Origin of the sequence: Collimonas sp. NPDC087041 (assembly GCF_044745265.1) — a bacterium.
Classification (GTDB): domain Bacteria; phylum Pseudomonadota; class Gammaproteobacteria; order Burkholderiales; family Burkholderiaceae_D; genus Collimonas.
In genome coordinates, this window is sequence record NZ_JBIUZX010000005.1 from 53,980 (window position 1) to 169,322 (window position 115,343).

A 115,343-nucleotide genomic window follows, 5' to 3' on the forward strand; every position below is an offset into this window, starting at 1 on the left:
TTGAATTTGATGTGCCAAGCTAAGTACTTGCGACACCAATAAATTTTCGAGCAAATCTGTCTGTTTATCCATGAATGCTTTCTGCAAAGTCTATGAAAACGCAGAGTCGAAGTCTGCGATGCCATTGTAAGCAAACAAAAGAGATTTATTGCCATTTCACCAATGACATATCCAATCCCCTCATTCAAAGTAACTTTGGACGGCATGGACTTAACGCCAAAATTCGCGCCGCGCCTGGTCAATTTGAGTCTGACCGAATTCCGCAGCGACAACGCGGACGAGCTGCGCCTATCCCTGTCGGATGACGATGGTCTGTTGGCGTTGCCACCCAAGGGCGCCCGGATCAATGTGCAGATCGGATGGCGCGACGCCGGCCTGGTCGACAAGGGGGAATTCACCGTCGATGAAATCGAGCATGCCGGCACGCCGGATGTACTGACCTTGCACGCCCGCGCCGCCAGCCTAATCGATACTTTCCGCCAGCCGATGGAACGCAGCTTCCACAACACAACACTAGGCGCGGTGATCGAGGTGATCGCGTTTCAACAGGAGCTGACCGCCGGCATTGCGAACGCCTTGCGGGATATTCCCGTCAAGCACCTGGATCAGACCCGAGAAAGCGATGCCGCTTTCTTGCGCCGGATCGGCAAGAAATACGACGCCCTAGCCACCGTTAAAAATGGAACCTTGCTGTTCATGCCAGCAGGTCGGAGCAAGACAGCATCGGGCCGCGATTTGCCGACAGTGCGGATTACGCGCCAGGATGGCGACAAGCACCGCTATCACAGTGCCGAGCGCAACAGCTACAGTGGCGTGCGGGCATATTGGTATGACGATCGGCACAGCTTGCGGCGCAATGTTGTGGCCGGTGTGCCAGGCAACAGCAAACGGCTGCGCACCACCTATGCCAATGAAGCCGATGCACGCACGGCAGCGGTCGCCGAATGGCAGCGCATCCAGCGCGGCATGGCCACCTTTGAACTGTCGCTGGCGTTCGGCAATCCGGCGCTGACGCCGCAATCTCCAGTGGTAGTCAGTGGATGGAAAGGGGAAATTGATCATCAGGAATGGCTAGTTGGTAAAACCACGCACAATCTGAGCGATGCGGGATTGACTACCGATATTGAATGCGAGACGCGCACCGAGGAGCTTGATGCCGAGCGCGAAGACCAGGTCGATCCAGATCCAGGCGTCACTGGCGTCATTGCCAAATGGCGCGACAAGGTCAACAAGAAACAAGGGGAACAGCTTGCAGGATCTCGAAGCCATCCCAAAACGCTACCGCATAGCTATACGAGTAAGCAATCGGCTGCGCGTGCGGCAAAACTTGAGTGGGCAAAGATCCAAGAACGGCGCGACATCATCAAAGAAAAGGACGATATGTGAGAGACCGGTATCGACCCAAAGCGGCTGTACGCTTTCCTCCGAAGCAGCCGTTCGATTCGACTCGACGTACCTCTCTTGGACCAGCGCAGAGGGAACAGTTTTATGTATCCTTATCGATTTCTTTTCTTTTAATTTTCGGCATCTTAATGAATTTCCCGAGCAGCCAATTCCCCGTCCCCCATAAAAATGCTAAGAAAATAAAAAATTTAAGTCCGTCGAACAGAATGTCCCTGGGAACCCAACGCCACGTACCAATCTTTACAAAAGCTAAAAAGGGCATAAGCAGAAACATTATGGATACGTAGCCTGCACCCATAAGGAGGAACCCTCGTACCCACCAGCCGAACAATCCGTCTGCAAATCTGCTCGTTTTCCATGATTGCCGTTTTGCGTCTTCCGTCATTCTTTGTTTTCTCCGATATGCAATGGCCGCTTCTGGCCGTTAATAGCCGATCGTAACAAGGTGATTTCGACCCAAACCGGTCATTCAGGTTTCTCCAAATCTGTCTTCCAAAGTGGCGGTAGGGATAATCGCTGGACGAAAACTTGACCTGACATATCAGCCATTTTCGGTGACAGCCCTCGTTCAATGAGAGCGCATGCGATTGCGTCGCGTGAGAAATCATTAAGCGCCAATCTCTGGCTTGAATACAAAGATGAAAATTTATCTTTTAGTTCGGCGACAGAAAACGGCGCTAAAAATGCACGGGCGGCAGCAAGATCACCGTTTGAATAAGTAAAGGGGATGTTATTAAGGGCATCTTGTTTTGTGAAACGAAATACGTGTGTTTGGTTTGATAAAGCAATCACATCGGACTTGGAAAAACCTTCCGTATCATACCCAAGGCCGTACTCCTTGTGGATAGCACCTATCAAAAGATTAGCTGTGGTGCAAGTTGACTGCGCTGACTCCGTTCTGGCATCAACTACCGTAATCAAGACATACGATGGCGAAGTAGAGGAGTTATGGATAGCAGCTTCGTAGCTCGCACGGGATTGTACAGATTGAGCTCCGCTAATGGCCCCCGCTGCGAAAGCTGGTGTCACGACGAATGCCAATACGAGGACCGACAATTTCATGGTGCAAATTCCTAATAGAGATGATGTTCACGCAAGCAATCTGAAGCGCCACCTGTTAGCAGACACTTTCGACCGTCCCGTATTGGCCGGTTGCCGACCTTAAAACAGAAAATCTAATCTAGCCCAAGTGTCTTAGGCAAATTCATGACGAAATCGGATTTCTCCGGGTAATCTTTGGCAAGCTCACGAATTTGTAGGCAGAAATCTTTTTTCGTTTCTGCATCCATGCAATACAGTTCACTCGCCAATCCCTCTAGCCTAGCAATTGCGACATCTTCGTCAAGTAAAGCGCCGTCCGTAAACTCCAAGAACAAAGTCATGTCGATAATCGACTTAACTAAGCATTTATCAAGCATGCCTTATCCTTTCGAGAGTCTTGTAATGGCCGAACGCGGCCTCATATCGCATCATCAGATAAAAAATTCCTCTCTTGGATTGTCTTCTTCGAGCTCGCCGAAAACTAAAGTGACTTTTGCTCCCTTCATAAACGGCAAAGCGCACAGGTCTTGCCTAATGAACGCAAATAGCTCCTTCGAAGATGGACCAGCAAAGACGCCTTCAGCATCACCGCCATCAATCGCCATATCATCGCCGAGGTACTCTCCTATCCCACATTCAGCCATCGAAATGCGATACTTGGAGATGAACTCAGAGTACGGAATGATGTCGCGCATTCCATGTCTAAAGTAGATAACGAGATGTTCCATAGCCAATCTTTCTTATGTACGTGAGAGGCAGCTATTGGCCGGTTTGCGACTATCACCGAGTTCAAAAGACGCCGGGATCAGGTCTTGCACCGACACATTTTTTTTGCTCTAGTGCTTGAGCAATATGTCATTGCAAGACCTGACCCCGTCGTCCCTTCTGAGAAATAAAGCGCATCAATATTTTCAATCACGATTCGACGCGAATGCCGATAGCTTTCTTAAATTTTTTGCGGTGTACATCGCGGTTAGCTCATGCCTTATTATGCTTAAAAGCATGTTTTGTGCCGTGATAAGTAGGTCGACGTCTTCGTCGCTTAATCTTGCCGCTTTCGAATGCACGAGACGACCTCGTAGATTGAGAACTTTCCCGTAACTTAAAATCATGTTTTCACGCTCGGCACGATTCTTCCCAAGCAGAAAAGCATACCTATCGGATAATCTCTTAGACATGCTATCAAGGTGATCGTTGCTCCCAAGCAGTGCTTCCAAGCCGATGCATGCTGCAATGTATGAAAAGGTTTGGTTATCCGCAAACAGAGAATCTTCATACCATTCGATTGCAGCCGCGATGCTTACAAAATCAGGTTCATTTTTTGCGTCAAAAAAATCTCTTAGATGCTGCAATTTATTTTGAAATGCTTCGCTCTTTTCCTCGTTAGTAATCGCGAGTCTGGTAGTTCTGGTCAATAAAGATAGTCCTGCATTCTCTCTGACTTGGAGGGTTGTTTCATCGGGAATGAGCTTTCCAAAACAACGCGCTAGCCCATCGGGTAGTGAAGTAAATAGCAGCTTCTGAGTGAGTGTTTCACTCATTGTCGCTTTCGCCTTAGCCTGACTAAAATTTTCGCCATTGCAAATTCCATTGGTCGTCAGAATAAATGCGCACTGCTTTGCCTGAGATATACAGGACGTTGGTAGCGGCGAGTTCGCAGAGCTTTCGACATAACCAATTGTAGAAATCTCTAGGTAGCCGTCGCTTCCCGGCGGTGTATCCCAAGCTGCGCCGGCCAAATCAGCAAGCCTGTTTGTTGCAGGTCGCGGCACGTCTCCGATAACAATTCGTATCCCTTCACAAACATCGTATGTCGCTGTGCCCCAACCAGGAAACGACGGTAAACTTATCCGCAGCGCATATGCTCTTGGTAGCGATTCGAGATAATTTTTGATGCGGAGTATAAGGGCGGTCTTTAGATCTGCATTACCATGCTCCGATAATGAACCTGTACGATCTAGATGTTCACCGTAGAATCCAACACATTCCTGTATCACAATGGAAAGTGCGTTTTGCTTGCTTAGGAACTTTGAATGAAGCTTAGTAATGCTGTCTCGGAGGGCTTCGAATTCGGGACTCCAACGTAGAATTGGAGCCTCGCTATTCAGCGTTACGGTGGAGACAAATTTTTCGATCACAGTTAAATATTTTCCGTGTAAAACAATTTTTGCTGGCGGTTTTACAGGAATATTTTGCCGTTCTGAGTTCATTGCCGTTCCTTTTTTATGCGTTGCGGAATCATGAAACGCTTCGTCATCGGCGAAAGCGGATTGCTATAAAAAAGTCAATCGACGGCGATCCAGCTGAATAACATAATGTCAACTAGCGTGAACGCGGATAACGGGACTTTTATATATCACTTCCTACCTTCTTTTGAGAAGTCTACTTTTTCTTTACGACGCAACTCATGAGTCAAACTCGCAATGGCCTGCAGTGCTTCCTTTGCAAATCCAATATCTTGTTTTTTTAACAAATATGATTCTGGCCATTTTATATCTTGTGACAGAAAATCCAACAACATATCTGCACGTCGCTGCTGATCCTCACTGAGTGAAGATGAAAATGATTCATTACCCAAATACACAAGCATATAACGATCAAATATTGCCTTCACCTTTAGCAAATAAGTCGAAGTATCAACATAATGTCGGTATTGTTTCAAATACCATGCACTGATAAATTCTATAAATATAAATAATGCCGAACACGAAACGATACCATAAATATATTCACTTCTAAATCCGTGAAACCACGAAACCACTTGCCAACTTACAATTGAGAAGATGAAAAAATAGATTCCCCATTTGGTATATGATGTGCCCTTATCAAGTAAAAGCGATGCTTTTTTATCTGCATCATTTGCTTTATCTTCTAAAACTAATTTAATTTCTTTGAAATATTTTTCAAATGAAGATAAAGGTTTTCTATTTTTTTTGTATTTAAATTCTTCACTTATCCTCCTCTCTTCTTCTAAATAATCTTCTAATTCTTCACTATCGATATCAGGTCTAGAACCTGTAGGAAAAGGCCAAGCATCGGCTGGGCTCGAAACCTTCTTGACTCTCAGATTATCAACATCAAAGAAAGAGATCGAGTTTTTAAAAACTGCAGATACCAAAAGCGCAATCGATGCTATCAAAAAACAAATGCCAAATGCTATTTGCACCTGAGTTTTCGTTATATTTTCTATACCATAACTATATACAAAGGAAGTTAGCGCAATAGTCATACAGATAACACTTGCTAGCAGTAATACTCTGCCTTTAAGCAGCTGTATTCGTTCTGTTTTCTTTTCCTCTTCTTGTTTTTGCAACATCATTAAACGTTCGCTCTCCAGCTCCTGCGCATAAAGATATTCTTGATATTTCCCACTATTTATTGCTTCAACAAGTTCTGGGTCGAAAACAGTAGATTTCTTCTCATTCTCATTCATATTTATACCAATAGAAAATATTGATTGAAAATATTGCTATTTTAAAAAAATGTCCATTTACCTGCAATAACAGGGTCAGATACTTATCATTTTATTGAATCATATGTTGCTTCAATGACGGGAGAAAAGGCGGCAGCACTCATCCTTTCTGAGACGGTACCACGTTGACTTACATTCTCATCAGGCATTTCGAAAAACCAATTAATGATTGGCCCATATGGGGAAATATCTAATGATCTATCTTTTTTTGCTTCTTCCATATCTACTTCAAATGCTTTCAAAATATCGTTCAATGACCGAGAGAAATTAGCGGCGGGCATAATTTTAAGATCCTGCTCAACAAGAACTTGAGTATTGACTAAAGCAAAAATTTCACGTGAACTAACACCGTACAAATTAGCCAGTATATTTTTAATTTCAGTTTTTTCGATGCAATTTTCAAGCTTTTCAATTAACGAATTTCGCTCAAACAGTCTATCTAAGAGAAAGGAAAGATGTATCAAGCCACCCTTCCCATTTTTCCTGTAATAATCCAAAATCAATCGATCATCATTTGAAAGTGTACGTCCTGTCGAGTAAGAGGAAATTTCCGAATTACGATGCCGCCTTTTGAAGTATGTTGAAATATTTAGAATCGGAGTAATTATCACAACAATTATTAATGCAACACATATTGATTCGAACAAAAATAAAATGAAATACAAGGGAGCCCGCAGAAAATGAATCCAAAAACTGTCAGCATTTGTAACTCGCTGCCAAATTGGCCTTTCGTTCCCATTTTGATTGGGTTCAACTACCGCGATTTGCCGAATTCCGGCAATCTTGCCAAGTGGGCTGACCCCAATCGATGCATTTATCGGAGCCAGGACCAAAACCTGCACATCGATGAATTCACCTGATTCAAGAATGATCGGCGCAATACTGACTTCGTTTTTTTTATTTAGAAAAACTTGGAGATTACGTTTTAAATAGTCATTGCTGCCAGAGATTCGAGAAACCTCAAGTATTTTCCCTCCTTTGACATAGAACCCTAATGGCTCAGCATCATCGTAGTCACGCTTAACTATGTCCGTTTTACCAGAATTGACAACACTAAGTGTAATGACACGAAGTGTCTCATTCGATTTACGCAAATCCTCGCCAGAATATGAGATATCAAGCTTACTCACGTTCGTATGAACATCAAATACCGTTGAATTTGACGCCACATCCAATGTAAGCCCCGGGCGCTTTTCGTAAAAAAATGTTCCGTAAATACCGAATCCAAAACCTAGAAGTGCGACGATAGCCATTAATCCAGGCGATTTTATTAAAACCCACATTTTCTTTAACATCACATTCCCTCTTATCTAGGGTAATTCCACAAGGCTGAATATCCGACATACCTAATACTTGAGATGAAGGCAAGATAGATGTCGAGAAAATGAATAGTTCGCTCCTTGCGAAAAATAAATATTTCGCATCAGTATTTATCGAAGTCGTAATCGGTCTACTTCATGCCATCGTGGCGGTGCGTTACCAATTGGAGAGAGACATTCAAGGATTTCACCGGACGCCATTCTCTTTGCACTGCCCACCGAATAGCCTTTGCCGTCGACGTAGCAGTAAGCTTGCGTGACAGTTGCTGCACCGGCGTCTGGCGGCAACTGATACAGCGACCAGCCACAAACTCCTGTCATCGCGGCGAGTGCCGCGGATAGTTGTTTGTGTAGCGTGGGCGTCTGATGCACGTTGCCGATGACGACTTGCCCGATGTCCCCTTTAAATTCTGTGGTCGCTTTTCGCCACAGCCTCCGCCTTATTCCTTGGTACTTTTTTTCTTTTTCTTGTCGGTCATGTGGAAAGTCATTGGCGCGTTGACCGTTTGATCTCCATCTACAACCTGGCTGACATTGCCGCTAAATTTCGTCCCGCTGGCCGCCTTCGGCGCCACGCTCATTCCATCTATCAGGGCAAGCACGCCGGCTTTGCCACGGACGTCTAGACCGCGATAACCGGACAGCATCTCTTTTTCGTCGTCAGTCAGCGCAGAGGACGATTTCTCTCCAGTTAAGACGTATTGAACATCTCCGCCAACGTCAGCAAAAGCCTTTAATACATCGCCGCCGGGAGCTGCTTCGTTGCGTTCGTAGCGTCCCCACATACCGCCACGAATCCCAATTTGATTGGCGATTTCTGTTTGCGTAAGGCCAAGTCGAATCCGCTCTTCCTGGAGTCGACCCGAGCAAAGTTCATTAAAATGCACAAATATTCCTTGATTAAGTCCATTTAAATGGATGTATTTACGCCATCCCATAGCGATTACACATCATAACATCATGGAAACATTGCCCAAAATCAGGCGTATCCCCAAGGGAACCACTTCCCAGCCGCTCGGCGCCAGGTTGATGCCGGAAGAAATTGTCGAGGTCAATCAACTCGCATCCAGCAAACGGCAGTCCCGCGCCTGGACTCTCCGCTACCTGATCTTACGCGGCCTCGCCGACTATAAGCGCGACCCAAGCTCTCCCCAATAACTATTAAGGACGCCGTCATGTATCCCGACATCAAACGAATCCGAAATAACCGCGTCATGGTGCGCATGGACGATTACGAGCACGCCATCGTTGTATCCATCGCCAATTATCAGGGCGAATCGGTCGCAACCATTGTGCGGCAAATTGTCATGAAAGAAGCCATGGCGGTATTAGCTGAATACAACAACGACAGCTTAACCCGCAGCGCTGCATAAAAGAAGGCAGCAACTAGCAACTTTAAAGCAACTTATAAGCAGCCGAAAATGCCCGAAGTAGATACCCCCTACGATGACGAAGACACCAATTTTCTGGAGCGAATCCGTCAAAAGGAGGGTCTGGCCAGCATCGAGCAAGTGACCGAATGGCTGTTGAAAACGCGCCTGCGCAAGCAATCTCGCCACATCACCGGTAGAGGCCGCGCAATGCATCTCGTCGACAGGAAGCCATCATGCGAGTAATCAGCATCCCTTGCCCGCATTGCCGCCATCGTGTGCGCGCCGCCAAGAGCCGCACCATGTCGGACATGATGAAGGAGATCACCTACATGTGCCAGAACCCGGATTGCGGCCATGTCTTTGTCGCCAGTTTAGAAGTGCTGCGCACCCTGTCCATGTCAGCCATGCCGAATCCGGATGTGCGCATCCATGTCTCGCAGCATGTTCGCAATGCCTGCGCCAATCAGTTGGCGCTATTCAAGAACGATTGAAAGCCAACCATGATGACCCGCCAGATCCTCGCGCCACCTTAAACACCCGCTAGCTCTTCCTCCTTTTCGTTGTTACCGGCAATGCCTGATGTCAGGCATGCGGGATTCGCTCACCCTGAAAAAAGAAAGCTTCTATGAAAAAGCATCTCGAAACGTTCTGTTCTGGCCTGCTGTGTGGCTTCGTCCTGTTCGCGCCGGCGCTGTGTGTTGCGCTCGGCTGGGTCAAGGGGTGAGCCATGTTCATCATCAAATGCCAGGCCACTGGCCTGCGCTTTTCTGAATTGTTCGCCTGCTCGATGAGCATCACCACCAATCCGGATCAGACAATGAAATTTCATAGCGAAGATGCCGCGTTGTGCCGCGTCAATCAGTTGCGCGTGGCCTATGGCTCGTTTGATTGGGCAGTGGTGCCGCTATGAACAGCAACCAGTTATCGACGCGCCAGGTGCCACACGTTCGCGAAAGCCGGAGCAAGGACGCCGCGCATTCTGTCGGCCATGCGCATTTGAACGTTGCCTACGTGATGTTAGCCGGCGACAAAGAAAGCCTGCGCGCATCGCATTGGAACCGCGTCTCACCCCGTGTACGCAAGATGCTGGCATGGATGGCCGGCCTGGACGGAAAGAAAGGCGACGGCACGCTGCAAGCGCTGGACGCCCTGGAGCGCGGCAAGCTGCATTGCGAAGCCCGCCGGCTCATCAAGGAACTGGAAATCGTCCTGCGCTGTGCGCAAGGCGGCCAACTGCCTAGCCAATTTCCGCCCGCAAACCACGAATCAGACGGCATCGCCGCAAAATCATGAGCTATCGCTTCTATTGCACTGAAAATATCACCAGCCTGCCCAAGCGCATGGGCCGCGCTCTGCGCGAACTGTTTGCGCGGGAAGGTCAGACCAAGCACAGCCACAAGATTGATGTCATCGATCAGATCTGGTGCGAGGATCATCGGTTGCCGCTGGATGCGCCCGATGAAGCGCTGTATCAAACGGCGGAACTGGCGGCCCGCGAGTGCTACAAGTATTGCGCCGATCTGCAATCACTGGATGCGATTGTGGCGGCGATTCGCGAACTGTGCAATCACCACGGCGTGACCGCCCCTACAGGCGAAGAAGAGGTCGAAATCATTCGTCGCGCGGTGGACAAGGCTTGGTGGCTGCGCGGCATCCGCAAAGCCCATGCGCGCCGCTGCGAGCATATGGCGATCCGCCTGGGCTTCACCAACTACAAGGCCGGCCCCTACGTCAGCAACGAAACCGCCTATCGCCAGCAGCGCCGCAACAAGCAGAACGCCAAGCTGCTGGCGTCGATTGAGCTGCAGAATGAAAACGGCCAGATCTACAGCCTGGAAGCGCTGGCTGCGCTCGGCACCGCCAATAAGGCGATCCGGCGAGGTGAACTGATGACGCGCATTCGCGGCTTTGAAGAGATCGCCTTCGACCTGGGGCATATCGGCCTGTTTGCGACGATCACGGCGCCATCGAAGTATCACGCGGTGATGAGCAAAAACGGCGAGTCGAATCCGAAGTACATCGAGTTTGGCGAACCGACGCCGCGCGATGCGCAGTTGTATCTGTGCGACGTATGGAAGCGCATCCGCTCCAAGCTACACCGCGACGGCATCCACGCCTATGGCTTCCGCATCGCAGAACCCCACCACGACGGCTGCCCGCACTGGCACATGCTGATGTTCGTGGCGCCGGAGCACCAGGAGCGCTACGAGGCCGTTATCAGCGCCTATGCCTTACTGGAGGATGGCGACGAACGCGGCGCCGACAAGAATCGCGTCAAGTTGGTGCGCATCGAGGCCGGCAAGGGTACGGCCGCCGGCTACATTGCCAAGTACATCGCCAAAAATATCGACGGCGAACATGTCGGCGATCATCACATGATCGAGGATGGCCGCACCCACATTGTGGTCGACGACCTGGTCGGCGACGAGTTGATCACGCCGAGCCAGCGCGTTTGCTATTGGGCGCAGACCTGGGGCATACGTCAGTTTCAGCAAGTCGGCGGCGCGCCGATTGGCACCTGGCGCGAGCTGCGGCGCGTCAAGGGCGAAAGCCTCACCCACGCGCCGGACGCCGTTAAATCAGCCTGGCAGGCCGCGCAAAGCATCAAGGCCACCGAGGTCAACATCGTCGACGGTAAGCGCGTCAAAACCGTCAAGACGGTCAAGCAGGCGTCATTCAGCGCCTACATGAGAGCGCAAGGCGGCCCCACAGTCGGACGCAAAGGCCTGGTCAAGATCGCCACGCGCACGACCGTCGTCGAAGGCAAGTACGCCACCTATGAGGCCGAGAAGCCGTGTGGGATTTATCACGCATGGAATCCACGCGCCGTATATGAATCGGTCCGTTATCAATGGACAGTCGTCGGCGAGGCCAAGGCTGTTGCTTTTGACTTACCTTGGACTCGTGTAAATAACTGTACGCAAAAAACCAAAAAGAAGACTTCCAGCTCGGTGATCAGTCCGGAGGAATCGGCAGAAATTGCCGCCCGACTGGCCGAATACATGGCCAAAAATCCCCAGCCGGAATACCAGCCCACCGACTGGACGGCAATCGAACAGAAAAGCCGAGACCTGGAACGCAAAACGAAGGACTTCGCGGACGCAACGAACGCGCAAGCGGACGACACGCGCCAGGTCGACAAGGCTGCCTACATCGCCAAATACATGGCCAAGGCCGTCGACGGCAAGAGCGTCATTGCCTAATGCCCGCACTTCCCTATCAATTCCCATCACTGAGAAAAGCTATGAAAATATTCATGCACCTGTGCCTATTCATTTTGTTGTTCTGCGCGTACTTCGGCCTAGGCAGATTTATCTGTGTGATATTCCGCACCTCTCTGATTGCCACCATAGGATGGTCGGCAGTTGTATTTGCAGTCTTGATGCACGGCATGCTCCTGGGGGCATTTAATGGATAAGCCAGTGCAGCTCATCCACGCTGGCGACCGCGTGACCTTTGACAGCGACGAAGGTATCCAGGCCGGCTACGTCAACGACCTGCGCCGCGACGTGGGCAATGGTCAATTGCACGCCCTAGTCGAGCTCGACCATCAATGGCCAGGCATGTTTCGCGCCGTCCCTGTGTCCGCCATTTTGACTTCCGATCCTGTCGGGCCACCTTCACTTCTTCACTTCAACGTCAATTTAACAACTTGCGAGCCTATCGCCGGGGAGAGACTACCTCATGGCTACGGTTACGCAATCAACATGGAGGCCGCCAAAGACTTATCGAAACCGTCATGTAGTAGCTAAAAATAACCAATCCAGAAATCAACGAAAACCCACCACCTCAAGGAGCAAAAGCAAAATGCTGATCAATCGAAAAAAACTACTGGCAATGATTCCACTTTCAGACCGGGTAATCTATAACATGGAAAAGCGCGGCGATTTTCCGAAACGGATTGTGCTAACAAGCAGAAATGTCGCATGGGATCTCGCGGAAATTGAAGCGTGGATCGAAATACGGAGAACTTCCGGGGAACAGGCCGCGCGGCCCGGCTTCACGCCGCAAGTCGCTTGCCCCTGATCGTCCACTCGTCAATCATATCCGCCCAATCCTGCAACATGGCCGTGCGTTGTTCTCTGTACTCGGCCTTGTTGTAAACAGCTCTCACGCCTTTCTGCTCATGGGCGAGGCATTTCTCGATCCAGTCAGTGTTATACCCCGCCTCATGCAGCAGAGTGCTGGCCGTGCGCCTCAAATCATGTGGACCGAACTTCGATAGTGCCTGCCCTTCTTTTTGGGCAAGGCGGTATGTCAGCGTAAGCACCTGGTTCAACGTTGCGCTACTCATAGGGAGATCCGAATCGTAGCGCGACGGCAAGATGTATGCCGAACCACCAGAAAAAGTTTTAAGCGCAATAAAAATATCCAACACCTGCCGCGATAGAAAAACAAGATGCGGATTGCGGCGCTTCATACGTTCCTTTGGAATTGTCCATAAGGCTTGGCTGAAATTGATTTCATCCCATGTCGCGTTTGTTAGTTCACTCTTGCGGACCATCGTCAGCAAAAGCAGCTTGGCCGCCGCACGAATGGATGGCGTTGTTCCGATTCTCTCGATGTACTGATAAGCGATCCCGATTTCTTCCGGAGTCAACGCCCGGTCGCGCGGCTCAAACTTCGCGATGGTAGTCGGCCTTACCAGATCCGCAGGATTTGCCACCGTCTGACCGCGCTCAATTGCCCAGCGAAATACCTGTGACACGATCTCCCGAACATGTATCGCGGTTGCTGGAGCCCCTCGGTCAACGATCACATCCGTCAGTGCACGCAGATCCTCATGCGTAAATTCAATCAATTTTTTGTTGTAAAACTTTGGCTTGATCTCTCGCTCGTACACGGACGTGCGCATGTCTCGCGTCGAGTCGGCCATCTGATAGCCACGTAGCCATTTTTCGGCCCAGGCGCCGAATGTTTCCACGCCCTTCACTCGGGCTTTATCTCTCGCCTTCTCTTTGGCCGGTGACTTGCCGGCGGCAATCATCCTCTTGGCTTCCCCCAGTTGCTCCCGGGCTTCCGCAAGTGAGATACCACCTAGACCATAGCGCCCAAACGTCAGTGTCTCCTGCCTACCATTGATCGAGTAGTTGTAGCGAAAGGAGATCGATCCTGCTGGTGTAACGGCTACGTATAGGCCGTCACGGTCGTTTACTTTGAAAAGCTTTTCACCTGCTTTCAAGTTGCGCAGCTTGGTATCGGTCAACATGGATTTCTTCCTTTCATAGTTAGAAATACCATGATTTCCGCCTCCCCCTTTTTTGCCAAATATCCTATTTAAATCAATGGCCTAGATGTTTCCAGTACCATGAAGTCGAAAAAAAACATGACATGGTATCGGGTGGCGATCATGGCATCGGCGTGGATAATACCATCATGGATGCCATCTAAAATATGTACTTGGGTATACATCGGCGTGCTATTCAGTGCGGTTCCATAAAGCAAAAAAGCCCGCATTTACGCGGGCTTTCAGGCATTTTCTACTTTCGTATACTTGCAAGTGCTAGACCTATTTTCATTCCCACTCAATCGTCGCAGGCGGCTTCCCGGAGATATCGTAAACCACGCGATTGATGCCGCGCACTTCATTGATGACGCGGTTCGATACGCGGCCCAGCAACTCGTGCGGCAGATGCGCCCAGTGTGCTGTCATGAAATCCTGGGTCTGCACTGCGCGCAGCGCCACTACGTATTCGTAGGTGCGGCCATCGCCCATCACGCCGACTGACTTGACCGGCAGGAAAACGGCGAACGCCTGGCTGGTCTTGTCGTACCAGGATTCGTCGTTGTCGTCCTTGGTGTTGCGCAGCTCTTCGATGAAGATGGCATCGGCGCGGCGCAGCAGGTCGGCGAATTCTTTTTTGACTTCACCCAGGATGCGCACACCCAGCCCCGGGCCTGGGAATGGATGGCGATACACCATCGCGTGCGGCAGGCCGAGCGCGACGCCCAGCTTGCGTACTTCGTCCTTGAACAGTTCGCGCAGCGGCTCCAGCAGTTTCAGGTTCAGGGTATCCGGCAAACCGCCGACATTGTGGTGGCTCTTGATGGTGTGCGCGGCATTCTTGCCCTTGCCGGCGCTTTCGATGACGTCAGGATAAATCGTGCCTTGCGCCAGCCATTTGGCATTCTTCAGTTTGCCCGACTCAACCTGGAACACTTCGACGAATTCGCGGCCGATGATCTTGCGCTTGGCTTCCGGATCGGTCACGCCGGCCAGGTGGCCCATGAACTGTGCCGTAGCGTCGACGTGGATCACCTTGACGCCGAGGTTCTCGGCAAACATCTCCATCACCATCTTGCCTTCATCGAGGCGCAGCAGGCCGTGGTCGACGAATACGCAAGTCAGTTGGTCGCCGATGGCGCGATGGATCAACGCAGCGGCAACGCTGCTATCGACGCCACCGGACAAGCCGAGGATCACTTCATCGCTGCCGACTTGTTTGCGGATCGACTCAACCGCTTCGGCGATGTAGTCCGGCATGTTCCAGTCCGGCTTGCAGCCGCAGATATCAACCACGAAGCGCTTCAGAATTGCCTCACCTTGCACGGTGTGAGTCACTTCCGGATGGAATTGCACCGCGTAGAATTTGCGCTCTTCGTCGGCCATGCCGGCGATCGGGCAGTTCGGGGTCGATGCCATCAGCTTGAAGCCGGCTGGCATGTGGTCAACCTTGTCGCCATGGCTCATCCAGACCTTCAGCATGGACTGCGAATCCGGCGTCACGAAATCGCTGATGTCCTTCAGCAGCGCGGTGTGGCCGCGTGCCCGCACTTCGGCGTAACCGAATTCGCGGACCTTGCCCATCTCGACCTTGCCGCCCAATTGCTCAGCCATGGTTTGCATGCCGTAGCAGATGCCGAAAACCGGCACGCCCAGCTCGAACACTGCTTGCGGTGCACGCGGGGTGTCGCCGTCGGTAACGCTGTTAGGACCGCCCGACAGGATCACACCGGCAGCGCCGTAGCTGCGGATGAATTCATCGGACACATCGTAAGGATAAACCTCGGAAAACACACCAGCGTCGCGCACACGGCGTGCGATCAGTTGGGTTACCTGGGAGCCGAAATCGAGGATGAGGATTTTTGAGTGCATGGTGGCTGATTTAGCAAAAAATGAGAATCTGTAATAGGACTTGCGCAAAACGCTCCTAGCAAGGCACGACGACGAAGACAGTACGGCGTACGGCTAGGAGGAGTAACGCGGCTGGGGCCGTTTTGCGCAAATCCTATTTAAAGTGCACGCGCCACCGGCGGTATTCCCGCAGGTGGCGCGTTCCTGGACTAGATCAAGGTGCAAATCCAACTATCAATCGGTCCGATAGTTAGGTGCTTCCTTGGTAATCTGGACGTCATGGACATGGGATTCGCGCATGCCGGCCGAGGTGATTTCCACGAACTCGGCTTTTTCGCGCAACTCATCGATCGTCGCGCAACCGCAGTAACCCATGGAAGAACGCACCCCGCCGATCAGTTGATACAAGATCGTCAGGACGCTGCCCTTGTAAGGAACCCGGCCTTCGATACCTTCAGGAACGAACTTGTCAGCCTTGTTGGCGGAGTCCTGGAAGTAACGGTCAGCCGAACCATCCGACATCGCGCCCAGGCTGCCCATGCCGCGATACGACTTGTAGCTGCGGCCCTGGAACAGGATCACTTCGCCCGGCGCTTCTTCAGTACCGGCGAACATGCTGCCCATCATTACGGTCGATGCGCCGGCGGCCAGCGCCTTGGCGATGTCGCCCGAGAAACGGATACCGCCATCGGCGATACATGGAATGCCTGTGCCCTTGAGCGCTTGCGCGACGTTGGAGATCGCAGAAATCTGCGGTACGCCGACGCCAGCCACGATACGCGTGGTGCAGATCGAACCAGGACCGATACCGACCTTGACACCGTCAGCACCATGGTCTGCCAACGCCTTGGCGGCAGCAGCGGTAGCGATATTGCCGCCGATGACTTCCACCTGCGGGAAATTCTGCTTGACCCATTTGACGCGATCCAGCACGCCCTTGGAGTGACCGTGCGCGGTATCGACCACGATGACGTCGACGCCGGCTTTCACCAGCAGTTCGATGCGTTCTTCGTTATCGGCGCCGACGCCAACTGCCGCGCCTACGCGCAGCTTGCCCTGGCTGTCCTTGGAGGCCAGCGGGTGCGATGTCGATTTCTGGATATCCTTGACCGTGATCAGGCCGCGCAGCTCGAAAGCGTCGTTGACCACCATCACGCGTTCCAGGCGGTGCTTGTTCATCAAGCGCTTGGCTTCCGACAGATCGGCGCCGTCCTTGACGTAGACCAGCTTGTCGCGCGGGGTCATCTTGGCGCTGACTTCGGCGTCCAGTTCTTCTTCAAAACGCAGGTCGCGGTTGGTGATGATGCCGACCAGGCGATTGCCGTCGACCACCGGGAAACCGCTGATGCCATGCAATTCCGACAATGCCATCACTTCGCGGATGCGCATGTTAGGCGGGATCGTGATCGGATCGCGGACTACGCCGGATTCGAAACGCTTGACCTTGGAGACTTCGCGCGCCTGCTCTTGCGCGGTCAGATTCTTGTGGATGATGCCGATGCCGCCCTCTTGCGCCATGGCGATAGCCAGCCGCGCTTCAGTCACGGTATCCATCGCGGCCGACAACAACGGAATGTTGATATCGATATTGCGGGACAGACGTGTTTTGAGGGTAGTGTCTTTGGGGAGGACGTCCGAGTAAGCCGGAACCAACAGCACGTCATCGAACGTGAGTGCTTTTTGAAGTAGACGCATAGTTTTTCCTATAGGCGCAAAACCGAATTATACAGAAATCCGCGCAAGTCGCCTAACGCCACGCAAAACTCGTAAAATATTTCCACAAAGCACTATCGTTTGATTGACATGAGTTGTAAAACATGGCGAAATCTCCGCTCTGCCAATCCCATGCCACCGCGCCCAAGGACAAGTAATGAAAGTGATCCGCCTGAAACAGGTTTTTTCTACCGCTGCAGCGCTGGCCTTGCTCGGCATCGCCACCTCAGCCCTGGCGCAATTCGTGTGGCTGGATGAAAAAGGCGTGAAACAGTATTCGGATATGCCGCCACCGGCCTCGGTGCCGAACAAGCGCATCCTGAAAACGCCGGGTCACAGCCTGCCGCGTGGCAATGACGCCGAAGAAGCCGATGCCGGCGCCGATAGCAAGCCCGACGCAAAGGCGCCGCCTACGATTGCCGATCAAAATGCGGCGTTCCAGAAACGCAAGGTTGAACAAGCAGAAAAAGACAAGAAAGCCGCCCAGGAAGCTAAGCAGAAAGCCGACAAGGCCACAAATTGCGCCAACGCCCGCGCCAACCAGCGCACGCTCGATTCCGGCGCCCGCATCGCCCAGACCGACGCCAACGGCCAGCGTTCTTACGTCAGCGATGAACAACGCGCGCAACAAACCCAGGAAAACCGACGGATCCTGGACGATTGCCAATAAAACGGGAATACCCTGCCCTCGATGAAGCCCGCCTCTCAGCGGGCTTTTTTGTCGGCGCGCTTGCGGCGCGACTCCATCGGATCGGCAATCAGCGGCCGGTAGATTTCGATGCGATCATGCTCACGCAATACCGTGTCGAGCGTCTTCAGTTTGCCGTAGATGCCAACGCGCCAGCAGCTCAAATCGATTTCCCGCATTTCCTGCAGCAAGCCGCTGCGCTTGATGCCATCATGCAGCAAGGTGCCTGCCGGCACCTCCAGCTCGCGCACGACCTGCAGTTCTGGCGTGGCATAACAGACCTGTATGCGGATCGGTTGGCCGACAACGTCGCTGCCGTGATTGGTGGTTGTCATCTCACTCATGATGGCCGTAGACCGCGTCAGCGCGCTTGCAGAATGAATCGACAAAGCTGTTGGCGATCATGCTGAATACCGGGCCGATCAGTTTTTCCAGGATCCGGTTGGAAAACTCGTAGTGCAGTTCGAACTCGATTTTGCAGGCATCGGCGCGCAGCGCCTTGAAACTCCAGTTGCCGTCGAGATGCTTGAATGGCCCTTCCAGCAAGCGCATCCGCATCGCCACCGGCGGCGTATTGCTGTTTTCCGTCGTAAACGATTGCTTGATACCGTGGTAATGTATGTTCAGCGTCGCCACCAACCTGCCCTCGGCACGTTCACGGACCTCAACACCGCCGCACCACGGCAGGAATTGCGGGTAATCTTCGACCCGATCGACCAACGCGAACATCTGTTCGGCGCTGTATCCCAAAAGTACCGTTTTATGCACTACTGCCATTGAATATCAACCGTTTGATAGAATCACAACTTGAAATTTTAACCGACCTGCGCGATTTTCCTAATACATGAGCATTATTGATAATAAAAAAGCCTTCCACGACTACTTCATCGAAGAGCGTTTCGAAGCAGGCATGGAGCTGCACGGCTGGGAAGTCAAGGCAATCCGGGCCGGACGCGCCCAGCTGAAAGAAGCCTACGTGATCGTCCGTAATGGCGAAGTATTCCTGTTCGGCGCCCATATCAGCGCCCTCCTCAGCGCCTCCAGTCACGTCCATCCGGAAGCGGTGCGGACCCGCAAGCTATTGCTGCACGCCGAAGAAATCAAGAAACTGATCGGCAAGGTGGAGCGCTCCGGCTATACGCTGGTGCCGATCAACCTGCATTACCTGCGCGGCCGCATCAAGTGCGAGATCGGCCTGGCGAAGGGCAAGAAGCAACATGACAAGCGCGCCACCGAGCGCGAGCGCGACGGCCAACGCGAAGTCGCCGCGGCAATGAAACAGCATCGCCGTTAAACCATTCCCTCAAAAAAACAGCCCCGGCGCAACTGACGTTGGCCGGGGCTGTTTTTTCACCATCCTGGTTTAGGACTTGCCACCCTGCGATTTCACCACTTGCATCGCGGTTGCAATCAATCCGCTCATGTCGCCCAGGTTTGCCGGCACGATGATCGAATTATTGGTTTTCGCCAGTTGGCCGAACGCCGCCACATATTGCTCCGCCACTTTCAGGTTGACCGCATCCGAACCGCCCGGCGACTGGATCGCCGCCGCAGTTTTACGGATCGCCTCAGCGCTCGCTTCTGCAATCGACAGGATCGCAGCAGCCTGACCTTGAGCGCGGTTGATCGAAGCCTGCTTCTCGCCTTCCGACTTGGCAATCGATGCTTCACGTTCGCCGGTGGCGATATTGATCTGTTCCTGCTTGCGGCCTTCCGATGCTGCGATCAGCGCCCGCTTCTCGCGCTCGGCAGTGATCTGCGCTTGCATCGCATGCAGGATTTCCTTCGGTGGTGTCAGGTCCTTGATTTCGTAACGCAGCACCTTGACGCCCCAGTTGGCGGCCGACTCATCGATCGCGCTGACAATGGTGGTGTTGATGTGATCGCGCTCTTCAAATGTCTTGTCGAGTTCCATCTTGCCGATCACTGAACGCAAGGTAGTTTGCGCCAGTTGCGTGATCGCGGAAATATAGTTGGACGAGCCGTATGAAGCGCGCATCGGATCGGTGATCTGAAAATACAAAATGCCGTCGACCTGCAATTGCGTGTTGTCGCGGGTAATACAAACCTGCGGCGGCACATCCAGCGGGATTTCCTTCAGCACATGCTTGTAGGCGACGCGATCAATGAACGGCACCACGATGTTCAAGCCAGGGCCGAGTGTGGCGTGATACTTGCCCAGTCGTTCCACTACCCATGCATGCTGTTGCGGCACCACTTTGACCGTTTTGGCGATGAATATGATGGCGATGACCAGCAGGATTAACGATACGCTTCCGAACATGATTTTTTCCTTATGAATTGAAGACGGGATCAATTGCCGGACAACGGCAATTGACGGTTAACGATGGAAAACGGATTAGTGCTTCTCAGGTGCATTGCCGACGATCAGCCGGCTGCCACGCACTTCGTGAATCACATAAAGCCCAGACTGTGCAACCGCAGACGGCGTCAGTTCGACATCCCACATGGCGCCGCGATATTTGACGCGCGCCGTGTACAGGTCCGCGACGCCGGCGGTGCCGCCTTCATGCTGCCATTGGTCGACCAACAGCGACTGACCGATATCCAGGTTGACATTGGGGTCGCGCTCCGACCGTACTTTCACGCGCCGGCCGAATCTGCTGCGACGTAGAATGTACGTCGCCAACAGGGCAACGATAGCCGCAATCAGCAACTGCCATTCGATATCCAGGCCGGCCAAAGCGGCAACGCCTCCGGCTGCAAGGCCGATTGCCACCATCAGTAAATAAAAGGTCGTGCTGAACAGTTCGAGTACAACCAGCACACCCGCCGCCAACATCCACATCACCCATCCGGCCATATAGCATTCCCCGTTATAGTTGAGTGCACACAGTGTAATCCATTTGACAATGAAAGCGTAGTTATATGGCCGCTGCACGGCGTCCGATTGCTGATGCTACCTTGATGAAGTGCTATGCTCCCATCTTGCCCGGCGGACGATTGCCAGCCGTGGGCCGCTTTCAGCCAGATATCAATGAACTCAATTCCCCCTATCCAGCAAGCCTACAAGGATTTCCAGAACGGAAATGCCGATCGCGCCGAGCGCTCGCTGAAGAATATATTAAGCGCCCAGCCGGAAAATTTTGACGCCCTGCATATCCTCGGCGTGATATCCGCCGCCACCGGGAAACGCGATGAGGCGATCCGACTGTTCAAGAAAGCGATCAGACTGGCCGCGAACAATGCTTCGCTGTCCGTACCTTTGCAGTACAAACTGGCCCGGGTGCAGTTCGAATCGGGTCGTTTCGACGACGCATTACTGGCTTATGAACACATCCTCTCGACAGGCTATGTCAAGCCGGAAATCCTGTTGGCAAAGACGGTGACGCTGGTCAACCTGGATCGCTATCAAGAGGCGCTGAATTGCATGGGACAAGCACTGGCGCGCTGGCCCGATTATGCAGATGGCTGGTCGCACCAGGCCGGCATCCTGTACAAGCTCGGGGATTTTGAAGAAGCGCTGATCGACTTCGATCGGGCCATCGCATTGCAGCCGGCGACGCCGTACAACTGGTATCAAAAGGGTCTGGCGCTGGACAAACTAGAACGCTACGCAGATGCCCTCGATTGCCTCGATCGCGCCATCACGCTCGATCCGAACAATCCAGCTCACTGGCTGGACCGCGGCGTGGTCCGCCACAAACTCGGGCGTTACGCGGAAGCGCTGAGCGATCACGAAAGAGGCTTGGCGCTGACACCCGACAATGCCGAAGCCTGGGGCGATCACGGCCTGACCCTGAGCCGCATGCGACGCCACGAAGAAGCGCTCGACAGCTACGGCAAGGCGCTCAAGCTGAAGCATGACTACCCGGACGTGCTATCGAATCAATCGCTATCGCAACTGGTGCTGGGACAATTCGAGCAAGGCTGGCAAAGCTACGAATATCGCTGGAAAAAAGGCAATGCCGACACGCCGCGCCATACCGATATTCCGCTGTGGCTTGGCGCAACGCCAATCAGCGGCAAGCGCATCCTGCTGTGGTCGGAACAAGGTTTGGGCGACACCATTCATTTTTGCCGTTATGCGCCAATGGTGGCGGCGCTGGGCGCCGAGGTGGTGCTGGAAGTCGACCCGTTGCTCAAGACGATTGCCCAAACCATGGACAGCCGCATCACAGTGATCGGCATCGGCGAAGCAGTTCCGCAAGTCGATTACCAAATACCGCTGATGAGCTTGCCGCTGGTCTTCAAGACTGACTTGGCCAGCATCCCGGCCAGCCCCGCCTATCTGCGCGCCGACAAGAACAAACAGGAACACTGGAGAAGTCGCCAGGATTTTGCCAACGGCAAAATGAAGATCGGCCTGGTCTGCTCTGGAAATCCGGGAAACACCAACGATCACAGGCGCTCCATGCCCTTGCAGGATTTTGCGCCGCTGCTGCAACTGCCTGCCGATTTTTTCCTGATACAAAAGGAAGTGCGCGAACGCGACCTCGCCTTCCTGCAGCAGAATCCGAAGCTGCGGCTGCCCGCAGCCGATATCGACGGCTTTGACGACACTGCGGCAATCATCGCCAACCTCGACCTGGTGATCAGCGTCGATACCTCCATCGCCCACCTGAGCGGGGCGCTGGGTATTCCAGTCTGGATACTCTTGCCATGGGTGCCCGACTGGCGCTGGCTGCTGGATCGTGAAGATAGTCCGTGGTATCCAAGCGCCCGCTTGTTGCGCCAGGATGCGGTGGGAAATTGGCAGGGAGTGATCCAGCGGGTGGCCAAGGAATTGAATGATTTTCTAAGTCTCCCACCCAAAATCAGCTAAATATAAAGTATTTATTTGACAATATCTCTCAGCAGAACGAAAGTTGAAAATCCTTGACTTGAGTATCCAATTGGATACAATCCTCCTATGTTCGAGATTTTGCTTTCCGATCTCTTCAAACGCTGGCTTCACGATCTACGTGATGCGCAAGGAAAAGCCAGCATCCTGAGACGTATCAGAGCGATAGGTTTCGGCAATTTTGGCAGCTTTGAATCGGTTGGCGACGGCATTAGCGAACTGCGCATACATACCGGCCCGGGCTACCGCGTGTATTTCACGAGACGCGACAAGACCTTGCTCCTGCTTCTGCTGGGCGGCGACAAGTCCTCTCAGAAGAAGGACATCAAGCTCGCCAAGGAAATGCTCAAATCATTGAGGGAGTAAGACATGAAACCAGTATTTTCAGCATTCGAAGCGGCCGATTTTCTCGACAGCGACGAAGTCATCGCGGCCTATCTGACCGAAGCACTGGCGGACGACAATCCTGACGTATTCATCGCCGCACTCAGCGATGTTGCGAAAGCGCGTGGCATGTCGCAGATTGCCAAGGACGCCAGGCTGGGCCGCGAGAGTTTGTATAAAGCGCTCGCCCCCGGAGCCAAGCCGCGCTTTGAAACCATCGCCAAGCTGATCAATTCGCTCGGCGTCAGGATCGCTATCGTACCCAACGCGCATGCGGAGCCGACGAGCTTGCTTTGAAACGGGAACTCTTCCTGCCATCCATATAAAAAAATCCTCCCTGCTTGATTACAAACAGGGAGGATTTTTTGTTGCACATCCTATTGTTTATCCGGCGGCTCGCAGCACTAAACTGCCGCAAGCCACCGCAATAGTTACTGCGCCGCCGCCAGCTTCTGCCAGGTATCGATCACCGAATCAGGATTCAGCGAAATCGATTCGATGCCCTGCTTCATCAGCCATTCGGCAAAGTCCGGATGATCCGATGGGCCCTGGCCGCAAATGCCAACGTACTTGCCCTTGGCGATACAGGTTGCAATCACCTTTTCCAACAACGCCAGGATAGCCGGATCGCGCTCGTCGAAATCGGCTGCCAGCAATTCCATGCCGGAATCGCGGTCCAGGCCCAGGGTCAGCTGGGTCAGGTCGTTGGAGCCGATCGAGAAGCCATCGAAAAATTCCAGGAACTGGTCAGCCAGAATGGCGTTCGACGGCACTTCGCACATCATGATGACGCGCAAATCGTTCTCGCCACGCACCAGGCCGTTCTTGCCCAGCAAGCCGATGACTTTTTCGGCTTGGCCCAGGGTACGAACGAAAGGCACCATGATCTCGACGTTGGTCAAGCCCATGTCATTACGCACCCGCTTCATGGCCTGGCATTCCATTTCAAATGCTTCGGCAAAGTCGCTGGCCAGGTAACGGGCGGCGCCACGGAAACCCAGCATTGGATTTTCTTCATCCGGCTCGTAACGCGAACCGCCGATCAGTTTCTTGTACTCGTTCGACTTGAAGTCGGACAGGCGCACAATGACTTTCTTTGGCCAGAAAGCCGCGGCGATGGTGGCGATACCTTCAGCCAGCTTGTCGACATAGAATGCCTTCGGCGAAGCATGGCCGCGCGCTACCGACTCGACCGCCTTCTTCAGGTCGGCATCGATGTTCGGATATTCCAGGATCGCACGCGGGTGCACGCCGATGTTGTTGTTGATGATGAACTCCAGACGCGCCAGGCCGACGCCGCCGTTTGGAATCGACTGGAAGTCGAAAGCCAGCTGCGGGTTACCGACGTTCATCATGATCTTCAACGGCAACGCCGGCAATTCGCCGCGCGCTACTTCGGACACTTCGGTTTCCAGCAGGCCATCGTAAATCTTGCCTTCGTCGCCTTCGGCGCAGGAGACAGTGACCAGCGTGCCGTCCTTCAGCACATCGGTCGCGTCGCCGCAACCCACGACTGCCGGCACACCCAGTTCACGCGCGATGATCGCCGCGTGGCAGGTACGGCCGCCGCGATTGGTGACGATCGCCGAAGCGCGCTTCATCACCGGTTCCCAGTTAGGATCGGTCATGTCGGCAACCAGCACGTCGCCCGGCTGAACCCGTTCCATTTCCGACGCATCATGAATCACGCGTACCGGACCGGCGCCGATTTTCTGACCGATGGCGCGGCCATGGGTCAATACAGTGCCAACGCCCTTCAGTTTGAAACGCTGCTGCGCATCGGTGGATTTTTCCTGCGACTTCACGGTTTCCGGACGCGCTTGCAAAATGTACAACTTGCCGTCGCGGCCGTCCTTGCCCCATTCGATATCCATCGGACGCTGGTAGTGCTTCTCGATGATGGTGGCGTACTTGGCCAGCTCGACGATTTCGGTGTCGTTCAGCGAATAGCGGTTGCGCAGTTCGATCGGCACGTCGACAGTCTTGACTGAACGGCCGGCCTTGGCTTCGCCGGTGAATTCCATCTTGATCAGCTTGGAGCCGATGTTACGACGAATGATCGGCAGCTTGCCTTGTTCCAGCATTGGCTTGTGGACGTAGAATTCGTCCGGATTGACTGCGCCCTGCACCACGGTCTCACCCAAGCCGTAGCTCGACGTGATGAAGACTACATCCTTGAAACCGGATTCGGTATCCAGCGTGAACATGACGCCGGCAGCGCCGACGTCGGAACGCACCATGCGCTGCACACCCGCCGACAACGCAACTTCGGCGTGGGTAAAGCCTTTGTGCACGCGATAGGAAATCGCGCGATCGTTATACAAAGAAGCGAACACGTGTTTCATCGCTTCCAGCACGTTGTCGATGCCGACCACGTTGAGGAAGGTTTCCTGCTGACCGGCGAACGAAGCGTCCGGCAAATCTTCAGCGGTTGCGGAAGAACGCACGGCGAACGACATTTCGCTGGAGGAGTCAGCCACCAGGCGTTTGTAGAAATCGTTGATTTCCTGTTCCAGGCGCGGCTGGAACGGGGTTTCGACGATCCATTGACGGATCTCGGCGCCGGCTTGCGCCAATGCCCGTACGTCTTCGATATTCAAGGTTGCCAGGCGTTCTGCGATGCGGTCGGCCAAGGCCGGTCCACCGTCGACACTATGCGACAGAAAGTCGCGGAATGCCTGCGCAGTCGTAGCAAAGCCGCCCGGCACCCGTACTCCGGCGCCGGCCAGCTGGCTGATCATTTCACCCAGTGATGCATTTTTGCCTCCGACGGAATCGACATCCGTCATCCGCAGATTTTCAAAGGAGATGACGTAAGCCGCCCCCTGGGTAGCACCCATCTGTATTGCATTGGACATAACAACCTCTAGTTTGATGATAAGAAATCTTCACAATTGCCTTCGCCGCCCTTGGCTTTTTGTTATTCTTCGTCAGGTAGCTCGAAATAATCAGTTGGTCGTCATTTTATGCCAATTTACGTTCAAAAGGCGCACAAGGCAAAACCCGACCGCTGCCGACTATAGAGCCCAGGGTCTATTTGCCGTTATCGCAAACCACGGGCTTTCGCGGCACAATGCCGGGCCTTGGCCGCCTCCGGACCTTATTCATTTTATTTTTCTCTTTTGACAATATCATGCTAGATGCCGCCCCAGCCCCACTGCCCCCAGCCCATCGCACAGTATTCTTTGTATCTGACGGCACCGGCATCACGGCGGAAACCTTCGGCCACTCGGTGCTGACCCAATTCGAGCTGCGCTTCAAGCAAGTGCGCCTGCCGTTCATCGACACGCTCGACAAAGCCTACGAGGCCACCCGCAAGATCAATGAAGCCTTTGCCCTGGACGGCAAGCTGCCCATCGTTTTTTCGACGCTGGTGAAAGCCGACTTGTCGAAAGTGATCCAGCATGCCAAGGCGATGCACATGGATCTGATCCAGACCTTTGTCGAGCCGCTGGAAAAGGAATTGGGCGTCAAATCGACCCACACTATCGGCCGCAGCCACAATACCGCCAACACGGACGAATACAAGAACCGCATCGAAGCCATCAATTTCTCGCTGGCGCACGACGACGGCCAGTCGCACAAGAACCTGGCTGATGCCGATGTGATCCTGGTTGGTGTATCGCGCTCAGGCAAGACGCCAACCAGCCTCTACCTGGCGATGCAGTTTGGCGTCAAGGCGGCGAATTACCCGTTGATTCCGGAAGATTTTGAAAGAGACAAGCTGCCGAGCGGGCTGTTGCCGTTCAAGCAAAAGATTTTTGGTTTGACGATCGCCCCCGACCGTCTCTCGGAAATCCGTAATGAACGGCGCCCGGGCAGCAAATATGCGGCGCTGGCGAATTGCCGCTATGAGGTCAATGAGGCTGAAAAGATTATGCGGCGCGAGGGAATACGCTGGATGTCGTCGACCACCAAGTCAATCGAGGAAATCGCAGCGACGATACTGCAGGATATCAAGCCAGATATCCGGACCTTCTAAGCACTTCCGAAAGCGCGTAGGGTGGGCAAGTTGTTTGCCCACGCCTTACCGCAACAACCGCAACTACCGCACCAAGGCCAGTCAAGGCAGCGCGGACAGAAACGCCCGCCACTGTTCAGCTCTGCCGCAGCTGTTCGAAGAAACACACCGCCGCAGCCGCCGCGACATTCAGCGACTCCATCTGCCCGCGATGCGGAATCACCACTTGCTGGCTCGCCAATTGCAGCAGATCCTCGGCAACTCCCTGCCCTTCGTGCCCAAACAGCCAGGCCAGCGAACCGCTCAGATCGGCCTGGTAAATGCTTTGCGTGGCATAGGAACTGGTAGCGAGTACCGGCACCTGCGCACTGGCCATCAAGGCGGCCAGGTCAACGCCTTCAAAAATCTCCAGGATGAAATGGGCGCCCATGCCGGCTCGCAGCACCTTCGGCGACCAGGCTGAAGCCGTGCCTTCCGAACAGTAGATCTGTTTGATGCCTGCCGCCGCCGCGCTGCGCAGGATCGAACCGAGATTGCCCGGGTCCTGCAGATTGTCGAGCAGCACCGCCGATTGCGTCAGCGCGGCAGGCACGACCGCATGCGGCGTTTCAATCACGAACAACAGGCCGACGCCATGTTCGACCTGGCTCAGCGCCTGGTACTGCGAATCCGGCAAGACAATGCCCGACACCGCGCCTGCCTGGCATTGCGCGATCAGAGGAGCGGCTTCGTGATGTTCCAGCGCGCTCTGGCTGACCACGCACATTGCAGGTAAACCGACATGCTGCAGATAAGCTTCGCACAGGTGGATGCCATCCAGCAGACTGCGCCCGGCCTTGCGCCGCGCATGGGCGTTGGTGGCCAGGTACTTGAGTTCCTTGTACAGCGGATTGGCAGAGGATGTGATGTTTTTCATGCGGCTCCCGTTGCAATCATGCTGCTGCCGGCTTGACGCCTAGCAAGGCGCGCACCGGCGCGTAGGATTTACGATGCACAGGCGATACGCCATGCAGGCGCAAACGCTCCATGTGCAATGCGGTCGGATAGCCCTTGTGCTGATCGAAGGCGTAATGCGGATATTGCTCGTGCAATACCTGCAACGCTGCATCGCGTGCGGTCTTGGCCAGGATCGAGGCGGCCGAAATGGCTTGCACCTTGTCGTCGCCCTTGACGATGGCTTCGGAGCGGATGCTGAGTGTTGGGCAGCGGTTACCGTCGATCAGCGCCAGCGTCGGCAATGTCGATAAGCCTTCCACCGCGCGCCGCATCGCCAACATGGTGGCTTGCAGGATATTGAGCGAGTCGATTTCTTCTTCCGAGCACTCGGCGATCGCCCACGCCAAGGCGTTGGCCTTGATCTGCTCGGCCAGCGCTTCGCGCCGCTCGGCGGTCAGCTTTTTTGAATCGCGCACGCCGATCAACGGCCGTTGCGGATCGAGGATCACCGCCGCCGCGAATACCGGCCCTGCCAATGGACCGCGTCCGGCCTCGTCGACGCCGCAGATGATCTCACCTGCGTAGTCGTCGTAATTAAAAAGAGAAAGATTGGAATCGGACATGGTCACGGCTGCCGCAGCAAAATAAGAGGTAGAAAAAGACAGCGCCAGATCAGCCGCGCAGGATGCTGGACGAACGCTTGTTCTGTTGTTGTTCGATGATATTCAATACGGCTTGCGCACTCTCGCTGGCGGTGTCGCGCAGCAAGCTGTGATGCATGTCGGTGAAACGTTGCCGCAGCATGGCTTTGTGCGGCTCATCTTCGAGCTGCTTCCATAAAGCATCGGCCAACGCCTGTGGTGTAGCGGCGTTCTGTAACAGTTCCGGCACCAGGAATTCGCGCGCCAGGATATTCGGCAAGCCGATCCACGGCTGGTAGCTCATGTGGCGCAGGATTTCCCAGGTAGCGCGCATCATCTTGTAGGCGATCACCATCGGCTTCTTGTACAGCGCCACTTCGAGCGACGCAGTGCCCGATGCCACCAGCACTGCATCAGCAGCGGCCATCGCCGCGTGCGACTGGCCATCCAGCAACTGGATCGGTACATCCTGCAAACCGGCCTGCGTCACCAGCTCGCTGAAGAACTTGCTCTGACGCGCGCCCGCCATCGGCGCAATGAAGCGCATGCCGGGATCGCGCTGTGCCAATATCTTGGCCGCCTGCACGAAGGCAATCGTGTTGTGCTTCAATTCCCCCATGCGGCTGCCTGGCATGATCGCCACCACGCGGCTGTCAACGGGCAAGCCCAACGTACTGCGTGCTGCGGCGACATCGGGCACCATTGGAATCACCTGCGCCAGCGGATGGCCGACATAAGTGACAGGAATCCCGGCCTTGCGGTAAATCTCTTCTTCAAACGGAAAGATCACCAGCATGTGCGAAGCCGCCCGCGCGATCTTCTTGATGCGACCGCCACGCCAGGCCCAAATCGAAGGCCCGATGAAATGCACGGTAGGAATGCCGGCCTGGCGCAATTGCGCTTCCAGGCCGAAGTTGAAATCAGGGGCATCGACTCCGATGAACACATTCGGCTTATCCGCCAGCAAGCGGTCGCGCAAGGTGTTCTGGATACCCTTGAGTTCGCGGTAGTGAGCGAGCACTTCGAACAGGCCGTTGACCGACAGCTTTTCCATCGGCCAGTCGCTGACAAAGCCGTATTCCGCCATCTTGGCGCCGCCGATGCCGTACATGCGCGCATCCGGCAGGTGCGGACGCAAGCCGGACAGCAGGCGGCTCGCCAGCAAGTCGCCGGAAGCTTCGCCGGCGACCATCGCTACAGCTACCTTGGAATTGTTCTCCGCCATGTCAGCGGATGATGCCGCGCGTCGAGGATGCGATGAATTCACGCATCAGTTTCAGATATTCAGCCGAATCCGGCACTTTGGCCTCTTCTTGTGCCAGCGCCGCCAGCGCATCTTCCTGCGCCAGTCCGGAACGATAGACTGTCCGGTAGGCGCGCTTGACCGCCATGATCTGTTCGCTGCTGAAACCGCGGCGACGCAAGCCTTCGCTATTGATGCCGACTGGTTCGGCGCGATTGCCGGCTGCGGTCACGAACGGCGGCACATCCTGGCTGACGGCAGCGGTAAATGCGGTCATCGCATGGGCGCCGATGCGGCAGAACTGGTGCACGGTAGTGAAGCCGCCAAGCAGCACCCAATCACCGATATGCACGTGGCCGGCCAGCGTTGCATTGTTGGCAATGGTGGTGTTGCTACCGATCTGACAGTCATGCGCAACGTGCACATAGGCCATTACCCAGTTATCGTCGCCGATACGGGTGACGCCGCCATCCTGGACCGTGCCAAGATTGAGCGTGACGAATTCGCGGATGGTGTTGCGGTCGCCGATTTCCAGGCGCGTCGGTTCACCGGCGTATTTCTTGTCCTGCGGCGCAGCGCCGATCGAGCCGAACTGGAAAATCGTATTGTCGCGGCCGATCGTGGTATGTCCCTCGATCACTGCGTGCGGGCCGATCTTGGTGTTCGCGCCAATCGAAACATGCGGGCCAATCACCGAGTAAGCGCCGACTTCCACTGAACTATCGAGCGCCGCCTTCGGATCGATGAGGGCGGTAGGATGAATGCGCGTCATCGGTTCACGCTGCAGGCGTAGCAGCGGCTGCGGTGCCGGCGGAAGGGCTGACTGCCGAGCGCATGGTGCACATGAATTCGGCTTCAACCGCCAGTTCGCCGTCGACGCTGGCAATCGCCTTGTATTTCCAGATGCCACGTACGACGCGGACAATTTCTACGTCCAGCTTGATCTGATCGCCCGGTTCAACCGGACGGCGGAAGCGCGCATTGTCGATGCCGAGGAAGTACACCACGGTGTTTTCGTCCGGGGTACGGCCTTCCGTCAGGAACGACAGCAGCGCGGCGGTTTGCGCCAGCGCTTCGATCGTCAAGACACCCGGCATCACCGGCTTGTTGGGGAAATGGCCGTTGAAGAACTCTTCGTTGATCGTGACATTCTTGATTGCCGTGATCGACTTGCCGCTTTCCCAGTTCAATACGCGATCAACCAGCAGCAGCGGATAGCGATGCGGCAGGTATTTTTTGATCTGATTGATGTCGAGTGTGTTGGTTGCGCTATTCATTATCTTTTTCGGTAAGCTGTTTGACAGATTTTTCCAGAGCCCGGATTTTCTCACGCATTCCGTTCAGATTGCGTACCAGGGCTGCAGATTTTTCCCAATCGCCGTGCTTGGCAATTGGATAAAAGCCGGTGTACTGGCCAGGCTCGCTGATGGAGCGCAGCGCCAGCGTACCCGCTGAAACATGCACGTGGTCAACAATGGTAATGTGACCATGGATCATCGCGGCGCCGCCAATCGAGCAATATTTGCCGATCCGGGCGCTGCCGGCAATCCCGGCGCAGGCGGCAATCGCAGTATGCGCGCCAATATGGCAGTTGTGGGCGATCTGGATCTGGTTATCCATTTTCACGCCCTCCTCGATCAGCGTATCGGCCAACGCACCGCGATCGATGGTGGTATTGGCGCCGATTTCAACATCGTCGCCGATCAATACCCGGCCGGTTTGCGGAATCTTTATCCAAGTCCCGCCTTCATTAGCGAAACCGAAGCCATCGGCGCCGATCACGACGCCGGAGTGGATGATCGCCCGCGCGCCAATTTCGCACGCGGCATAAATGGTAACATTAGGATAAAGGCAACTATTTGCACCGATCTTTACACCGCGCCCAATCACGCAGCCGGCGTCGATCCTGGTCTGTTCGCCGATCACGGCGTCAGCTTCAATCACCACATTCGGACCGATATGGGCGCTAGCCGCCACTTGCGCGCTCGGATCCACCGTTGCTGCCGGATGGACGCCGGGGACGACAGGGATCGCATTGCGCGCCGCGAAAAACTGCGCGGCCTTGGCGAAATACGCATACGGGTTGGCCGCTACAATGCGCGCGCCATGGAAATCGGCGCCGACCACGGCATCATCCGCGACGGACAGGATAATCGCGGCCGCTTGCGTTTGCGCTACCTGGGGTCGAAACTTGGGATTGGAGAGAAAGGTGATCTGGGAGGCGGTTGCGTCGCTCAGTGGCGCAATGCCGGAAACTTGCGTATCCGCATCACCGATCAATTGGCCACCCAAGCTTTCGACCAATTCTTTCAGCCGAGTGCTCATCGTGGCCTTTTTAATCAGTTGAGGACGGGGTAATTCATTGGTTTGCTGCTGACGGGGCAAAGCACCTTGCCGGCAAGCCGGCCTGATACTTCGCCCGTTGTCCTGGAAACAATCAAATTACTTGTTGAGGATCTTCAGTACTTTGTCGGTGATATCGATACGCGGGCTGACGTAGACGCCGCCTTCCTGAAACACGATATCGTATTTTTCCGCTTCAGCGATCTGCTTGATAGCCTTGGTCGAACGCTCCAGCACAATCGCCAGTTCCTCGTTACGACGCTGGTTCAGGTCTTCGCGGAATTCACGTTGCTTGCGCTGGAAATCCTTATCCATATCGCTCAGCTCGCGCTGGCGACGGATACGCTCCGACTCCGAAATTACTGCCGAATCCTTGTCCAGCTTGTCGGCCTTAACCTTCAGAGCGGCTGCCAGATCCTGCAAGTCCTTGTCGCGCTTGGAAAATTCGGCTTCGATCTTGGTTTGTGCGGCCTTGGCCGGCGCCGCTTCACGCAAGATACGCTCGCTGCTGACGAAGGCGATTTTTGAACCCTCGTCGGCATGTGCCGGTGCTACCGACAATAAGCACATCGCCAGCAAACTGGCCGATGGCAACGATGTTAAAGATTTAATTAGCGATTTCAAAACAATTCTCCGCAATTCAAATGATGCACAGCTTGTGCATTATGCCACTCTTGCCAGGGTCTGCAATCATGCAGACCATCTGGCGGTTTAGAAGCCGGTACCCAACTGGAACTGGAATGCCTGAACCTTGTCGGTCGGCTTCGCGTTCAGCGGTTTACCGTAGCTAATTTTCAATGGGCCGATCGGCGATACCCAGCTCAAACCGATACCGGTAGAGTAACGCAACTCGCTCAACTGCATAGGCGCCTTATCAGCATAAACCTGACCGCTGTCGAGGAAGGTAAACCAGCGCAAGGTACGATCGCTGCCGGAGCCAGGGAACGGGAATTGCAGTTCCAGGTTACCGAACAGACGCGAGGCGCCACCCATCGAATCGCCGTATTGGTCAACGTTAGTGCCGACACCGAGGGTCGAACCTTCGAAGCCGCGGACGGTGCCGATACCACCTGCGTAGTAGTTCTTGAACACAGGGAAAGGCTTGCCGCCGATACCGCGACCGTAGTCGATTTCACCATTCAGGGCCAGTGTCACAGCATTGCTGAACATTGGCTGGAAGTACTGGTGCTGGTAGCTGGCACGATAGTACTGCAAGCTGCCGACTGCCGACACTTCCAGGCTGGCGCGCTGGTAGCGGCCTTTGGTCGGTACCAATGCGCTGTCGCGGCTATCGCGCTGCCATGCAGCGGTCAGCGGGAAACTGTTGGTGGTTGCCGACGCCGGGTTGGCCAGCCAGTTATAGCCCAAGCCGCTCGGCACCAGTACACCGTTACCGAAGTCATTCACGTATTGCTGATACAGCAACGGGCTGGAGTTATCGGCCTGCACGTTGGTGTTTTCGATACCAACACCGAAGAACACTGTATCCAGCTCCGAGAACGGTACGCCGAACTTGATATCGCTACCGATGGTCCGTACGCGGTAATCACCTGTCGTGTACGGCGATGGACGCACGGTACGCAGATAGACGTCATAGGTGCGGCTGATACCGTCGTCGGTAAAGTAAGGATTGGTCTGGGACAGCGCAATCACCCGCGAATAGCTGCTGGTGTTGATGTCGAGGCCGATGGTATTACCGCTACCGAAGGCATTCTGCTGCTGGATCGAACCGGACAGGCTCAATTTGTCAGTCTGCGAGAAGCCGGCGCCGACCTGGATGTTACCGGTTGGCTTTTCGGTGACGGACATGTTGATGTCGACCTGGTCGGAAGTGGTTGGTACTTCCGGTGTTTCGATGGCGACGTCCTTGAAGTAACCGAGGCGGTCAACGCGGTCGCGCGACAGCTTGATCTTCGAACCGTCATACCAGGAATCCTCGAACTGGCGGAATTCGCGGCGCACCACTTCATCGCGGGTCTTGGTATTGCCGGCGACGTTGATGTGACGTACATAGACGCGCTTGCCTGGGTCAACCAGGATCGTAAACGCCACTTCTTTCTTTTCGTGATCCAGTTCCGGATTGGCATTCACGTTGGCAAATGCATAGCCGAAATTGCCCAGACGTTCAGACATCTTCTTGGTGCTGTTGTTGAGCTTTTCACCGTTGAATACGTCGCCCTTCTTGAGCTCCAGCAGCGATGCCAATTCGTCGTTACGGCCGAACATCTCGCCTTCCAGCTTGATGCCGGAAACCGTGTACTTGTCGCCTTCATTGATATTGACGGTAATGTAGATGTCTTTCTTGTCCGGTGTAATCGACACCTGCGTCGATTCGACCTGCATCTCGATATAGCCGCGATTCAGGTAATACGAACGCAGCGTTTCGATATCGCCCGACAATTTCTCTTTCGAATATTGGTCGGCTTTGGTGTACCAGGTAAACCAGCCCGGCGAACGCAGCTTGATCTGGTCACGCAAGGTGCCATCGGAGAATGCCTTGTTGCCGACAAAGCGGATTTCCTTGATGCGCGACACTTCGCCTTCGTCGACGGCAAACGTGACGTTGACCCGATTACGCTCGATCGGCGTCACGGTGGTCGTCACTTTCATGCCGTACAAGCCGCGCGACAGGTATTGCTTCTTCAGTTCCTGCTCAGCGCGATCAACCTGCGCCTTATCAAAGATGCGCGACTCGCCAACGCCGATTTCCTTCAGCGCCTTGGTCAGCTGGTCCTTGTCGAATTCCTTGATGCCGGAGAAATCCACGCCTGCGATCGATGGCCGTTCTTCCACCATGACCACCAGCACATCGCCTTCAGCCTCGACCCGGACGTCCTTGTAGAAGCCAGTTGCATACAATGCCTTGATCGCCGCAGTGCCCTTTTCGTCGGTGAATGTTTCACCCACACGCACCGGCAAATAGCTGAAAACGGTACCGGCCTCGGTACGCTGGATGCCTTCGATGCGGATATCCTTGACCACGAACGGCTGCACGGCCATAGCTTGCCCTGAGCACACGGCAAAGGCGGCGGCAGCAATCAAACGACGGGGAAGAATCGACAAAGGGGAATGCTCGGAATGTAATTTCATTAGCGATCGTTTTTTATCAATGTCCTTGTCCGCCACGATTGTCAGACAAGAAAGCGGAACTTAAAATATGAGCCTGACGATGTCGTTAAACACGGCAACCATCATCAATGTCATCAGAATACCGATACCTGCGCGCTGGGCAATTGCACCAACCCGCTCAGAAATCGGCCGTCCAGTCAAAACTTCCAGCGAATAATACAGCAAATGGCCGCCATCTAGAACCGGAATGGGGAGCAAATTCATGACCCCCAAGCTGATACTGATCAAGGCAATAAAGCTCAAATAGCTGATTGCACCGATACGCGCCGTCTGGCCGGCATAGTCGGCAATCGTGATCGGACCGGTGATATTTTTCCAGGAAACCTCGCCAATCACCATCTTGCCGAGCATCCTGAGAGTCAAAATACTGCTATCCCAGGTCCTCTTGGCACCCTTGGCGAGGGCTTGCAACGGCGGGCTGCTGGCCACAATCATTTCCGGCGCCAGCGGCACCTCGACCTTGATCAGGCCGATTTGCGTGCCATTGGCATCTTGCGCCTCCGGCGTAACATTCACCGCCAGAGTATTGCCATTTCGCAAAACTGACAAATTCAGGAGTTTGCCCGGCGCAGCCCGTACCCGCTCGACAAGCGCCAGACCATCAGCAACCGGCTGGCCATCGATTGCCGTCACCAGATCGCCTTCGCGCAAGCCGGCCTTCATCGCCGGACCGTCCGGCATGACCTTGCCCAGCACGGCTTTTGGCCGGGCCAGGCCAATGCCCAGCTTGCCGAGATAATCGCCTTCCAGGTCCTTGGTGTTCAAGCTATCGACCGGCAAACTGACCGTATCGAGCAGATGACCGTCGGCAACTGCCGGATCCGGACGCTGGATATCCAGCTTGACTGGCGTCTTGTCGACCGCGCCCTGCAACACTTTCCAACGCAATTCAGACCAGATCTGGACTGGATCGCCATTCACCGCAGTAATCAGGTCACCACCACGCAAGCCAGCCTTGTAGGCTGCCGATTGCTCGGACGTCACTCGGACCTTGGTGGTCGGCTCAGGCACGCCGTAGGTGTACAGGCCAGCAAATAACAAAATGGCAAGGGCAAAATTCGCCAGCGGCCCGGCCGCCACGATCGCCATACGCTTCCAGACCGACTGGCTGGTAAATTCGCGTTTCAATTCTTGCGGCGACAAGCCACTGACATCCTGCTCGCGCGCGTCCAGCATTTTTACATAACCGCCCAGAGGCAGGATGGAAAGCGCCCATTCGGTCTGATCGGGGCCAAAGCGTCGTGAAAAAACGATTTTTCCCATGCCGACCGAAAAGCGCAGCACCTTGACGCCGCACAGTCGGGCGACCCAATAATGGCCAAGCTCGTGGATGACAACCAGGGAGCCAAGCGCAACAATAAATGCCAGGATAGTTTGCAGGAAGGCCATGAGGTGGATGATCGCGTTCAGGAAATCAAGGATTGTACTGTTTCCCGGGCAAGCTGATCCTGTTCGAGCAGCGCATCGATATCCGTTACCGCGCAAAGCGGCAATTTATCCATGGTGCGGGCAATCAGTTGATCGATCATGCGGAACCCGATTTTTTCATCTAGAAAAGCTTGGACAGCGACTTCATTCGCCGCGTTCAATATTGTCGCCGCAGAACCGCCGGCAAGCAATGCATCATACGCGAGTTTCAGACAGGGAAAGCGTAGCAGATCGGGGCGGGTAAATTGTAACTGGCCGATGACCGTCAAATCGAGCGCAGCGACACCGGATGCAATTCGCTCCGGATAGGCCAAGGCATTCGCAATCGGCGTACGCATATCGGGATTGCCCAACTGCGCCAGCACCGAGCCATCGATATACGACACCATCGAATGGATCACGCTCTGCGGGTGGATCACGACTTCGATCTGGCTGGCCGAAGCGCCGAACAGCCAGTGCGCCTCGATCACTTCCAGGCCTTTGTTCATCATGGTCGCAGAATCGACCGAAATCTTGCGGCCCATGACCCAGTTCGGATGCGCAATCGCTTCCGCCGGGGTGACTGCGCTCAAGGTTTCCACCGCGCGATGCAGGAAAGGTCCGCCGGAGGCAGTCAGCAGAATCTTCTCGACGCCGACAGCCGCCGGCTGACGCTGGTAGCCGTGCGGCAGACATTGGAAAATCGCGTTGTGTTCGCTGTCGATCGGCAGCAATACGGCGCCGCTCTTGACGATGGCGTCAATGAACAACTGCCCCGACATGACCAATGCTTCCTTGTTGGCCAGCAGGATTTTCTTGCCGGCACGCGCCGCCGCCAGTGACGGCGCCAGGCCGGCAGCGCCAACGATGGCGGCCATCACGACGTCGCAGCCATCGGCACTGGCGACCTCACATAAAGCCGCCTCGCCATACGCCACTTCGGTAGGCAGGCCTTTCGCCCGCAACAATTTGCTCAACTGCTCTGCCGCCGCCGCACTGCCAACGACTGCCAGCTTGGGTTTGAATTGCAGGCACTGCTCTGCCAACTGCTCAACCTTGCTGTGCGCGGTCAGCGCATAAACCGAATAGCGCTCAGGATGGCGCGCCAGCACGTCCAGCGTCGACATGCCGATCGAACCGGTGGAGCCGAGAATCGTAATATTTTGCATGTTCAAACTAAAACCAGAAACTTAACAAGGCTGCCAGGGGCAGCACCGGGATCAGCGCATCGACGCGATCCAGCACGCCGCCATGACCAGGCAACAGATTGCTGCTGTCCTTGACGCCGGCACGACGCTTCAGCATCGACTCGAACAGGTCGCCGACCACGCTGGCGGCCACCAGCACCGTCATCACGGCCAGCGAGCCAGCCCACCCCCAGGTCGCCAACAGGCGCGCCGGGAAAGTATCCGCCAGCGCAGGCGTGACGCTAAAGCCAGCCAACATCAGCAGGACCAGCAACCAGCCGCCGATCGCACCTTCCCAGGACTTGCCGGGAGAAATCGACGGCGCCAGCTTGCGTCGTCCAAAGGCTTTACCGGCAAAATAGGCGCCGATATCGGCCGCCCAGACAATCACCAGCACCGACAGCAGATACATTGGCGAATGATGGAACAATACGACTATCGCCAGGAAACAGCCAAAAATCGCGATCGCGTAGCTGCCTGCCACCAGGCGGTTGCCGAGACTGGCAAGCGCTGGCAAACCAAGCGCCAGCGACGGCACGAAGCGCAAGCACCAGATCGCCACGCACAGCGCAAACAGCAGGCGGATATTCGGGCCGCTGCCAACATAGAGAACCGCCGCGAACAGCAGTAACGCCGCCCCGCCCCATATCAGAGCCGATTTGCCGCCGGCGCTGAACAGCCTGCTGCTTTCCCAGATGGCGGCAGCAAAGAACAGTGCCGAGACAACGGCGAAGGCTGGGTAATAATTGAAATAAAGAATCGGCAGCAGGACAGCCAGTAACAATAACGCAGTGATGACACGCGTTCTAAGCATCAGGAAACCTTTTTCTGTTCAACCAGTTGTGCGCTGGTACGCCCGAAGCGCCGTTCCCGTTGCTGATAGGAGGCAATTGCCTTATCGAGTTCGGCAGCACCGAAATCGGGCCAATAGGTATCGGTAAAGTAGAGTTCGCTGTAGGCGAGTTGCCATAACAGGAAATTGGAAATGCGCTGCTCGCCGCCGGTGCGGATGAACAAATCCGGCTCCGGTGCATAGGCCATGGCCAGATGCTGCGCCAGTTCTTCTTCGGTGAATGCGGCGGCATCCTGCGCCGCGCCAGCTTGTTGCGGGTTGCCTGCAGCACGCGCGGCAACCATTTTCTGTACAGCCTGCATCACATCCCAGCGACCGCCGTAATTTGCGCAAACCGTGACGGTCATGGCGGTATTACCGGCAGTCTTGCGCTCTGCGTTGTCGATCATCTGTTGCAGCTTGTCGTCGAAACGGCCGAGATCGCCGACCACCTTGAGACGAATCCCATTGGCGTGCATCTTGCCGACTTCGCGCTCCAGCGCCGCCATGAACAAGCGCATCAGCAATGACACTTCTTCCGCAGGACGCCGCCAGTTCTCGGAACTGAAGGCAAATAATGTCAGGTATTCAACGCCACGCACGGCACACGCTTCGACGATCTCACGCACCGCTTCGACACCCTTGCCGTGACCGGCAACGCGCGGCAAAAAGCGGCCCGTCGCCCAGCGACCATTACCGTCCATGATGATGGCAACGTGCCGTGGCACCGTGGAACTCGTTGGAACCGCTTGCGTAGAACTTGAATGGGCCATAAATATTGAAATAAGAAAAAATGAGGCGGTAGGACAGACTATCTGCTGTAGGGCGAATGCTTTTCCACGAGAAATCCGGGACTCCTCACGTCAAGCAGCTTCACGATATCGCGATACACGAGCGACACGTGGGCACGCGTGCCCACCCTACAAATCAAATACTGCCCTGCAAAGTGTTAAACCGTCAGGATCTCTTTTTCTTTGTCGATCACTTGCTTGTCAATTTCGGCCACGAACTTGTCGGTCAGCTTCTGGATTTCATCTTGTGCACGACGCTCGTCGTCTTCCGAACATTCCTTGTCCTTGACCAGTTTCTTCAAGCCTTCGTTGGCATCGCGGCGAATATTGCGAATTGCGATTTTTGCATCTTCCGCTTCACCCTTGACCAGCTTAACCATTTCCTTGCGGCGCTCTTCGGTCAGCGGTGGGGTCGGCACGCGAATCATTTCGCCTTGGGTCGACGGGTTCAGACCCAGATCGGCTTCACGGATAGCCTTTTCGACCACCGCGATCATTTTCTTTTCCCATGGCTGCACGCCGATGGTACGGGCATCGATCAGGGTCACATTGGCGACCTGACTCAGATTGGTCTGGCTACCGTAGTAATCGACCATGACGTGGTCCAGAATCCCGGTGTGGGCACGGCCGGTACGAACTTTCGCCAGATCGGCGCGCAGCGTCTCCAGCGATTTTTGCATTCTTTGATCAGTATTCTTCTTAACGTCAGCAACGCTCATGCTGCTCTCCTCTACAAAAACAAATCATCTTCGGCCACCACTGCAAACCTGCTGCACGACACAAACTCGGCATTGCAGTTTTCAGAGGTGGCTTTTCATTAAAAAACTGTGCAATTATTGCAAAATATATTGCAAACCGCACATAAAAAAACTTAAACGTGTACCAAAGTGCCTTCATCTTCGCCCATGATGACGCGCTTCAGCGCACCTGGCTTGACGATGGAAAACACCTTGATTGGCAGTTTCTGGTCGCGGCACAGGGCAAACGCGGTGGCATCCATGACTTGCAGATGCTTGGTAATCGCCTCATCGAAAGTGATGTGGGAATAACGCGTTGCCGATGGATCCTTGTTTGGATCGGCGCTGTAGACGCCATCGACCTTGGTCGCCTTCAAAACGATCTCGGCGCCGATTTCCGAACCGCGCAATGCGGCTGCGGTATCGGTGGTAAAGAATGGATTGCCGGTTCCTGCTGCAAAAATAACAACTTTATCTTCTTCCAGATATTGCAGCGCTTTCGGCCGCACATATGGCTCTACTACCTGTTCGATGCTGATTGCCGACATCACGCGCGCGGTGAGGCCGATCTGCCGCATTGCATCAGCCAGCGCCAGTGAATTCATCACTGTCGCCAACATGCCCATGTAATCGGCAGTTGCACGATCCATGCCCTGCGCTCCTGGCGCCACGCCGCGGAAGATATTGCCGCCACCGATAACGATAGCCAGCTCAACACCCAGTTTGGCGACTTCGGCGACATCGGCGACCATCCGTTCGATCGTCGCCCGATTGATGCCATAGGCGTCATCGCCCATCAGGGCCTCACCGGAGAGTTTCAGGAGAACACGCTTATAAGCTGGTTTTGTCATGGTCTGGGCCCCTTGTGGCTTTCCGATTGATTCACACTTGTATTGGTCATTTGCCTAGCTGGAGGACTGCAGCGCCATTGTCAGGCCAAACTGCAGCAAAATCCACTAGAAGGTTTCGGAGCCGCTTTACTCAGGACTACGAAACCATTTCTACGATATTCTCGCCGCTCATTGAGAAGCAGCGGTCTTAAGGCAATTCCTTAGTCCTTGGTCTGGGAAGAAAATTCCACAGAACCAAAAAAACGGGCCTTTCGGCCCGTTTTTTTGCTTACGCCTGCTTGGCCGCAGCAACAGTTGCTGCAACTTCTGCAGCGAAGTCATCCTGCTTCTTCTCGATGCCTTCACCGACAACAAACATGGTGAACGATTTAACGCTGGTGTTGGTAGCCTTCAGCATTTGTTCAACGGTTTGCTTGTCGTTCTTGACGAAAGTCTGGTTCAGCAAGGAAACTTCCTTCAGGAATTTCTGCACCGAACCTTCGATCATCTTGGCAGCGATATCTGCTGGCTTGCCGGATTCGGCCGCCTTCAGGGTTGCTACCGAACGCTCTTTCTCGATCAGGTCAGCCGGTACTTGATCCGACGACAACGAGACTGGCTTCATTGCAGCGATGTGCATTGCCACGTCCTTGCCGACTTGCTCTTCAGCGCCGTCGAACTCAACCATGACGCCGATGCGAGTGCCGTGCAGGTAGGAAACCAGCTTGCCGGTGGTGTCGAAACGCACGAAACGACGGATCGACATGTTTTCGCCGATACGGCCGATCAACGCTGCGCGGGTTGCCTCAACAGTGCTGCCATCCAATGGCAAAGCCGACAGGGCTGCTACGTCGGCTGGATTGTTTTCTGCAACCAGCTTGGCGCAGGCGTTTGCCAGGGCCAGGAAGTCGTCGTTCTTGGTAACGAAGTCGGTTTCGCAGTTAACTTCAACCAGGGCGCCAACGCCACCAGCGATGTAAGCAGCAACAACGCCTTCAGCTGTCACGCGGGAAGCAGCCTTGGATGCCTTGCCGCCCAGTTTGACGCGCAGAATTTCTTCTGCTTTGTCCATATCGCCTTCGGCTTCAGTCAAAGCCTTCTTGCATTCCATCATCGGCGCGTCGGTCTTTGCGCGCAGTTCGCCTACCAATGCTGCTGTAATTGCGGCCATACTATTCTCCTAGCTCAGTTGATGCTGCTTCGCCAATCTGGTCACCGCCATGCAGTGCGCCCAATCATCAGCTTCCCAACATCATCATTCAAAATATATTCGGGTAAAAAATATGCAAGTGATACAAAAAAAGGGGCAACTACGCCCCCTTTTTATTCTGAAGTGTAAGACCTCAGACTCAGGGCTTACGCCTGATCGTTAACTTCAACGAACTCGTCGCCAGCTGCGCCCTTGATCGACTCAACTACGTCGTTCACTGCATTGGCGCGGCCTTCCAGGATTGCATCTGCAACGCCACGGGCGTACAGAGCGATAGCCTTGGAGGAGTCATCGTTACCAGGGATGACGTAAGTCACGCCTTCTGGCGAGTGGTTGGTATCAACCACGCCGATAACCGGGATACCCAGCTTTGCAGCTTCGGTGATTGCGCCCTTGTGGTAGCCGACGTCGATCACGAAAATTGCGTCAGGAATGCCGCCCATGTCCTTGATGCCGCCGATAGCTTTTTGCAGCTTGATCAGCTCACGTTGGAACATCAGGCCTTCTTTTTTGCTCAGCTTCTCAACCGAACCGTCTTCGATCGATGCTTCCATTTCTTTCAGGCGCTTGATCGATGTCTTGATGGTCTTGAAGTTGGTCAGCATGCCGCCCAACCAGCGTTGGTCAACGAAAGGCGAGCCCGAACGTGCTGCTTCTGCAGCAACGATTTCACGTGCTTGGCGCTTGGTGCCGACGAACAGGATGTTGCCGCGATTGGACGACAATTGACGGATGTACTTCATCGCCTCCTGGTACATGCCCAGGGTCTTTTCCAGGTTGACGATATGAATCTTGTTGCGGTGACCGAAGATGAACGGCGCCATCTTTGGGTTCCAGAAACGGGTTTGGTGACCGAAGTGGACACCGGCTTCCAGCATTTCACGCATTGTTACGGACATAATTTTCTCCAGGGTTAGGTCTGGAATCTGCTCAGTCACCGAAATTGCCTCACAGCAAAAACAGCACCCTTTTCGAGCGGATTCGCGCTTAAAAAACACAAAATAACTACAGGAACTTCCATATCAGCCGAATAGCAATTCGAGCTAACCCAAGATTGTAACCCAGAACCAGCATTTTCTTCAAGCGTCGCGGGGCATATCTTTCTGCGAATCTTGTTACGGTCGTTTATAATCGTTAACCGAATGAATCCAGGCCGCCGATCCAATGATTTCGCGCCTTTTTCCTGCAAATTTCCGAATTTTTCCATACTTATGACTTCTATCTCCATCAAAACCGCCGAGGATATCGCCGGCATGCGCATTGCCGGCCGGCTTGCCTCGGAAGTGCTCGACTACATCACGCCCTTCGTCAAGGTCGGCGTGACAACCGGCGAGCTCGACCGCCTGTGCCACGAATACATGGTAAATGTGCAAGGTACGATCCCTGCCCCGCTGAATTACTGCCCTCCTGGTTATACGCCTTATCCGAAAGCGATCTGCACTTCGGTCAACGACGTCATCTGCCACGGCATTCCGGGCGACAAGGTGTTGAAGAACGGCGATGTGGTCAATCTCGACATCACTGTCATCAAGGATGGCTACCACGGCGACACCAGCCGCATGTTCTATGTCGGCGAGCCGTCGATCATGGCCAAGCGCCTGGGCGACATCACCTATGAATGTATGTGGCTGGGCATCGCCAAGATCAAACCCGGCGCGCATCTGGGCGATATCGGCCATGTGATCCAGCAACACGCCGAGAAAGCCGGCTACAGCGTGGTGCGCGAATTCTGCGGTCACGGCATCGGCAAGGTATTCCATGAAGAGCCGCAAGTGTTGCACTATGGCCGCCCCGGCACCCTGGAGCGCCTGGAAGCGGGCATGATTTTCACGGTCGAGCCGATGATCAACGCTGGCCGCCGCGACATCCGCGAAATGGGCGACGGCTGGACCATCCGAACCAAGGATCGCAGCCTGTCGGCACAATGGGAACATACCGTTCTGGTGACTGAAACCGGTTACGAAGTGCTGACCGTGTCCAAGGACACGCCACCGCCGCCTGCCTTCATCCAACCCGCAACCAGCGCCTCAGCCGCGTAGTCGCCGCCCCCCTTACTTACATGACAACACTTGCCGCAACCCTCAAGAAACAGCTTAGAACCGAGCGGCAAACCATCATCTCTGCATTTCTCGCCGACGGCAAACCCGGCGAGTTGCTGACGGCGCTGCGACGCAGCGTCGATATCGCCCTGACGCAAGCCTGGAAAATGCTGGAATTGCCGCCGAGCGCGGCGCTGGTCGCGGTCGGCGGTTATGGCCGCGGCGAATTGTTTCCGCACTCGGATGTCGATGTCTTGATCCTGCTGGGCGCCGCGCCCGACGCCGAATTGAAAGGCCAGCTGGAACAGCTGGTGCAGCTATTCTGGGACATCGGCCTGGAAATCGGCCACAGCATCCGCACCGTCGATGAATGCATGACCGAATCGGCGGCCGACATCACCGTACAGACCAGCTTGCTGGAAGCGCGATTGGTGACCGGCAACCAGCCGCTGTTCCAGCAATTGCAGGAACGCTGCAACGCGGCGATGGATCCGTGCGCCTTTTTCCAGGAAAAAATCCTGGAAATGCGCCAGCGTCATGTCAAGTACGAAGACACACCTTACAGCCTGGAGCCGAACTGCAAGGAAAGCCCGGGCGGCCTGCGCGACCTGCAGGTGATCCTGTGGGTGGCTAAAGCTGCCGGCCTGGGCGATTCCTGGTCCAAGCTGGCCAAACACGGCCTGATCACGACCACTGAAGCGCGCCAGCTGACGCGCCAGGAACGCGCGTTCAAGGACATCCGGATTCGCCTGCACATTTACACCAACCGGCGCGAAGACCGCCTGGTGTTTGACGTGCAGACGCCGATCGCCGAAGCGCTCGGCTTCCAGACCACGGAAACCCGGCGCGCCAGCGAATACCTGATGCAGCGCTATTACTGGGCCGCCAAGGCGGTCACCCAGCTCAACACGATCCTGTTGCAGAACATCGAAGTGCAATTGTTCCCGCAACCGATGGTGCCGCAACGTATCAACGACCGCTTCAACCACGTCAACCGGCTGATCGACATTGCCTACGACGACCTGTTCAAGACTACGCCGTCGGCGATACTGGAACTGTTCCTGCTGCTGGCCCAGCACAGCGAATTGAAGGACATGACGGCGCGCACCCGGCGTGCGCTGTGGCATGCGCGCGCCAAGATCGACAACAGCTTCCGCCGCGATCCATTGAACCGTTCGCTGTTCCTGCAGATCATCCAGGCGCCGCAAGGCATCACCCATGCGCTGCGCGGCATGAACCAGACCAGCATCCTGGGTCGCTACCTGCCGAATTTCCGGCGCATCGTCGGCCAGATGCAGCATGACCTGTTCCACGTCTACACGGTCGACCAGCACATCCTGATGGTGGTGCGCAACGTGCGCCGCTTCACGATGAGCGAGCATGCGCATGAATATCCGTTCTGCAGCCAGTTGATCGCCAATTTTCCGCGCCCCTGGCTGCTCTACATTGCAGCGCTGTTCCACGACATCGCCAAGGGCCGCGGCGGCGACCACTCCAAGCTGGGCATGGCCGACGCCCTGCACTTCTGCCACCAGCACGGCCTGCCGGCGCAGGATACGGAACTGGTGGTGTTCCTGGTTGAGCATCACCTGACCATGTCGCAGGTTGCGCAGAAACAGGATTTGTCGGACCCCGACGTGATCCTGCATTTCGCCAGCGTGGTCAAGGACGAACGCCACCTGACCGCACTCTATTTGCTGACAGTGGCCGACATCCGCGGCACCAGCCCGAAGGTCTGGAACGCCTGGAAAGGCAAGCTGCTGGAAGACTTGTACCGGATGACGCTGCGCGTGCTGGGCGGCGAAACGCCGTCGGCCGACCGCGAACTGAAGAACCGCCAGGAAGAAGCCCTGAAAACGCTGCGCCTGTACGGCCTGCCGGAAAACGCCCATGAACATTTGTGGCAGCAACTCGATGTCGCCTACTTCCTGCGCCACGACTCTTCCGACATCGCCTGGCAGACGCGCTCGTTCTATAACCAGACCGACAGCGCCACGCCGATCGTCAAATGCCGCCTGGCGCCAATTGGCGAAGGCTTGCAGGTTGCCGTTTATACCAAGGACCAGAGCGACCTGTTCATCCGCATCTGCAGCTATTTCGACAGCAAGAACTTCAGCATTCTCGACGCCAAGATCCACACCACGCGGCACGGCTATGCGCTCGACTCCTTCCTGATCAGCGCGCCGCTGTTCGCCAAGCATTATCGCGACATCATCAACCTGATCGAGCATGAGCTGACCGAACTGCTGCAAAACCACCACCCGTTGCCGACGCCCTCCAAGGGCCGCCTGTCGCGCCTGTCGCGCACCTTCCCGGTGACGCCGACGGTTGACCTGCGGCCGGACGACCGCGGCCAGTATTACCTGCTGTCGATCACCGCCAACGACCGCACCGGCTTGCTGTATTCGGTGGCCAGCGTGCTGGCCAAGCACAAGATCAACCTGCACACAGCCAAGATCATGACGCTCGGCGAACGGGTCGAAGACGTGTTCCTGGTCGACGGCAGTGCCCTCAACCACGCGCGCTTGCAGATTCAGCTTGAAACCGATTTGCTGGATGCATTGCATATCTAACCTGCCTTGCAGTTTTTTTATATTTTTCCTATTTTTTGTACGCCATGACCGAACCACTACGCCTCTCCAAACGCATGTCCGAACTCGGATTATGCTCACGCCGCGAAGCCGATGAATGGATCGCGCGCGGCTGGGTCCGAGTCGACGGTGTCGTCGTTTCGGAACTCGGCAGCAAGGTATTGCCAAGCCAGCGCATCAGCGTCGAACGCCAGGCCGCTGCAGAGCAATCCAAACGCGTCACCATCCTGATCAACAAACCGGTCGGCTACGTCAGCGGCCAGGCCGAAGACGGCTACCAGCCGGCGGTGGCACTGATCAAGGAAGCCAACCGCTGGAGCGAAGACCGTTCGCCCACCCTGTTCCACCCAACCCAGCTGCGCAGCCTGGTGCCGGCTGGGCGCCTTGATATCGACTCGGTTGGCCTACTGGTGCTGACGCAGGATGGCCGCATCGCCAAGCATTTGATCGGCGAGGAAACCAGCGTTGACAAGGAATACCTGGTGCGGGTGCGCTATACCAAAGGCGACAAGCTGCCCGACGCCGATCTGCGCCGCCTCAACCATGGCCTGACGCTGGACGGCAAGCGGCTCAAGCCGGCCATCGTCAAATGGCAGAACGAAGATCAATTGAGCTTTACGTTACGCGAAGGGAAAAAGCGCCAGATCCGTCGCATGTGCGATATGGTTGGCCTCAAGGTGCTGGGCTTGAAGCGGGTGCGGATTGGCGGCGTGAAGCTGGGTAATCTGCCTGAGGGGCAATGGCGCTATCTGGGGGCTGACGAGCAGTTCTAAACGGATCGGAATATCCGCGCAGCGTGGGCAGAGGAACCTGCCCCTACCACGTGCAAAGAATGTAGGGTGGGCACCTGTGCCCACGCCCAATAACAACTACAGGAAACGATCCAGTATCTTGCGGCTACCCTTGTCCAGCGCTTGTGTATCGCGGATCAGGAACTGCACACCGTGGTTGTCGGCGATCAGCAGGCTGGTCGATGCGATGCGGCGGATATCTTCTTCGCCTTTCAGCGTAAACGAGGCGTCGCCGCGATTAGTTTCAACAAACCAGGTGCACGGCGCGTTGTAGTTGGAGACGCGCTGGATACGCTGGATTTCCGGCATGAATTCGCGGCTCGCCAACTCCTCTTCGACCATGGTCCGGGTATCGTCGGCCAGATCGGTCAATCGCATGATCCAGGCCAGCTCCTGGCCATCGGCATTGACCAGCGCGATGCCGTCGTCCGGTGCGCCAATCGGGAAAGCCCGCACCGGCACCACGCCCTCAAAGCGATCGCCATTCGCGGCAGTAAACACCAGCTTGCCGAACGCATTGCGGCTCAGTGTGAAATCATGTGTTGTCATGCCACGCTCTCATCATTTTCTTCACTATCTTCGTCAACCAGCTGCGGCGATCCTTCGGCGCCGTCGGCATTGCGCAACTGCGCCTGGTACAGACGATAGTAGGCGCCTTCGCGCAGCATCAGCTCGTCGTGATTGCCGACCTCGACAATCTGGCCGCGATCCAGCACCACCAGCCGGTCGGCCTTGCGCAAGGTCGACAAGCGATGGGCAATCGCGATCGTGGTGCGGCCCTGCACCAGGTTGTCGAGTGCTTTCTGGATTTCTTTTTCTGTCGTGGTGTCGACCGACGATGTCGCTTCATCCATGATCAGGATGCGCGGATCGATCAGCAGCGCACGCGCAATCGAAATCCGCTGACGCTCACCGCCAGACAAGGCCTGGCCACGTTCGCCCACCAGCGAGTCGTAACCCTGCGGCAGACGCAAGATGAATTCGTGCGCATGCGCGGCGCGCGCTGCCGCGACGATTTCCTCGCGTGTGGCGTCCGGTTTGCCGTAGCAGATATTCTCGGCAATCGTGCCGAAGAACAGGAACGGCTCTTGCAGCACCAGGCCGATATTGCGGCGGTACTCGGAAATCGGCATCGAACGAATATCGACGCCATCGAGCCGGATCGATCCCTCCGACACATCATAAAAACGGCAGATCAGGTTGACCAGCGTACTCTTGCCGGAACCGCTGTGGCCCACCAGGCCGATCATCTCACCCGGCTTGATCGACAGGCTGACACCGCGCATCACGGCGCGGTTGCCGTAACGGAAACCGATGTCGCGCAATTCGATGGCGCCTTTGACATGCTCCAGATGCACCGGATTGGCCGGTTCCGGCACGCTCGATACGTGATCCAGGATTTCAAAGATGCGCTTGGCGCCGACCGCAGCCTTTTGCGTTACCGAGACGATCCGGCTCATGGAATCGAGACGCGTATAGAAGCGGCTGATGTAGGCCAGGAACGAAGCCAGCACACCGACCGTGATCTCGTTCTTGGAAACCTGCCAGATGCCGAAAACCCACACCACCAGCAAGCCGACTTCCGTCAGCAAGGTGACCGTCGGCGAGAACAGCGACCAGATCTTGTTGACCCGGTCGTTGACCAGCAGGTTGTGCTGGTTGGCCTCGCGGAAACGGCCGGCTTCGCGCTTTTCCTGGGCGAATGCCTTGACTACGCGGATACCGGGAATGGTATCGGCCAACACGTTGGTGACTTCGGCCCAGATGCGGTCGATCTTTTCAAAACCGTGCTTGAGACGATCACGCACCACATGGATCATCCAGGCGATGAACGGCAACGGAATCAGGGTCACCAGCGCCAGCCACGGATTGATCGAAAACAGGATCACCGCGGTCATGATGATCATCAGTACGTCGATGGCAAAGTCCAACAGGTGCAGCGACAGGAACACGCAGATGCGGTCGCTCTCGGAGCCGATGCGCGCCATCAGGTCGCCGGTCCGCTTGCCGCCGAAATATTCCTGCGACAAACGCAACAAATGCTCATAGGTCGTCGTACGCAAATTGGCGCCGATCCGTTCGCTGACCAGCGCCAGGATATAGGTGCGCGCCCAACCCAGGCTCCACGCCACCAGCGCCGACGCCAGCAGGCCGGACAGGTAGAGTTTGACCAGGTAAACATTGATCGGCTTGCCGTTCTGATAAGGGATCAGCACGTTGTCCATCAGCGGCCCCATCAGATACGGCGGCACCAGCGTGGCGGCAGTGGAAATCAGCATGAGGACGAAGCCGAGCAACAGCATGCCCTTGTACGGCTTGGCAAAACGCGCCAGGCGGAACAGCGCCCAGGTCGACGATGGCGCCCGGGCTTTTTCCGGACAGATCAGGCATTCATCGCTACCGGCCGGCAGCGGCGCCTGGCATTCGGGACAAACGGCTTGCGCCTGCCGTTGCGCGGAGCGCCCGGCCAGATGATCCTCGCGCTGCTGTTCAAATACCTTGATCAGGCGCAGAGCGTCGATATTGAGGCCGAGCGTGTAACGCCAGCAGGCCAGCTGCCGTTGTTCATCCTGCAACTCCAGGCTGCCGACGCCGGCATGATCGTGATGCTTGAGCTTCAGCTGCGGGCCGTAAGGCCAGGCGCGCCAGGCGTTTTCTTTCGCCATCCTGGCCAGCACGCGGTGGTTCGTCACAATTACCAAACCACGCGTAAAATGAAGCGATGCGTCGAGATCGACTTCCAGGAAAGCCAGGATTTCCTCTTGCGGCGCGAGTTGTGATGTCACATCAGCGCGCAAGGAATCAGGCAATGTATTGGACAAATAATTGCCGGTACGAGAATTAGGGGATAAAGGATTGCTTTTCATCTAAACGGCATGGTGTGTCCGCAAGCATGGTGACCAGCGGACCGGATGGAATTTTGTGTGAAATCGCCACAATGGCGCACATCGTCTGCCGCAAGTATTATATCCTATCGGGTTTTTCTTAAACGTTACTATTCGTTACCATTTACCACTATCTTTTTTACGAATTGGTGGTTTTGTTGTAAACCAATTCGCGAGTGGTGCGTTACAAGTTCTTGCAGCATGTTGAAAAGAGCATAAATAGATATAAATAGTATTTTTTCAACATTCGCCAAGGCCGTCTTGGCCGCTGCCTCCTAGCCTCATTGCTGACCCATGAAAAACATAGAAATTCTCCGTATCATGTCGCTGCGCGGACCAAATATCTGGACGTATCGATCAACCCTTGAGGCGTGGATCGACATCGGCGAACTGGAAGATTTCCCGTCCAACACCCTGCCCGGCTTTAACCAGCGCCTGACCACCTGGCTCCCTTCCCTGATCGAACACCGTTGCAGCTACGGCGAACGCGGCGGCTTTGTGCAGCGCCTGGAAGACGGCACCTGGCCAGGCCATATCCTCGAACACGTTACCCTTGAATTGCAAAACCTGGCGGGCATGCCTGGCGGTTTCGGCAAGGCGCGCAGCACATCGGTGCGCGGCGTCTACAAGGTCGCGGTCCGTGCGCGCCATGAACAAGTCACGCGTGCTGCGCTGTACGCCGCGCGCGACCTGGTGATGGCGGCGATCGAAGATAAACCTTTCGACGTCCCTGCCGCTATCGGCACACTGCGCGAGATGGTCGATTCGCGTTGCCTGGGACCGAGCACCGCCTGCATCGTCGAAGCAGCGGACGAGCGCCGCATCCCGTCTTTCCGCCTGACCGAAGGCAATCTGGTGCAGCTGGGCCACGGCATTCGCCAGCGCCGCATCTGGACTGCGGAAACCGACCAGACCAGCGCCATCGCCGAAAGCATCTCCAGCGACAAAGACCTGACCAAGAGCCTGTTGCAAGCTTGCGGCGTTCCAGTGCCAGAAGGACAACTGGTGGAAAGCGCCGCGGAAGCCTGGGAAGCGGCCGAAGACATCGGCCTGCCGGTTGTGGTCAAGCCATCCGACGCCAACCATGGCCGCGGCGTTTGCATCGACCTGACTACCCGCGCCGAAATCGAAGCCGCCTACGAAATCGCGTTGAAGGAAGGCAGCAGCGTGATCGTCGAGCGTTTCATCCGCGGCAACGAACATCGGCTGCTGATCGTCGGCGGCCGGCTGGCTGCGGCGGCGCGCGGCGAACCGGTATCGATCACCGGCGACGGCAAATCGACAATCCTGCAACTGATCGACACGCAACTCAATTCCGATCCGCGCCGCGGTGAACTCGAAGAATGTCCGCTCAGCCTGGTGCTGTTGGACCAGGAACCGGCCGCACGGCTGGAACTGGAACGGCAAGGTTACAACGGCGATTCAGTGCCGGCGGCTGGCAAGGTAGTGCTGATCCAGCGTAACGGCAATGTCGCCATCGATGTCACCGACCTGGTGCATCCGAGCGTGGCCGCAGCGGCCTCCCTCGCGGCACGTGTGGTGGGCCTGGATATCGCCGGCGTCGACCTGGTGGCGGAAGATATTTCGCGGCCGCTGGAAGAACAGCGCGGCGCCATCGTCGAAGTCAATGCCGGCCCTGGCCTGCTGATGCATCTGAAGCCGGCTGAAGGCAGCCCGCGTCCGGTTGGCAAGGCGATTGTCGAACACCTGTTCGCGGCGGCAGACAATGGCCGTATCCCGATCGTCGGCGTCACCGGCACGCACGGCAAGACCACCGTGTCGCGCCTGATCGCCTGGCAGTTGCACCTGAGCGGCAACCATGTCGGCCTGGCTTGCGGCAACGGCTTGTACTTTGCCCAGCGCCAGGTGGAAAAAGGCGATTGCGCCAATTGGGAATCGGCGCAACGCGTGCTGATCAACCGCGCAGTCGAAGCCGCCGTGTTCGAAAACAGCCACGACACCATCTTGTCGGAAGGCCTGGTCTACGATCGTTGCCAGGTTGGCGTCGTGACCAATATCGCCATCGGCGACAGCCTGCCGCAGTACTACATCGCCGACGCTGAAGAAATGGTGAAAGTAACCCGCACCCAGGTCGACGTGGTGCTACCGACCGGCGTCGCCGTGCTGAACGCCGCCGATCCGCTGGTGGCGCCGATGGCCTCGCTGTGCGACGGCGAAGTGATTTTCTTTGGTATCGATGCGGCACTGCCGGTAATAGCCGAACACCTGGCGCAGGACAAGCGCGCCGTGTTCATCCGCAACGAACAGATCATGCTGGCGATCGGCAAGAATGAAATGCTGCTGGCGGACATTACCACGGTGCCGCTGATCGCCCGCAACAAGGAGCAATTCCAGCTTGAAAACGTGCTGGCGGCGGTTGCTGCAGCCTGGGCGCTGGACATCTCGCACGATTTGATCCGCGCCGGGATCGAGACTTTTGATCTGGCTTGACAATGTAGGGCGGGCGAACATTTTTGCCCTCGCGTTGCCATGACAAGCAACGTAAAAATTTAACATAGCGCCTGGGCGTAGTTGCCCAGCCTAAGTAACAATAGGAAAACTTGTTGATGGACGTTTCACGTATCCGAGTACTTCGCGGCCCCAATCTGTGGAGTCGACATACCGCTATCGAAGCCATTGTGACCTGCAACGAAGCCGAGCGAGCAATTGCCGGCATCGCCGGCTTCGAGACCAAGTTGCGTGAACGCTTCCCGCAGATGGGTTTCCTGGAGCCCAGCAGCAAGAAGGAAGTCGTATCGATGGCGCACGCGCTGGAAGCTGCCGCGCTCGGGTTGCAATCGGAAGCCGGCTGTCCGGTGACCTTCAGCCGCACCGTGCCGACGCTGGAAGCCGGCGTCTATCAAGTCATCGTTGAGTACAGCGAGGAAGATGTCGGCAAGCTGGCGTTCGAGTTAGCGCTGGAACTATGCCTGGCGGCGCAGCAAGATAAACCGTTCGACCTGGCCGGCGCGTTGGCGCGGCTGCAGGAACTGGATGAAGACATCCGTCTCGGACCAAGCACCGGCTCTATCGTGCAAGCTGCCGTCGCGCGCGGCATTCCATTCCGCCGGCTGACCGGCGGCAGCATGGTGCAGTTCGGCTGGGGCAGCCGGCAGCGCCGCATTCAGGCTGCCGAAACCAATCACACCAGCGCCATCGCCGAATCGATCGCGCAAGACAAGGACCTCACCAAGAAGCTGTTGAATGCCGCCGGCGTTCCGGTGCCGATGGGCCGGGTCGTATCGAGCGCTGAAGAAGCCTGGATCGCAGCCCAGGAAATCGCCAGTCCGGTGGTGCTCAAGCCGCGCGACGGCAACCAGGGCAAGGGTGTGGCTGTCAACATCACAGCGCGTGAACAGGTCATGGCGGCGTTCGATGTCGCCTCGAAAATCTGCTCCGAAGTCATCGTCGAGCGTTACCTGCCGGGCCACGATTTCCGCCTGCTGGTAGTCGGCAATCAATTGGTCGCCGCAGCACGTCGCGATCCGCCGCAAGTCATCGGCGATGGCGTGCACACCATCAGCCAACTGGTCGATCAGGTCAACAGCGATCCGCTGCGCGGCGAAGGCCACGCAACTTCGCTGACCAAGATCCGCTTCGATGCAATCGCGCTGGCGACCCTGGTCGAACAGAATTACACGGCGGACTCGATTCCGCAGCAAGGCGTGCGCGTGGTGTTGCGCAACAACGCTAACCTCAGCACCGGTGGCACCGCCACCGATGTCACCGAGGATGTCCATCCGGAACTGGCAGCGCGTGCGGTCGCCGCGGCGCAAATGGTCGGACTCGATATTTGCGGCGTCGATGTGGTCTGCAACAACGTCCACCAATCGCTGGAAGAACAGGAAGGCGGCGTGGTTGAAGTCAACGCCGCGCCCGGCTTGCGCATGCACATCAGCCCGTCTTACGGCAAGGGCCGCGCAGTCGGCGCCGCCATCATGTCGACCATGTTCGACGACGGCGACAATGGCCGCATTCCGCTGGTAGCGGTGGCCGGCACCAACGGCAAGACCACTACCGTGCGCCTGATCGCCCATCTGCTGGGACGCAAGGGCCTGCGCGTCGGCATGACCAATTCCGATGGCGTCTACATCGAGAAGCAACGCATCGACACCGGCGACTGCAGCGGCCCGCGCAGCGCCCGCAACGTGCTGATGCACCCTGATGTTGACGCTGCGGTGTTTGAAACCGCACGCGGCGGCATCTTGCGCGAAGGCCTCGGCTTTGACCGTTGCGATGTCGCAGTCGTCACCAATATCGGCATGGGCGACCATCTCGGCCTGAGCTATATCAGCACCGTCGAAGACTTGAGCGTGGTGAAACGCGTGATCGTCGAAAACGTCTCCCCTACCGGCCACGCGGTCTTGAATGCCGCCGATCCGATGGTTGCCAACATGGCCAAATCCTGCCCTGGCTCAGTGACGTATTTTGCACATGACTTCCATCATCCACTGATGACTACACACCGCGCCCAAGGGCATCGGGTGGTGTACCAGGACGGCAACTTCATCGTGGCCGCCAAGGGCAAGCAAGAACACCGCTTGGCGTTGCAGGAAATTCCACTGACCCGCAACGGCAGCATTCCGTTCCAGATCGAAAACGCCATGGCATCGATCGCTGCGGCCTGGGCCTTGAACCTGGATTGGGATGTGATTCGTGCCGGCCTCGCCAGCTTTGTCAATGACGCCGATACCGCGCCCGGCCGCTTCAACGTGTTCGACTATCGCGGCGCCACCCTGATTGCCGACTATGGCCACAATCCGGATGCCATCCAGGCCCTGGTGCGCGCGATCGACACCATGCCGGCCAAGCGCCGTTCAGTGGTGATCAGCGGCGCCGGCGACCGCCGCGATATCGATATCCGCCACCAGACAGAAATCCTCGGCGATGCATTCGATGAAGTGATCCTGTATCAGGATCAATGCCAGCGCGGCCGCGCCGATGGCGAAGTGCTTGGACTGTTGCGCGAAGGTTTGAAAAATGCTCGTCGCACAACTGCAACCGAGGAAATCAATGGTGAGTTTATCGCTATCGACACTGCCTTGTCGCACCTGTCGCCGGGCGATTTGTGCCTGATCCTGGTCGACCAGGTGGAAGAAGCGCTGGCGCATATTGCCAAGCGCATTGCTGAAGTCTGATTTGTGTAGGGTGGGCAGAGATTTTCTGCCCACGCGTTGCTATAACGATGAGTAGCGCAATGGCAAGCAACGTGTGAGAAGAATCACGGTGGGCACAGGGTGCCCACCCTACGCCGGTTTGTGCCCGGTCAGCGCCGCGCCGGCATTCAATGGCAAGCGCCGAGTTACCGGAATCGAGGCCCACGAGAACAGACCGATGACCACAAAGGCTGGCCAGAAATCTCCAGCCACAATCGTCTCATGGCCTTGCAGGCGGCTCGACATATGTACCGCCAGTCCGCCGATCGTCACACCCAATCCCAACGAAATCTGCTGAACTACGCTCGCCAGGCTGGTCGCCCGGCTGACGTCTGCGCTATCGAGGTCGGCGTACGCCATCGTGTTGAGGCAAGTGAATTGCATCGATGGGAAAAAGCCGCCCAGCAGCACAACCGCCATCATCACCAGATAGGGCGTAGTCGGCGTGAACAAGCCATAGGAAGCCAACGCCAGGCCGGCCAGCACCGCATTCCAGATCAGCACTGAACGGAAGCCGTAGCGCCGCAGCACTGAAGTGCCGATGGCTTTCATGAAGATCGCACCGAAGGCCGATGCGCAAGTGATGGTGCCGGCATGAAACGCGTTCATGCCGAAACCAACCTGCAACGCCAGCGGCAACAGGAACGGCACTGCTCCCAGGCCGATGCGGAACAGCGAACCGCCCAATACGCTGGCGCGGAAAGTGGGGATACGCAACAGGCGCAGGTCGAGCAATGGAAATGGTTCGCGCCGCGCATGGCGCAGATAGATATACAGCGTCAGGCCGCCCAGCAGGCACATGAAAAATGCCCGTTCAGTCGACAGCAACTCGCCGTCGATCAACGACAAACCCAGCATCACCAGCGTACTGCCGACCGCCGACAACACAAAACCCTTCATGTCCAACGGCTGCAGATCGTCAGATTTGTAGTTTTCGATATAGCGGCTGGCCAGGTACATGCCGAGCAGGCTGATCGGCAGGTTGATCAGGAAGATCCAGCGCCAGTGAAAATAAGTGGTGATGAAGCCGCCGAGCGGTGGACCGATCACCGGCCCTAACTGGGACGGGATGGTGAGATAACTGATGGCCTTGACCAGTTCGGTGCGCGGCACCGAACGGAAGATCACGATACGTCCGACCGGCACCATCATGGCGCCGCCGATGCCTTGCAGGAAGCGCGCGGCGACGAATGCCTCCAGCGAACTGGATGCCGCGCACATCAGCGACCCACACAGGAATACCAGGATTGCAGAACGAAATACGGTACGCGCGCCGAAACGGTCGGCGACCCAGCCGCTGATCGGAATGAATACGCCGAGGCCGACCACATACGAAGTCAGGGCCAGCTTCAGGGTAAGGGGATCTTGTCCGAGATCACGCGCCAGTACTGGCAGCGAGGTAGCGATCACCGTCGCGTCCATGTTCTCCATGAACAGCGCGCAAGCGACAATGAGCGGAATGAGAAGAGTACGTTGCACTGCTAGTGACCGTAGGAGGTAAACAAAAAGACAGATGCAAGCAGCGCTGCATCCGTCTGTTTAGTAGTTTACACCTAATCGGGGAGTTTGGCTGTGCGTTCGCCACAACGTTCCGTTACGCGGAACGCCGCAACAGCTCAGGCCAGTTTGCGCTGTGCGGGATCGTAGTAAAAGCGTTCTTCGAAAATCCTGTCGCCGCGCCATTGCTGATAAGCGATTTCTTCCAGCTGGAAACTGCGGCCGTCGTGGGCCACCAATTCGAACAGCCAGTTGATGGCAACCCGGTCGCCATCGACCAGGAAAGATTTGGCTGCCAGGGTACGGATTTCCTTGAGGGCAGCCAGCGCCTTCAGTTCTCCCTCCACCAGCAAGGCGCGCCCTTTGCGCGGTGGCTCCTGGTTTTCCTGCATGCTGGCGTCCTCGGTATAGAACTCCTCGATCGCCTCCACATATTTCCCCTGCACGACCAGCGCGATGAAACTTTCAACAATCTCTCGATGTGGCATGAATGTTCCCTTAGTGGTTGCGATTAAGAGCGACTAAAACGGACCGTTCGATTGCCTTAGCTTGTCAGGCAGGCCATCGTGCGGGCCAAGCGGTTCCTGCGGTGCATCAACCCAATACTGATCGCCGATGCGGGCGTTGCGGTCGGGGTGCAATGGGTAGCGCACCTGATTGTCGGCACGGAAGCACTCCCCCACTACCAGCATACGCACATCGCTGTCAGTGTTGTTGATGAAGGTGTGAGCGATGCCGGTTCCGGCGGGGAAACCGACGCCGTCGCCGGGCGCCAGTCGATGCAGGTGGCCGTCCAGCCAGACATCGGGCGTACCTTCGATCACGTAGGCGAATTCCTCTTCGGTTTTTTCGGCGTGCGGCCAGGAGGTACGGCGCCCAGGTTTCAGCACTTCATGATGGATGCCGATCCGGGTCAAGCCGAATGAGCGGCCGAACGGCGAACCGATCGACATCAATTCGGCACTGTCCGGATAGCTGGAATCATCGGCGCCCTGAATTTCCTGCCAGTTTTTGATACACGCTGGTCGCGTCATGATGTCTCTCGTTTTCCTGGATTGCTTCTGGATTATCTGTTGCACGTTGATCCGTGTTCCTGGTCGGCTCCACACGCAGCAGATTATTCGCTCTCTATGCGCCCTCCTTAGTGGGAAAGCATGATCCGGTATCCTACCGCAGTCTCAGTCAGCAAGTATTTAGGTTGCGCCGGATCGTCTTCCAGTTTTTGCCGCAGGTGCCCCATGTAGATGCGCAGGTAGTGCCCACTCTCGGAATGTGATGGTCCCCACACCTCCTTGAGCAACTGCGGATTGGTGACCACGCGGCCAGCATTCGCCACCAGCACCGTCAGCAAGCGATACTCGGTCGGCGTCAGATGCACTTGCTGCTGCGCCTTGGTGACCAGCCGGGCCTGCAGATCCAGCGTGACGTCGCCGAACCGGATCAAGCCATCCTCGCCGGCCAGCGGCTGATGCTGGCGACGCAGCGTGGCGCGGACCCGCGCCAGCAACTCGCCGACGCCGAACGGCTTGCTCAGATAGTCGTCGGCGCCGGCATCCAGCGCCCTGATCTTGTCGGCTTCGTTGACGCGCGCCGACAGCACGATGATCGGCACGCGCGACCATTTGCGTACATCCAGGATGAAATCAACGCCATCGCCGTCCGGCAGGCCGAGATCGAGGATCACCAGATTCGGCTTGCGGGTGCCGCAGTCGATCAGGCCGCGCTGCATGGTTTCGGCTTCGAAAATCTGCCAGCCTTCGCTCTCCAGTGCGGCGCGCACAAAGCGTCGGATCTGCGGTTCGTCTTCGACCAGCAGTGCTATTGGTGTTGGTTGCATTGTCATGCTTTCTCCATGTTGCCGTCCTCGCCGGCATCGTCGCCGCCATCAGCTTCATCTGTGGTCGGGGTGAAATCGCTTTCTTCCGGTTCAGGCATGCTCGGCGGTGCGCCAAGAGGAATGGTAAAGACAAATTCGGCGCCCTTGCGTTGTTCTGCGTTGCCGCCTTTTTGATGACCGCTGTGAGCGTGGATGGTGCCGCCGTGGGCCTCGACGATGGCCCGGCAAATCGCCAGGCCCAGCCCCACTCCAGGCTTGGCCGATTCGCGCTCACCGCGGGTGAACTTTTCAAATATCGCATCTTCCATGCCGACCGGCAGTCCCGGACCGTCATCGGCCACGGTCACTGCCAGGAAGCGTCCGTTGACGACGGCGGCCAACACGATGTGAGAACCCGGCGCTGTGTACTTGGCGGCGTTTTCCAGCAAGTTGCATAGCACGCGTTCAATCAGCACCGCGTCAAAACGAATCAGCGGCAGTTCATGCGCCACGCGTATTTCCACCGGGTGCCCAACCAACGCCGACGCGCTCGCGCGCATCGCACTGCCGACCACCTCTTCGAACGGTTGCCATTGCAAATTCAGCTTGACCTCGCCGCTCTGGATGCGCGCCATGTCCAACAGATTGGTCACCAGCGCACTCATGCGCAGCATCTCGCTGTGCAGCGCGGCAGCCAGCACCTCCTGGTTTTGCTGCAACGGCGGCTTCGACAGCAACAGCGACTCCGACAAACCGACCAGCGCCGTCAACGGCGTGCGCAAGTCATGCGACAACGCCGACAACAGCGAGTTGCGCAAGCGCTCCGATTCCATCCGCACCAACGCATCCTGCGCCACCTCGACATAATGCACGCGCTCCAGTGCGATCGCGGTCAACGTGGCAAACGTGTACAGCTGTTGCTGCTGTTCCGGGATCAGTATCCAGCGGCGGCTATGCGGCAGAATCGCCAGCACACCGCGGGTGCGCATCGGCGCCACCAACGGCACATACAGGTAATTGCTGGCTGGTAGCGTATCGGTGCCGATGCCGGCGCTGCCGGCATTGTCGAACGCCCATTGCGCGATGCCCATATCGAGTGCTGCCGCCATATCGGCGGCGTCGCCGGGAATCACCGCCGGCATTTGCAGGCGCCCGGCATCATCCGGCACCAGCAACAAGGTCTTGGCCTGGAAACTGCGCTGCAGGAAGCGTCGGCTGGTCTCGAATATCTGCTCAGTCTGCAGCACCGCGGACAGTTCCCGAGCGAACTCAAACAGGGCGCGCGAGCGCGCTTCGCGGTCGGACGCGATCCTGGCCTGGTAGCGCAAACCGGTGGTCAGATGAGTAATGGTCAGGCCCACCGCCAGCATCACGCCGAAGGTCAGCAAATATTGGAAATCGCTGACGGCAAACGAAAACCGTGGCGGCACGAAAAAGAAATCGAACGATGCGATGCTCAGCAACGCCACAAAAATCGCCGGGCCACGACCGTAGCGTATGGCGATCAGCACCTCCGCCAGCAAATACAGCATGACGATATTGGCCAGGTCGAAAAACGGCAGGATCGGCGTCGCCAGCAAGGTCACCAGCACACAAACGGCCAGCGCCCAACCATAGCCCCACCATTCGATCCGGCTCTGCATCGGCAGGTAGCGCGGCAAAGCCCTGCCCGTCGCGTCGTCGTCCCTTTCCGACGCGGCCGATGGCGGTACGCCGATTTCGATCACGTCGATGTCGTTAGCCAGCTTTGCGATGCGGGCTGAATGATTGGCTTGCCATGGATAACGGCGTTGGCTGCGGCCGATGATGATCTTGGAAAAATTGTGGCTGCGCGCGTAACTCGCCATGACCGCCGCCACCTCGTTACCGGCCAACACCGCAGTGGTCGCTCCCAGGTCTTGCGCCAGCTTGAGGGTTTTCAGGATGCGTTCACGCTTGGCCGACGGCAGGCGCTGCAGGCTCGGCGTCTCGACATAGATCGCATGCCATTCGGCATTGAGCTGGGTTGCCAGCCGGGCTGTGCTGCGGATCACGTGCTCGGCGCTCGGCGATGGTCCGACGCAAGCCAGCAACGCGGCATCGGTTTGCCATACGGCGCCGATGGATTTCTCGATGCGATAGGCCTGGACATCGCCCTGCAGGCGATCGGCGGTACGGCGCAGGGCCAGTTCGCGCAATGCGATCAGGTTGCCTTTGCGGAAAAAATTGCGGGAAGCGCGTTCTGCTTGCGGCAGTTTGTAGACCTTGCCGAGCTTGAGCCTGGTCAGTAATTCATCGGCTGGCAAATCCACCAGCACCACTTCATCGGCCGCATCGAAGACAGTGTCAGGCAGCGTTTCCGCCACCCGGATGCCGGTAATCCCGCCCACCACATCGTTCAGGCTTTCCAGGTGCTGGACGTTGAGCGTTGTGAATACATCGATGCCGGCATTCAGCAATTCTTCGACATCCTGCCAGCGCTTCGGATGACGCGAACCGGGCGCATTGGAATGCGCCAGTTCGTCCACCAGGATCAGCGAAGGCTTGCGCTGCAGGGCTGCGTCCAGGTCAAACTCCGGCAGTTGCTTGTCGCGATACTCCACCTGTTTCAGCGGCAGCAGCTCGAGGCCGTTCAGCATGGCGGCGGTTTCGGCGCGGCCGTGGCTTTCGATCACGCCGGCCAGCACCTCGCGCCCTTCACTATGCAATTTGTGCGCGGCGCCAAGCATCGCGTAGGTTTTTCCAACGCCGGCCGATGCACCAAAATAGATGCGCAGCTTGCCGCGCCCGGCCAGGCTCTCCTGCACCTGCAACTGGGCCAGCAAGGCATCTGGATCGGGGCGCAAATCGCCGCTTGAATTGGGTGAAGACATGTAAGTGGTCTGCTTGCCTGAAGAGTCCCGCCAGCCAGGCGGTTATGTGAATCTATAAGCCAATTGTAGATGGAATTGAGCCACCGTTACGGCATCCTATAAGCTATTTGCGTTCCCCGCCAGCTGCCTGCTACAAAGGCGAACAGGCCGGAACGCCTTACGCATTCCGGCCCATGCTGGGAAAGCACCTTACCGATGATAATCAGAAGGTTTTTGTCGCGCCAATCACCAATGATGTTTTACCCAGGTTCTTGCGATCAGGGGCCGGTCCGACGTAATTATTGGTGTCGGTGCCGATCACCGCGATGCTACCCGACAGGAAGCCGAAATCCTTGGTCAACCCGACTTTCCAGTCGTTATAGCTGGAAGCCGAATTGTTCTTGACCGTTTGATGGCCGGCATGCAGGTTGACTGTGTAACCGTTGGTGACATCGATATTGGCGCCGATATCCAGATAACCGCTGTTCTTGCTGTTGGCAAAGCCGAACAGGTTGGTCACCGATTGCGAATATTTGATATAGGCAGGGCCGTAACCGAGCTGGCCGTACAGTTCCGTCGTATTGGCGCTCGGATTCAAGCCATTGGATGGATAGACGTAGGAGAGAACGCCGAAGTCGTAGCTCAAATCCTGGGTAAAGTTACCTTTTTTGCCGGCGTAGATATCCCACTCGATGTTGTCGCTGCCGCCGCTATCCTTGATCCATTTCAATGTCGACAGCCAGGTGCCGACGTACAGGCCGGTTGGATTGTTGCTATAGTCCGCGCCGCCTTGCAGGGCTGGCTCCAGGCGTGTCTGTGAAATGCCGCGGAAGCGGTAATCCGATACCAGGCTGGCATTGAAAGTCAGGGAGTTATCGGGAACCGCCTCTTCCGCTTGTGAGCAATTTGCAGTGAAAGCAGTAACGCCGATGACGGTAACCAGGCTAGCAAAATAGATAATTTTCTTCATATACTCTAAGTGGAATAAAAATAGTGTGCTGCTTGTTTATCCAAACCAGAGGCAATACGGACGTGTAGAAGCTGACCGTACGATGTACGGTCAGTCCTGCATGCACGACTACCTCTGGAATGAAATTGGGTGGGTAAAACTCAGTTGACTGCTGGAGCCTGTCGATCCAGCGCCAGATTCAACGCCAGGACGTTGACGCGTGGCTCGCCAAGGAAGCCCAGACTGGGCTGCAGCTTCAGGCTGTCGATGATGCCGCGCACGGTATCGACGTTCAATTTGCGTTCGCGCGCAACGCGGCCGGCCTGGTAATAGGCGGCGGCCAGGCTGATTTCCGGATCGAGGCCGCTGCCGGAGGCAGTCACCAGGTCAACCGGGATCGGCAAGGTGTTGCCAGGGTCGGCGGCTTTCAGCGCATCGACGCGGCCTTTGACGGCATCGATCAAGGCCGGGTTGCTCGGTCCGAAATTGGAGCCGCCGGAGGACTGTGCGTTGTATGGCATCGGGCTGGTAGCCGACAAGCGGCCCCAGAAATAATTCGGCGCGGAGAATTCCTGGCCGATCAGGCGTGAGCCGATCAGCTTACCGTTTTGCACGATCAGGCTGCCCGAGGCCTGGTCGGGAAAAGCGACCTTGCCGATGCCAGTGATGGCCAGCGGATAGATCACCCCACACAGCAGGGTCAAGCCGGCGAACAGCACCAGTGCTGGACGCATTACACCTTGCGATGCGACTTTTGTCTTGGCAACCGACTGCGCTGGAGACAATGTTGTTGTAGATGCTGATTTCATTTCTAGACTCCCAATTACACCAAGTGCATGACCGCCAGGATCATGTCGATCAATTTGATACCGATGAATGGCAGGATGATGCCGCCCAGGCCGTAGATCAGCAGGTTACGACGCAACAACGATGCAGCGCCGACGGCCCGATAGCGAACACCCTTCAATGCCAACGGAATCAGCACAACGATGATCAGCGCATTGAAAATCACTGCCGACATGATGGCCGACGACGGACTCGCCAGATGCATCACGTTCAGCGCCGCCAATTGCGGATAAGTAGTGATGAAAGCGGCCGGGATGATCGCAAAGTACTTGGCGATATCGTTGGCGATCGAGAAGGTCGACAAGGCGCCGCGGGTCATCAGCATCTGCTTGCCGATCTCGACGATCTCGAGCAGCTTGGTCGGATTCGAATCGAGGTCGACCATGTTGCCGGCTTCCTTCGCCGCCTGCGTGCCGCTGTTCATCGCCACCGCCACGTCAGCCTGAGCCAATGCCGGAGCATCGTTGGTGCCGTCGCCGGTCATCGCCACCAGGCGGCCTTCCGACTGGTAGCTGCGGATCAGCTTCAGCTTGTCTTCCGGCGTCGCTTCCGCCAGGAAGTCATCGACCCCTGCTTCGGCCGCGATCGAAGCCGCAGTCAGGCGGTTATCGCCGGTGATCATGACGGTCTTGATGCCCATCCGGCGCAGTTCGGCAAAGCGTTCCTTGATGCCGCCCTTGACGATGTCCTTCAGTTCGACCACGCCCATCACCACGCCGTCATCGACCACCACCAGCGGTGTACTGCCGCGGCGGGCGACGTCGTCGACGTTATGTGCGACTTCGGCCGGGAATGGTTGTCCCAATTCCTGCAGATAGTTTTTCAATGCTTCCGACGAACCCTTGCGGATTGCGCGGTTGCCGATGTCGATACCGCTCATGCGGGTCTGCGCGGTGAACGGCACAAAGGTGGCGTTCAGCGAAGTCATCTCGCGTTCGCGGATATTGAAGCGCTGTTTAGCCAGCACCACGATGCTGCGGCCTTCCGGCGTTTCATCGGCCAGCGAGGCCAGCTGCGCGACATCGGCCAGCTCCTGCTCGGTAATGCCTGGCGCCGGGATAAAGGCTGAAGCCTGGCGGTTACCGAGTGTGATGGTGCCAGTCTTGTCCAGCAGCAGCACGTCAACGTCGCCGGCGGCTTCCACTGCACGGCCAGAGGTGGCGATCACATTGGCTTGCATCATGCGGCTCATGCCGGCCACACCGATGGCGGACAACAAGGCGCCGATGGTAGTTGGGATCAGACATACCAGCAAAGCTACCAATACCGTGATGGTGATTGGCGTGCCGAACTTGGCGGCGGTCACGCTGAACAGCGAGAATGGCAGCAGGGTCACAGTCACCAGCAGGAACACGATAGTCAGCGCCACCAACAGGATGGTCAAGGCGATTTCATTCGGCGTTTTCTGGCGCTTGGCGCTCTCCACCATCGAGATCATGCGATCCAGGAAGGCTTCGCCCGGATTGACCGAAACGCGCACCACCAGCCAGTCGGACAGGATGCGGGTACCGCCGGTGACGGCGGAAAAGTCGCCACCGGATTCACGAATCACAGGTGCAGATTCACCGGTGATCGCACTTTCGTCGACCGAGGCCACGCCTTCGATGACTTCACCATCGACCGGGATAACGTCGCCGGCTTCCACCAGCACGACGTCGCCCTTGCGCAGATTGCTGGCTGGAGTCGAAGTCCAGTTGCTTTGCTGGCCCTTGGACTTGCTGTTGGCTTCCAGCTTCTTGGCTGATACGGTTTGCTTCAATGCGCGCAACGATTCGGCTTGCGCCTTGCTGCGGCCTTCTGCCAAGGCTTCAGCAAAGTTGGCGAACAGGACAGTGAACCAGAGCCATACCGAAATCGCCAGGATGAAAGCCGGGCTGGCTTCACCCTTGCCGGTCAGGGCCTGGAAATACAACAGCGTGGTCAGAATACTGCCGACATAAACCACGAACATGACTGGGTTGCGCAATTGCGTTTGCGGCGCCAGCTTTTTGAACGATGCGACGATGGCCGGGCCCATGAGCGCGGAATCGAAGAGCGTCAGATTGGTGCGAGACATGATGATCCTTCTTCTTGATTGGCTGGGGAGGAGTCGTTCGTCGTGCTGCGACGCTTCTTGGACTCCATCCCCAAAATGTTTTTATTTCGGCGCGAACATTTGCAAATGCTCAACCACAGGACCCAACGCCAGGGCCGGTACGTAGTTCAATACGCCAACCAGGACCACCACGCCGATCAGCAACACGATGAACAGCGGACCGTGGGTCGGCATGGTTCCCGAGTTGGGTTCCAGGCGCTTCTTGGCGGCAAACGAACCAGCCATTGCCAGGATCGTGATGATGATGATGAAGCGTCCGAACCACATCGCGATTGCCAGCATGACGTTATAGAACGGTGTGTTAGCCGACAATCCACCGAACGCGCTGCCGTTATTGTTGGCGGCCGACGAGAAGGCATACAGTATTTCGCTGAATCCATGCGCCCCAGGGTTGAGGATGCCCGCCACACCGGCGGTTGCCATCACTGCTATCGCGGTGCCGCCCAATACCAGCATCGGCGTTGCCAGGATCGCAATCGAAGTCATCTTCATTTCGAACGACTGAATCTTCTTGCCGAGATACTCCGGAGTGCGGCCGATCATCAGGCCGGCGATGAACACCGCCATGATGGCGAACACCAGCATGCCGTACAGGCCGGAACCGACGCCACCGAACACCACTTCACCCATCTGGATCAGAGCCATCGGCACCAGGCCACCCAAGGCTGTGAACGAATCGTGCATGGCATTGACTGCGCCGCACGAAGCTGCTGTGGTCACCGCTGCAAACAAAGCTGAAGCGCTGACGCCGAAACGGGTTTCCTTGCCTTCCATGTTGCCGCCGGATTGCAGCAGGCTATGCGCCTGGTCTACGCCCAGTGCGCCGATTCCAGGATGCGATTGCTGCTCGGCGTACATCACCACTGCCGTCATGACGACAAAGATGAGAGTCATCGCCGCCAGCACCGCCCAGCCCTGACGGATGTCGCCGACCATGAAGCCGAAGGTAAAGCACAGCGCGGCAGGGATCAGGAAGATCGCCAGCATCTGCATGAAATTCGACAATGGTGTCGGATTTTCATACGGGTGCGCCGAGTTGGCATTGAAGAAACCGCCGCCGTTGGTACCGATCATCTTGATCGCTTCCTGCGACGCCACCGGACCCATGGCTAAGGTTTGCACCTTGGTGTTCATGGTTTCCAGCACCGGCTTGCCAGCTGCATCATTGACAGGCTGGCCATCGGCGCCGACTTTCGGCTGCTGATAAGTCAGCGGTTGCACGATGTTGGCGTCCTTATAGGAATCGAAATTCTGGATCACGCCTTGGCTGATCAGGAATACCGAAAAGATCACCGACAGCGGCAACAGGATGTACACGGTGCAGCGCGTAATGTCAGTCCAGAAATTACCGATCGAATTTGCTGAGTGACGCGAAAAGCCGCGAATCAAGGCAAAGGCAACCGCAATACCGGTCGCTGCGGAAAAGAAGTTCTGCACGGCCAGCACCAGCATCTGGGTCAGGTAGCTCATCGCGCTTTCGCCCGAATAACCTTGCCAGTTGGTGTTGCTGATGAAGCTGACAGCCGTGTTGAATGCAGAATCCGAGCTGAGATTGACAAAGTGTTGCGGATTCAGCGGCAACCAGAGCTGGAAACGTTGCAACGCGTAAGTCGCCAGTGCGCCGATGGTATTAAAAATCAGCAATGCCAGCGCATAGGTTTTCCAGTTCATCTCCGACTTGGCCTGGATGCCGGCGCAACGATACAGCCATTGCTCGACCCGGTTGAACCAGCCGAAACCGGTTACCGGAGCATGATCGGAGGAGCCTGCGGCTACCTGCACGATATATTTCCCGAGCGGATAGCTCAATACCAGCAGCACCGCCAGGAAAGCAATCAACAACATGGTGGATTGGGAGGTCATGTCAGAAATCCTCCGCTTTGATCAAGGCCACGACCAGATACACCAGCAGCGCGACGGTCACCACCGCGCCAAGCACATAAAACGGGTTCATTGCCGATCCTCCAGCTTCTTGCAGCCGACCGCCAGCGCCCAGGTCACGACAAACATCGCGACGATTGCACCAACATAAATTCCATCCATTACCAGGTCCATCATCACCCTCATTACAGATTAGTTACGGTAACGACAGGCTATAGAGAAGCTTCTAAAAATGTCGTAAAGAGTCTTGGCGGGGGTGTAAACAAAGTGTAAAAAAACCGTAAAAATCGGGGAATTTGCAGAATGAAGAGGGACTCGAGGGAAAACGCGCGTTGCCCGCTACCCGGCAAGCTTGGAGCTGACCGCATGGATTTACCAGGCAGCCATTCTGCGGCAAAAAATTTTCATGCTTTTTTTGCCATTTCCAGGACAATTTCCACGAGCAAACGGGTTACACTTTCAGCCTTGCCAGCCAACGCTTAAGACCGGACATGCATTACGCCCTAGATCTGCGCACCTTTATATTCAGTCATTACTTCTATACTGGTTTGCGGATCGCCACTGGCGTGGTGGGGCTGACCATGCTGGTGCTGCAATTCTCGGATCTGCCGACCGCGATGACGGTCTGTATCGGCGCCCTCTCCACCAGCCTGATGGATCTGCCGAGCACCCTGCGTCACAAATTCAACGAAATGCTGTCGAGCGTGCTGCTGTGCACCGTCGTCACCCTCATCATCAGCCTGTGCGCACCATTCCATTGGCTGTTGAGCATCATGCTGGTGGTAGTGACGTTCCTGGCCTGCATGATGGTGGTATATGGCAAAAAGGCCATGCCGCTGCAGTTTTCAGCGCTGTTCGTGATGACCTTGTCGATGGAAAACGCCACCAATGTGGAACAGGCGTTTTTCCACACCGGCCTGTTCCTGGCCGGCGGCCTGGCCTACCTGGCCTATTCGATGGCCGTTTCGTGGTTCCTGCGCAGCCGCATCAAACAGCAGGTACTGGCCGAAGCACTGTTCGAGCTGGCGCGCTACATCAACATCAAGGCCGATTTCTACGACATGCATGTCGATCTCAACAGCCAGTTCAATCTGCTGGTGCGGCAACAGATCGTGTTGGCCGAGAAGCAGCAGGCATCGCGCGACCTGATATTGCGCGATCCGAAGAACCAGGAAGATGCGATCCTGGTGCAGGTGCATTTCGGCATGTTCGACCTGTACGAACACATCCTGTCCACCCATACCGACTACGCAATCCTGCGCCAGCACCTGGCCGATGCGGAAGTCCTGACTTACCTGCGCGACCTGGTCAACAAGGCCGCCAAGGATATCGAATCGATCGCCTACGCCGTCACGCGCAAGCGCGCCTCCTTCGCCAGCATCAGCTACAAGGCCGAGTTGCGCTCGATCGATGCGGAATTGCAGCAGTTGCAACAGGATGCGCTGGCCGGCAAGGTTTCCGAGGAAGCGCTGGACATCCTGCGCTCCACCTACGGCAAGATTTGCGATGCGATCGACATGATCGGCCAGTTGCACCACGCCACCCAAAGCGTGCAAGGCCCACTGCCGGTGTTGCTGGGCAAGGACATGACGCCATTCCTGACGCAGCAAAAATACCAGTTGGGCGTATTGGCGGCCAATCTGCGCTGGCAATCGCCGACCTTCCGTTTTGCGGTGCGGGCGGCATTGGCGATTTCCTGCGGCCTGCTGGCGGCGGACGCCTTGCCCTATGCCGGACATGGCTACTGGGTGGTGCTGACGATTGCAATCATCCTCAAGCCCAGCTTCAGCCAGACCAAGCAGCGCCGCAGCGATCGTCTGATCGGCACATTGATCGGTTGCGTCGCGACCGCGCTGATCCTGCGCTTCGTGCACGAGCCGGTGGCCCTGCTCGGCTTCCTGTTCCTGGCGACTGTCGCCGCGCCGGCATTCATCTATGTCAAATACCGCTACACCGCGATCGCCGCCAGTATGCAGATCCTGCTGCAGATCAACCTGGTCATCCCGAGCAGCGGCCATGTGATCGGCGAACGCCTGATCGACACCCTGATCGGCGCCGCCATTGCCACCGCATTCAGCTTCGTCCTGCCGAGCTGGGAATACCGCACCTTGCCGCAGCTGATCCGTAACGTATTGAAAAGCAACCAGCGCTACCTCGAAGCCAGCAACAACCTGTTGCAAGGCAAGGCTGTCGACGATTTCATTTATCGAATCTCGCGCAAGCGCTTCCTGGATAACATTTCGGAACTAGTATCGACTTTGGTCCGCATGCTTGACGAACCGGTCAGCAAACACCGTGCGGTGGAAAACCTGAACCAGTTCATCGTGCAGAATTATCTGGTCATGGCCCACGTGGCGGCGCTGCGCATGCTACTTCGGCGCAATGCCGAGGGCATTCCCCATGAAGCGGTGAATGCCCAACTCGATACCGCGACCACGCATGTCTGCAAGACGTTGGCGCTGGCTGAACAAGTGCTCAATCCGAATCTCGCGCCTGCGGTTTTGGACCAGAGCGATCTGGAAGCAATTCCCGAACATGAGGCCGGCGCAACACCGGCAAGCAACTGGCCGGCCTGGCATGCATTGCAGCAGCGGGTCGAATTGCTTTATGCAGACACGGAAAAGATCGCAGTCAACAGCGCCGCCATCGGCCGTATTTTGACTACTTGATTGTCTATTTGAGTGAGGCGGCCGGCAACCATTGCGGGCTATGCCTCACTGGCAACGCATCCCACTTTTTTGAGCGTCGACAAAACCGCTTTATCGTTAAGGCGATCAACGTTACTTTAAGTTGAGTATTGTTTTTCCTGCAATTCAATCCCATGTCGCGAATTGCAATTTATTGTTTCCCTCATAAAAACCAATGAAATTCCACCAAGTATAATTTCCACGTAGTACTATTTCTACATGGAAATTCATTTGGAATTTCAACAGTGCACGAGGGGAAAGACATGACATTTACACGACTGAAATTGGCCGCGGCATTCATTTTGCTGCCTCTCGCCTCTGTGGCAATCGCGGGTACCAATGGCGGCACCATCCATTTTGTCGGCAGTATTGTCGAACCGCCTTGCGCCACCAACATGGTCGACAGTTCCGGACCGGCGGCGATGCAAGTGAACATTCATTGCGACAGGCACAGCGCTTTCGATGTAGCGTTTCAGCGCGTCGGACCTGGCGCCAACTCCCCCGCAACCATCTCCCTGACACGCGACGGCAAGCCGCTTGGAACTGAAGAAGCTGCTCCTTACCGGGTGGCGTTACAAGGCCAAACCAGCCTGGGCCTGGTCGCCAACAAGGCGGCGACAGGAACCGCACTCGGCCCGGTCATCATGACGATCACTTACCAGTAGCAGTTGCAAAGTAGCCTGAAAGTCGGCAAACCTTGCCGATCACGCGCCGAATCTGCTTTCCGGCAAGCCATAGCTACCCGTCAGCCGCAACTCGAATACGCCACCGGCAGTCGGCTCCACCAGCAAAGCCTGCGCCGAGAGCGATTCCCGTGCAGTGGTCACATACAGCGTGTCCAGCAGCGCGCCGCCCAACGCGACACAGCTAGGCTGCGCCACCGGAACCTCGACGATCCGGTCGATACTGCCGTCCGGCGCCAACCTCAACACGCGGTATCCGCCCCATTGCGCATTCCACAGATAGCCATCGCGATCGACGGTTGAACCGTCCGGTACGCCGGGCTGTTGTCGCAAATCGGCGAACAAACGATCGTTACTAACAATACCGTCGCCGGTTTCATAATCGCAGCAGCGAATCGTCCTGGTCGGTGAATCGCAGTAGTACATGATGCGACCATCGGGACTGAAGCCGATACTGTTACTGATGGCTATTGATGGCAGCGGCAACTTCTCCAAGGTCAGATCGGTGTTAAGCCGATAGAAACTGCAGCAAGGCGCCAGGTCAGGCGCATCGTTCTTGGTGCCGAACACAAAACGCCCGAAGCGATCGCAACGGCCATCGTTCAGTCGAGTGTGCGGCAAATCCGCTTCGACCGCGCAAATCGGCGTCACCACTTGCGTGGAAAAAGTGAACCACGCCAATTGCGAAGCGAGTCCCAGCAGCAGGCGGTCGTCGTCATTGGTCAATGCGAATGTCGCCAAGCGCTCGGGCATCGGCCAGCTATGCGTTTCACCGCTGGCCGGCGTGTAGCGCCACAGGGTGGCGCCGAGAATATCGGTCCAGAACAAACGCTGCGTACGATCGCACCACAGCACGCCCTCACCCAGCATATGTTTACCGTCAACCAACAGGCTTGCGCTGGTGCTTGTCATCGTCCAATCCTGCCGTCATTCCGTGCGACCTGCGAGGCGCATGCTTGATCGATCATTCCTTTGGCTCCTTCGGTTTGGTGGTAGCGAACAATCGCAACCAGAACAATGCCAGCGAGGTTTCCCTGACCTCGCTGGCATCTGCATATTAAAGCAAATGCCGCCGCTGAAGCCGCTCAGCTTACGCCGAGCATTGCCACGGCAGCAGCAACATGTGCGCCCATGTTAGGGACTACATTGATATCGATCAAATGATTTTTTACGCCATATCAATACGGAATTTGATATCATTTATTAGCTGCTATCTAGTCGCCCAAAGCGCAGACTGATCAGGCGGCATATAAAAAAACCAACCACTGGGACGACCATGCCTGCCAACGACACCAACTGGTTTCTCCGCGCCCGCCTGAAAACCCGGCAACTGCTGTTGCTAATCGCACTCGACGAGGAACGCAATATCCATCGCGCGGCGGAAGAACTCAACATGACGCAACCGGCCGCGTCAAAGCAATTGAAAGACCTGGAAGACATGCTGGACGTGCAGCTGTTCGAGCGACTACCGCGCGGCATGCGGCCGACCATCTATGGCGAGGCCATGATTAGGCATTCGCGGATGGCGCTGACCAGTTTGTCGCAAGCGCACGACGACATCACCGCGCTCAAATCGGGTTTATCGGGACAGGTGAATGTCGGCGCGATCCTGTCGCCCGGCATGGTGTTGCTGCCGCCGGCGATTGCGCGGCTCAAGCAACATGCGCCGATGCTGCGGATCGGCGTCGAGGTGGAGAGCAGCAACATCCTGCTGGAACGCCTGCAGCGCGGCTCGCTCGACTTCCTGGTGGCGCGCATCCTGGACCAGGAAGACAACAGCAATCTCGAATATGAAGAGTTGTCCGACGAACCGGTGTGCGCGGTCGCACGGGTTGATCATCCGTTGCGCAATGTTTCGAATCTGGAGCTGAAGGATATCGCCGACGCCGGCTGGATCCTGCCGCCCAAGGGCAGCGTGTTGCGGCACCGGGTCGACATGATGTTCCACAAGGATGGCCTGACGCCACCGGCCAACGTGGTCGACACTACTGCCATCCTGGTGATCGGCAGCCTGCTGCAGCAAACCGATTTCCTGCATGTGATGCCGGCCGAAGTGGCGCGTTTTTACGCCCAGGTGAATGTGCTGGCGATCTTGCCGATCGAATTGCCTTGCAAGATGGACGGCTTCGGCATCATCACCCGCCGCCATCAAATTCTATCGCCAGCCGCCACCATGCTGCAGCAGACGATACGCGACGTCGCTGCGCAAATCTATTAAGGTCTGCGACAATCTCACGCCCAGCCGGCGTCGACGATAAATTCCTGTGCGGTGCACATCACGCTGTCGTCGGCGGCCAGGAACAGCACCATGCGCGCCAGATGCCAGGGCTGCAATTTGCCCGGCAGGCACTGGTTGCGTTTGATCTCTTCCTCGCCAGCGGCATCCAGCCACAAGGCAATCTGCCGCTCGGTCATCACCCATCCCGGCGAGACGGTATTGACGCGGATATTGTGTGGCCCGAGATCACGCGCCAGGCCGCGCGTCAGGCCGATGACGGCTGACTTCGCGGTGGTGTACACCGGGTAACCGCCGTTCGACAGGTGCCAGCTGATCGAACTCAGATTGATGATCGAGCCGCCGCCCTTCTTTTTCATGCCCGGGGCTACTGCCTGGCAAGTAAAAAACAGCGGACGCTGGTTGATCGCGATGCCGTTGTCGTAAAACTCTACGGTGACATCTTCCAGCTGATGGCGCTGGTCGTTTGCGGCATTGTTGACCAGCACATCGAAATCGCCCAGCTCTTGCGCAAGCTCACCGATGGTCGACTGCAGGGCCGCGATGTCGCGGATGTCGCAGTGGCGGAACAACGGTTTGACGAAACCCGCCGCGGCCAGCTTATCGCACAAGGCCTCACTGGCCTCGACTGCGATGTCGACAAAAGCCACGCGTGCGCCCTGCTCGGAAAACGCGCTGACAATCGCTTCGCCAATGCCGCTACCGCCACCGGTGACAAAAACGGTCTTTCCCTTCAGGCTGGGAAAATGCGCCAGCTGGCCATTGGAAATTTCTTTTACTGCGGACATATCCACTCCTGTTCAATGTGACGCATGCAAGGCATGCCATGATTCTAGCGATAGCTCAGCTGACCGTTGACGCGTTGCCAGATACCCAGGGGATTATCGTCCTGCAGCGCCGCCGGTAGCAAATCCTGCGGCAGGTTCTGATACGACACCGGCCGCAGGAAGCGTTGAATAGATGTTGCGCCGACCGAGGTCGCGCGGCTGTCGGAGGTGGCCGGGAACGGGCCGCCATGCACCATGGCGTACGATACTTCGACCCCAGTCGGAAAGCCATTCGCCAGGATGCGCCCGACTTTGCGTTCCAGCACCGGCAACAGCTCGCGCACCACCTCATGGTCGCCATTCGCCATCTGCAAGGTCGCGGTCAATTGCCCTTCCAGATGCTCTGCCACTTCGCGCATCTCGGCGATATCGCGGCAACTGATCAGCAAAGAGGCCGGACCAAATATTTCTTCCGACAACTGCGGATCGTTAAGAAAATCGCGGGCACTGGTCGCAAACAGGGTTGGCACACCTTTGCAGCCAGCATCGGCAGCGACGCCCTGGCTGAGCTGGCGCACCCTGGAGTTTGCAGCAAGACGGCCGACACCTTTTTGATAGGCTTGATGAATGCCGGCAGTCAGCATGGTGGCAGCATTGCGCTGCGCCAGTTGATCAGCGGCCGCAGATTGGAAACGCTCCAGGTCAGGGCCTTGCAGCCCCAACACCAGGCCGGGATTGGTGCAGAACTGGCCAACGCCCAGCACCAGCGAATCGACAAACCCGCTCGCCAGCGCTTCGGCCTTTTCAGCCAGCGCGTGCGGCAACAGGAAAACCGGGTTGATGCTGCTCATTTCGGCATACACCGGAATCGGCTGTGGTCGTGCGGCGGCAACCGCCATCAATGCCAAACCGCCGTGGCGCGAACCGGTAAAGCCGACGGCCTGAATGGCAGGATGACGCACCAATTCCGTACCCAGTTCGTTGCCGATGCCAGTCAGCAGCGAAAACACACCTTCCGGCAAACCCGCCGCTGCAACCGCTTTTTGAATTGCCCGGCCCACCAGTTCAGAAGTACCTGGATGCGCAGGATGCGCTTTCACTACGACCGGGCAACCGGCCGCCAGCGCCGCGGCTGTGTCACCGCCTGCGACTGAAAACGCCAATGGGAAATTGCTGGCGCCAAACACCGCGACCGGCCCCAGCGCAATCATGCGCAGACGCAAATCCACGCGCGGCAACGGTTGACGTTCCGGCAGCGCCGGATCGATGCGCGCATCCTGCCACGACCCTTCGCGCAACACTTCGGCAAACAGCTTGAGCTGGCCAACCGTGCGGCCGCGTTCGCCTTCCAGCCTTGCTTTCGGCAAGCCGCTCTCGCTCATCGCCCGTTCTATCAATTGATCGCCGAGCTCGACGATGTTTTGCGCGATGGCTTCCAGGAAGCGGGCGCGCGCTTCCTGGCTGGTGGCGCGATACGGATCGAAAGCGATCCGGGCCAGCTCGCAGGCGCAGTCAATCTCGGCTTTGCCGGCGGTGTGGAATGCCGGCTCGATATTTTTTCCGGTACCCGGATCGAACGCAAAAAAATCCGCGCCGCCACCTTTGATGCTGGAGGCGCCGATCAGCGACTCGCCTGTAATGTTCATGTTTTTCCTGACTAGATATATCTACAGCTTAAAGCTGACGAATTTAAAGCTGATGGATCACCGGCGCCGGCAACTCTTGAACCGCCAGACGGTTGCGCAATGGCGGACCGAAAGCGGCAACGTCGATTTCAAATGTCTCGCCAGGCGCGACCTCGATGCCATCGGAACAGCTCAGCGTCGCCGTGCCGAAGAAATGGATATGCACATCGCCCGGACGCCGGAACAGCGGATATTTGAAATGGTGATACTCCAGATTGGCGACCGTATGCGACATGTTCTGTTCGCCGCTGACAAACGGTTTTTCCCAGCGCACCTGCCCATCCTTGTCGCGAATGCGCGACATGCCCTCCACATGCGGCGGCAAATCGCCCACCAGCAAAGCCGGGCCAACTGCGCACACCCGCAGCTTGGAATGCGCCAGATAGAGATAGTTCTGGCGCTCGGTGACATGATCGGAAAACTCGTTACCGATCGCAAAGCCGAGCCGGTACGGCGCGCCATCCGGGCCGATCACATAAAGCGCGGCAATCTCCGGTTCCTCGCCACCGTCCAATGCGAAATGCGGCATCGTCAGTGGTTGTTCGCCAGCGCAGACGATGCTGCCGTCGCCCTTGTAAAACCATTCCGGCTGCACGCCGATTTCACCCGCTGCCGGCTTGCCGCCTTCCAGCCCCATGCGAAACATCTTCATGCTGTCGGTCAGGTTGTCGACATCGTTGACTTTCTTATGCATCGCATCGCGGCCGTCGGCGCTGCCCAGATGCGTCAAACCAGTGCCGGTGACATAGCAATGCGCAGCGTCGCCGTGATCGAGCGGCGCCAGCAGGCGGCCGGCACGCGCAACCGTCGCATATTCCAACACAGTGGTGCCGAGCGCCGCGTCGACCAGGCTGGACAGTGAACTGCGGCGGGAAATTGCAGCTTGCGCCAGATCATAGGTGGTAGCGTAGCCTTCAACGACGCGGATCTGCCGTCCCTCGTCCTCCAGCACCCCAATCCGACGTGCGCCGTCGGCCTGCTTGAATTGCACCAGCAACATGTGTTTCTCCAGTCTGCGTAGCTACTTAATGTGAATGCTTGGGAACCGCCGAACCGCGGCAGCCGACCAGGAAATCGAAATCGCAGCCTTCATCAGCTTGCAATACCCGATCTATATACAAACTTTGATAGCCGCCCTTCATCGCGGTCGCCTCGGCATGCGCGGCGTTGACCTCGGCCCTTGCCGCCTGGCGCCGCGCCATCTCGGCATCGCTGATATCCAGGTGCAAACGCCCGGCTTCGCAATCGAGCTCGATCCAGTCGCCATCCTCGACGATTCCCAGCGGACCGCCGGCAGCAGCTTCCGGCGCCACATGCAAGACCACCGTGCCGTAAGCGGTGCCGCTCATGCGAGCATCGGAAATCCGCACCATGTCCTTGACTCCTTGCGCCAGCAGCTTCGGCGGCAAACCCATGTTGCCGACCTCGGCCATGCCGGGATAACCCTTGGGGCCGCAATTCTTCATCAGCAGTACCGAACTGGCGTCGACATCCAATTCCGGATCGTTGATGCGCTCCTTGTAATGCGCGAAGTCTTCGAACACCACGGCCTTGCCGCGATGCTTCATCAGCTCCGGCGATGCAGCAGAAGGCTTGAGCACCGCGCCGCGCGGCGCCAAATTGCCGCGCAAGATGCAGATGCCGCCATCGGCGATCAGCGGCTTGTCGATCACGCGGATCACTTCGTCGTTGTAGATCGGCGCGTCAAGGTTGTTGTCCCAGATCGATTTGCCGTTGACTGTCAATGCATCCTTGTGCGGCAACAAGCCGGCTTCACCCAGGCGGCGCAACACGCCAGGCAGGCCGCCGGCATAGTAGAACTCTTCCATCAGGAAACGGCCGGACGGTTGCAGGTCGACCAGCGTCGGCGTGCCGCGGCCGATGCGGGTCCAGTCTTCCAGTTCCAGCGGCACGCCGATGCGCGCAGCAATCGCTTTCAAATGGATCACGGCATTGGTTGAACCGCCAATCGCAGCATTGACCCGGATCGCATTTTCAAATGCTTCTCGCGTCAGGATTTTCGACAGGCGCAGGTCTTCCCACACCATGTCGACAATGCGCATGCCCGACATATGCGCCAGCACGTAGCGGCGCGCATCGACTGCGGGAATCGCGGCATTGTGCGGCAGTGAAGTGCCAAGCGCTTCGGCCATGCAAGCCATGGTTGAAGCAGTGCCCATCGTGTTGCAGGTACCGGCCGAACGCGACATACCGGCTTCCGCCGAGAGGAATTGATGCATGCTGATCTGGCCGCCCTTGACCGCTTCGCTCAACTGCCAAACAGCGGTTCCGGAACCGAGATCCTTGCCTTCGTGCTTGCCGTTCAACATCGGCCCGCCGGTCACCACAATCGCTGGAATGTCGCAACTGGCGGCGCCCATCAACAGCGCCGGGGTGGTCTTGTCGCAGCCAACCAGCAGCACCACCGCGTCCATCGGATTACCGCGGATCGACTCTTCCACATCCATGCTGGCCAGGTTGCGAGTCAGCATCGCGGTCGGTCGCAGGTTCGATTCGCCGTTGGAGAATACCGGGAACTCCACAGGGAAGCCGCCGGCTTCGGAAATACCGCGTTTGACGTGTTCAGCAATCTTGCGAAAGTGCGCATTGCAAGGCGTCAGTTCGGACCAGGTGTTGCAGATGCCGATGATCGGCTTGCCCTGGAATTCATGATCAGGGATTCCCTGATTCTTCATCCAGCTGCGGTACATCATGCCGTTTTTGTCGTTACTGCCAAACCATTCGGCGGAACGCAATGGACGTTTTTTATCGACAGTCATCTGTGGTTTCCTCTTGAAATCCTGAAATTGGACGGCATCCGGCCGCACCGTGATGGATGCCAGCTTTTGTATTGGAAAATCGCCGCTGCGGACGCATGCTCCGCAGCGATAGCGTTATTTGTTCTTGTTGTAGACGTCGACAAATACCGCGGCCAGCAAGACCAGGCCTTTGATCACCTGTTGATAATCGATGCCGATACCCATGATCGACATGCCGTTGTTCATCACGCCCATCACGAACGCGCCGATCACCGCGCCCATCACCTTGCCGACACCACCGGATGCCGAAGCGCCACCGATGAAGCAGGCTGCAATCACATCCAGTTCGAAGCCGGTACCGGCTTTCGGCGTGGCGGTATTCAGGCGCGCCGCGAAGATCAAGCCGGCCAGCGCTGCCAGCATGCCCATGTTGATGAAGGTATAGAAAGACACACGCGAGGTCTTGATGCCCGACAGCTTGGCGGCCTTCTCGTTACCGCCGACCGCATAGATGCGACGGCCGATGGTGGTGCGATTGGCGATGAAGGTATAAGCCACCATCAACAGGAACATGACGATCAGGACGTTCGGCATCCCTTTATAGGAAGCCAACAGGTAGCTGAAGAAAATGATGACGGCGGCAAATATGCCGTTTTTCAATATGAAGAACAACTGTGGCTCGTCCTCCATCCCGTGCTTGACCTGCTTGGCGCGGTGACGCACTTTGACCACGATCATGACAGCGGCGACCAGCACGCCGACCACCAACGAGGTAATACGCAAATCTGCGCCGCCGAAAAAATCCGGAATGAAACCCGAACTCAGCATCTGGAAATCATCCGGGAACGGACCGACCGACTGTCCCTGCAACAGCGCCAGCGTCAATCCCTTGAACACCAGCATGCCGGCCAGCGTGACGATGAATGACGGAATCTTGAAAAACGCCACCCAATAGCCCTGCGCCGCGCCGATCGCACCGCCGGCCAGGATGCACAGGATGCTGGCCAAGACAAAATTCATGTGCAGATTGACGATCAGCACCGCCGCCAGCGCGCCGATGAAACCCACCACCGAGCCGACCGACAAGTCGATATGACCGGCCACGATGACCATCAGCATGCCGAGCGCCATGATGACGATGTAGCTGTTTTGCAGTACCAGGTTAGTCAGATTTAACGGCTGCATCAGGGTGCCGTCGGTCATGTACTGGAAGAACGCCATGATCGCGATCAACGACATCAGCATGCCGTATTCGCGCATGTTGTTCTTCAGGAAGCCGGCGTAATCTTTCTTGTCTGCCAGGACCGGCGGCTGGGTCTCTGCAGTTGCGACTTTGTGGTTCATTTCAATTGTCTCCGTTCTTCACATTCCGCACGATCGCGCGCATGATTTTTTCCTGGGATGCTTCCGCCGCCGTCAGTTCGCCGACGAAATTACCCTCGTTCATCACATAGACGCGGTCGCACATGCCAAGCAGTTCCGGCATTTCCGATGAAATCATGATGATGCATTTTCCTTCGTTCGCCAGCTGGCTGATGATGGTGTAAATCTCGTACTTGGCGCCGACATCGATACCGCGCGTGGGTTCATCCAGTATCAGTACATCCGGATTGGAGAACAGCCATTTGCTGAGCACCACCTTCTGCTGGTTGCCGCCCGACAGGTTCAGCACTTTCTGAAACACGTTGGCGCAGCGGATTTTCAATTTGCGGCGATAATCCGCCGCTACCGAATATTCACGCCCTTCGTCGATCACGGAGTTGTCCGCCACGCCATCGAGATTGGCCAGCGAGATGTTCTTCTTGATGTCCTGGTCGAGGATCAGGCCGTAACCTTTGCGATCTTCGGTGACATAGGCGATGCCGTTGTCGATAGCTTTCTGTACGGTGCTGACATCGATTTCCTTGCCGCGCAAGAAAACCTTGCCGCTGATGCGCTGGCCGTAGGCGCGTCCGAAAATGCTCATCGCCAGTTCGGTGCGCCCGGCGCCCATCAGGCCGGCGATGCCGACGATCTCGCCCTTCTTGACATGAAAATCGACGCCCTTGATCACCTGCCGCTCCGGATGGATCGGGTGATGCACACTCCATTGCTTGACCTCGAAAATGGTCTCGCCAATCTGCGGGCTGCGTTTGGGATAGCGATCAGCCATCTCGCGGCCAACCATGTTCTGGATGATGCGGTCTTCGCTGATCACCTCTTTGTGGCAATCGAGGGTATCGACGGTGCTGCCGTCGCGCAGAATCGTGATCGAATCGGCGACTTTAGAAATTTCGTTGAGTTTATGCGAGATCAGGATCGAGGAAATACCCTGCGCCTTGAGTTCCAGTAGCAACTCAAGCAAAGCGTCGCTGTCGCTTTCATTCAGGCTGGCGGTCGGCTCATCGAGGATCAGCAATTTGACTTGCTTGGATAGCGCCTTGGCGATTTCAATCAGTTGTTGTTTGCCGACGCCGAGGTTGGTGATCAGTGCGTTGGGCGATTCCTTGAGGCCGACTTTTGCCAGCAGCTCCTTGGTCTTGGCATACGAACCGGCCCAGTCAATCACACCGTTCGTGGCTTGCTCATTACCCAGGAAAATATTTTCGGTGATCGACAACAGAGGAACCAGCGCCAGTTCCTGATGGATGATGATGATGCCGCATTCTTCGCTGTCGGCAATGCCTTCGAACTTCCGTGTTTGTCCTTGATAGTGGATATCGCCGGTGTAAGAGCCATGCGGATAGACCCCGCTCAGCACCTTCATCAAGGTTGATTTTCCTGCGCCGTTTTCGCCGACCACAGCGTGGATCTCGCCGTTGCGCACCTTCAGATTGACATTGTCTAATGCTTTGACTCCCGGGAATGTCTTCCCGATCCCGCGCATCTCCAGGATGGTTTCCATCTGTGTTACCTCACTTACCTCATACTGCGCACAATGACGCCGGCGCCTGACAAACGGAGGTTGCAGCAGCGCCAGGCGTACTGCAACCTCCGGCCAAACAAGATATTCCTTTCAATCGTTTTGAAACGACTGACTTGATTCTTATTTAATCTGGCTTTCAGTGTAATAACCGCTGCCGATCAGTACCTGCTTCCAGTTGGAAGCGTCAACGCTGACAGGTTTCAACAGATAGGAAGGCACGACCTTGACGCCATTGTTATAGGTCTTGGTATCGTTAATGGCCGGTGTCTTGCCGCTCAACTCCGCGTCGACCATCCCAGCCGTTACCTTGGCCAGTTCACGCGTGTCCTTGAACACGGTCTGGCGCTGCTCGCCGCGCAAGATCGATTTGACCGAAGGAATCTCGGCGTCCTGGCCTGTCACGACAGGCATAGGTTGCTTAGGAGTGCCATAGCCGACGCCTTTGAGCGACGACAGGATACCGATACTGATGCCGTCATACGGCGACAGCACTGCATCCACATGGGCGTTGCCGTAATAAGCGCTGAGCAGGTTATCCATGCGCGCCTGGGCGACCGCACCATCCCAGCGCAAAGTGGAAACCTTGTCCATGCCGGTCTGCTTGCTGCGCACTACCAGCTTGCCTTTGTCGATGTACGGCTGCAGCACCGACATCGCGCCGTTGTAGAAGAAGAAGGCGTTGTTATCATCAGCCGAACCGCCGAACAGTTCGATATTGAATGGGCCTTTTCCGCCCTTCAGATCCAGCGCCTTTTCGATGTAGCTGGCCTGCAGCACGCCGACCTGGAAGTTATCGAAGGTAGCGTAGTAATCAACGTTCTTGGAGTTACGGATCAGGCGATCATAAGCGATGATCTTGACGCCCTTGTCGGCCGCCTTTTGCAAGGCATTGGTCAGTGTAGTACCGTCGATTGCGGCGATCACCAGGACTTTCACGCCCTTGGTCACCATGTTTTCAATCTGCGCCAATTGATTCGGGATGTCGTCTTCGGCGTATTGCAGATCGGTCTTGTAACCTTTTTCCTTGAACACCTTGACCATATTGTCGCCATCGGCGATCCAGCGCGCGGAAGATTTGGTCGGCATCGAGATACCGATCAAGCCCTTGTCCTGCGCACTAGCCTGGGATACCAGACCGAACGCGCCAATCAACAATCCAACAATCGTCGTTTTAATCATTTTCACAGCTTGTCTCCTTTAGTTATTGTGGCCTTGCTTTGGAATCTCCGGCAAAGCGCATCTGTTACGGAATACTTGTCTCTGCTACTTTCTTTGCGACTTGGTTCCTGCTGAAAGACTTGTACACCAGGACGGCGCCAAGTTTCCAAACAGCAATCACGAATCTATCAATATAGACCTTTCTCGATCATTTTTCCTGCTCAATTTCCCGCTATATTACGAATTTGATCGATATCAAACAAATGATTTTTTTAATCGATAAGATACCTTTTTCGATATCCCATATCGAGAACGTAAATACCTTCATGACGCTTCCAACCCGCTTGCATGAGAATAAATACCGCCCCCCAGTGTAAAAACACTTGGCTGCTCTTACTAATCACTTTTTTATTCAAAGTGATATCTTTTTCGATATCGTTTTAATGGAAATCTTTTGAGAGCAGTAGGCAACACGCGCTTCTAGGTGGAATGTTCATCCCCTGCAAGCCAGGACAGGCGTCCGGCGTCAAAGAAAGATCACAAACAAGCACCGAACAATTCAGTTTCTCAGCCGTGGATTAGCCCATTGAATCACAGCACACCGGAACACCTCTGAAATAAGAGCTAGTCTTGTGACTAGTTTTAAGCCTATGCAAAATATTGAACAGTTCGAAGTATTGACGGAGCCAGAGCGGCGCCGGCGGCGCACACCCCAGGAGAAGCTAGCGATTGTCCAGCAGACATTCGAGGCTGGGAAATCTGTGTTCCTGGTGGCACGCCAGATTTGAACATTGCAATGAGCGCCATCCGCGCAGTGCCTTGCAATACCGCTTTGCCAGGGAGTTCAGGCGCCGCGCGGCGTTACTAACTTAACGGTGTCATGGTGTCCTGAGTTACAGGGGAAAATCCAAGGCCTATGTCGCGACCTCAACCGTTTGCGGCTCGAGTCCCGTATCAACGATGTCGGAAATTGGCTTGAAATAACCGCAACGTTCTCATGACCAACAACTGATTGTGGCCGACGCCACAATCAAGCCAGGGTTCGCAGGTTCGACACAGATGAGAAGAGGCTGGCTCGCCACAGTGTATGTGACTTGGATGGTCGCTGCCAGCTGCTCGCAGCTCCTGTTCTACCTGTGGAAGGCCAAGGTATTCTGACGCAGGCAGGTACCCCGGAGCTAACGAAGTCACTAGTTACAGCCCCGGTATAATCGCCATCGCGGCTCGGCCTTGATGTTTTGTGCTCGCTTCACGCGATTGCGACGCCGCGAACGACGATATCGTCGCTTACATATTGTTGCTTACTCAAGGTGCCGATAAATGAAACATACTGTATTGACAACAATCAATGAACAGCCCCGGATAGAGGTAAATTTCCATCGTTCATGCCAGTCAATTCCACGGCCTCGAAAAGCCGTGGAAAACGCTACAAGGTCGACAGGAGGAAAGCAGCCGTACGAGAGCAGGACGAGCGTCACAGTGTCGAGATTGCAGCGTGCAACAGGTTTTCGAACTTTCCTTTCAGGACCATCACAGATCGCGACCCTGATCATCTCCATGATGAAGACGCGCGGGTCAAAAACCTAAAAAAGATCAGCGCTAGCCCTTCACACACATGATGTATGCACTATGCTTACTACTTTCGGGCGGTAACTCGGCGCCGACCACAAAAATCCGCTCCCCCTCCACCAAAAGTCCAGACGCGTCGACGTCGGCTAATAGAGGAAATGCAACCCAGCCTTTGCGAATACCATCAGATTCAAGCGCTCCAAAATCGGGGTCAAACTCACCATGCGGCAGAAAACGTCCCACCAGTATTCCTCCGACATTGCCTTGCTCTGAAGGCCCGGCATATCTGCCGATAACCGCGAATTTCCCGTCCGCGTCCGCCACTCCTGTCCACGCCTCCCCGCGTCTCATCATTGAGCTCAATAAGGGTTTTCCGTTGTTAAACCCCTTATCCGGCCGTCCCTCGGCGTCTATGCCACAAAGCCCCCCCACCGTCCAGACCCCCTCGTCATCGACTCCCATCCCCGCGGCCAGAATATGGCCAGTGCGAGTTGCCAAGAGTGCGAGCGCTCGTTGAAATTGACTATTCATATCGTACTCATAGCCGTCTTTTCCAAAGCTGCCATCGAGGCGCCCGTCATAAGTAACCCGGGCAAACAGAGCTGTTAGCCCGCGCTCTCCGCTGTATCCACCTAGCAATAATCCTTTTTCAGTGGGGTGCATTGCTTTCATCTGAACATTCCAAGGTGATGTTCCTCCTGACGGTACAAATGGCTTCAAAATAACCATACCATCAGTACCGAAACTCCAATCCACCAAACCATTGTCGTGAAAACACACTACTACCGTTCCACTTCCATCTGCCTTCAGGCCCATGACATATATTTTTCCGTTATGTCGCGCCCAGTTGACATTGATATCTTGCGGCCAAATAAAATCCCGTGGCTTGTCCTGACTTATCCCGGCGTTCGCCGGAACTGCCAAGCCGGCAAAGCTGGACTTCTTCAATCGCTCGCCTTCTAGTCCGGGGAAAATTGCATGTCCATTGCCTAATTCGCCAAAGGTATTATCCAAATGGCCGTCCAACGTATAACGTGCCAATGCGGGATAGAAACTCACCGAATATCCGGGACCCGGGTTAAGGAGGCCGACTGTCCCCAATACCAGCAATTTGGCAGGATCGTTTGCGTTGGCCTCTATAAAAGCGATTTTATTTGCTGATGAGCGAACAGTCTCTGTTGGGTCATCTGGCTGGTGGTAACTTCCAAGTAGTCTTCCATCGCTATTGAATCTCGCATCCAGACTACCGTCGGGGTGCAGAGCCGATATAGTGTAGTACGGCTGTCTTATGTTCGTCAGATCGGTCGCAGTACCTGTTATATACAGAGTCCCATTCGAGCCTAGAACCACGTCAGCCGCTATGCTGGTGAAGTCACTACTGTTTTCGTGTGGCTCTAACAGAACTTTGCCATCAACCCCGAACGTAGGGTCCAGATCGCCCGGATTGCGGGGGCCAGATATCGGTGATTTTTTAGTCATTTGAATATGGATGCGTCCTGTTTACGAGGGGATGTGAGCGTTCTGAAAGTCAGAAATGCCTCCCACGTAGCTCCAGTCTCGTTGCGCAACCGAGATATATGGATCACCATCTGACAGACGAAATCTGTTGACTCAAAATCTTTATATCAGAGAGTTCGAAGTAAGATTTGCGCGATCACAGGCAGGTATGTTTTGTCAGTACACTCAATTTCCAACGTAATCTTTCGGCGTACCTTCCTTTATAAAAAGTGAATATGTCATGCGCGATTTGGCTCGCTTGGGCCTCACACCCATGCGTACTTTTTGCTTGATCAATATTGGGGCATTTGATGGCAACATCCAATTCGTCGACGCACAAACTACAAGACATCTACACCCTTGTATGTGTCGCACCGTCGCCTTTTATGAACATCACAAAAGAAAACCTGGAGTGAAGCGTTCCAAATTTTCCCGGCCGAGATTAGCACCAAAAATTCGACCATTATTGAAGATAATAATTTGCTAGTTGAATACTTAAGAGTATCTGGAGCTTTGCTGCATAAATCCCGGTTTGTCGTGACGAATTTTGATGAGGAGTGGGTAAGTTGCGAGCATGATAAAACCTGCACTAGCCAAATATCGTACGACGCACTGGAAACAATACAACGCTGCAATGCTGCGTTAAAAAATCATGGATCCTTGGGACAAAAACATGCAATGGCACGGTCTGAGGTTCCGTCTTCCAACAGGTTATTCCTATGCAACCTGTCTATTCTGATTCTGCTCACTGATCCAGCTCTGTAGAAACTGGACCGGCGATTTATAACCGAAGGTAGAATGCTGTCGCTTGCGATTGTAAAACACCTCAATGTATTCGAAGCTGACCGCCTTCATTTCGGCCTGGGTGGTGTAGCGAAGGCCGTGGTTGCGCTCGTTCTTGAAGCTGTTGAACCAGCTCTCGGTCGGCGAGTGACGCTCCTATGTCAAGAAATCTTCGCCGCATCTGCTAAATCGGCAAGAATGAGCGGATATAGTTCACGAATAATATAGCGCTTCAAACATCGTTGAATTTCTTTTGTTGAAAGTCCTTCCGCCGTGCGACGCACTACGTAAGCACGCGTGCGTGGCTCACTCCGCATTCGCACCATGGCGATGGTCCACAATGCATTGTTTGTCGATCGATCACCACCACGATTAAGTCGATGCTGTATGGTTTTTCCTGATGATGCCGGTAACGGACTGGCGCCACATAACGCGGCAAGTGCTGATTCACTGCGTAGTCGCTCGGGGTTATCGCCGGCAACAGCAATCAACGTGGCAGCTGTCTGAGGCCCCACACCGAACTGTTCTCGAAGATGCGGTGCAGACCGACGTGTTGGTTGCTCCAATTGGGTATCGAATTCCTTCAATTCGTCCGCTAGCATAAGCCAGCGTTTTGCTAGCAGACGAAGTGTGCTGGTTAATGTCTGCAAGAGTGTCGTCGTCCCTAAAGGCCGGAGATGCGCGCACCCGGCAATGCATTGCTCAGGTTTTGTTTTCCAAAGCCGTTCACGGATATCTTGAGGAGCACTGATCAGTATCGCCCGCAATTGGTTGATCGTTTGAGTCTTAGCCTTCACAGCGCGGCACCTGGCAACGGAAATGATCCGCATCGCTTCTGCAGCCCCAGACTGGAATTTTGGAATTGCGGTCGCCTCTCCAGCAAGCACCGAACGTGCCGCATTCTCTGCATCGGTGGGATCTGACTTACCCTGCAATCTGCGCTTAGCGCGATTGGGACGATTCACTTCCAGAACCTCAACTCCTTGCTCACGTAACACGCGAGCAAGGCCTGCACCATACGTACCGGTGCCTTCAACGCCCGCACGCCGAATGTAGCCCAGAGAGCGAGCCCAAGCTAATATTGTCAAATAACCGTTCGCGTTAGTTGGTGTGGCTAGTGTTCCGATAAGTTTGCCAGCGTGACTGATGACTGCCGCAACGTGGGTATCCACACCCAGGATTACTTCGAGATGCGGAAGCTGTCCGGGAAGTCCGCATTATCGTTCCGTAAAGCCAGTTCCCAGGCAAGACCTTGACGATCGATCTGTTTGGAGACTAGCAAGTTGCCGGATTCGAAATTAGCGGGAAAACGCAAGCCACCGCCGACAATTGATTCAGACCCGCCGCAGCTGGCCTGCATCGCGCAAAACAAAACGGGAAATCCATATCACTATAAAAACTTGACTGCTTTTGACATTTTCGTCCTCACAAGTTTGCTTTTATAAAAACAAACAAGTTTTCAGAAAACATCTTTTGATAATTTATTTGGAAATATGGTCGCCCGTGCCTGCGAGCTGGGGTCGTTCAAGACCAGCCGCGACAGAAAGCCAGGAACTGCATCAGCCGCAGGGAGAGGATCTTGTGCTTGCTATGGATCAGGTAGAAATGCCGATGCAAGCGCGGCAGCGTAGTGTTGAGGGCAACCAATCGCCCGCTTTGCAGGAAATCCTCGACCACCGCATGCGACAGGCAACTGATGCCAAGTCCGGCGGCGGCGGCGTGTTTGATCGCTTCCGAATTGCCGAACTCGCAGCTCTGCTGCAAATGATGCAGATGCGGCAGCAAAGCCTGTTCGACCGCTTCGCGGGTGCCTGAACCCGGCTCGCGCAGCAGCCACTCGGCAGCGCGCAATTGCTCCACACCGATCTTCTTGTCGCCAACGGCAATCGGATGCTGCGGCGAGCTGACGATCAACAATTCGTCGACCATCCACGGCTCGACCTGCAAATCCGAGGCATGACAAGGTCCCTCGATCAGGCCGACATCGACTTCGAAATTGACCACCGCCGCAACGATATCCGCAGTATTGGCAATCGTCACGCGCACCTGCAGCTCGCTGTGCTGCTGGCGGTAGGACGCGATCAGCGACGGCAGCAGGTAGCTGCCGATGGTGGTGCTGGAGCCGATGTGCAGACCGCCCCCCTGCGCCATGCCGGGCATCAGGAACTGCTGCTCAATCGTCTTGGCGGCATCCACCACCTGCCCCGCCTGCGGCAACAACACGCGGCCATTGTCGTTCAGGACCAGGCGCTTGCCGACTCGGTCGAACAAACGGCAATCCAGCAGATTCTCCAGTTCATTCAACGCTGCGCTGGTCGCCGATTGCGACAATGCCAGTTGCTCGGAAGCTGCAGTGGTGCTGCCGGATTGTGCTACGGCCAGGAAAATCTGCAGTTGTCTGATGGTGAGGCGCATTGTGGCGACCCTTTACTGTGCGGGCAAAGTTGGAGGTAAAAGCGGCTGGCGAATGTAGCTGTTTTTCCGGCTACACTTCAATCTACCTGGAAAACAGGTTGATTATACAAAATTAATCCGTTTTTCTTTTAGATACCCAATCGCTATAGTGATTTCCATGGCGCCATATCCCGGCGCAGCATCCTGATCGGAAGTCATTGTGAGTACCTCGACCCTGGCCGGCGCAACCCGCCCATCCAAGAGCAACACCAAGATCCAGCCATCGCTGCTGGCCGGATTAACCCTCAGCGCATTGATTGCCGCCGCCGCAATTTTTGCCGCAAAGAGTCCCTGGCTGCAGGCGCATGGCTTCAGCGCACTGACGCTAGCCATCGTGCTTGGCATGCTGGTAGGCAATCTGGGATACCAGCGCATCGCCCCTGCCTGTGCGCCCGGCGTTAATTTTTCAAAGCAGAACCTGCTGCGCCTCGGCATCATCCTGTACGGCTTCCGCCTGACGTTCCAGGATATCGGCCATGTCGGCCTGAGCGGCGTCTTGATCGACGCGCTGGTCTTGTGCTCCACTTTCGGCATGGCGCTGCTGCTCGGCACGCGCCTATTCAAGCTCGATCGCAATACCGCGATGCTGATCGGTGCCGGCAGCTCGATCTGCGGCGCCGCAGCTGTGATGGCCACAGAACCGGTGCTGCGCGCGCAACCGGCGCAGGTAACGGTCGCCGTAGCAACCGTGGTCGTATTCGGTTCGCTGGCGATCTTCCTCTACCCGCTGCTGTACCAGCTCAATCTGCACTGGCACTTCCTGGCCGCCTCACCGCTGGCCTACGGCATCTACACCGGCTCGACCGTCCATGAAGTCGCCCAGGTAGTAGCCGCCGCCCGCGCCATCAGTCCCGATGCCGCCAACACTGCGGTGATTACCAAGATGGTCCGCGTAATGATGCTGGCGCCATTCCTGATGCTGCTGTCGGCCTACGTAGCAAATCGTGGCACAGCAAAAACCAACGGCACCGGCAAACCAGGCAAAACCCGCCTCGCCATTCCCTGGTTCGCCTTCGGCTTCGTAGCAGTAGTCGCCCTCAACTCCTTCGCCCACTTGCCCACGACGCTGGTGGCCCACGTCAACGATGCCGACAACATCCTGCTGGCAATGGCCATGGCTGCATTAGGCATCTCGACACATTTTTCGTCGATCCGCGTTGCCGGGGTAAAGCCTTTATTGTTTGCAGCGATGCTGTTCGGCTGGTTGATTGTTGGTGGAGCGATGATCAATGCGTTGGTGTTGCGGGTATTCGCCTAAGGCCAATCCAAAGAAGCCTTCATGGAAACGCGAGCGCATGTGCTCCGTGGTTCGTTAAATGGGGTCAGAGTAATTTTCGCAAAGAACCGCGAAAAAAAACTCCGACCCCATTTAACTTCTCGGAGCTGGTTTTGATGTTGACGTTGTTTTTGACGTTGTTTTTGACGTTGCTTTTGAATTGGCTTTTGCCGTTGACGTTGTTTTTGACTTTTCGCATGCTGACGTTGCCAAATGGGACGGGTGACAGTCGGGAATTATGGGACACATGTTTGAGCGAAGCGAGTTTGTGTCCCATCCGACTGTCGCACGGCTCATTTGGGAACCCGCCAACGGCGGGCAACGGCTGTGCGATCGCCTTTTTGCTTACTTTTTGGCGAAGCAAAAAGTAAGCGGCTGCCGGGCCGCTCCCGGCTAGTCTCCACGGAGTAATCAACGTATTAATTAACGACGAAACGGCGGATTCTGAATGCGCCATTGCATTCACTCCGTGGCCCGTAAAAGGGGTCAGAGTAATTTTCGCAAAAAGCCGCGAAAAAAACTCCGACCCCATTTAACTACTCATTGCGTTGCGCCAGGCGCGTAACGAATGGTCACGCTACCCCGTAGCTTTGCTGCAGACCGAACTGACGCTTCAAAACGTCAGCGTCTTCACCCCATCAGGCGTGCCCAGCAAACAGATATCCGCCCCCTGCTGCGCAAACAAGCCAACCGTCACCACACCAGTAATCTGGTTGATCTGCCGCTCCAACTCCACCGGATCGGTAATCTTCAGGTCGTGCATGTCGATAATCACGCACCCATTATCGGTAATCAACGGCTTGCCATCCTTGAAACGCAAACGCGGCTCGCCACCCAGCTTGATCAGCTTGCGCGCCACCACCGCCTGCGCCATCGGAATCACCTCGACCGGCAATGGAAATTTGCCCAGCACCTTCACCAGCTTCGAACCATCCGCGATACAGATGAATTTCTCCGCCACCGACGCCACGATCTTCTCGCGCGTCAACGCCGCACCGCCGCCCTTGATCATCGCGCCCTCGGCATTGATCTCGTCCGCGCCATCGATATAAACCGGCATGGTCGCAACCTGGTTCAGGTCGTACACCTCGATGTCATGCGCACGCAAACGCGCCGCAGTCGCCTCGGACGACGCTACTGCGCCCTTGATGCGATGCTTGATCTTGGCCAGTTCATCGATGAAAAAATTGGCGGTGGAACCGGTGCCGACACCGACAATCTGGCCGTCGACCACATATTTGATTGCTTCGCGGGCAACGGCCAGCTTGAGTTCGTCTTGGGTCATGGCAGTCATGGCTTGATCTTGAAAAAGAAATAAAGACGCTATTTTAACCAATGCCGAGCGCCGATTTTGAAATCGGCCCTCGCTTCAACGCGAATTTCAGTGATTTTCATCCGGCGTTTCAGCCAATGTTTCCCGCAACGCAATTTGCAGGCGCGAATGCAGCTTCACAAACCGTTGCCATAACACCAGCACCAGCACAGCGGCGGCAACCAGCACCAGGATCAGAAGATTGGTCGGCGGCAAGATACGGCTGCTGAGGGCGGCAATCATCAGCATGATGCCGATGATCGACACCACCGGGATCACTTCCGCAATCACCCGTCGCACCGCTTGATTATAGGCGCCGGCCCACTCCGGCTTGACGCTGATTTCAGCCAGCAGCATGCTCAGCGCATGCAGTTTGCGATAGGTGGCGATCAGGAAAGGCAACGATATCAACAGCGCGCCGCCCCACACGATGGCGTCCTGCACCTGCGCATCGGCAACCCAGGCCGCCATGAGTGCGCCGAGCTTTTCGGCGAAATAGCCGCTGACGATGAAGATCGCCGCCACCAGCGCCAGGTTGATCACCACCTGCATCAGGATGCGGCGGATGATGCGCGACAGTTCGGCACGGTCGCCCTGCGGTTGCAGACTGTCCAGCCAGGTCGAATACATGCCGAATACCGACGCCACTTTTTCCGGCATCGCCTTCGCCAGCCGCGTCGACAGCGGATCGGCCAGCTTGATCAGGTACGGCGTCAGCAACGTCGTCACGGCCGATACCGCAACCACGGTCGGGTACAGGAAATCACTGGTGACCTTCAAGCTGACACCCAACGCCGCGATGATGAAAGAGAATTCACCGATCTGCGACAAGCCCATGCCGACCCGCATAGAAGTACGGCCATCGTGACCCGACAGGAAAGTGGCCAGGCCACAGCTGACCACTTTGCCCAGCACAACGGCGATCGTAATCACGGCAATCGGCAGCCAGTACTGCGCCAGTATCGATGGGTTGAACAACAGACCGATGGCGACGAAAAAGATCGCGCTGAACATGTCGCGCACCGGCTCGATCAAGCGTTCGATCTGGTGCAGATGACGCGACTCAGCCATCACGGCGCCAATCAGGAAGGCGCCCAGCGCCACGCTGTACTCCATTTTCATGACCAGCAGGCAGAAGCCGAAACACAGCCCGAGCACCGTCACCAGCAGCATTTCCTTGCTCTTGAACTTGGCGACATAGTCAAGCAAGCGCGGGATGATCAAAATTCCCGCCACCAGCGAAACGATCATGAACAGCACCAGCTTGCCGATGGTGCCCACGGCATCGCCGGCATCGACAGAACCGCTGGTTGCCACGCCCGACAGTAACGCGATCATGCCGATCGCCAGCACATCTTCAACGATCAGGATACCGAAAATCAGCTGCGCAAATTTCTCGCGCTTCATGCCCAGCTCGTTGAGCGCCTTGACGATGATGGTGGTTGACGACACTGACAGCATCGCGCCGAGGAATACCGCATCCATCTGCTTCCAGCCGAAATAGATGCCGATTTCATAGCCGATCCACAACATCAGGGTGATCTCGGCCAGCGCCGCCACAAAGGCGGTGGCGCCAACCTTGCCAAGCTTCTTCAGGCTGAATTCCAGCCCCAGCGAAAACAGCAGGAAAATCACGCCCAGTTCGGCCAGGATCTGGATCGTGCGTTCATCCGTGATCAGCGAAAACGGCGGTGTATGCGGCCCGATGATGACGCCGGCGACGATGTAGCCGAGCACTACCGGTTGTTTGAAACGGTTGAACAACACCGTCACAACACCGGCGATCAGCATGATCACGGCCAGATCCTGGATAAACATTTCGACTGCATGATGCATGGGCAGGCTTTCCTTATGAAAGTGGGCGGTTATCGGGGATTTGCGCGAACAAGAAGAGACAACAGAACGCGCGCGGCAAGGTAAGGCAAAGCCAGCCTACGACCGCTCAGACAAGAGATGGCCAGGCGGCAAACATGCGCTGCAATTATAGTACGCTATCGAAGAAACATTTCCAATAGCTTAACAAACGAATTGATTGAAAACTGCCCAGAGCGCGCCTGTCGCAGAACACAGTCAAACACAGCCGAGCGCAGGCAAACAAAGCCACCTTCCGCCGCAATCATCGGCGATGCCGGACGTTGCGACGCAAATCCGACTTAGTCGTCGTGATTCGGATCCAGCTCCGGGAACAATATCTCGGTATAGCCGAAGCGCGTGAAATCCTTGATCCGCATCGGGTACAAAATGCCATTCAGGTGATCGCATTCATGCTGCACCACGCGCGCATGAAAGCCGTCGACATCGCGGCTGATAGGAGTGCCGAACTGGTCGAAACCTTCGTAATGCAGCTGGGTCCAGCGTGGCACCACGCCGCGCAGGCCAGGCACCGACAGGCAACCTTCCCAGCCGTCTTCAAGCTCTTCCGACAACGGCCGCAAGGTTGGATTGACCAGCACTGTCTCCGGCACTGCGGGCGCGTCCGGATAGCGGACGTTATTGCTGAAACCAAAGATCACCAGCTGCAGGTTGACGCCAATCTGCGGCGCCGCCAGGCCGGCGCCATTGACCGCATGCATGGTCTCGAACATGTCGGCGACCAGCGCATTCAGCTCGGCCGTACCGAAAGCAGTGACAGGCTCGGCTTGCCGCAGCAAACGCGGGTCGCCCATCTTCAGGATTTCACGAACGGTCATGGTACGGTCTCTGGTATCGGTGATTGAGGAAAATTACGGAAAAACGATCAGCTGAATTTTTTCAGATACTCGGCAAACTCGGCGCCGGTTTCCGGATGCTTCAAGCCCATCTCCAGCGTGGCTTTCAAATAACCCAGCTTGGAACCGCAATCATAACGCTGTCCGGCATAACGGTAAGCCAGCACGCGCTCATGCTGCATCAATGCGGCGATGCCATCGGTCAGCTGGATCTCGCCACCGGCGCCCTTGCCCAGGCCTTCCAGGTGATCGAAAATACCGTTGGTCAGCACATAACGCCCCACCACAGCCAGCGTCGACGGCGCCTGATCCGGTTGTGGCTTTTCGACGATGCTGTTGACCTTTTCCAGATTCGGTTTATAAGGATCGATGCTGACGATACCGTATTGCTTGGTGTCGGCGCGCGGCACATCCTGCACTGCCAGCATACTGGATTGTTCGGTCGCAAAAATGTCTGTCATCTGCGCCAGCACCGGCTTCTGGCCCGGCGCGACATCCATGAAATCGTCCGCCAGCAAGACCGCGAACGGATCGTTGCCGACCACCGGCCGGGCGCACAGCACCGCGTGGCCAAGGCCGAGCATTTCCGATTGACGGATAAAAATGCAATTGATGTGCTTGGGAATGACGTTCTGCACCAGATCCAGCAGACGCGCCTTGCCGGCTGCTTCCAGCTCGGTTTCCAGTTCGTAGGCCTTGTCGAAGTGATCTTCGATCGCCCGTTTGTTGCGGCCGGTAATGAACACCATATCGGTGATGCCGGCCGCCACGGCCTCTTCCACCGCGTACTGGATCAACGGCTTGTCAACGATCGGCAGCATCTCTTTCGGCTGCGCCTTGGTGGCAGGCAAAAATCGGCTGCCCAGGCCGGCAACGGGAAATACGGCTTTTTTAATGATGCTCATGTACGTTTCCTTGTTCGCTTTCTAAAAGAGTGCGGAGTCCATCTTCATCCAGGATCGGGATATTCAATTCTTCCGCCTTGGTAAGTTTACTGCCGGCTTCGGCCCCCGCGACCACATAGCTGGTCTTCTTGGAAACCGAACCTGTCACCTTGCCGCCGGCGGCCTCGATCATGGCTGCTGCGGCATCGCGCGTCAGGGTCGGCAGGCTGCCGGTCAGCACGAAGGTCTTGCCTAACATGAGCTTGGACGCGCTTTCAGCCGGCAAGTTCTCCGGCCAATGGATACCGGCGGCGCGCAACTGCTCTATCAATTCACGATTCAGCGGATCTGCCAGGAACGTGAGCAATGAACGTGCCACCACCGGACCGATGTCGGCCACTTCCAGCAATTGCTCCTCGCTCGCCTGCAGCAAGGCGTCGATATTGCCGAAATGGCTTGCCAGTTCCTTCGCCGTCGCCTCACCGACATGACGGATGCCGAGTGCATAGATGAAGCGGCCCAAGGTCGTCGATTTCGATTTCTCAAGTGCGCTCAGCACATTTTGTGCTGATTTGTCCGCCATCCGATCCAGCTCGGCCAGTTTCACCAGGCCCAGTTTATACAAGTCGGCGGCGGTTGTAATGACATGGCGGTCCACCAGCTGTTCGATCAATTGATCGCCCAGTCCTTCGATATCCATCGCCCGGCGCGATGCGAAATGCTGCAGCCCACCCTTGCGTTGCGCCGCGCATTTGACCCAGCCGCCGGAACAGCGCGCGATGGCTTCATCCTCCGGCTTGACGATCTCTGAGCCGCAAATCGGGCATGCAACAGGCATCACGAATGCCGGTGCATCGACCGGCCGCAACTCCGGCACAAACGACACCACTTCCGGGATCACGTCGCCGGCACGGCGCACGATCACGGTGTCGCCGATGTGGATATCCTTGCGCCGCACTTCATCTTCATTATGCAGCGTGGCATTGGTCACCGTGACGCCGCCGACGAACACCGGCGCCAGCCGCGCCACCGGCGTCACAGCGCCGGTACGACCGATCTGCACCTCGATATCCAGCACCTGCGTAGTGGCTTCTTCAGCCGGGAATTTATGCGCCAGCGCAAAGCGCGGTGCGCGCGATACGAAACCCAGGGTCTGCTGCTGCAGCAAGCGATTGACCTTGTACACCACGCCATCGATTTCATAAGGCAGTTGCGCGCGTTTGGCGCCAATGCCGCGGAAGAAATCCAGCAAGCCGGCAGCGCCCTTGACCACGCCCCGTTCATTACAGACCGGCAGCCCGAGCTGGCTATACCAATCCAGCAGCGCCGAATGCGATACCGGCATCTCCGCGCCATCCAGCGTGCCGATGCCGTAGGCAAAGAAACGCAAGGTACGTTGCGCGGTGATGCGCGAATCGAGTTGGCGCAGGCTACCGGCGGCGGCATTGCGCGGATTGGCGAATTCCTTCAATCCGGCATCGCGCTGGCGCGCATTGAGCTTGGCGAAATCGGCCTTGAACATCAGCACCTCGCCGCGCACATCCAGTACCTTGGGTGGATTGTCGGTGTGCAAACGCAGCGGGATCGCCCGCACCGTGCGGATGTTGCTGGTGACGTTCTCACCGGTGGTGCCGTCGCCGCGGGTGGCGGCCTGCACCAGGACGCCGTCTTCGTAACGCAGGTTGATCGCCAGGCCATCGAACTTCAATTCAGCGGCGTACTCGATCTCGGTGCCGACCTGAGTGTCGAGCCCATCCCTGACACGACGATCAAACTCGACAATATCGTTGTCCTCAAAGCCATTGCCAAGAGACAGCATCGGGATCGAATGCGTGACCTGCTCGAACTGCGGCAGCGGCGCGGCGCCGACGCGCTGGGTTGGCGAATCCGGAGTATTCAGTTCCGGATGCGCTTGTTCAAGCGCTTGCAGTTCACGAAACAACTGATCGTATTCCGCATCCGGAATCGACGGATTGTCGAGCACGTAATAAGAGTGATTGTGGCGATTTAACTCGGCAGCCAGCCAGGCGGCGCGAGCGCGCCAGTCAGCGGTGTCCAATGAAGAAGATGGCATGTGTGATATCCGTTGAGTACAAAGCAAGAGGCCGCACTAAGGCGGCTCTGTCTACTCTATGCTGCAAATAGTGTTCTGTGTAATGTGCGCCCTACCAGCAATGTGGGCAACGCTGCCCACATTGCGATGGCGCATGCATGCTGTGTTGCAATCAGCTGAATAGACGCAAAGCCCGTACCGAACCCGCAGGAATTTCAGCCGCATCCATTTCCCGATAGAAGGCATCGACCTGGCCGGCAATTTCGGCCAGCTGGACGTCCGCCAGCGGCTGGTTGCTGTCATCCACCAGCACGCCGCCAAGGCGCGCCGCCAGCGAGCGACCGCAAGCCACCATGGCGCCATAACCGTCGCGCGACGGCGCTACGCGCGGCACATCGAGCAGCAAGGTCAGGCGGCTGGTAGTTTCAGCTACGGCGCTGGCATTGGTCGACAACGAGAACAGCAGGCCGCCGTCGCCATCCGACATGACCATGCGGCCTTCCGGACGCGCATCGAAGCCCTGCCGCGCCAACGCCGCCAGCAAGGTGCTGATCGCCCAAGGCGCGCCGTTCGACTGGATATTCACGCCCAGCTGGGCATCGTGCTCGATCACGAACTGATGCAGCGAGCGCGCGGTATTGATCACCTCCGGCATGTCCGGCAGATCAGGTTCGGCGCCGAGGTCATCGGCGATCTGGCGCAAGCGCATGACCAGTTCGGAATATTCGATTTCGTTAAGAGGGTTGCTGCGGTTAGCCATCTGCACACCGGCCAGCAAGGTGCTGTAGACGCCGCCATGCGCCACCGGCTCCCAATCGCCATTGAGGTCTTCGCCGATGAAATGAATCGGCTTGTTGCCGACATGGCGCAGGCTCTGCAAGGCCGGTAGCGCCTTGTCGCCGCGTATCGGCGTTTCCAGCACCAGCGGAATTGCGCAATCGATCAAGTCGTCCACCGGCAAATCCTTGCGCAGCGCCGGCGCAGGAACAGCATGGCCGGCACCGGCGGTTGATGCCGGATTGCCGAACTGCGGCTCCAGCGCATGTTGCTCGGCTGTTTGCTCAATATCGTCGTGCGACGGCTCTGCCATGGCAGCCTGGTCGGCATCGCCTGCGGCGTCGAACAGCTGCGGCTCGTGCCGTACCTGCGGTTCGCCGCTCTCTTTGCCCGGCGTCATCAGGACATCATCATGCGATCCGGAAAATGCCCGCTCAACACTCTTCTTGGCCTTGTATTCCTGCCATTTGTTGTAGGAAATGACGCCAACAAGAAACGCGCCTCCAATGATAAACAGGCTTGTTTGTAGATCTGTCATTCTGCTGATGCCTTAGTAATTGCTGCCGCGTCGCTCGGATACGCGCTTGAAACGCGAATTTGCGACTGAAATTGTGGACTGGTCATTGATTGAATCCGAGGTAAAAACACTTCAAAAATGGTTGTCAGTGACCGCGTAAATGCTTCAAATTGGTTGTAACGCATGGCTTGCATGCCGTCTTTGCCTATAAAAAAATACCCGATTTAATGTATATACAGGCAACATAAATTCCTGAGATATTTTTTTACAAAATATTGCATTAAAAAATATTGCATTAAGACTAGCAAAATCGGCCTGTTGCCGCCATAAAAAAATCGTCAGGCCGCCACCGGATCGGCGGCGAAACTGCGCGCCGCCTCCATGTCGACCGCGACAATCCGCGATACGCCCTGCTCCTGCATCGTCACACCGATCAGTTGCTGCGCCATTTCCATCGCAATCTTGTTATGCGAAATGAACAGGAATTGGGTGTGGCTCGACATCCGTTTCACCATATTGCAGAAGCGCTCGGTGTTGGCGTCGTCCAGCGGTGCGTCGACCTCGTCCAGCAAGCAGAACGGCGCCGGATTCAGCTGGAACATCGAGAACACCAGCGCGGTCGCGGTCAGCGCCTTTTCCCCACCTGACAGTAGATGGATGGTCGCATTCTTCTTGCCCGGCGGCTGCGCCATGACCTGCACACCGGAGTCCAGGATCTCGTCGCCAGTCATGATCAGCTTGGCCTGGCCACCGCCGAACAGGATTGGGAACAGCTCGGCAAAGTGATGGTTGACCTTGTCGAAGGTATCCTGCAGCAGATCGCGGGTTTCTTTGTCGATCTTGTGGATGGCATCCTGCAAGGTATTGATGGCCTCCGTCAGGTCGGCATTCTGCGCATCCAGGAAATTCTTGCGTTCGGACGCCTGCGCCAGCTCGTCCAGCGCTGCCAGGTTGACTGCACCCAGGCCGGCAATCGCATTGGTCAGGCGCGTCACCTCGCCTTGCAGATACGAAGGCCGCATGTCGGCGGTCAGCTTCTCGCTCAGCGCGGCTTCATCGGCTTGCGCTTCGAGCAATTGCTGCACGTACTGCTCCTGGTTCAGGCGCGCCGCCTGTTCTTTCAGTTGCAATTCCATGATGCGCTCGCGCTGCGGCTGCAAGCTGCGTTCTGCCTGCAGGCGGGTTTCCTCATGCTGACGCAAATTCTGCGATACCTGATCCAGTTCGTGACGGGTATCGGCCAGCGCACGCTCCTGCTCGCTGCGCTTGTCGAGCAAATCCTGCAAGCCGGCTTGCGCCGCCTGATCGTCGAGGCTTTCCAGTTCAAGGTGGCCCTGCTGCATGTTGGCGAACAACTGCGCCGCCTGCTCCAGCGCGGTAGCGATGCTGCGCTTGAGTTCTTCGATCTTGTTGCGATGGGATTTCTCGGCAAATTCTGCTTCCTGCGCAGCGCGCTCCATCTCACGCAAACGTTGCCGGGCATCGTTCAGTTGCTGTTCCTTGCCCAGGTAATCGGTTTGCCCATCCTCATGCTTCTCTTGCAGCTCGGCCAATTCCATGTCGAGTTGTTCGAACTTGGCTTCCGATTCCATCTTGGCTTGCTGCTGTTCGCTTTCCTGCGCAGCGATTTCCGCCAGGTCGGAAGCAATCTGCGAACTGCGCTGGTTGAAGCGCTCCTGCAGTTCAGACAATTTCATCACATCGATCTGCAAGCCATGCACCGCCTGCGTCAAGCCGCTATGGCGTTGACGCATTTCCTGCAAACGCTGGGTAGCCTGCGACAAGGCGGCTTCGGCGCGTACCGAACGCGAACGCGCTTCGTCGGCCAGCATTTGCTGGGCACGCAACTGCTTGGTGATGTTTTCGATTTCCTGCTGGCGCGCCAGCATGCCATCCTGCTCCGAATCGGAAGCATAGAAACGCACGCCGGTCTTGCTGATCACATGCCCTTGGCGCGTCACGAAGCTGGCGCCCAGCGGCAGCTTGCTGCGCTCGGCGAAGGCTGTCACGGTGTCGTCGGCGGCATAGAAATTGTGCAACCAATCCTGCATCAGCACCCGCAAGCCAGGGTCGTTCAATTGCAACAGGTTCAGGAAAGGCTTGAGGCCGGCCGGGGTGTCAGCCGCAGCTGCCGGCGCCACGCCATTCGGCGTGAACAAGGCCAGCTTGGCCGGCGGTGCGTCGTTGAAGAAGGCCTTGGCCCAATCCAGGTTAGACATTTCAAGTGCGGAAGTACGCTCGCGCAGCACCGATTCCAGCGCCGTTTCCCAGCCGCCATCGATATGCAGTTTTTGCCACAGGCGCGGCAGACCGGCGAGTTCGTGTTTCTGCAACCAGGGTTGCACCTTGCCTTCGGTCTGCACGCTTTCCTGCAATTGCTTGAGTGCGGTCAGGCGCGCTTCCAGCTGGGCATTGTTGGCGCTTTCGGTATTGACCTGCTGCTGCGCATCGCGGCGTTCTTCTTCCAGCCGCGGCTGCAGCTCCTGCGCCTCTTCCAACTGCATTGCCAGCTCTTCCAGGCCAGCCTGTTTTTCTTCCAACTGCATGCGCAGGTTGGTCAGATGCGCATTGTCCGGCAGGTTGAGTCCGTTCTTTTCCTGTGACAGCCGCTCGCGCCGTGCGCTCAGGCCATTCAGGATGTTCGAGGCATTGCGCTGGTGGGTCGATTCCAGTTCGATCTGCTGCTGGATCTGCATGATCTTGCCGCGCGACTCGGTGCTCTTCAGCTGCGCTTCGCGCCAGCTTTGCTCCAGCGCGGGCAGTTGGTCGTTATGTTGTTGCGACGCCACCTGCGATTGCTCGACCCGCGCCATCAGCTCTTCCAGGTGCATCTCGGCTTCCACCAGATCGTCCTGGAATTGCGTACCCTGGCGTTGCCATTGATCGCGCTGCGCGGTCAATGAATTGAGTTGCGATTGCAGGCGATTACGCGATTCGATGACGAACTTGATCTGCGCTTCCAGGCTGCCGATTTCGGAGTTGGTTTGGTACAAATGGCCTTGCGCCTGGTGCATGCGGTCGCCGGCGGCGTAGTGCGCCTGACGCATATGCTCCAGCTCGGTTTCGACATGGCGTAACTTGGCGGTCTGCTCTTCCAGATCGGTTTGTGCTTTTTCGATATCGCGGAAGTGTTTTTCCTGTTCGGTCTTGGCTTCGTTCTTGCGCAACAACCACAACAGTTTCTGCTTTTCTTCCTGATCGCCTTGCAACTCATGGAATTTTTGCGCGACTGCCGCCTGCGCCTGCAGTTTTTCCAGGTTGGCGTTGAGTTCGCGCAGGATATCTTCGACCCGCAGCAAATTATCGCGCGTGTCGTTCAGGCGGTTTTCGGTTTCGCGACGGCGCTCTTTGTACTTGGAAACGCCTGCCGCCTCTTCCAGGAAAACCCGCAGTTCTTCCGGGCGCGCCTCGATGATGCGTGAAATCATGCCCTGGCCGATGATCGCGTAAGCGCGTGGGCCAAGGCCGGTACCCATGAAAATATCCTGGATGTCGCGGCGCCGCACCGCCTGGTTATTGATGTAGTAGGTCGAAGTGCCGTCGCGCGTCAACGTGCGCTTGACGGCGATTTCGGCATACTGGCTCCACTGCCCTGCGGCCTTGCCGAGGCTGTTGTCGAACACCAGTTCGACCGACGAGCGCCCGGCCGGCTTGCGGTGCGAGGAGCCGTTGAAAATGACGTCCTGCATCGACTCGCCGCGCAATTCCGAGGCTTTGGATTCGCCCAGCACCCAACGCACGGCGTCGATGATGTTGGACTTGCCGCAACCGTTCGGTCCCACGACGCCGACCAGCTGGCCGGGGACCTGGAAATTGGTAGGGTCAACGAAAGACTTGAATCCCGATAATTTAATGGAAGTTAAACGCACGTTATCGACTGTTCTTATCAAAGTCGGCGAAAAAGCAGCCGTCACTCTTAAAATTCATGAAAACGAGAAAAAAACCTCGCGGGAGGTCGACATCATAACATTCTGCCTTGCCATATATGCGATCTGAATGGCCGCCAAAATTTCGCAGTGTGATTATTTACTCAACCTCCGGCAACCCGACGATTAACGATATACAGACGAGTACACAGGCGCCGGGCCAACGCCTCGATCAAGCAGCAACCCGAATAAAACAGTCCGACGGGCAATGAAAGACAAAAAAATCGCCGAATATCGGCCATGCAGCGTCCTTTTCAGAGCGCCAGGCGCAGCATTCGCAGCGATCAAACCCGCATTCTGTATATAATGCAAACAGCAGAATCATAGCCGCCGCCCTTCATTCCACCTTTGTTATTCATCCGTTACTAACCACGTGAATCCATTACTAGACCGGTTGCAGCCGTATCCGTTTGAAAAACTGCGCGCATTATTTGCCGATGTCACGCCGAATCCGGCGTACACGCCGATCAGCCTCGGCATCGGCGAGCCAAAGCACCCCACGCCCAAATTCATCCAGCAGGCGCTGACCGACAACCTGAGCGGTCTCGCCAGTTATCCCAGCACCATCGGCGCGGAACCGCTGCGCCAGGCAATCGCCGGCTGGCTGGAACGCCGCTACGGCTTGCCGGCGCTGAATCCGGCGACGCAAATCCTGCCAGTCAACGGTTCGCGCGAAGCATTGTTCGCGCTGGCGCAGACCGTGGTCGATCCGTCGCAATCGGATGCGTTGGTGATGTGCCCCAATCCGTTCTACCAGATCTACGAAGGCGCGGCCTACCTGTCGGGCGCCCAGCCATATTTCGTCAACTCGGATCCAGCCCGCAATTTCGCGCCGGATTACCGCAGCGTGCCGGATGACGTCTGGCCGCGCGTCAAGCTGCTGTACCTGTGCTCGCCCGGCAATCCGACCGGCGCCGTGCTGTCGCTGGAAGACTGGAAAGAATTGTTTGCCTTGTCGGATCGGCACGGTTTCGTGATCGCCGCCGACGAATGCTATTCGGAAATTTACTTCAAACCGGAAGCGCCGCTGGGCGGACTACAAGCCGCACACATGCTGGGCCGCGACGGCTATCCGCGCCTGATCGCCTTCTCCAGCCTGTCGAAACGCTCCAACGTGCCGGGCATGCGCTCCGGCTTCGTCGCCGGCGATGCCGCCATCCTGAAGAAATTCCTGCTGTATCGTACCTACCACGGCGGCGCCATGAGCCCGCCGGTGCAAGCGGCTTCGGTCGCCGCCTGGAACGACGAGACCCACGTCGTCGAAAACCGCGCCAAATACATGGCGAAATTTCAACAAGTGACACCGGTGCTGCAAACTGTGCTGGATGTCGCGCTGCCGGACGCCGGCTTTTACCTTTGGGCCAAGGTAGACAAACTGGCATCGATCTCCGATACCGACTTCGCCAAGCGGCTGTATGCCGAATATAATGTAACGGTATTGCCCGGCAGCTACCTGGCGCGCGACGCCCACGGTAGCAATCCGGGCCGGCAACGCATCCGGATGGCGCTGGTGGCGGAAGTCGACGAATGCCTGGAAGCAGCACAACGGATTGCCGCTTTTTGCAAGGCATTGTGACCATTTGCGGGACAGAGTTTAAGAGTCGCCGAAGCGCGACGAATTACTCTGTCCTCAACTGACTAGACAAAACGGTTGAACTCCCAAGGAATGTCATCTGAGGGTTTTTTAAGCCGACGTATCGCGGCGATTTACTCCGCCATCGATTATTTTTAAACTTTAGACAACGAAAATCATGACTCAATCTCTGCAAGAATTTATCGACCAAGCCTGGGAACAGCGTACCGAATTTTCCCCGAAGACCGCCCCCGCCGATGTCCGCGAAGCGGTTGCCAAAGTCATCGCCGAACTCAACCAGGGCACCCTGCGCGTCGCCGAGAAAACCGACGGCAACTGGGTTGTCAACCAATGGATCAAGAAGGCTGTGCTGCTGTCGTTCCGCCTGGAAGACAACCTGCCGATGCCGGCTGGCGAGAACATGCAGTTCTACGACAAAGTGCCAACCAAGTTCGCCAACTACACCGCTGAAGATTTCGCCAAGGGCGGCTTCCGCGTGGTGCCGCCGGCCGTCGCTCGTCACGGCAGCTTCATCGGCAAGAACGTGGTGCTGATGCCATCCTATGTCAACATCGGCGCTTACGTCGATGAAGGCACCATGGTCGACACTTGGGCCACCGTCGGCTCCTGCGCGCAGATCGGCAAGAACGTCCACCTGTCCGGCGGCGTCGGCATCGGCGGCGTGCTGGAACCAATGCAAGCCAACCCGACCATCATCGAAGACAACTGCTTCATCGGCGCCCGTTCGGAAATCGTCGAAGGCGTGATCGTTGAAGAAAACTCGGTGATCTCGATGGGCGTCTACATCGGCCAATCGACCAAGATTTATGACCGCGCCACCGGCGAAGTCACCTACGGCCGCATTCCAGCGGGTTCGGTAGTGGTGTCGGGCAGCCTGCCGTCGGCCGACGGCAAGTACAGCCTGTATTGCGCAGTGATCGTCAAGCGCGTCGACGCCAAGACACGCGCCAAGACCGGCATCAACGAACTGCTGCGCGAAGCTTAATTAATCATTGCGGACAAAGCCGGAGAACCTGTAGCGTGGGCAAGTTTTTTTGCCCACGCGTTGTCGAAGCAAGTTCCGCGTGGGCACAGGTGCCCACCCTACGCCGGCGAATGATGTAACCCATAATAATAATGTGCGCCTTTCCTGCACCGAGGAGTTTTTGATGGCAATGGATCGTTTGTTTCATCTGATGCGGGAGAAGGAAGCATCGGACATGTTCCTGGCGCCCGGTTCGCCTATTCATCTGAAGATCAAGGGCCAGATGATTCCTGTCAATCAGCAGAACATGGATGCGCATTCCATCCAGATGCTGTTGAGTGAAGTGGTGCCGTCGGAGCGCCTGCGGGAACTGGAGCGCGACAACGAATTGAATATCGGCTTGCCGATTCCTGATGTCGGCAGTTTCCGCCTCTCGGCATTCCGCCAGCGCGGCAGCATCTCGGCCGTGATCCGCTATATTCCTATCGACATTCCTGCATTTGAAGAATTGCGGCTGCCGCCGGCCCTGATCGAACTGATCGGTCGCAAGCGCGGTTTGCTGCTGGTGGTCGGCTCCACCGGTTCGGGCAAATCGACCACTATCGCCTCGATGCTCGATTATCGCAACAAGACCCAGACCGGCCACATCCTGACACTGGAAGACCCGATCGAATTCCTGTTTCAAAATCATCGCTCGATCGTCAACCAGCGTGAAATCGGCAGCGACACCAACGACCTCAACGGCGCGCTGAAGAACGCATTGCGACAAGCGCCGGACTGTATCCTGATCGGCGAAATCCGCGACAAGGCAACCATGTCGGCCGCCCTCGCCTATGCACAGTCGGGCCATCTGGTGGTATCGACGCTGCATGCCAACAACACCTACCGCGCATTGAACCGGGTCATCAGTTTCTACCCGCTGGAAAACCGCCCGGCGTTGCTGGAAGACCTGGCCTCGACCCTGGCGGCGATCGTTTCGCAACGCCTGGTGACGACAGTCGACGGCGACCGTACGCCGGCAGTCGAGATCATGCTCAATACCCGTCACGTTTCCGAATTGATCGAGGAAGACAACATCAGCCAGATCAAGGAAGCCATGGAAAAAAGCCTGGCGCCCGGCTCGCAGACTTTCGAGCAGGCCTTGATGGAATTGATCGAAGAAGGCGTGATCACCCAGGACGAAGCGTTGGCCCATGCCGATTCACCGAGCAACCTGTACTGGCTGATCAACAACCATACACCGAACTCCAAGAAGAATGCAGCGCCGGTGGCGCCGGAGCCGGAAAAAATCGAGGGCGCGACGTTCACCGAATTCACCCTTGACCTGTAAGCACATTATTCGAATCTCGGCGCCCTGGTCCCAAACCAGGTGCGCCACCTGACCCACGGTCTCAACGACCTACAGCTACTACCTTTTTCATATGGCAATTACCCTCTACGGCATCCCCAACTGCGACACAGTCAAGAAGGCCCGCACCTGGCTGGAAGAACAAGAGATCGCCTACACCTTTCACAATTTCAAGAAAGACGGCGTTACCCCTGAACTGATCACTACCTGGCTCGCGGATGTCCCTTGGGACACGCTGGTCAACCGCAAAGGCACGACCTGGCGCGGCTTGTCGGAACAGCGTCGCAACAGCATCACCGATGGCATCAGCGCCACGCCGCTGATGATGGAACTGCCGTCGATCATCAAGCGTCCGGTGCTGTTTACCGGAAAGAATACGTACGTCGGCTTTTCGGATGCGCTGTATCAAGAGATATTCAGCCAGTAATTCAGCTGATAATCGTGGCAACATTCGTCACAATATTCGTCGCAAAAAACACTTAGCAAAAGCACTTCACATGAAAAACCCTATCGAGAGCAAAACCCTGGCGCTGGCCGAACAATTGATCGCGCTGTCGTCCGTCACGCCGCAAGACAAGGGCTGCCAGGCGATGCTGATCGAGTTGCTGGAGCCGCTCGGCTTCGTCTGCGAAACCATCCAGTCCGGCGACGTCACCAACCTGTGGGCGCGCAAAGGCACTGAACGGCCGCTGCTGGTGTTTGCCGGCCACACCGACGTGGTGCCGACCGGGCCGCGCGAGCAATGGCAATCCGATCCATTCCTGCCTAGCCATCGCGATGGCAAGCTGTATGGGCGCGGCGCCGCCGACATGAAAACCTCGATCGCGGCGATGGTTGTCGCCGTCGAAGAATTCACCCAGGCCCATCCTGACCACGCAGGTTCGATCGGCTTCCTGATCACCAGCGACGAAGAAGGTCCGGCCACCGACGGCACTGTGGTGGTCTGCGACAAATTGAAAGCGCGTGGCGAACAGCTGGATTACTGCATCGTCGGCGAACCGACTTCCAGCTCAACGCTGGGCGACATGATCAAGAACGGCCGGCGCGGCACCATGTCCGGCAAGCTGACAGTCAAGGGCGTGCAGGGCCACATCGCCTATCCGCATCTGGCCAAGAACCCGATTCACCTGGCAGCGCCGGCGCTGGCCGAGCTGGCTGCTGAAAAATGGGATGAAGCCAATGAATACTATCTGCCGACCTCCTGGCAGATGTCGAACATCCATGGCGGCACCGGCGCCTCCAACGTGATCCCGGGCGAAGTGGTGATCGATTTCAACTTCCGCTTTTCAACCGCCAGCACCGTCGAAGGTTTGCAACAACGCGTGCACGCGATCCTCGACAAGCACGGCCTCGAATACACGCTGGCCTGGACTGTCGGCGGCCGGCCGTTCCTGACGCCGCGCGGCACCTTGAGCGACGCCATTTCTTCCGCGATCAGGGAAGAAACCGGCATCAACACCGAACTGTCGACCACCGGCGGTACTTCTGACGGCCGTTTCATTGCCCAGATCTGCCCGCAAGTGATCGAATTCGGACCGCCGAACGCCAGCATTCACAAGATCGACGAACATGTCGAAGTGCAATTCATCGATCCGCTGAAGAACATCTATCGTCGCACGCTGGAAAACCTGCTGACGTCGCCCGCGGCTTGATCAGCGCTTGCGCCGCCATGGCCGCCCGCTGGGGCGGCCTTATTTGCTAACAATTTGGCAAATAACAACAAAATCAAGGCCTTAGCCGCTTAGTTTCTCGGCTAAAGCCCATCCAGACAGGCATTTCCGATAAAATCCGCCTGACACTTTGCGACTGCAACTGAACCGCCTGGTCGAACAGTTGCCGCATTCCCCTATTTTGATAATCCGCACCATGACTCCAAATTCATTCACTACCATCCGCGACCTGCTGCGCTATGCGGTCACCCGTTTCAATACCGCCGGCTTGTTCTTCGGCCACGGCAGCAGCAACGCCCTGGATGAAGCCGCCTACCTGATCCTGCACACGCTGCGCCTGCCGCTCGACAAGATCGAACCGTTCTTCGATGCGCGCCTGCTGCCGCAAGAAGTCGAAGCAGTCTTGCAGGTCATCGAAAAACGCAGCACCGACCGCGTGCCTGCCGCCTACATCACCAACGAAGCCTGGCTCGGCGAATACCGTTTCTACGTCGACCAGCGCGTGATCGTGCCGCGTTCGTTCATTGCCGAACTGATCCCCGACCACTTCTCGCCATGGCTGCAAGACCCTGCCGAGGTCAGCAATATCCTGGAACTGTGCACTGGTTCCGGCTGCCTGCCGATCATGCTGGCGGATGCCTTCCCGCAGGCGCATGTGGACACTGCCGACATCTCGGCCGACGCGCTCGCCGTGGCAAAGCGCAATGTCGACGATTACGAATTGCAGGATCGCATCACGCTGATCGAATCCGATTTGTACAGCAAAGTGCCGAACAAGAAATACGACCTGATCGTTACCAACCCGCCGTACGTCAACTCGGGTTCGATGGGCAAACTGCCGCCTGAATACCTGCGCGAGCCGCAGATCGCCCTGGCCGGCGGCGCCGACGGCATGGACCTGGTGCGCCAGATCGTGGCCGGCGCCAAACAGCGCCTGACCGCCAACGGCATCCTCATCGTCGAAATCGGCAATGAGCGTGCATTTGCCGAGGCCGCATTCCCTGACCTGGAAATGACCTGGGTCTCGACCAGCGCCGGCGACGACATGGTGTTCCTGCTGACCGCAGATCAATTGCCGTAAGCGCGTCGTCTTCGCCCCGACCCTTTTTTCGTATGTTGTGTGCAGTCGTTGTGTCCAGTACATGCAGCTCCATCTCTACCGCCCATTTGGCACCTTTAGCAGATAGTTATTAATGATACGTTTCCAACAAGTTTCCCTGATGCGCGGCATCAAGCCTTTGCTCGACAATGTCGACGTCACCCTCAACCCGGGCGACAAGATCGGCCTGATCGGCGCCAACGGCGCCGGCAAGTCGAGCCTGTTCGGATTGCTGCGTGGGGAGTTGCATGCCGACCTCGGCGAAATCGATTTTCCGTCGAAATGGCGCATGGCCTACGTGGCCCAGGAAACCCCTGCGCTGGATCGTCCAGCGATTGAATACGCGATTGACGGCGACGTCACCTTGCGCCGCCTGGAAGAAGAACTGGCGTTCCTGGAAAGCGAACCGGAAAGCACCTCCAACGGTATCCTGATCGGCGAGCTGTACAGCGCGCTGGCCGATGCCGACGCCTACACCGTGCGCTCGCGCGCGGAACAGCTGCTGACCGGCCTCGGCTTCTCGCTGGCGCAGATGGATCAACCGGTCGCCAGCTTCTCCGGCGGCTGGCGCATGCGCCTGAACCTGGCGCAAGCGCTGATGTGCCCATCCGACCTGTTGCTGCTCGATGAACCGACCAACCACTTGGACCTGGACGCCATCATCTGGCTGGAAGACTGGCTCAAGCGTTATCCCGGCACCCTGATCATCATTTCCCATGACCGCGATTTCCTGGACGGCGTGGTGAACGTTATCGTGCATATCGACGAACGCAAACTGAAACGCTACTCGGGCAACTATTCGTCGTTCGAGCGCCAACGCTCGGCGCAGCTGGAACTGGCCGCCGGCACATTGGAAAAGCAGATGCGCCAGCGCGCCCATCTGGAATCCTTCATCAACCGCTTCAAGGCCCAGGCCAGCAAGGCGCGCCAGGCGCAAAGCCGGATGAAGGCCTTGGCCAAGATGGAAGAACTGGCGCCGTTGCGCGCCGCTGCCGAGTTTTCGTTTGAATTCCGGGTGCCGTTGAGCGCACCAAACCCGCTGCTGGTGATGGAAGATGTCAGCGCCGGCTATCGCACCGAAAGCCAAACCAGTCATGAAGTCACTGAAAAAGTGATCGTGTCCGGCATCAATTTCTCGCTGCAGATCGGCCAACGCATCGGCCTGTTGGGCGTCAACGGCGCCGGTAAATCGACCTTCATCAAGACCATCGCGGAAGAGCTCAAACCATTGCACGGCGTGGCTCAGTTCGGCAAAGGCTTGTCGATCGGCTATTTCGCCCAGCATCAGGTGGAAATGCTGCGTCACGACGAATCGCCGCTGTGGCATATGGGAAAGATCGCGCCGACCACGCGCGAGCAGGAACTGCGCAACTTCCTCGGCAGCTTCAATTTCAACGGCCCGATGGTGACCAGTTCGATCAAGCCGTTTTCCGGCGGTGAAAAAGCCCGCCTGGCGCTGGCATTGATCGTCTGGCAGCGCCCTAACCTGCTGCTGCTGGATGAACCGACCAACCATCTGGACCTGGAAACCCGCGAGGCGCTGACCATGGCGCTGGCGCAGTTCGAAGGCACGCTGGTTCTGGTATCGCATGATCGCCATCTGTTGCGCGCCACCACCGACCAGTTCATCATTGTCGCAGACGGCAAGGTGCAGCCGTTCGACGGCGACCTCGACGACTACAAGGACTGGCTGTTCAAAACCAAGCTGGCGGCCAAGAACAGCGCCACCGATGCGGCACTGCCGAAGGCTAGCAGCAAAGCCAAGATCGCCAGCGCCGTGGCGCCGGCGGCACCGGTAGTCGACAATGCCGACCGCCGCGAACAGAAGCGCCAGGAAGCGGATGCGCGGCAAAAACTGGCGGCGCTGAAAAAACCTATCGAGTCGCGCATCAAGCGCCTGGATGAACAGATCGCCAAGCGCAGCGCGCAAAAGGCAGCCGTCGATACGCGCCTGGCCGATCCGGAAATCTACGACAAGGACAAGAAGAAGGAATTGGCGACACTGCTCACCGATCAGGCTTTTTACAGCAAGGAACTGACGCAACTGGAGGCGGAATGGCTGGAACAGCAGGAAGCGCTGGAGCAGTTGGGCAACTAACGGCAAACCAGGACAGCGGCGCCGCTCCACACCGGCCCACCTTGAACATCATCGGCGGCGGCAAGCTCGGCCGCACGCTGGGCCGCCTGTGGCACACACAGAACAGCTTCACGCTGCTCGACATCCTGAACCGATCCGCGACCAGCGCGCAGCAGGCCAGCGCTTTCATCGGCGCCGGCACTGCGACAGCATCCTATGCCGATTTGCGCCCCGCCGATGTGTATCTCATCAGTGTCAGCGACGACCAGATTGCCGCTTGTTGCGCGGCCCTGGCCGCTGCCGACAAGCTGCAGCCGGGCAGCGTCGTGTTTCATTGCAGCGGCGCCTTGTCGTCGCTTGAACTGGCTGCCGCCGCCGAACGCGGTGCCGTCGTCGCCAGCATCCACCCGATCCGCAGTTTCGCCGATCCGCAACAGGTCGCCGACCATTTCGCCGGCACCTGGTGCGGCAGCGAAGGCGATGATGCCGCCCTCGCCGTGCTCGGCCCGGCCTTCAACGCCATCGGCGCACGTCTGGCGCCCATCCAGCGCGAGCAAAAGACCCTGTACCACGCTGCTGCCGTATTCGCCTCCAATTATCTGGTGACGCTGGTCGACGTCGCGCAGCAAACCTATGCCGCCGCCGGCATTCCGCCTGAACTGGCATTGAAGCTGATCGAACCGTTGCTATCCGAAAGCGCGGCCAATGCGTTCCGGCTCGGCCCCGCCGCTGCTCTGACCGGCCCCATCGCACGCGGCGACCTGGCAACAGTAGCGCGCCAACAGCAAGCCTTGCAGCAAGGGCAACCGCAAATCGCCGAGCTTTACCAGCAGTTCGCTGAACTGACTACCGACCTCGCCGCACGCAAGCAAAACAACAAGTCGTAAATTGCGTAGAATCGCCAATAACCGATAATTATCTGCAATGCAAATACAATAAGTGCATATAGGTTAGCAAAACCATCATTTCACATTTGCAGGGAAGTCCGCTTAACATAGTCGCCACCACCACCACCTCACGGGGACTTTGAAAAACCGTAGCGAATGCTGCAAGGTTGGCAAGAGAAACGCAGCCGTACGAAAGTACGGTGAGCATCGCAGTGTCGAGATTGCAGCGTGCAGCAGGTTTTTCGTGATCCTCTCCATCAAAGGGAAAAAAAATGACTACAGCACTGTCCAAACTGAGCAAGATTGCAGCGGCAATACTGATTACCAGCGTCACGCTGAATGCGTTCGCGGCCGATCTGCTGGATACCGTGAAATCGCGCGGTACCTTGAAAGTGGCGATGGAAGGCAACTATCCGCCATTCAACTTCAAGGACCAGAAGACTGGCGAGCTGACAGGCTTTGAAGTGGATGTCGCCAAATTACTGGCGGCCAAGCTGGGTGTGAAAGCGGAATTCACGACGACCGAATGGAGCGGCATCCTGGCGGGCCTCGGCGCCGGCAAATATGACGTGATCCTGAATCAGGTCGGCATTACCGAAGCACGTCAAAAGGCTTTCGATTTCTCCCAGCCTTACACGTACTCCAGCGCTCAGCTCATCGTCAGAAAAGACGAGAAACGCAGCTTCCCGACATTGGAGTCGCTGAAGGGCTTCAAACTCGGCTTGGGTCAAGGCACCAACTTTGAACAAAAGGCCAAGGCGGTTGCAGGGATTGATGTCAAAACCTATCCTGGCTCACCGGAATACCTGGCCGACCTGGCCAGTGGCCGCATCGATGCCGCATTGAACGACCGCCTGCTGGTCGGCTATCTGCTGAAGAGCTCCAACCTGCCCTTGAAGGCTGGCGCGACCTTCGGCGACATCGACAAGATCGGCATCCCTTTCCAAAAAGGCAATCCTAAATTTGAAGCCGCTTTGAATAAGGCGCTGGACGATATCCAGAAAGACGGCAGCTTCAAGCAGGTTTCTTTCAAGTGGTTCGGTTTCGATGTTAGCAAAGCACCATCGGCGCAGTAACATCGCAGTCACGCAATTCGCGCTACACTTGCGTTAAACCAAACATCCCCGCCCACTGCGGGGATGTTTTTTTAAGCAAGAAAATCGGCCAGTTTTAATAGAAGACGATATGGAAATACTAGACTTGCTGCTGCAGGCGGCGCCGATCCTGTTCAAGGGCGTCGGCTATACCCTGGTGTTTGCAGTTGCATCGATGTTGGGCGGGCTGCTGCTCGGCTTTCCATTGGCCATCGCGCGCATCTTGCCTTCGCGCTGGGCGCAATGGCCGGCCACCGCTTATGTCAGCCTGATGCGCGGTACGCCGCTGCTGGTGCAAATCTTCGTGATTTATTACGGCCTGCCAAGCATCGGCATCAGTTTCTCGCCGTTGACCGCGGGTATCCTGGCGCTCAGCCTGAATGCCGGCGCCTATCTGTCAGAAAGCCTGCGTGGCGCGATCCAGGGCGTACATAACGGCCAGTGGTCGGCCAGCTACAGCCTCGGCCTCAATTATGGGCAGACGCTGCGCTATATCGTGATTCCGCAAGCGATCCGCATCGCCGTGCCGTCAATGAGCAATACCCTGATCAGCCTGATCAAGGACACCTCGCTGGTCTCGGTTATCACCGTGACCGAACTGATGCTGGCCACCAAGGAAGTGATCGCAGTGACCTTTCGGCCACTGCCGCTGTATCTGGCTGCGGCTGCAGTCTACTGGTGCCTGAGCATCTGTTTTGAACGCCTGCAAATCCGGCTGGAGCGCAAGCTCGGGCAAGCGCACAGCAAATGATCGGCCTTGTTCAGAAACGCGTCAACAGATCGGTCTGGCTGACCAGCGGCGTGGCATCGCCGGGGTCGGCTTTCCGATAACTGCCGTCGCTATCCATGTCCCAGGCGGAGGCATTGTCCTGCAAATGCACCAGCAGGCTTTCCTCAATCACGCGCCGCTTGAGCTTGTTATCCTGGATCGGGAAAGCGGTTTCGATACGCCGGAATAAATTGCGATCCATCCAGTCGGCGCTGGACAGCATCACATGCTCTTCGCCATCGGCGTAAAAATAAAAGACCCTGTGGTGTTCCAGGAAGCGGCCAATGATGGAACGTACCTTGATGTTTTCCGACAAGCCCGGCACGCCCGGCTGCAACGCACACACGCCGCGAATCAGCAGCTGGATCTTGACGCCGGCCTGCGACGCCAGGTAAAGCGCCTCGATCACGGTCGGCTCCAGCAACGCATTCATCTTGGCGATGATGTAGCCCTGCTTGCCGGCTTTGGCCGCATCGACTTCCTTCTGGATCGCATTGAGCACATTCGCATGCAGGGTAAACGGCGATTGCCACAAGCGCTTGAGCGGCACCTGTTTGCCGAAACCGGTCAGTTGCTGGAACACGTGATGCACGTCTTCACAGATCTTGTCATCGTTGGTCATCAAACCGAAATCGGTGTACAGACGCGCGGTTTTCGGATGATAGTTGCCGGTGCCGAGATGGACATAACGCTTTAGTTTGGTGTGCTTGGCGTGGCGCTTGCGACGCACGATCAACAACATCTTGGCATGCGTCTTGTAACCGAACACGCCGTACACCACATGAGCGCCCACCGCTTCCAGCTTGGCTGCCCAGCCGATATTGGTTTCTTCGTCGAAGCGCGCCATCAGCTCCAGCACCACCGTCACTTCCTTGCCGTTCTTGGCTGCCTGCATCAGCGCGCTCATCAGCGGCGAGTCGTTGCCGGTACGATAAATGGTCTGCTTGATGGCCAATACATCCGGATCAATTGCCGCCTGTTGCAGCAGCTCCAGCACCGGCTGGAAACTTTCATACGGATGATGCAGCAGCACGTCACCCTGATCGATCACATCGAAGACCGAAGCGCCAGTGACGAAGGTTTTCGGCAGCACCGGCGTGTGCGGCGTGAACTTCAGGTCGGGCCGGTCGACCAGATCCGGCAACGGCATCAGACGCACCAGGTTAACGGCGCCGTTGACCCGATAGCAATCACCAGGCGACAGTCCGTTCTGATTCAGCAAACGCTGCACCAGCGAAGCCGGCGTACCGTCCGCGACTTCCAGGCGCACCGCGTTGCCCAACTGGCGCGTCGGCAACTCGCCTTGCA

General features: G+C 56.5%; 100 protein-coding genes and 2 pseudogenes (1 of these 102 running past the window's edge). 36 read left to right on the forward strand and 66 right to left on the reverse strand.

All coding sequences use genetic code 11. From position 1 onward, the window contains the following. The first annotated feature begins 204 nt into the window (after positions 1–204). Positions 205–1,386 (forward strand): contractile injection system protein, VgrG/Pvc8 family, encoded by a 1,182-nt coding sequence (locus ACIPF8_RS10800; RefSeq protein WP_400420735.1) that lies wholly within the window; start codon positions 205–207, stop codon positions 1,384–1,386. A 100-nt stretch (positions 1,387–1,486) separates the two neighbouring features. Here ACIPF8_RS10800 and ACIPF8_RS10805 read toward each other — a convergent pair whose 3' ends face one another. The 8 genes from ACIPF8_RS10805 to ACIPF8_RS10840 all read right to left on the reverse strand — a co-directional run bounded on the left by ACIPF8_RS10805 (position 1,487) and on the right by ACIPF8_RS10840 (position 8,174). Continuing rightward, positions 1,487–1,789, reverse strand: coding sequence for a hypothetical protein (locus ACIPF8_RS10805; protein ID WP_400420738.1), 303 nt, complete (start codon positions 1,787–1,789; stop codon positions 1,487–1,489). Positions 1,790–1,869: 80 nt separating this feature from the next. Continuing rightward, positions 1,870–2,466, reverse strand: coding sequence for a hypothetical protein (locus tag ACIPF8_RS10810; protein WP_400420741.1), 597 nt, complete (start codon positions 2,464–2,466; stop codon positions 1,870–1,872). 113 nt (positions 2,467–2,579) lie between these two features. Continuing rightward, positions 2,580–2,822 (reverse strand): hypothetical protein, encoded by a 243-nt coding sequence (locus tag ACIPF8_RS10815; RefSeq protein ID WP_400420744.1) that lies wholly within the window; start codon positions 2,820–2,822, stop codon positions 2,580–2,582. Positions 2,823–2,876: 54 nt separating this feature from the next. Continuing rightward, on the reverse strand, positions 2,877–3,140 hold the full coding sequence (locus ACIPF8_RS10820) for a hypothetical protein (protein ID WP_400420745.1): 264 nt from the start codon (positions 3,138–3,140) through the stop codon (positions 2,877–2,879). 216 nt (positions 3,141–3,356) lie between these two features. Further along, positions 3,357–4,655 (reverse strand): hypothetical protein, encoded by a 1,299-nt coding sequence (locus ACIPF8_RS10825; RefSeq protein WP_400420747.1) that lies wholly within the window; start codon positions 4,653–4,655, stop codon positions 3,357–3,359. A 146-nt stretch (positions 4,656–4,801) separates the two neighbouring features. Beyond that, entirely contained in the window at positions 4,802–5,878 is a 1,077-nt protein-coding gene (locus ACIPF8_RS10830) for a hypothetical protein (RefSeq protein WP_400420750.1), read from the reverse strand. 86 nt (positions 5,879–5,964) lie between these two features. Beyond that, positions 5,965–7,212 (reverse strand): hypothetical protein, encoded by a 1,248-nt coding sequence (locus ACIPF8_RS10835; protein WP_400420752.1) that lies wholly within the window; start codon positions 7,210–7,212, stop codon positions 5,965–5,967. Positions 7,213–7,676: 464 nt separating this feature from the next. Continuing rightward, a complete protein-coding gene (locus ACIPF8_RS10840; protein WP_400420754.1) occupies positions 7,677–8,174 on the reverse strand; it encodes a helix-turn-helix domain-containing protein in 498 nt (165 codons plus the stop codon). Positions 8,175–8,196: 22 nt separating this feature from the next. Between ACIPF8_RS10840 and ACIPF8_RS10845 the strand changes: the two genes are divergently transcribed. From ACIPF8_RS10845 to ACIPF8_RS10885, 9 genes are all read left to right on the forward strand, one after another. Further along, positions 8,197–8,394, forward strand: a complete 198-nt coding sequence (locus ACIPF8_RS10845; protein WP_400420756.1) for a hypothetical protein — start codon at positions 8,197–8,199, stop codon at positions 8,392–8,394. A gap of 17 nt (positions 8,395–8,411) precedes the next feature. Then, entirely contained in the window at positions 8,412–8,609 is a 198-nt protein-coding gene (locus ACIPF8_RS10850) for a hypothetical protein (protein ID WP_400420759.1), read from the forward strand. Positions 8,610–8,657: 48 nt separating this feature from the next. Further along, positions 8,658–8,852: a hypothetical protein gene (locus tag ACIPF8_RS10855; protein WP_400420762.1), complete on the forward strand. Its 195-nt coding sequence runs from the start codon at positions 8,658–8,660 to the stop codon at positions 8,850–8,852. Further along, entirely contained in the window at positions 8,843–9,100 is a 258-nt protein-coding gene (locus ACIPF8_RS10860; RefSeq protein WP_400420765.1) for an ogr/Delta-like zinc finger family protein, read from the forward strand. The genes ACIPF8_RS10855 and ACIPF8_RS10860 overlap by 10 nt, the downstream gene beginning before the upstream one ends. A 236-nt stretch (positions 9,101–9,336) precedes the next feature. Beyond that, entirely contained in the window at positions 9,337–9,519 is a 183-nt protein-coding gene (locus ACIPF8_RS10865; RefSeq protein ID WP_400420768.1) for a hypothetical protein, read from the forward strand. Beyond that, on the forward strand, positions 9,516–9,902 hold the full coding sequence (locus ACIPF8_RS10870; RefSeq protein WP_400420771.1) for a hypothetical protein: 387 nt from the start codon (positions 9,516–9,518) through the stop codon (positions 9,900–9,902). Before ACIPF8_RS10865 ends, ACIPF8_RS10870 begins: the two co-directional genes overlap by 4 nt. Beyond that, positions 9,899–11,812 (forward strand): replication endonuclease, encoded by a 1,914-nt coding sequence (locus tag ACIPF8_RS10875; protein WP_400420774.1) that lies wholly within the window; start codon positions 9,899–9,901, stop codon positions 11,810–11,812. The genes ACIPF8_RS10870 and ACIPF8_RS10875 overlap by 4 nt, the downstream gene beginning before the upstream one ends. Positions 11,813–12,019: 207 nt before the next feature. Beyond that, entirely contained in the window at positions 12,020–12,361 is a 342-nt protein-coding gene (locus tag ACIPF8_RS10880) for a hypothetical protein (protein WP_400420777.1), read from the forward strand. Between the two features lie 55 nt (positions 12,362–12,416). Further along, complete coding sequence (locus tag ACIPF8_RS10885; RefSeq protein ID WP_400420780.1) at positions 12,417–12,635, forward strand: helix-turn-helix transcriptional regulator; 219 nt, start codon at positions 12,417–12,419, stop codon at positions 12,633–12,635. On the opposite strand, the gene ACIPF8_RS10890 is transcribed toward ACIPF8_RS10885, so the two are convergent. The 3 genes from ACIPF8_RS10890 to guaB all read right to left on the reverse strand — a co-directional run bounded on the left by ACIPF8_RS10890 (position 12,610) and on the right by guaB (position 17,379). After that, positions 12,610–13,818, reverse strand: a complete 1,209-nt coding sequence (locus ACIPF8_RS10890) for a tyrosine-type recombinase/integrase (protein WP_400420783.1) — start codon at positions 13,816–13,818, stop codon at positions 12,610–12,612. The genes ACIPF8_RS10885 and ACIPF8_RS10890 overlap by 26 nt on opposite strands. 306 nt (positions 13,819–14,124) lie before the next feature. Beyond that, a complete protein-coding gene (gene guaA / locus ACIPF8_RS10895; RefSeq protein WP_400420786.1) occupies positions 14,125–15,705 on the reverse strand; it encodes a glutamine-hydrolyzing GMP synthase in 1,581 nt (526 codons plus the stop codon). 213 nt (positions 15,706–15,918) lie between these two features. Then, positions 15,919–17,379 carry an IMP dehydrogenase gene (guaB, locus tag ACIPF8_RS10900; RefSeq protein ID WP_400420788.1) on the reverse strand — a complete coding sequence of 487 codons (1,461 nt, stop codon included), beginning with the start codon at positions 17,377–17,379 and terminating at the stop codon, positions 15,919–15,921. Positions 17,380–17,554: 175 nt separating this feature from the next. Here guaB and ACIPF8_RS10905 point away from each other — a divergent pair, with 175 nt between their 5' ends. Continuing rightward, complete coding sequence (locus ACIPF8_RS10905; RefSeq protein WP_400420790.1) at positions 17,555–18,067, forward strand: DUF4124 domain-containing protein; 513 nt, start codon at positions 17,555–17,557, stop codon at positions 18,065–18,067. A 35-nt stretch (positions 18,068–18,102) separates the two neighbouring features. Here ACIPF8_RS10905 and ACIPF8_RS10910 read toward each other — a convergent pair whose 3' ends face one another. Beyond that, a complete protein-coding gene (locus ACIPF8_RS10910; RefSeq protein WP_400420793.1) occupies positions 18,103–18,420 on the reverse strand; it encodes an RnfH family protein in 318 nt (105 codons plus the stop codon). Position 18,421: 1 nt separating this feature from the next. Continuing rightward, positions 18,422–18,862 (reverse strand): type II toxin-antitoxin system RatA family toxin, encoded by a 441-nt coding sequence (locus tag ACIPF8_RS10915; protein WP_400420796.1) that lies wholly within the window; start codon positions 18,860–18,862, stop codon positions 18,422–18,424. Between the two features lie 67 nt (positions 18,863–18,929). On the opposite strand from ACIPF8_RS10915, the gene smpB reads away from it, so the two are divergent. Continuing rightward, positions 18,930–19,379 carry an SsrA-binding protein SmpB gene (gene smpB, locus ACIPF8_RS10920; RefSeq protein ID WP_395824059.1) on the forward strand — a complete coding sequence of 150 codons (450 nt, stop codon included), beginning with the start codon at positions 18,930–18,932 and terminating at the stop codon, positions 19,377–19,379. A gap of 69 nt (positions 19,380–19,448) precedes the next feature. Here the strand turns inward: smpB and ACIPF8_RS10925 are convergent, their stop codons facing one another. Together ACIPF8_RS10925 and ACIPF8_RS10930 are read right to left on the reverse strand one after the other, a co-directional pair. Beyond that, the gene (locus ACIPF8_RS10925; protein WP_400420800.1) at positions 19,449–20,369 is read right to left on the reverse strand and encodes an SPFH domain-containing protein; all 921 of its coding nucleotides are present in this window, start codon (positions 20,367–20,369) and stop codon (positions 19,449–19,451) included. A 75-nt stretch (positions 20,370–20,444) separates the two neighbouring features. Next, on the reverse strand, positions 20,445–20,909 hold the full coding sequence (locus tag ACIPF8_RS10930) for an NfeD family protein (RefSeq protein ID WP_400420803.1): 465 nt from the start codon (positions 20,907–20,909) through the stop codon (positions 20,445–20,447). 174 nt (positions 20,910–21,083) lie between these two features. On the opposite strand from ACIPF8_RS10930, the gene ACIPF8_RS10935 reads away from it, so the two are divergent. The 3 genes from ACIPF8_RS10935 (at position 21,084) to ACIPF8_RS10945 (ending at position 23,570) form a co-directional block, all read left to right on the forward strand. Further along, complete coding sequence (locus ACIPF8_RS10935; protein WP_400420805.1) at positions 21,084–22,871, forward strand: tetratricopeptide repeat protein; 1,788 nt, start codon at positions 21,084–21,086, stop codon at positions 22,869–22,871. 87 nt (positions 22,872–22,958) lie between these two features. Then, positions 22,959–23,255 carry a type II toxin-antitoxin system RelE/ParE family toxin gene (locus tag ACIPF8_RS10940; protein WP_400420808.1) on the forward strand — a complete coding sequence of 99 codons (297 nt, stop codon included), beginning with the start codon at positions 22,959–22,961 and terminating at the stop codon, positions 23,253–23,255. A 3-nt stretch (positions 23,256–23,258) separates the two neighbouring features. Next, positions 23,259–23,570, forward strand: a complete 312-nt coding sequence (locus ACIPF8_RS10945; protein ID WP_400420811.1) for an addiction module antidote protein — start codon at positions 23,259–23,261, stop codon at positions 23,568–23,570. A gap of 134 nt (positions 23,571–23,704) precedes the next feature. Here the strand turns inward: ACIPF8_RS10945 and ppsA are convergent, their stop codons facing one another. After that, a complete protein-coding gene (ppsA, locus tag ACIPF8_RS10950) occupies positions 23,705–26,062 on the reverse strand; it encodes a phosphoenolpyruvate synthase (protein WP_400421296.1) in 2,358 nt (785 codons plus the stop codon). Between the two features lie 344 nt (positions 26,063–26,406). Here ppsA and ACIPF8_RS10955 point away from each other — a divergent pair, with 344 nt between their 5' ends. After that, positions 26,407–27,255 carry a pyruvate, water dikinase regulatory protein gene (locus ACIPF8_RS10955; protein ID WP_400420814.1) on the forward strand — a complete coding sequence of 283 codons (849 nt, stop codon included), beginning with the start codon at positions 26,407–26,409 and terminating at the stop codon, positions 27,253–27,255. A 115-nt stretch (positions 27,256–27,370) separates the two neighbouring features. On the opposite strand, the gene ACIPF8_RS10960 is transcribed toward ACIPF8_RS10955, so the two are convergent. The 17 genes from ACIPF8_RS10960 to ACIPF8_RS11040 all read right to left on the reverse strand — a co-directional run bounded on the left by ACIPF8_RS10960 (position 27,371) and on the right by ACIPF8_RS11040 (position 43,727). Further along, positions 27,371–28,150, reverse strand: coding sequence for a TrmH family RNA methyltransferase (locus tag ACIPF8_RS10960; protein WP_400420816.1), 780 nt, complete (start codon positions 28,148–28,150; stop codon positions 27,371–27,373). 16 nt (positions 28,151–28,166) lie between these two features. Continuing rightward, on the reverse strand, positions 28,167–28,793 hold the full coding sequence (rnhB, locus tag ACIPF8_RS10965) for a ribonuclease HII (protein WP_400420820.1): 627 nt from the start codon (positions 28,791–28,793) through the stop codon (positions 28,167–28,169). 49 nt (positions 28,794–28,842) lie between these two features. Next, positions 28,843–30,036 carry a lipid-A-disaccharide synthase gene (gene lpxB, locus ACIPF8_RS10970; RefSeq protein ID WP_400420821.1) on the reverse strand — a complete coding sequence of 398 codons (1,194 nt, stop codon included), beginning with the start codon at positions 30,034–30,036 and terminating at the stop codon, positions 28,843–28,845. A 1-nt stretch (position 30,037) separates the two neighbouring features. Then, entirely contained in the window at positions 30,038–30,826 is a 789-nt protein-coding gene (gene lpxA / locus ACIPF8_RS10975; protein ID WP_400420824.1) for an acyl-ACP--UDP-N-acetylglucosamine O-acyltransferase, read from the reverse strand. A gap of 4 nt (positions 30,827–30,830) precedes the next feature. Continuing rightward, on the reverse strand, positions 30,831–31,331 hold the full coding sequence (fabZ, locus tag ACIPF8_RS10980) for a 3-hydroxyacyl-ACP dehydratase FabZ (protein WP_400420827.1): 501 nt from the start codon (positions 31,329–31,331) through the stop codon (positions 30,831–30,833). Continuing rightward, the gene (gene lpxD / locus ACIPF8_RS10985; RefSeq protein WP_400420830.1) at positions 31,324–32,379 is read right to left on the reverse strand and encodes a UDP-3-O-(3-hydroxymyristoyl)glucosamine N-acyltransferase; all 1,056 of its coding nucleotides are present in this window, start codon (positions 32,377–32,379) and stop codon (positions 31,324–31,326) included. Before lpxD ends, fabZ begins: the two co-directional genes overlap by 8 nt. A 117-nt stretch (positions 32,380–32,496) precedes the next feature. Next, on the reverse strand, positions 32,497–32,967 hold the full coding sequence (locus ACIPF8_RS10990) for an OmpH family outer membrane protein (protein WP_400421298.1): 471 nt from the start codon (positions 32,965–32,967) through the stop codon (positions 32,497–32,499). Between the two features lie 141 nt (positions 32,968–33,108). Further along, entirely contained in the window at positions 33,109–35,487 is a 2,379-nt protein-coding gene (gene bamA / locus ACIPF8_RS10995) for an outer membrane protein assembly factor BamA (protein WP_400420833.1), read from the reverse strand. 60 nt (positions 35,488–35,547) lie between these two features. Beyond that, positions 35,548–36,915: an RIP metalloprotease RseP gene (rseP, locus tag ACIPF8_RS11000; RefSeq protein ID WP_400420836.1), complete on the reverse strand. Its 1,368-nt coding sequence runs from the start codon at positions 36,913–36,915 to the stop codon at positions 35,548–35,550. A 17-nt stretch (positions 36,916–36,932) separates the two neighbouring features. Beyond that, complete coding sequence (ispC, locus tag ACIPF8_RS11005; protein ID WP_400420839.1) at positions 36,933–38,102, reverse strand: 1-deoxy-D-xylulose-5-phosphate reductoisomerase; 1,170 nt, start codon at positions 38,100–38,102, stop codon at positions 36,933–36,935. A 7-nt stretch (positions 38,103–38,109) separates the two neighbouring features. After that, positions 38,110–38,934 carry a phosphatidate cytidylyltransferase gene (locus ACIPF8_RS11010; RefSeq protein ID WP_400420842.1) on the reverse strand — a complete coding sequence of 275 codons (825 nt, stop codon included), beginning with the start codon at positions 38,932–38,934 and terminating at the stop codon, positions 38,110–38,112. Further along, complete coding sequence (gene uppS, locus ACIPF8_RS11015) at positions 38,934–39,725, reverse strand: polyprenyl diphosphate synthase (protein ID WP_400420844.1); 792 nt, start codon at positions 39,723–39,725, stop codon at positions 38,934–38,936. Before uppS ends, ACIPF8_RS11010 begins: the two co-directional genes overlap by 1 nt. Before the next feature lie 176 nt (positions 39,726–39,901). Further along, a complete protein-coding gene (frr, locus tag ACIPF8_RS11020) occupies positions 39,902–40,462 on the reverse strand; it encodes a ribosome recycling factor (protein WP_400420847.1) in 561 nt (186 codons plus the stop codon). 152 nt (positions 40,463–40,614) lie between these two features. Next, positions 40,615–41,331, reverse strand: a complete 717-nt coding sequence (pyrH, locus tag ACIPF8_RS11025; RefSeq protein ID WP_400420849.1) for a UMP kinase — start codon at positions 41,329–41,331, stop codon at positions 40,615–40,617. Between the two features lie 268 nt (positions 41,332–41,599). After that, a complete protein-coding gene (tsf, locus tag ACIPF8_RS11030) occupies positions 41,600–42,481 on the reverse strand; it encodes a translation elongation factor Ts (RefSeq protein ID WP_400420852.1) in 882 nt (293 codons plus the stop codon). Positions 42,482–42,666: 185 nt separating this feature from the next. Continuing rightward, on the reverse strand, positions 42,667–43,419 hold the full coding sequence (gene rpsB, locus ACIPF8_RS11035; RefSeq protein WP_400420854.1) for a 30S ribosomal protein S2: 753 nt from the start codon (positions 43,417–43,419) through the stop codon (positions 42,667–42,669). Positions 43,420–43,454: 35 nt separating this feature from the next. Then, positions 43,455–43,727, reverse strand: coding sequence for a hypothetical protein (locus ACIPF8_RS11040; RefSeq protein WP_400420856.1), 273 nt, complete (start codon positions 43,725–43,727; stop codon positions 43,455–43,457). A gap of 4 nt (positions 43,728–43,731) precedes the next feature. Between ACIPF8_RS11040 and map the strand changes: the two genes are divergently transcribed. The 3 genes from map to ACIPF8_RS11055 are packed head-to-tail and all read left to right on the forward strand — an operon-like array spanning position 43,732 to position 47,923. Next, on the forward strand, positions 43,732–44,559 hold the full coding sequence (gene map / locus ACIPF8_RS11045; RefSeq protein WP_400420859.1) for a type I methionyl aminopeptidase: 828 nt from the start codon (positions 43,732–43,734) through the stop codon (positions 44,557–44,559). 20 nt (positions 44,560–44,579) lie between these two features. Then, positions 44,580–47,132, forward strand: coding sequence for a [protein-PII] uridylyltransferase (locus ACIPF8_RS11050; RefSeq protein ID WP_400420861.1), 2,553 nt, complete (start codon positions 44,580–44,582; stop codon positions 47,130–47,132). A gap of 44 nt (positions 47,133–47,176) precedes the next feature. Continuing rightward, the gene (locus ACIPF8_RS11055; RefSeq protein ID WP_400420863.1) at positions 47,177–47,923 is read left to right on the forward strand and encodes a pseudouridine synthase; all 747 of its coding nucleotides are present in this window, start codon (positions 47,177–47,179) and stop codon (positions 47,921–47,923) included. 96 nt (positions 47,924–48,019) lie between these two features. Here the strand turns inward: ACIPF8_RS11055 and ACIPF8_RS11060 are convergent, their stop codons facing one another. Together ACIPF8_RS11060 and ACIPF8_RS11065 are read right to left on the reverse strand one after the other, a co-directional pair. After that, a complete protein-coding gene (locus tag ACIPF8_RS11060) occupies positions 48,020–48,490 on the reverse strand; it encodes a DUF1854 domain-containing protein (RefSeq protein ID WP_400420866.1) in 471 nt (156 codons plus the stop codon). Further along, a complete protein-coding gene (locus ACIPF8_RS11065; RefSeq protein WP_400420869.1) occupies positions 48,487–50,808 on the reverse strand; it encodes an ABC transporter ATP-binding protein in 2,322 nt (773 codons plus the stop codon). Before ACIPF8_RS11065 ends, ACIPF8_RS11060 begins: the two co-directional genes overlap by 4 nt. A 312-nt stretch (positions 50,809–51,120) precedes the next feature. Here ACIPF8_RS11065 and cphA (ACIPF8_RS11070) point away from each other — a divergent pair, with 312 nt between their 5' ends. Together cphA (ACIPF8_RS11070) and cphA (ACIPF8_RS11075) are read left to right on the forward strand one after the other, a co-directional pair. Next, positions 51,121–53,277, forward strand: a complete 2,157-nt coding sequence (gene cphA, locus ACIPF8_RS11070; RefSeq protein WP_400420872.1) for a cyanophycin synthetase — start codon at positions 51,121–51,123, stop codon at positions 53,275–53,277. Positions 53,278–53,393: 116 nt separating this feature from the next. After that, positions 53,394–55,964, forward strand: coding sequence for a cyanophycin synthetase (gene cphA / locus ACIPF8_RS11075; RefSeq protein ID WP_400420875.1), 2,571 nt, complete (start codon positions 53,394–53,396; stop codon positions 55,962–55,964). Positions 55,965–56,072: 108 nt separating this feature from the next. On the opposite strand, the gene ACIPF8_RS11080 is transcribed toward cphA (ACIPF8_RS11075), so the two are convergent. From ACIPF8_RS11080 to kdpF, 10 genes are all read right to left on the reverse strand, one after another. Continuing rightward, the gene (locus ACIPF8_RS11080; RefSeq protein ID WP_400420877.1) at positions 56,073–57,461 is read right to left on the reverse strand and encodes an MFS transporter; all 1,389 of its coding nucleotides are present in this window, start codon (positions 57,459–57,461) and stop codon (positions 56,073–56,075) included. Between the two features lie 137 nt (positions 57,462–57,598). Continuing rightward, positions 57,599–57,967, reverse strand: coding sequence for a nuclear transport factor 2 family protein (locus tag ACIPF8_RS11085; RefSeq protein WP_400420879.1), 369 nt, complete (start codon positions 57,965–57,967; stop codon positions 57,599–57,601). A 33-nt stretch (positions 57,968–58,000) separates the two neighbouring features. Continuing rightward, positions 58,001–58,513 (reverse strand): cupin domain-containing protein, encoded by a 513-nt coding sequence (locus tag ACIPF8_RS11090; RefSeq protein WP_400420881.1) that lies wholly within the window; start codon positions 58,511–58,513, stop codon positions 58,001–58,003. Positions 58,514–58,620: 107 nt separating this feature from the next. Beyond that, positions 58,621–59,316: a two-component system response regulator KdpE gene (gene kdpE, locus ACIPF8_RS11095; RefSeq protein ID WP_061533994.1), complete on the reverse strand. Its 696-nt coding sequence runs from the start codon at positions 59,314–59,316 to the stop codon at positions 58,621–58,623. A 2-nt stretch (positions 59,317–59,318) separates the two neighbouring features. Further along, positions 59,319–62,147 carry a two-component system sensor histidine kinase KdpD gene (kdpD, locus tag ACIPF8_RS11100; RefSeq protein ID WP_400420883.1) on the reverse strand — a complete coding sequence of 943 codons (2,829 nt, stop codon included), beginning with the start codon at positions 62,145–62,147 and terminating at the stop codon, positions 59,319–59,321. Positions 62,148–62,349: 202 nt separating this feature from the next. Further along, positions 62,350–63,096: a TorF family putative porin gene (locus tag ACIPF8_RS11105; protein WP_400420885.1), complete on the reverse strand. Its 747-nt coding sequence runs from the start codon at positions 63,094–63,096 to the stop codon at positions 62,350–62,352. Between the two features lie 140 nt (positions 63,097–63,236). Then, positions 63,237–63,809, reverse strand: coding sequence for a potassium-transporting ATPase subunit KdpC (kdpC, locus tag ACIPF8_RS11110; RefSeq protein ID WP_400421300.1), 573 nt, complete (start codon positions 63,807–63,809; stop codon positions 63,237–63,239). A gap of 89 nt (positions 63,810–63,898) precedes the next feature. Next, positions 63,899–65,977 carry a potassium-transporting ATPase subunit KdpB gene (gene kdpB / locus ACIPF8_RS11115; protein WP_400420886.1) on the reverse strand — a complete coding sequence of 693 codons (2,079 nt, stop codon included), beginning with the start codon at positions 65,975–65,977 and terminating at the stop codon, positions 63,899–63,901. Between the two features lie 81 nt (positions 65,978–66,058). Further along, on the reverse strand, positions 66,059–67,879 hold the full coding sequence (kdpA, locus tag ACIPF8_RS11120) for a potassium-transporting ATPase subunit KdpA (RefSeq protein WP_400420887.1): 1,821 nt from the start codon (positions 67,877–67,879) through the stop codon (positions 66,059–66,061). 1 nt (position 67,880) lies between these two features. After that, on the reverse strand, positions 67,881–67,970 hold the full coding sequence (gene kdpF / locus ACIPF8_RS11125) for a K(+)-transporting ATPase subunit F (RefSeq protein ID WP_061534000.1): 90 nt from the start codon (positions 67,968–67,970) through the stop codon (positions 67,881–67,883). A 418-nt stretch (positions 67,971–68,388) separates the two neighbouring features. On the opposite strand from kdpF, the gene ACIPF8_RS11130 reads away from it, so the two are divergent. Together ACIPF8_RS11130 and ACIPF8_RS11135 are read left to right on the forward strand one after the other, a co-directional pair. Then, positions 68,389–70,566 (forward strand): FUSC family membrane protein, encoded by a 2,178-nt coding sequence (locus ACIPF8_RS11130; RefSeq protein WP_400420890.1) that lies wholly within the window; start codon positions 68,389–68,391, stop codon positions 70,564–70,566. A gap of 281 nt (positions 70,567–70,847) precedes the next feature. Continuing rightward, entirely contained in the window at positions 70,848–71,249 is a 402-nt protein-coding gene (locus ACIPF8_RS11135; RefSeq protein WP_400420891.1) for a hypothetical protein, read from the forward strand. A gap of 39 nt (positions 71,250–71,288) precedes the next feature. Here ACIPF8_RS11135 and ACIPF8_RS11140 read toward each other — a convergent pair whose 3' ends face one another. Then, positions 71,289–72,179, reverse strand: a complete 891-nt coding sequence (locus ACIPF8_RS11140) for an SMP-30/gluconolactonase/LRE family protein (protein ID WP_400420893.1) — start codon at positions 72,177–72,179, stop codon at positions 71,289–71,291. 364 nt (positions 72,180–72,543) lie between these two features. Here ACIPF8_RS11140 and ACIPF8_RS11145 point away from each other — a divergent pair, with 364 nt between their 5' ends. After that, entirely contained in the window at positions 72,544–73,485 is a 942-nt protein-coding gene (locus tag ACIPF8_RS11145) for a LysR family transcriptional regulator (RefSeq protein WP_400420895.1), read from the forward strand. Positions 73,486–73,499: 14 nt separating this feature from the next. On the opposite strand, the gene ACIPF8_RS11150 is transcribed toward ACIPF8_RS11145, so the two are convergent. The 7 genes from ACIPF8_RS11150 to chvE form a co-directional block, all read right to left on the reverse strand. After that, positions 73,500–74,291 (reverse strand): SDR family NAD(P)-dependent oxidoreductase, encoded by a 792-nt coding sequence (locus ACIPF8_RS11150; protein WP_400420896.1) that lies wholly within the window; start codon positions 74,289–74,291, stop codon positions 73,500–73,502. 44 nt (positions 74,292–74,335) lie between these two features. Further along, positions 74,336–75,916, reverse strand: coding sequence for an aldehyde dehydrogenase (NADP(+)) (locus ACIPF8_RS11155; protein WP_400420898.1), 1,581 nt, complete (start codon positions 75,914–75,916; stop codon positions 74,336–74,338). 43 nt (positions 75,917–75,959) lie between these two features. Continuing rightward, on the reverse strand, positions 75,960–76,955 hold the full coding sequence (araD1, locus tag ACIPF8_RS11160; RefSeq protein WP_400420899.1) for an AraD1 family protein: 996 nt from the start codon (positions 76,953–76,955) through the stop codon (positions 75,960–75,962). 25 nt (positions 76,956–76,980) lie between these two features. Further along, entirely contained in the window at positions 76,981–78,735 is a 1,755-nt protein-coding gene (locus ACIPF8_RS11165; RefSeq protein WP_400420901.1) for an IlvD/Edd family dehydratase, read from the reverse strand. 114 nt (positions 78,736–78,849) lie between these two features. After that, entirely contained in the window at positions 78,850–80,058 is a 1,209-nt protein-coding gene (gene mmsB, locus ACIPF8_RS11170) for a multiple monosaccharide ABC transporter permease (RefSeq protein ID WP_400420903.1), read from the reverse strand. A 1-nt stretch (position 80,059) separates the two neighbouring features. Further along, the gene (gene mmsA, locus ACIPF8_RS11175; RefSeq protein ID WP_400420905.1) at positions 80,060–81,598 is read right to left on the reverse strand and encodes a multiple monosaccharide ABC transporter ATP-binding protein; all 1,539 of its coding nucleotides are present in this window, start codon (positions 81,596–81,598) and stop codon (positions 80,060–80,062) included. Between the two features lie 141 nt (positions 81,599–81,739). After that, on the reverse strand, positions 81,740–82,798 hold the full coding sequence (chvE, locus tag ACIPF8_RS11180) for a multiple monosaccharide ABC transporter substrate-binding protein (RefSeq protein WP_061534008.1): 1,059 nt from the start codon (positions 82,796–82,798) through the stop codon (positions 81,740–81,742). Between the two features lie 629 nt (positions 82,799–83,427). On the opposite strand from chvE, the pseudogene ACIPF8_RS11185 reads away from it, so the two are divergent. Next, positions 83,428–83,559: pseudogene (locus ACIPF8_RS11185) on the forward strand (IS3 family transposase); the annotation flags it as partial. An 817-nt stretch (positions 83,560–84,376) separates the two neighbouring features. Here ACIPF8_RS11185 and ACIPF8_RS11190 read toward each other — a convergent pair. The 4 genes and pseudogenes from ACIPF8_RS11190 to ACIPF8_RS11205 all read right to left on the reverse strand — a co-directional run bounded on the left by ACIPF8_RS11190 (position 84,377) and on the right by ACIPF8_RS11205 (position 89,041). Continuing rightward, positions 84,377–85,825 carry a hypothetical protein gene (locus tag ACIPF8_RS11190; protein WP_400420906.1) on the reverse strand — a complete coding sequence of 483 codons (1,449 nt, stop codon included), beginning with the start codon at positions 85,823–85,825 and terminating at the stop codon, positions 84,377–84,379. Positions 85,826–86,560: 735 nt separating this feature from the next. Next, a pseudogene (locus ACIPF8_RS11195) lies at positions 86,561–86,776 on the reverse strand (IS3 family transposase); the annotation flags it as partial. An 11-nt stretch (positions 86,777–86,787) separates the two neighbouring features. Further along, the gene (locus tag ACIPF8_RS11200; protein ID WP_400420907.1) at positions 86,788–87,798 is read right to left on the reverse strand and encodes an IS110 family transposase; all 1,011 of its coding nucleotides are present in this window, start codon (positions 87,796–87,798) and stop codon (positions 86,788–86,790) included. A gap of 352 nt (positions 87,799–88,150) precedes the next feature. After that, positions 88,151–89,041, reverse strand: a complete 891-nt coding sequence (locus ACIPF8_RS11205) for a LysR family transcriptional regulator (protein WP_400420908.1) — start codon at positions 89,039–89,041, stop codon at positions 88,151–88,153. A 199-nt stretch (positions 89,042–89,240) separates the two neighbouring features. On the opposite strand from ACIPF8_RS11205, the gene ACIPF8_RS11210 reads away from it, so the two are divergent. Beyond that, positions 89,241–90,338, forward strand: a complete 1,098-nt coding sequence (locus ACIPF8_RS11210; RefSeq protein WP_400420909.1) for a YeiH family protein — start codon at positions 89,241–89,243, stop codon at positions 90,336–90,338. A gap of 64 nt (positions 90,339–90,402) precedes the next feature. Here the strand turns inward: ACIPF8_RS11210 and ACIPF8_RS11215 are convergent, their stop codons facing one another. The 8 genes from ACIPF8_RS11215 to smc form a co-directional block, all read right to left on the reverse strand. After that, entirely contained in the window at positions 90,403–90,888 is a 486-nt protein-coding gene (locus ACIPF8_RS11215) for a hypothetical protein (protein WP_400420911.1), read from the reverse strand. A gap of 81 nt (positions 90,889–90,969) precedes the next feature. Then, the gene (rpiA, locus tag ACIPF8_RS11220) at positions 90,970–91,641 is read right to left on the reverse strand and encodes a ribose-5-phosphate isomerase RpiA (RefSeq protein WP_400421302.1); all 672 of its coding nucleotides are present in this window, start codon (positions 91,639–91,641) and stop codon (positions 90,970–90,972) included. Positions 91,642–91,737: 96 nt separating this feature from the next. Further along, positions 91,738–93,504, reverse strand: a complete 1,767-nt coding sequence (locus ACIPF8_RS11225; protein ID WP_400420913.1) for a cation:proton antiporter — start codon at positions 93,502–93,504, stop codon at positions 91,738–91,740. A gap of 317 nt (positions 93,505–93,821) precedes the next feature. After that, positions 93,822–94,358, reverse strand: coding sequence for a peptide deformylase (gene def / locus ACIPF8_RS11230; RefSeq protein ID WP_400420915.1), 537 nt, complete (start codon positions 94,356–94,358; stop codon positions 93,822–93,824). A gap of 47 nt (positions 94,359–94,405) precedes the next feature. Then, positions 94,406–95,281 (reverse strand): UTP--glucose-1-phosphate uridylyltransferase GalU, encoded by an 876-nt coding sequence (gene galU, locus ACIPF8_RS11235; RefSeq protein ID WP_400420916.1) that lies wholly within the window; start codon positions 95,279–95,281, stop codon positions 94,406–94,408. Continuing rightward, positions 95,268–97,334, reverse strand: a complete 2,067-nt coding sequence (ligA, locus tag ACIPF8_RS11240) for an NAD-dependent DNA ligase LigA (RefSeq protein ID WP_400420918.1) — start codon at positions 97,332–97,334, stop codon at positions 95,268–95,270. The genes galU and ligA overlap by 14 nt, the downstream gene beginning before the upstream one ends. 151 nt (positions 97,335–97,485) lie before the next feature. After that, positions 97,486–98,628 (reverse strand): cell division protein ZipA C-terminal FtsZ-binding domain-containing protein, encoded by a 1,143-nt coding sequence (locus tag ACIPF8_RS11245; RefSeq protein WP_400420920.1) that lies wholly within the window; start codon positions 98,626–98,628, stop codon positions 97,486–97,488. 317 nt (positions 98,629–98,945) lie between these two features. Continuing rightward, entirely contained in the window at positions 98,946–102,476 is a 3,531-nt protein-coding gene (smc, locus tag ACIPF8_RS11250) for a chromosome segregation protein SMC (RefSeq protein ID WP_400420921.1), read from the reverse strand. Positions 102,477–102,906: 430 nt separating this feature from the next. On the opposite strand from smc, the gene dapC reads away from it, so the two are divergent. The 10 genes from dapC to ACIPF8_RS11300 all read left to right on the forward strand — a co-directional run bounded on the left by dapC (position 102,907) and on the right by ACIPF8_RS11300 (position 114,017). Continuing rightward, positions 102,907–104,109: a succinyldiaminopimelate transaminase gene (dapC, locus tag ACIPF8_RS11255; protein WP_400420923.1), complete on the forward strand. Its 1,203-nt coding sequence runs from the start codon at positions 102,907–102,909 to the stop codon at positions 104,107–104,109. Positions 104,110–104,284: 175 nt separating this feature from the next. After that, entirely contained in the window at positions 104,285–105,112 is an 828-nt protein-coding gene (gene dapD / locus ACIPF8_RS11260) for a 2,3,4,5-tetrahydropyridine-2,6-dicarboxylate N-succinyltransferase (protein ID WP_400420925.1), read from the forward strand. Between the two features lie 163 nt (positions 105,113–105,275). Then, positions 105,276–106,421, forward strand: coding sequence for a PilT/PilU family type 4a pilus ATPase (locus tag ACIPF8_RS11265; protein WP_400420927.1), 1,146 nt, complete (start codon positions 105,276–105,278; stop codon positions 106,419–106,421). 91 nt (positions 106,422–106,512) lie between these two features. After that, positions 106,513–106,866, forward strand: a complete 354-nt coding sequence (locus ACIPF8_RS11270; RefSeq protein WP_400420929.1) for an ArsC family reductase — start codon at positions 106,513–106,515, stop codon at positions 106,864–106,866. 70 nt (positions 106,867–106,936) lie between these two features. Then, entirely contained in the window at positions 106,937–108,091 is a 1,155-nt protein-coding gene (dapE, locus tag ACIPF8_RS11275; RefSeq protein ID WP_400420931.1) for a succinyl-diaminopimelate desuccinylase, read from the forward strand. A gap of 214 nt (positions 108,092–108,305) precedes the next feature. Beyond that, entirely contained in the window at positions 108,306–109,190 is an 885-nt protein-coding gene (gene prmB, locus ACIPF8_RS11280) for a 50S ribosomal protein L3 N(5)-glutamine methyltransferase (RefSeq protein ID WP_400420932.1), read from the forward strand. Positions 109,191–109,302: 112 nt separating this feature from the next. Continuing rightward, positions 109,303–111,306 carry an ATP-binding cassette domain-containing protein gene (locus tag ACIPF8_RS11285; RefSeq protein WP_400420934.1) on the forward strand — a complete coding sequence of 668 codons (2,004 nt, stop codon included), beginning with the start codon at positions 109,303–109,305 and terminating at the stop codon, positions 111,304–111,306. Next, entirely contained in the window at positions 111,264–112,172 is a 909-nt protein-coding gene (locus ACIPF8_RS11290) for a Rossmann-like and DUF2520 domain-containing protein (RefSeq protein WP_400420936.1), read from the forward strand. Before ACIPF8_RS11285 ends, ACIPF8_RS11290 begins: the two co-directional genes overlap by 43 nt. Before the next feature lie 272 nt (positions 112,173–112,444). Next, complete coding sequence (locus ACIPF8_RS11295) at positions 112,445–113,248, forward strand: cystine ABC transporter substrate-binding protein (RefSeq protein WP_400420937.1); 804 nt, start codon at positions 112,445–112,447, stop codon at positions 113,246–113,248. Between the two features lie 109 nt (positions 113,249–113,357). Beyond that, complete coding sequence (locus ACIPF8_RS11300; protein ID WP_400420939.1) at positions 113,358–114,017, forward strand: amino acid ABC transporter permease; 660 nt, start codon at positions 113,358–113,360, stop codon at positions 114,015–114,017. A gap of 10 nt (positions 114,018–114,027) precedes the next feature. Here ACIPF8_RS11300 and ppk1 read toward each other — a convergent pair whose 3' ends face one another. Next, positions 114,028–115,343, reverse strand: partial view of a polyphosphate kinase 1 gene (gene ppk1, locus ACIPF8_RS11305; protein ID WP_400420941.1) — the 3' portion only. The gene runs 739 nt beyond the window's last position; the window shows 1,316 of its 2,055 coding nt (coding positions 740–2,055); its start codon lies off the right edge, out of view; the stop codon is at positions 114,028–114,030.

Excerpts from the sequence above, each read along its gene's own strand:
- tsf (WP_400420852.1), bottom strand. The coding sequence starts at position 42,481 with ATGGCCGCAATTACAGCAGCATTGGTAGGCGAACTGCGCGCAAAGACC.
- kdpC (WP_400421300.1), bottom strand. The coding sequence starts at position 63,809 with ATGCGTCCAGCACTGGTGCTGTTCGCCGGCTTGACCCTGCTGTGTGGG.
- kdpF (WP_061534000.1), bottom strand. The coding sequence starts at position 67,970 with ATGAACCCGTTTTATGTGCTTGGCGCGGTGGTGACCGTCGCGCTGCTG.
- kdpA (WP_400420887.1), bottom strand. The coding sequence starts at position 67,879 with ATGACCTCCCAATCCACCATGTTGTTGATTGCTTTCCTGGCGGTGCTG.
- cphA (WP_400420875.1), top strand. The coding sequence starts at position 53,394 with ATGGACGTTTCACGTATCCGAGTACTTCGCGGCCCCAATCTGTGGAGT.
- ACIPF8_RS11010 (WP_400420842.1), bottom strand. The coding sequence starts at position 38,934 with ATGCTTAGAACGCGTGTCATCACTGCGTTATTGTTACTGGCTGTCCTG.
- ACIPF8_RS10835 (WP_400420752.1), bottom strand. The coding sequence starts at position 7,212 with ATGTTAAAGAAAATGTGGGTTTTAATAAAATCGCCTGGATTAATGGCT.
- lpxB (WP_400420821.1), bottom strand. The coding sequence starts at position 30,036 with ATGGCGGAGAACAATTCCAAGGTAGCTGTAGCGATGGTCGCCGGCGAA.
- ACIPF8_RS10860 (WP_400420765.1), top strand. The coding sequence starts at position 8,843 with ATGCGAGTAATCAGCATCCCTTGCCCGCATTGCCGCCATCGTGTGCGC.
- ACIPF8_RS11140 (WP_400420893.1), bottom strand. The coding sequence starts at position 72,179 with ATGACAAGCACCAGCGCAAGCCTGTTGGTTGACGGTAAACATATGCTG.
- guaB (WP_400420788.1), bottom strand. The coding sequence starts at position 17,379 with ATGCGTCTACTTCAAAAAGCACTCACGTTCGATGACGTGCTGTTGGTT.
- ACIPF8_RS11165 (WP_400420901.1), bottom strand. The coding sequence starts at position 78,735 with ATGACTGTCGATAAAAAACGTCCATTGCGTTCCGCCGAATGGTTTGGC.
- araD1 (WP_400420899.1), bottom strand. The coding sequence starts at position 76,955 with ATGTTGCTGGTGCAATTCAAGCAGGCCGACGGCGCACGTCGGATTGGG.
- ACIPF8_RS11105 (WP_400420885.1), bottom strand. The coding sequence starts at position 63,096 with ATGAAGAAAATTATCTATTTTGCTAGCCTGGTTACCGTCATCGGCGTT.
- ACIPF8_RS10910 (WP_400420793.1), bottom strand. The coding sequence starts at position 18,420 with ATGACAACCACCAATCACGGCAGCGACGTTGTCGGCCAACCGATCCGC.
- ACIPF8_RS10905 (WP_400420790.1), top strand. The coding sequence starts at position 17,555 with ATGAAAGTGATCCGCCTGAAACAGGTTTTTTCTACCGCTGCAGCGCTG.
- ACIPF8_RS10815 (WP_400420744.1), bottom strand. The coding sequence starts at position 2,822 with ATGCTTGATAAATGCTTAGTTAAGTCGATTATCGACATGACTTTGTTC.
- ACIPF8_RS10880 (WP_400420777.1), top strand. The coding sequence starts at position 12,020 with ATGGATAAGCCAGTGCAGCTCATCCACGCTGGCGACCGCGTGACCTTT.
- ACIPF8_RS10800 (WP_400420735.1), top strand. The coding sequence starts at position 205 with ATGGACTTAACGCCAAAATTCGCGCCGCGCCTGGTCAATTTGAGTCTG.
- ACIPF8_RS10845 (WP_400420756.1), top strand. The coding sequence starts at position 8,197 with ATGGAAACATTGCCCAAAATCAGGCGTATCCCCAAGGGAACCACTTCC.
- ACIPF8_RS11245 (WP_400420920.1), bottom strand. The coding sequence starts at position 98,628 with ATGACAGATCTACAAACAAGCCTGTTTATCATTGGAGGCGCGTTTCTT.
- kdpB (WP_400420886.1), bottom strand. The coding sequence starts at position 65,977 with ATGTCTCGCACCAATCTGACGCTCTTCGATTCCGCGCTCATGGGCCCG.
- ACIPF8_RS11040 (WP_400420856.1), bottom strand. The coding sequence starts at position 43,727 with ATGGAAAAATTCGGAAATTTGCAGGAAAAAGGCGCGAAATCATTGGAT.
- ACIPF8_RS10850 (WP_400420759.1), top strand. The coding sequence starts at position 8,412 with ATGTATCCCGACATCAAACGAATCCGAAATAACCGCGTCATGGTGCGC.
- ACIPF8_RS10890 (WP_400420783.1), bottom strand. The coding sequence starts at position 13,818 with ATGTTGACCGATACCAAGCTGCGCAACTTGAAAGCAGGTGAAAAGCTT.
- ACIPF8_RS10825 (WP_400420747.1), bottom strand. The coding sequence starts at position 4,655 with ATGAACTCAGAACGGCAAAATATTCCTGTAAAACCGCCAGCAAAAATT.
- lpxA (WP_400420824.1), bottom strand. The coding sequence starts at position 30,826 with ATGACGCGCATTCATCCTACCGCCCTCATCGATCCGAAGGCGGCGCTC.
- fabZ (WP_400420827.1), bottom strand. The coding sequence starts at position 31,331 with ATGAATAGCGCAACCAACACACTCGACATCAATCAGATCAAAAAATAC.
- ACIPF8_RS10945 (WP_400420811.1), top strand. The coding sequence starts at position 23,259 with ATGAAACCAGTATTTTCAGCATTCGAAGCGGCCGATTTTCTCGACAGC.
- ACIPF8_RS11145 (WP_400420895.1), top strand. The coding sequence starts at position 72,544 with ATGCCTGCCAACGACACCAACTGGTTTCTCCGCGCCCGCCTGAAAACC.
- ACIPF8_RS11085 (WP_400420879.1), bottom strand. The coding sequence starts at position 57,967 with ATGCCACATCGAGAGATTGTTGAAAGTTTCATCGCGCTGGTCGTGCAG.
- ACIPF8_RS11060 (WP_400420866.1), bottom strand. The coding sequence starts at position 48,490 with ATGACAACACATGATTTCACACTGAGCCGCAATGCGTTCGGCAAGCTG.
- prmB (WP_400420932.1), top strand. The coding sequence starts at position 108,306 with ATGACTCCAAATTCATTCACTACCATCCGCGACCTGCTGCGCTATGCG.
- map (WP_400420859.1), top strand. The coding sequence starts at position 43,732 with ATGACTTCTATCTCCATCAAAACCGCCGAGGATATCGCCGGCATGCGC.
- ACIPF8_RS10870 (WP_400420771.1), top strand. The coding sequence starts at position 9,516 with ATGAACAGCAACCAGTTATCGACGCGCCAGGTGCCACACGTTCGCGAA.
- ACIPF8_RS10885 (WP_400420780.1), top strand. The coding sequence starts at position 12,417 with ATGCTGATCAATCGAAAAAAACTACTGGCAATGATTCCACTTTCAGAC.
- ACIPF8_RS11215 (WP_400420911.1), bottom strand. The coding sequence starts at position 90,888 with ATGGGGTCGGAGTTTTTTTCGCGGCTTTTTGCGAAAATTACTCTGACC.
- ACIPF8_RS10820 (WP_400420745.1), bottom strand. The coding sequence starts at position 3,140 with ATGCGCGACATCATTCCGTACTCTGAGTTCATCTCCAAGTATCGCATT.
- ispC (WP_400420839.1), bottom strand. The coding sequence starts at position 38,102 with ATGCAAAATATTACGATTCTCGGCTCCACCGGTTCGATCGGCATGTCG.
- ACIPF8_RS11050 (WP_400420861.1), top strand. The coding sequence starts at position 44,580 with ATGACAACACTTGCCGCAACCCTCAAGAAACAGCTTAGAACCGAGCGG.
- lpxD (WP_400420830.1), bottom strand. The coding sequence starts at position 32,379 with ATGAGCACTCGGCTGAAAGAATTGGTCGAAAGCTTGGGTGGCCAATTG.
- ACIPF8_RS11225 (WP_400420913.1), bottom strand. The coding sequence starts at position 93,504 with ATGCATCATGCAGTCGAAATGTTTATCCAGGATCTGGCCGTGATCATG.
- frr (WP_400420847.1), bottom strand. The coding sequence starts at position 40,462 with ATGAGCGTTGCTGACGTTAAGAAGAATACTGATCAAAGAATGCAAAAA.
- ACIPF8_RS10955 (WP_400420814.1), top strand. The coding sequence starts at position 26,407 with ATGCTAGATGCCGCCCCAGCCCCACTGCCCCCAGCCCATCGCACAGTA.
- dapD (WP_400420925.1), top strand. The coding sequence starts at position 104,285 with ATGACTCAATCTCTGCAAGAATTTATCGACCAAGCCTGGGAACAGCGT.
- ppsA (WP_400421296.1), bottom strand. The coding sequence starts at position 26,062 with ATGACGGATGTCGATTCCGTCGGAGGCAAAAATGCATCACTGGGTGAA.
- smpB (WP_395824059.1), top strand. The coding sequence starts at position 18,930 with ATGAGCATTATTGATAATAAAAAAGCCTTCCACGACTACTTCATCGAA.
- bamA (WP_400420833.1), bottom strand. The coding sequence starts at position 35,487 with ATGAAATTACATTCCGAGCATTCCCCTTTGTCGATTCTTCCCCGTCGT.
- galU (WP_400420916.1), bottom strand. The coding sequence starts at position 95,281 with ATGAGCATCATTAAAAAAGCCGTATTTCCCGTTGCCGGCCTGGGCAGC.
- def (WP_400420915.1), bottom strand. The coding sequence starts at position 94,358 with ATGACCGTTCGTGAAATCCTGAAGATGGGCGACCCGCGTTTGCTGCGG.
- ACIPF8_RS10940 (WP_400420808.1), top strand. The coding sequence starts at position 22,959 with ATGTTCGAGATTTTGCTTTCCGATCTCTTCAAACGCTGGCTTCACGAT.
- ACIPF8_RS10935 (WP_400420805.1), top strand. The coding sequence starts at position 21,084 with ATGAACTCAATTCCCCCTATCCAGCAAGCCTACAAGGATTTCCAGAAC.
- ACIPF8_RS11090 (WP_400420881.1), bottom strand. The coding sequence starts at position 58,513 with ATGACGCGACCAGCGTGTATCAAAAACTGGCAGGAAATTCAGGGCGCC.
- ACIPF8_RS11290 (WP_400420936.1), top strand. The coding sequence starts at position 111,264 with ATGGCTGGAACAGCAGGAAGCGCTGGAGCAGTTGGGCAACTAACGGCA.
- pyrH (WP_400420849.1), bottom strand. The coding sequence starts at position 41,331 with ATGACAAAACCAGCTTATAAGCGTGTTCTCCTGAAACTCTCCGGTGAG.
- ACIPF8_RS11155 (WP_400420898.1), bottom strand. The coding sequence starts at position 75,916 with ATGAACATTACAGGCGAGTCGCTGATCGGCGCCTCCAGCATCAAAGGT.
- ACIPF8_RS10840 (WP_400420754.1), bottom strand. The coding sequence starts at position 8,174 with ATGGGATGGCGTAAATACATCCATTTAAATGGACTTAATCAAGGAATA.
- ACIPF8_RS11135 (WP_400420891.1), top strand. The coding sequence starts at position 70,848 with ATGACATTTACACGACTGAAATTGGCCGCGGCATTCATTTTGCTGCCT.
- mmsB (WP_400420903.1), bottom strand. The coding sequence starts at position 80,058 with ATGAACCACAAAGTCGCAACTGCAGAGACCCAGCCGCCGGTCCTGGCA.
- ACIPF8_RS10810 (WP_400420741.1), bottom strand. The coding sequence starts at position 2,466 with ATGAAATTGTCGGTCCTCGTATTGGCATTCGTCGTGACACCAGCTTTC.
- cphA (WP_400420872.1), top strand. The coding sequence starts at position 51,121 with ATGAAAAACATAGAAATTCTCCGTATCATGTCGCTGCGCGGACCAAAT.
- ACIPF8_RS10930 (WP_400420803.1), bottom strand. The coding sequence starts at position 20,909 with ATGGCCGGATGGGTGATGTGGATGTTGGCGGCGGGTGTGCTGGTTGTA.
- ACIPF8_RS11150 (WP_400420896.1), bottom strand. The coding sequence starts at position 74,291 with ATGTCCGCAGTAAAAGAAATTTCCAATGGCCAGCTGGCGCATTTTCCC.
- rnhB (WP_400420820.1), bottom strand. The coding sequence starts at position 28,793 with ATGTCCGATTCCAATCTTTCTCTTTTTAATTACGACGACTACGCAGGT.
- ACIPF8_RS11300 (WP_400420939.1), top strand. The coding sequence starts at position 113,358 with ATGGAAATACTAGACTTGCTGCTGCAGGCGGCGCCGATCCTGTTCAAG.
- mmsA (WP_400420905.1), bottom strand. The coding sequence starts at position 81,598 with ATGGAAACCATCCTGGAGATGCGCGGGATCGGGAAGACATTCCCGGGA.
- ACIPF8_RS11270 (WP_400420929.1), top strand. The coding sequence starts at position 106,513 with ATGGCAATTACCCTCTACGGCATCCCCAACTGCGACACAGTCAAGAAG.
- ACIPF8_RS10915 (WP_400420796.1), bottom strand. The coding sequence starts at position 18,862 with ATGGCAGTAGTGCATAAAACGGTACTTTTGGGATACAGCGCCGAACAG.
- ACIPF8_RS11205 (WP_400420908.1), bottom strand. The coding sequence starts at position 89,041 with ATGCGCCTCACCATCAGACAACTGCAGATTTTCCTGGCCGTAGCACAA.
- ACIPF8_RS11065 (WP_400420869.1), bottom strand. The coding sequence starts at position 50,808 with ATGAAAAGCAATCCTTTATCCCCTAATTCTCGTACCGGCAATTATTTG.
- guaA (WP_400420786.1), bottom strand. The coding sequence starts at position 15,705 with ATGCACTCAAAAATCCTCATCCTCGATTTCGGCTCCCAGGTAACCCAA.
- chvE (WP_061534008.1), bottom strand. The coding sequence starts at position 82,798 with ATGATTAAAACGACGATTGTTGGATTGTTGATTGGCGCGTTCGGTCTG.
- rpiA (WP_400421302.1), bottom strand. The coding sequence starts at position 91,641 with ATGACCCAAGACGAACTCAAGCTGGCCGTTGCCCGCGAAGCAATCAAA.
- ACIPF8_RS10875 (WP_400420774.1), top strand. The coding sequence starts at position 9,899 with ATGAGCTATCGCTTCTATTGCACTGAAAATATCACCAGCCTGCCCAAG.
- kdpD (WP_400420883.1), bottom strand. The coding sequence starts at position 62,147 with ATGTCTTCACCCAATTCAAGCGGCGATTTGCGCCCCGATCCAGATGCC.
- ACIPF8_RS10990 (WP_400421298.1), bottom strand. The coding sequence starts at position 32,967 with ATGTGCTTATTGTCGGTAGCACCGGCACATGCCGACGAGGGTTCAAAA.
- ACIPF8_RS11055 (WP_400420863.1), top strand. The coding sequence starts at position 47,177 with ATGACCGAACCACTACGCCTCTCCAAACGCATGTCCGAACTCGGATTA.
- ACIPF8_RS10865 (WP_400420768.1), top strand. The coding sequence starts at position 9,337 with ATGTTCATCATCAAATGCCAGGCCACTGGCCTGCGCTTTTCTGAATTG.
- kdpE (WP_061533994.1), bottom strand. The coding sequence starts at position 59,316 with ATGCAACCAACACCAATAGCACTGCTGGTCGAAGACGAACCGCAGATC.
- uppS (WP_400420844.1), bottom strand. The coding sequence starts at position 39,725 with ATGGCCCATTCAAGTTCTACGCAAGCGGTTCCAACGAGTTCCACGGTG.
- ACIPF8_RS10830 (WP_400420750.1), bottom strand. The coding sequence starts at position 5,878 with ATGAATGAGAATGAGAAGAAATCTACTGTTTTCGACCCAGAACTTGTT.
- ACIPF8_RS10960 (WP_400420816.1), bottom strand. The coding sequence starts at position 28,150 with ATGAAAAACATCACATCCTCTGCCAATCCGCTGTACAAGGAACTCAAG.
- ligA (WP_400420918.1), bottom strand. The coding sequence starts at position 97,334 with ATGCCATCTTCTTCATTGGACACCGCTGACTGGCGCGCTCGCGCCGCC.
- ACIPF8_RS10925 (WP_400420800.1), bottom strand. The coding sequence starts at position 20,369 with ATGTTCGGAAGCGTATCGTTAATCCTGCTGGTCATCGCCATCATATTC.
- dapE (WP_400420931.1), top strand. The coding sequence starts at position 106,937 with ATGAAAAACCCTATCGAGAGCAAAACCCTGGCGCTGGCCGAACAATTG.
- ACIPF8_RS11265 (WP_400420927.1), top strand. The coding sequence starts at position 105,276 with ATGGCAATGGATCGTTTGTTTCATCTGATGCGGGAGAAGGAAGCATCG.
- rseP (WP_400420836.1), bottom strand. The coding sequence starts at position 36,915 with ATGGCCTTCCTGCAAACTATCCTGGCATTTATTGTTGCGCTTGGCTCC.
- ACIPF8_RS11130 (WP_400420890.1), top strand. The coding sequence starts at position 68,389 with ATGCATTACGCCCTAGATCTGCGCACCTTTATATTCAGTCATTACTTC.
- ACIPF8_RS11295 (WP_400420937.1), top strand. The coding sequence starts at position 112,445 with ATGACTACAGCACTGTCCAAACTGAGCAAGATTGCAGCGGCAATACTG.
- ACIPF8_RS11190 (WP_400420906.1), bottom strand. The coding sequence starts at position 85,825 with ATGACTAAAAAATCACCGATATCTGGCCCCCGCAATCCGGGCGATCTG.
- rpsB (WP_400420854.1), bottom strand. The coding sequence starts at position 43,419 with ATGTCCGTAACAATGCGTGAAATGCTGGAAGCCGGTGTCCACTTCGGT.
- ACIPF8_RS11285 (WP_400420934.1), top strand. The coding sequence starts at position 109,303 with ATGATACGTTTCCAACAAGTTTCCCTGATGCGCGGCATCAAGCCTTTG.
- ACIPF8_RS10855 (WP_400420762.1), top strand. The coding sequence starts at position 8,658 with ATGCCCGAAGTAGATACCCCCTACGATGACGAAGACACCAATTTTCTG.
- ACIPF8_RS10805 (WP_400420738.1), bottom strand. The coding sequence starts at position 1,789 with ATGACGGAAGACGCAAAACGGCAATCATGGAAAACGAGCAGATTTGCA.